Consider the following 115,343-nt stretch of genomic DNA (forward strand, 5'->3'; position numbering starts at 1 on the left):
GCACGATTATCAGATCATCTACCACAGCAACTTCGGTCAGCCCATCCTGGAAGAGGGCGCCCGTTTTATCGCGCCAATGTCAGGGATCAGCCCGTTCAATGATTACGCCAAAACCGGGCTGAAAGCGTGGCAGACCTATAAAGGGCCGACAAAAGATTTTGATGAGATGGTCTTCAACATCAAGCCGCTCTCTGACAGCAACCATCAGAGTGTGGCTGCGGTCGTCAATAAGGCGGGAAACAGCGGCGCGTCGATTCAGTTTGATACCCGCCAGCTGCCCGTACTGACGCTGTGGAAAAACACCGATACCCTGAAGCAGGGATATGTGACCGGCATCGAACCAGGCACCAGTTATGCTTATCCGGTAACTGTGGAGCGCGAGCAGAAACGCGTGAAGCAGTTACAACCCGGAGCCAGCACACAATTTGATCTGACCTACACGCTGCTGCACAGCAGTGAACAGGTTAATGAGGTGGAAAAACGTATCAGCACCATTCAGGGCGATACAAAAATTGAAGAAAGTGAAACGCCGATAGCGAAAGAGTAAGCCGTACGCTAATCCCGACACCGCCGTGTCGGGATTTTCCGGAACCCCGATTATGTCAGCGTCCGCTGACGATATATAAAAGAGTGACCAGTCTTCCCAGGATTTTGGTTAAAAGCAGATATGCAGGTCTGCGACACAACGTCTGTCAGCCTGAATAAGCAACCCTTCTTAACAGTTAATGTCCACTAAAGTCTTGTCAGGTATTTCCGATAATACTCAGAAGCTATGTTTTCCTGTGCTGCGCCTGGTCCGTGTGATTTTTCCGGTCTGCAGCGGGATCCCGGTGCCGCTCAATGCGTTTAAAGGATTTTCTTGCCTGTATCTGCCTTTGTTTTTATGCGCCGCAATACAGCAATGAAAAATAACGATACATTGCAGTCATCTGCTGAGGTTTTTATGTTCAACATGAATGAAGTCTTCCAGAGAACGATGAAATCTGATGCCGCTGGAATGGTTGATGACATCAGCGCAATTAAAGGTGCGATGGGCTGGGTCGAGTTTTCTCCTCAGGGTCATATTATTAAGGCAAATGACATTTTTCTCGCCATGACGGGCTTCTCCCGGAGTGAAGTGACAGGTCTGCATCACCGGACATTCTGTCAGAGCACCTACACGCAGACACCGGAATACGCCAGTTTCTGGCAGTCATTGTCACAGGGAAACGCGATAAATGGTGTATTCGAACGCTGCAGAAAAGATAAATCCGTTTTTTACATTGGCGGTTCCTATTTCCCGGTCAAAAATAAACATAATGAGGTTGTGCGGGTCATAAAAATCGCGAGTGACATCACGGAAGAACATAAAGAGCTCAAGAGTAAAGAGGCGATTATCAGTGCGATTAACGCCTCAATGGCGTTAATCGAATTTACAACTGAAGGTGAAGTATTAGACGCCAATGACAATTTCCTGAATCTCATGGGCTATCAGCGCAGTGATATTGTCGGCAAACATCACCGGATATTCTGTTTTAATGATTTTTACACGAAAAACCCCGATTTCTGGGCGAAAATCCGCAGTGGACACTCTTTCAGTGGGCGATTCGAAAGGAAAAACGCGGCCGGAGAACGTGTCTGGCTCGAAGCAAACTATACGCCCGTCCTTAACGCTACCGGCACAGTTGATAAAGTGATCAAAATCGCCTCTGACATTACGGTCAGGGTCGAAAATGCACGCAGGATTGCTGACATTGCGGTGACGACTTCTGAAGAAACCTCGCAGATTTCGCATAATGCCAACGATGTGTTAACGGAAACTGTCAAAAATTCTATGCTGGTTTCGGACAAGGTAGAAGCGGCTGTGACGGTGAGTAAAAAGCTCTACGAATCTGCGGTGAACATCAGTGAGATCATCTCAACAATCAGCAGCATTACCTCTCAGACGAATATTCTGGCGCTGAATGCGGCGATTGAAGCCGCGAGGGCAGGCGAAGCGGGCAGAGGATTTGCGGTTGTCGCAGGCGAAGTCAGGCGGCTGGCTGCTTCCACCTCGTCATCGACCCAGAAAATCACCGCAGTCATTGAAGAGAACAACCGGCTTATCAGTAACATGTACCATCAGCTCGACGAGATTAAGGGCATCATCACCCGTGAAAATGACAAAATCACCGAGCTGGGCAGAAGCTTCCAGGAAATTAACAGTGGCGTAAATGCGTTTTCGACCGTCATCCATCAGCTTAATGCTTAGTCGGATCCGCGTTAAGCGCGTCTTTGTGCGAGCACTGCAGCTGCAGATGAAGTGCATCCTGTGAACGAAAAGAGCCAGACACCGTCATTAGCTGCAGGAGGGGCTTTGTCCGCAGCACACTGACCGGTTTCCTGAGAGGCGTGTTAATACTGGCTCAATAGCGTGGTGTCCGGTGCCGTAGCGTTGATGCGGATGCCGTTTGTAAAGAGAAAGGGAGCGGAGCGGCAGCGTGATAAGCCGTCGATAAACTTAATTTAACATAAGATAGATTGTGCGCATTAATAGCCCAGGCTCTCATTGACACCCTCCGCTATGTACCTATGGCTTTTCCGCGACCGCCGCCATAACGGACGCGGAACGTTAACTGAACTACACGCGCGTCAGCCCCTTACTGCGGTGCAATCAGCGCCACATACTTGGTGCCATCGTTGTTGCGCTTGAGTCTCTCCAGCGCCGCCGGAATGTCATCAAAGGTTACCGTTTCTGGCGCTGCGAGATGTAACTCACCATTGCCGACCTGCTTTAGTAGCGTTTCACCGGCCAGACGGAGCTGACTTAAATCCTGTGCTGTTCCGTAGGCATGAATGGATGCGAGTGCGATCTCGTGTAACGAAATACTGGTGGTGAACGCCGGCAGCGGCGCGGTTTCAATTCTGTCCTGAACACAGACGAGATGACCATAATAGCCCAGTAATCCGGCGAGGGAGATCGCGCTCTGCTGGTTTACCGTGTCAAACACCGCGTGCACTGCTTTTTCACCCAGCATGCGACGAAAATCCTCTTTCCAGCCTGACGCTTTGTAGTCAAAAGCCTGAATCACGCCCCGGGCAGAGAGTTTTTCATGATGACGCTCGCTGGCGGTGACATATACCCGGGCGGCGTTGTTAATCAGAAGCTGCGTAATCAGATTCCCCACATAGCCCCCTGCACCGTTAACCAGTACGGTCTGCCCGGCAATATCGGGCAGTTTTTTAATGGCCTGCCAGGCAGTCAGCCCCGGACAGGGAAGCGATGCGGCGGCGGCATCACTGATGTTATCCGGCACGGCAATGACGGCATTCGCCTTAACCACGGTATGGCGTGCAAAACTGCCGTGATAGCGAAGATCGGTATGGTACATCACCCGGCTGCCCTGACGGAGATGCGCAACATTCTTACCGGTCGCGACAATAATCCCCATACCATCGACACCCGGGATCTGGCCCGCCTGCCAGGCAGGAGACAGCCCTTCCATCAGTTTCCAGTCGACGGGATTAAGGCCAACGGCACGATTTTCGACCAACACGTCATCGTCCCCCGGCGCTAATGATTTTTCTTCTTTGCTCAGCTGAAGGGGCGATGGATTGCGATGCCAGGTCCACGCGTCTGTCTTATACATTTATGGTTCCTTTGATTCTGGTCAGAGAAAGAGAGAGGTTTTGGTAAGCAGCCCGCCAGGTCCCCGGTGACAGAGGACAGAGTCGCCCTGCTGACCATTCCGGCTGCAACGCCTCTTCGCGTTACCGCCGGCGGTCTCTGATACTGTTTATAGCTCATCCCGGTTACCGTGCGGAGACAGCCGGAAAACCCGTTTATCGTGCTGCAAGCGCCTTCAGCAATGCCGAGGCGAGCAGATGGTCTGAGAACGGGTTCTGCCCGGTAATCAGTTCGCGATCCATTACCACATGCGGCTGCCAGGCGGCGGCAAAGTTCATGTTCCCGCCCGCCTGCTTCATCGCCCTGGCCGGGTAATAACGAAGCTTTTCGCCTTTTAAAGATGCCTCGAAGATTTTCTCTTCCTCGTCGGCAAAGATGGTCATTTTATAGCCGCGATAGATCCAGTGATCTGCGCTGACGTCTCTGTTTGCCACCAACCCCTGCTCATAGCCCTGCGGATCATCCTGCGCGGCAAGGAGAGTGATCGGGCCGTGACAGATGGCTGCGGTTGGCTTTCCTGTCCGATGGAAATCACGAAGCAGTCTGCCGACCTCCGGATTATTCGAGAGGTCAATCAACGGCGCATGACCACCGGGAATAAAGAGCGCGTCATAGTTACCCAGTCCGGCAGCCAGAACGGTTTTCAGCGATTTCACCTGGTCGGCCTGCGTCAGCGCACTGACCACGCCCTCAATCCGGTGCATCTCGTTAACATCGCCGCCAAAGTACAGCGCATCGCGTGAACGCTGGTCGGCACGTGGCTGAGCGCCATCCGGGGTGACGACCGTTAAATGATAGCCTGCCCGGATCAGCGCATCGGCAGGCACGCCAAATTCATTCAGATAATAGCCCGAGGGGAACGTCTTGTTATTCTGCAGCGGTAATTCTGTTTTACCTGAGAGCAAAACCAGTACTTCGCCCTTGCTGGCCGCAAAGGCGGTTGCACTGGTTACCAGCAGCATAAGCGCCAGCGTTTTGAAAATTTTTTTCATTTTAACCTTTCATTACGGGTCTGCGATGTGTGGTGTTGCGGTGAGGGTCACCGTCGAAGTCACTCTATTGAATCGGTTAAAGATGATAAAGTGCCCTTCAGGTAATTGACTTGTTACACAGGTGAACAAATGAGAAGCTTCGATCCCGTTCAGCTGGGCAGTATCGAACTCTTCTGCAGAGCGGCCGAGCTGCACAGTTTTACCGCTGCCGCAGAGCTGCTGGGCCTGACGCCCGCGTCGGTCAGTCGATCGATCAGCCGTCTCGAAGCCCGGCTAGGCGTGCGGCTTTTTGCCAGAACGACACGAAACATCAGGCTGACAAACGAAGGTGAGATCTACTACAGGCAGTGTCAGCAGGCGCTGGAGCAGATTTCAGAAGCCGAACGGGTCATTACCGGCACGCAGAAGATCCCCAGCGGGCGCCTGCGGGTGAGCGTCGGCACGCCTTACGCGCATCATCGTCTTCTTCCCCTGCTCCCACGCTTTCAGGCAGAGCATCCGCAGATCGAACTCGATATCAGTATTGCCAACCGGGTCATCGATTTCGTGGACGAAGGGTTCGATCTCGCTATTCGTCTGGGGACGCTAAAGGATTCCAGCCTGATTGCGCACAAACTGGAGGACGCGACGCTGGGGATTTTTGCCTCACCGGATTATCTGCGTCGCCGGGGCCGACCCGTCACGCTCGGCGATCTGGACCAACACGACTGCATCAGGTTTATTCTGCCCAGCTCGGGCAAACCGATGCCGTGGGAATTTCGCGATGAAAACGGGCAGCCTGTCGATATTAACGTCAGAAGTCCCTGCAGCGTCTCTGACGATGTTCTGGGCGCGGTCAGCTGGGCGGTGGCGGGAGGCGGGCTGTTCCAGTTTTATCACTTCATCGCCGAATCTGCCCTCTACAGAAACGCCCTGACCGAAGTCCTGCAGAACTATGGCGGGCGCTCGCGGCAGTTCTCAATACTCTACCCACAGAACCGGCATCTCTCCGCCAGGGTCCGGGCCTTTGTCGATTTCCTCCGGCGCGCAATCCCCGGCGCACAGCCACAGGAGTAACACGTGCGCGCTGACCGCGGTCGGCGCGCATCGGTGCAAGTTAGAGTCTGCCGTAAAAAGTCATCCGCGCAGTTTCCGACAGCGCGATACCGGGCTGCGTATTGTAAGCCAGCACGGCCAGCATTCGCGTTACCTCACCCTCTGTCGGCGTAACGCGATGCAGGGCGTTGCGGCCACGAAACAGCACCAGATCGCCGGCATCGATCGCCAGCGCACTAACCGGCTGGCGTGCATCCAGCACCGCGCTGACGCCGTCAAAATTCATCTCACCCGCATCGGCATCACGCAGATCGTTGACATACTGAAATACCCCACCCGCCAGCGGCTTCTGCACCAGTAAAGTGATAGCAAAGGAGGAGTTGTCGAAGTGCCAGCCCAGCTCCTGGCCATCAGACGCATAGTGCAGGTTGATTGACGAGAGCGGATCGGCATAAGGATAGAGCGCCGCTTCACCCAGCACATCGCACAGGAAGCTTTTAAACAGCGCATCATTGTAGAGCTGGCGCAGCGGCGACCCGGCAGCAATAACATCATCGGTGATACAGCCTTTGGTGCTGACCACTTCCCGGTTTCGCGGATGGGCATCGCTGAACGCCGCATCCGGCTTCATCAGATAGACGTTATGTCTGCTGCGGGTGTGATAAGCCAGATGACGCTGTGCGTTCCCCTCTTCGATGATCGCCGCCAGCGCCTGAGGCTGTAAAAACTGACGCAGAACCAGCGCGCCTGTGTGGTTTAACGCTTCACGGCAGCGTTGACGCCAGCCGTGATCGGTCAGCGGATGGAGATCGAGACGAACCAGTGCATCGCTCATAGCATCATTTCTCATTATCAGCAGGTGTGGTGTTACTCTATCTTTCGTCCGCGAAGCGATGTAACGATAAAAATTTACTGCTCTCATAAGGAAGCGTTAATGCCAGCCAGATTACCCAGGTTGCCAAAAATCAGCGTGATACACGCCTTCAAAGTTGCTGCCGAGATGGGCAGCCTGGCCAAAGCAGCCGCCCAGCTGGCGCTGACGCCAGCGGCAGTCAGCCAGCAGATCCGCCAGCTGGAGGAGCAGCTCGGCAGCGCCCTGTTTCTGCGCACGCAGAGTGGCGTGGTGCTGACCGAAACCGGAAAAGAGTATCTGCGCTACGTTACCGAAGCCTTTGATATTCTGCATCTCGGCCAGCAGAACATTCGCGATGCGGTTCGTGCGCCAAAACTGACGATCTATGCCCTGCCGGCGCTGGCGTCAAACTGGATCATGCCCCGGCTGGCGAGCTGGCGGGAGCGATGCCCGGATGTCGATCTGGCGCTGCACGGCACGCATGCGCAGGTCGATTTTCAGGCGATGCCGGTGGATTTTGTCCTCTGTTTTGGCGACGATCGTTACCCGCAGCTCGAAAAACAGTGGCTGTTTCATGACGAGGTGCTGCCGGTCGCCAGCCCTGCGTTGCTGGCGCGTTTTACCACGGAGGCGATCTTCAGCCATGCGCCGCTAATCCATCTGGACTGGGGACATGAGGGCCGTTTTTTGCCGGACTGGCGCAGCTGGTTTCAGGCCAGAGGCATGGACGAGCCGCTGCCGCAGCCGGGTTTCAGTTTCAATCTTACCTCGCTGGCAATTGACGCGGCCGTCGCAGGCGCCGGACTGCTGCTCGGACAGCGACGCCTGATCGCGCCGCAACTGGCGCGCGGCGAACTGGTCGTGGCAGACCCACTCAGTCTGCCGTTAAGCAAACCCTATTACCTCGCCTGGCCGCCACGCACGCGGGAACGTTCAGGCAGTGCGGCGATGATCGACTGGCTGGGCAGCCTGGCCGGAAAAGCATCATCGTGATGCCCTGCGCCCGCCGCTTGCTTCTGGCGGGTTCAGGGTGATAACGTGACCCTGTCACGCTGCGTTACACATTATCCTCAATAATCACCGCTACCCGCTGCCCTGCACGCACTGCGCCGCCCGGCTGCACGTTCAACTGCCGGACGATGCCGTCACACGGCGCGATTAACGGAATCTCCATTTTCATCGACTCCAGCACGACCAGAATGTCTCCCGCCCGCACCCGGCTGCCCGCCGTAGCCTGCACCTGCCATAGATTGCCGGAGATCGGGCTCTCGACACCCTGCTCGCCTGGCTGTAGCGGCATCTCGCCGCCCTCTTCGGCTATTGCCTCCTGACTGTCGAAATGGGCCTGTCCGCTGGCGATCCAGCGGTCGCGCTCCGCGTTAAACGCGCTCTGCTGATGCTGGCGGAAGGCGTCGATACTCTCTGCTTCGCGGGCGAGAAAAGCCTGATATTCGGCAAGCCGCAGCGTACAGTGTTCGATCTGCAGCGGAGAGCGACCGAGCGGAAAATCGCGACGGATCTGCAGCAGCTCACTGGCCGAAACCGGATAAAACCGAATCTGGTCGAAAAACCGCAGCAGCCAGGGTTTGCCATCGAAGTCAGCGACCTGATGATAGCGATTCCACATCTGCAGCGTACGCCCGACAAACTGATAGCCACCCGGCCCCTCCATGCCATACACACACAGATAGGCGCCGCCGATACCCACCGAGTTTTCCGCTGTCCAGGTGCGGGCCGGATTATATTTGGTGGTGACCAGCCGATGACGGGGATCCAGCGGCGTGGCAACGGGCGCGCCCAGATAGACATCGCCCAGCCCCATCACCAGATAGCGGGCATCAAAAACGGTGTTCCAGACCGCCTGTTTATCTGGCAGATCGTTAATACGGCGGATAAATTCCAGATTGTCCGGGCACCAGGGTGCGTCCCGACGCACGGTAGTCATATATTTCTCTACAGCCTGCTGACAGGCGGGATCGTCCCAGGAGAGGGGCAGATGCACGACGCGCGAGGGCACCTGAAGATCGTCACTCAGGCAGACTTTCTCCCATTCCCCACGCACCCAGGTCAGCAGCGTTTCCGGCATCAGGGTTTCCGGCCGGAAGTGAATCTGCAGCGAGCGAATGCCGGGGGTGATATCGATAATCCCATCGCGGGCTTGTGCCTCCAGCGCCTGCATCAGCGCGTGGATACGGAAACGCAGCACCAGATCCAGCTCCGGCTCGCCCGCTTCCAGTAGCAGATGAGTATCGCCGGAGAGACGGGCCACCAGACGCTTATCTGCCTCACCGTAACTCATCACCACAGGCGACGTCAGCGGCGCAGGCTGCCAGTGTGTTTCCTGCGGCTGCAGCGTGACCAGTTCCCGGTGACGGGCGATGGCCAGCTGCCGGGCGACAGGGATATCCACGGCCACAAACTGTACTTTATCGCCCGCTTTGAGCTGACCCACCTGCCACAGATCAGCCTCGATAACCGTGACCGGGCAGACAAACCCGCCGAGGCTTGGCCCATCCGGCCCCAGGATTACCGGCATGTCACCCGTGAAATCGACCGCGCCGATGGCGTAGGGATTGTCATGAATGTTTGAGGGGTGCAGCCCGGCCTCCCCGCCACTGTCGCGGGTCCAGATTGGCTTGGGGCCAATCAGACGCACGCCGGTGCGGCTGGAGTTAAAGTGAACCTCCCAGTGCGTGGCAAAGAACGTCTCTATGTAGTCTGGCGCAAAGAATTCCGGCGCACCGTGTGGGCCATAGATCACGCGCAGCGTCCGCAGCGCGCCGGGACGGGTGCGGAGTGCAGGAGGCAGTTCCGCCCCGGTCGCGCACGTGGCTCGGGGGGCCAGATGTAGCACATCACCGCTGCGCAGCGCCCGTCCGGCGTGTCCGCCAAACTGACCGAGCGTAAAGGTGCTTTTGCTGCCCAGATAGTCCGGCACCTGAATACCGCCGCTCAGGCAGAGATAGCTTCTGACACCCGCGCCGGTAATCGCACCCAGCTTCAGGGTCGCACCGGACATAATGGTGAAAACGGTGTCCATCGGCTGCGCGATCCCGTCCAGCGTGACGCTGAGCGGTGCACCGCAGACTACCGCCTCAATTGCTGTGTTGAATCTGAGGGCAGGTCCGTTAAGGGTGATCTCCAGCGCGGCATCCCCTTCACGATTGCCCAGCAGACGGTTGCCCGCCCGCAGGGCGCGATCGTCCATCGGGCCCGATGGCGGCACACCGACCGCCCAGTAACCCAGACGGCCCGGATAGTCCTGAACGCTGGTCTGCGTGCCCGCACTGATCACTTCAAAGGTCGCCGCCTGATAACGGAGCTGCTCCAGGCAGCGCGTCCAGGGCTCGCCGGAGGTAAAGGGTTCGAAAGCCAGAATCTGCTGCAGATAGCGGCGGTTGGTTTCAACGCCATAGAGACGGGTTTCCGCCAGCGCCTGCGTCAGGGTGGCGATGGCCTCGTCGCGGGAGGGCCGCCAGGCGATCGCTTTTGCCAGCATCGGGTCGAAGAAGGGCGGCACCTCACACCCCGCTTCCACCCAGCGGTCGATTCGCAGGGTCTGATCCCTGCTTTCCGGGAAAAAAACGTCGGTCAGCAGCCCTGGCGACGGCTGGAACTGCCGCCCCGGATCTTCCGCATAGAGGCGCGCCTGCACCGCATGGCCCTGCGGCGTCAGCGTGGCAGCCAGCGTGCGGAGTGCAGGGAGTTCGCCCGCGGCCAGCGCGATCATCCACTGCACCAGATCCACACTCCACACCTGCTCCGTGACGCCATGTTCAACCTGCAGCCGGGTATTGACCTCCAGAAAATAAAACTGCTGCGCCGTGCTGTCATAGACAAACTCGACGGTACCTGCGCTGCGGTAGCTCACCGCTTTTCCCAGCGCGATGGCGGCCTGGCAGAGCGCCTCCGCCATACCGGCTGGCAGGTTCGGCGCCGGGGTCTCTTCGATGACTTTCTGGTTTCGCCGCTGCACCGAGCAGTCACGCACGCCCAGCGCGATCACCTCACCCTTGCCGTCGCCGAAGATTTGCACTTCGAGATGGCGGGCGCGCTCAATATATTTTTCCAGAAATACCCCGGCGTCGCTGAAGTTGTTCTGACCCAGTCGGCGCACCGTTTCAAACGCCTCAGTCAGCGCCTGTGCATCACGACAGACGCGCATCCCGATGCCGCCGCCGCCCGCCGTACTCTTCAGCATCACCGGATAGCCGACCTCTTCCGCTGCGCGACAGGCCTCGTCAATATCTGCCAGCAGTTCGCTGCCTTCCAGCAGCGGCACGCCCTGAGCTTTTGCCAGCGCACGGGCGGTATGTTTCAGGCCGAAGGTTCGCAGCTGCGACGGCGTGGGGCCGACAAAAACCAGCCCCGCCGCCTCGCACGCTTCGGCAAATGCGGCGTTCTCTGACAGAAATCCGTAGCCGGGATGGATGGCCGTTGCCCCGCTTTGCCGGGCGGCAGCGATGATTTTTTCGCTCACCAGATAGGTGTCCGTTGCGGGTCCGTCACCAAGGCTGATCGCCCTGTCCGCTTCACGCACATGTAAGCTGCTCAGATCGGCCTCGGCGTAAACGGCCACGCCTTTTACCTGCATAGTACGCAGCGTGCGCAGAATGCGGCAGGCGATCGCGCCGCGGTTAGCAATCAGTAAGGTATCAAACATAAGCGAACTCTCAGGGAGGCGGGTCGTCCCGCCACAGTCGATATTCCCTGGGGTCGTCCCCGGGGCTGACCGGCGCGCAGGAAACGCGCGGGCGGTATGTTCAGCGGATGGTGCCTCTCAGTTCCAGACCAGCACTTCGGCGGGCGTCGGGTTCCAGCCGTTACAGGGGTTATTCAGCTGCGGACAGTTGGAGATCAGCACCATCACGTTACACGCCGCCACCAGCTCCACATATTTGCCGGGCGCGGACAGGCCATCGGCAAAGGTCAGTCCCCCTTCGGGCGTGACCGGCACATTCATGAAGAAATTGATGTTGGCGCCGATATCGCGCTTGTGCAGGCGACCATCGTGCAGACAGGCGCAGAGAAAGTTATCGCGGCAGCTGTGCATGTAGCGCTTATCCTGGGCGTAGCGCACCGTGTTACTTTCCTGCGAGCAGGCGCCGCCCAGGGTGTCGTGACGACCGCAGGTGTCGGCGACGATAGTCAGCAGCGGATTTCCCAGGTTTGAATAGAGCACGCTGCCGGTGGTCAGATAGACGTTTCCCTGACGGCGCAGCGTACGCTGAGGATCGTATCGTTCACGTGGGTTGTCGGCGTTATAAAACAGGGTGTCGATCGCCTGATTGCCTTCGAGGTCGAGCAGGCGCAGCGTCTGGCCCTTTCTGACTTCAAACAGCCACGGCTCGCCCGCCGGGATCTGATGGCGATAGCACGCCTCTTCGGGAGAACGTTCAGAGTGGATGAGGGACATGGCAGCCTCCTTACAGGGCAAAAAAGCGGGTGTTCTGAAATGCGCGCTGGTTCTCATCGCGCGTAAGCATGGCGTCCGTCACGGCCTGACTGTCGTCGGCCTGATACCAGCTCAGCTGGACCGGGCGCGGGTTGTATTCCGTTGCCGGATCCTGCGGATGCGGCAGCGCGGTGAGGATCAGCAGCACATCCATTGGCGCATAAAGCTCCACGTAGTCGCCCGCACGGCTGTTATCCGGGCTGAATGCAAACCGGCCCGCGTCATCCACCGTGACCCGGCTGAAGAAGTTAACCACCATCAGCAGATCCGCCAGATCCAGATCCCATTTGCCCATCTCAACCAGCAGATTGTCCGCGCCGTTGCGATAGAAGCCGTTGCGCAGCTCCTGATAGCGCCCTGCGCCATACTTCTCCCGCGTCTCAGCCGCGTTGAGCACGCCGCCAAAGGGATCGTGCCAGCCGCAGCTGTCGGCGACGATCGCCGCCATAACACGGCCCATATCGGAGTAGAAACAGTGTCCTCGTGTCAGCCGCGCAGTGTGTTGCCCTTTCAGGGTGTCCGGCAGGTTCAGGCGCTCACTTTTTTCGTGGGGATTGAGCATCATCATGCTGACGTTAGCGCCGCCGTCGATATCGGTCAGGCGCAGGATTTGCCCTTTACGCAGAATCAGTGAGGTATGGGCGCCACCCGGCAGCCGCTCGTCGCGCAGGGCCGGGGCGGAGTGAAACAGTGGGGTCATCGGGCGATCTCCTTAATCGGATAAATGTTGTTATGCGTGCCGGTCGCCAGCTGGGAGAGCCGGGTCTCGTTGAGCGGAATGTCGTAAGTAATCCGCGCGCCCCACGCATTCGGGGCCTGAGGATCGAGGCGGACTTTGTCGAAGACCAGCAGCCGGGTGCCGAGATTAAAGCCCTCGGCCAGGTCGTGGGTGACCATAAACACCGTCATGCGGGTTTCGCTCCAGAGCTGAAGCAGCAGCGCGTGCATATCTTTGCGAATGCCGGGATCCAGCGCGCCAAAGGGCTCATCCAGCAGCAGCACGCGCGGCTGCATCACAAACGCCTGGGCAATCGCCAGTCGCTGCTGCATACCGCCTGAGAGCTGTGCCGGATATTTGCCGAGCGCATGGCCCAGCCCGACCTTCTCCAGCATCGTTTTTGCCCGGTCGCGGGCCTGGCGTTTCCGGGCGCCGAGCAGCCGTCCCAGAAACGGCGAAGCGGGCAGTTCAAGACCGATAGCGACGTTATCCAGCACGTTGAGGTGCGGAAACACGGAATAGCGCTGAAAGACCACGCCACGGCTGCGATCGGGTTCGGCGGGCAGTTGCGCACCGTCCAGCGTGATCGATCCACGCGTTGGCTTCTCCTGCCCGAGCAGCAGCTGCAGAAAAGTCGATTTTCCACAGCCGGAGGCACCCACCAGCGAACAGAACTCTCCTTCTTTTACCTGCAGGTTGATACGCTCCAGCACCACATGGTCGCCATATTCCTGCCAGATATTTTTGATGTCGATAAAACTCATTCCCGGCCTCCTTCCGCCCAGGGGAAACAGGCCTTATGCAGCTGATGCAGCGCCAGATCCATCAGCCATGCCAGCAGCGTTATCCAGATGACATAAGGGATGATGACATCCATCGCCATATAGCGGCGCACAAGGAAGATGCGATAGCCCAGACCAGCCGTGGCGGAAATCGCCTCGGCGGAGATCAGGAAGAGCCACGCCGAACCCAGCAGCAGACGCAGCGAGGTGATCAGCCGTGACATCAGTTGTGGCAACACGACGCGCAGCACCACCGTCCAGCTGTTGGCTCCCAGGGTCTGCGCTTTGATAAACAGCTCGGCGGGGATCTCCCGCGCTCGCTGCTCCAGATCGCGCGCCAGCATCGGCGTAATGCCGATGACGATAAGCATCACTTTTGACAGCTCATCCAGCCCGAAGACGATAAACAGCATCGGCAGCAGCGCCAGCGGCGGGATCATCGACACCACGGTCATAAAGGGCGACAGCGCCGCACGGCTCATGGGGAAGACACCCGCCGCGATACCGATGCACAGGCCGATAAGCGACGAGATCGCCAGTCCGGTCAGCAGGCGGCTCAGGCTGATCCAGGTATCCACCCACAGCAGAAATTCCCCGCTGCGCTTGTCAGGCGTAAAGGCCATCCGATCAATGGCCGCAATCATCTGCGACAGGCCAGGCAGCAGCTTGTCATGCGGATTCGCCTCCAGGCGCACCGCAGAACTGATAAACCAGGCGGCGGCCAGCAGCACAAAAGGTAATAGCATCAGTGTCAGGCGCATGCCCTGGCGGGGATAGCGGTTGATATGGCGCATGGCTTGAACTCCCGGGGTCAGTGATTAGAGCCTGCCCGCGGCGGCCATCTTCAGATAACTGTCGTCAAAGCGCAGTCTGATGTTGGCAGGATCACCGACAGTGACATTGCCAGGAAACTGCATCCCGATGAAGTCGGCACTCTGCGCACCCTCGCCCAGTAAGCCTTTATCAAAGGAAAACGCAGCGACGCGCTGCATGGTTTTCGGCAGGTCGGGCGAACTGACAAAGGTGGTGGTTTCTGCGGGCGTCGGGAACAGGTGGGTCGTTTTCAGCTGAGCCTGATAACCGGCGAGATCGGTGCCCGAATCGGCGGCCATCGCGCTCAGCGCCTGCTTATCACCGGCCTGCATTTTCGCCATCATCTCAAACCATGCCCCGGTCAGCGCCTTGCCCAGCGCAGGGTTCTCTTTCAGGGTGTCGGTATTCACCACCATCATGTCGATCAGTTCACCCGGTACGGCGGAGGAGCTGAAGACTTCGGTGGTCTGCGGCGTCTTTTTGATCACCGACAGCTGTGGATTCCACGCGACGGCCGCCTTAACGCCGCTGGTGCCAAAGGCCGAAACGATATCGGCATCGGAGGTGTTCACCACTTTGACATCCTTCTCCTGCAGTCCGGCCTTCTCAAGCCCCCGAACCAGCAGATAGTGAGAGACCGACAGCGCAGGCAGGTAGACCGACATCCCTTTCAGATCGCTGAGTTTCTTACCGGTCCCTTTCAGCACGATGCCATCGTTGCCGTCAGAATAACTGCCGGTGATCAGCGCCGTGGAGTCAACGCCGCCAGCCGCCGGAATGGTCAGGGCATCCATATTGGTCATGGTGCAGCCGTCGAACTGGCCTGCCGTGTACTGGTTGATCGACTCGATGTAGTCGTTCAGCTGGGTGATGTGAATTTTGATGCCATATTTGCTGGCCCATTTATCAATGATCTTTTCATTGCTGATGGCGCCCCAGGGCATCCAGCCCGCATAGATAGTCCAGCAGATGTTGAACTCTTTTTTCGCCGCGGCAAACGCGGGGGCGCTGACCAGCAGCGCCAGCGACATAACAAGCGTCAGGAGGGGGATTTCTTCATGGTTAACCTCTGGTTGGCACAAAAAAGGGAGCAGCGCAGGACACCAGATGGTGCCGCTGTCTCCCGGGCTTTTGTCCCGCCGTGTAACCTCGCAGAGGTCGCCAGCTCTCGGACCAGACATTCACCTGCGTGAACCGGAACCCTAGCCAGCTATTGATGATCTCATGTCTTACGCCGCCTACTGTCAGATACAGTGCAATTGGCGTACCAGGTTTTTAACTTAATATAATCAATGGTTTAAAAAAATAAGGCGTCGCCAGGCACCGGGATGGTGAGCCAGCCGCGCGCGTTGCACATAATCAGTGCCCTGTAAGGGCGTCCCTGCTGTCTCACTCTGTCACAATGACCGCCGCTGAAAAGGGCGGCAAACCGTGACGCCCTCCCTCCTTCGCTATATAATTACGTGCATAACGAAATTTGAGGAGCAGTAATGAAGCGTTTCTGGCAGGCATGCACACTCGGTTTACTGGGTCTTCTTCCCCTTTCATCTCAGGCGTCGCGTCAGATTACCGATCAGACTGGCCGTCAGGTTACCATTCCTGACCATGTTGATCGCGTTGTGGTGCTCCAGCATCAGACCCTGAATCTGCTGGTACAGATGAACGCTACCGATAAGATTGTCGGGGTAATGGCGAACTGGAAACAGGAGCTGGGCGAAGGCTACGCCCGTCTGGCGCCGGAACTGAACCAGAAAGCCACGCTTGGCGATTTGACGCACGTCGATCCGGAAAAACTGGTGGCGCTGCATCCGCAGGTGGTGTTTGTCACCAACTATGCGCCGCAGGCGATGATAGACAGCATCAGCGCCCTGGGTATTCCGGTGGTGGCTATCTCTCTGCGACATGATCGGCCCGGTGAACAAGCCAGAATGAACCCGACGATGAGCGACGAGGAAACCGCCTACGAACGGGGGCTGCGCGTAGGCATTACGCTCATCGGTGACATCGTCAATCAGCCCGCAGACGCCACGGCGCTGATCGCGGCCACCGACGAGGGCCAGCAGATTGTCCGTGATCGTCTGAAGGCGATCCCGGCGGATAAACGTATTCGCGCTTATATGGCGAATCCGGCACTGACTACTTATGGTGCGGGTAAATACACCGGCCTGATGATGCAGCATGCGGGGGCAGTCAATGTCGCCGCCACGACAATAACGGGTTTTAAAACGGTGTCGATGGAACAGGTGATCAGCTGGAACCCGCAGGTTATTTTTGTGCAGAACCGCTATCCCGCTGTGGTGAAAGCGATCATGCAATCCCCGCAATGGCAGCCCATCGATGCGGTTAAACACCACCGCGTTTTTCTGATGCCGGATTACGCCAAGGCCTGGGGCTATCCGATGCCGGAAGCGATGGGGCTGGGGGAACTGTGGATGGCGAAAAAACTCTATCCGCAGAAATTTCAGGATGTGGATATGACCAGGCTGGCCAATCAGTGGTATCAGCGTTTCTATCGCACCGGCTGGCAGGCAACGGACTGATGCTCAGGGTTGCGGCGGCAGGCAGTCTGAAACCGGTCTGGCCCGCGCTGATGGCGTGCTTCCCGATGCCGGTGGAGACCCGGTTTGGCCCGGCCGGTCTGCTGCGTGAAGAGATCGAAGCGGGCATGCCCTGCGATCTCTTCGTTTCGGCCAGCGAAGCGCATGTGCAGCCGCTGCGGCAGGCGGGTCAGGCGCTGGCGACTCAGACGTTTGCCACCAATACGCTCTGCCTGACCGTACGCAGCGACCGGCTTCAGGCGGGCGACGACTGGTTCACTCTGCTGACCCGTGACAGGCTGCGGATCGCCACCTCCACGCCCGTTGACGATCCCGCGGGTGACTATGCGCAGCAGCTCTTTTCGCGGATGGGAAAAGCAGGCGAAGCGGTGCGTCAGCGGGCAAGAGCACGAGTCGGTGGGCGCCACTCGCCCCCGATACCGCCCGGCAGGCTGGCGGCAGAATGGCTGATTCTGGAGGATCGGTCCGATCTGTTCATCGGCTACGCCAGCTATCGGGTGGCGCTGAGCCGGATTGCCGGGTTGACGGTCATGGCGATCCCGCCTGAATTTAACCCGGTAGCGCATTACTGTTACGCAATCATCGCGCCTGAAGCGCAACAGCTGGCCGATTTTCTGGTGTCAGAACGGGCGCAAATGCATTTCTGCAAAGCGGGCTTTGGCCGTGTGTTCGGGACATAAAACTATCTTCATCACATTACGCCAGCATCCTGCCCGTGGCTCGCATCGTGCGCGAACTATAATCGCTCACCAGAGGGTTACCGGCCCGGAACGGGTGCCTCAGAACTCCTCTGGCTCGCCCGGTAAAGGTTCGCTCAGTTCCTGCCCCTTTACGCCCGCATAAGTGATTACCAGTTCCGCAGGTGCTTCCAGCGTGTAGCCCCGGTGGGCGCTGTTAACGGTTTCATTAAAAGCTTCACCTGCCTGAAACGTGCGCTGCTCGCCGCTCTCTTTGTCTTCGACGATAAGGGTGCCGGAGAGAATAAACGCTGCATTGGGCATCGGATGAGTGTGCCAGGGGAGCGAGGTATGGGCAGGCAGCGACAGCCGCATCACGGTCAGTTCAGGTTCGCCAGCGGGATAAGCATCAATCACCTCGCCGTTCCAGGCCTGGCTGCTGCGCATCACCTCAACGGCGTTAATTTCGTTCTTTTGCTCTGACATGATAATCCCTGTTTTCCGTAAGCGTGCCGGTCATGAATGAGAAGTAAGCTTAGAAGAAATGGCGGTGACAGACCTGCTGTCCTGACAACTTATTACTGTCTGGCCGCATTAATTAGTCATGGGAAATAGCGGCTGACGACACCGCTGGTTATTTTATGCGCGATAATGGCCTTGCGGTTATAAGATATATCCCGGCGCGAGTTCGCAACCTGTCCGTTCTGTATTATCTTTGAAATCATCTACTACCTGAGGGATTTCTGATAATGAAAGGTCTGTTTACGGCATTACTCGCCAGTTCTGTTTTATTATTATCTGCCTGCTCGAAAGATGACGATAACAAAGTCAAAGTTGCCATTAATACCGGGCCGGATGAGGCGATCTGGCAGGTGGTTCAGCAGGTTGCAAAAGATAAATACAAACTTGATGTTGAGGTGCTCAACTTCAATGATTATGTGCTGCCTAATGAGGCGCTGAATAACAAAGAAGTGGATGCTAACGCCTTCCAGAGCCTGCCTTATCTGGAGTCGCAGTCCAAAGAGCGCGGTTATAAATTTGCGGTGGTCGGTAAAACCTTCGTCTTCCCGATTGCGGCTTATTCGCACAAGATCAAGAACATCAGCGAACTGCAGAATGGCGCCACCCTCACCATTTCTAACGAAGCCACAACGCTGGGACGCAGCCTGCTGCTATTACAGGCACAGGGTCTGATTAAACTTAAAGAGGGCGTAGGTTATTTACCGACTACGCTGGATATTACCGCGAATCCTAAGAATCTGAAGCTGGTTGAAGTGGACACCCCACAGCTGACCCGCACGCTGGACGATCCCAACGTAACGCTGTCGATTATTAATACGAATTTCTCTGCTCAGGCGGGATTATCCGCACACCGCGACGGCCTGTTTATGGAAAGCGCCTCATCGCCTTACGTGAACGCACTGGTTTCGCGCGAAGATAATAAAGACAGCGATAAAATTCAGAAGCTGAAAGCAGCGCTGCAGTCACCGGAAGTGGCGGCGAAAGCCGATGAAGTCTACAAAGGTGACGCTATCAAAGGGTGGTAAGCGCGCCTCTTTACGGATCGAAAAAGGCCGCAACCGTGTTGCGGCCTTTTTTGTGTCCTCGTGACGGCTATTGGTGATTAAGCAGCGACGTCAGCCCGGCACGGCACCGTCGGGTCAGTACGCAGTCAGGCGGCTGCCCCTTTCGGCTGCGCAGAGAGATGACCAGCCCATAAGCTGGCGACCCATTTCACCCCTTTTGACGTGAAGCGCGCCTGAGAAAACGCATGCTGGTTTTCACCCGTGCCGGTGTGCAGCGTGAAGTAGCCCGCCTGCAGGTGATAATGCTGCGGCGTCAGGGTGCCCTTCGCACGATACATGATGTTGCGTTCCAGCAGGAACTGACGGAATTCCGGCTCTTTGGCTTTCAGCATTTTGCAGAGCTGTCGGAAACCCAGCGCGCCATCCACCTCAACGAAGGTATCAAAGAACGCGGCTTTGGGTGCCGACAGTGCCAGCTGCTGCTCTGCGGCCTGGCGCTGTTCAAACTGTTCCGCCCAGGCACGCGCTGCTTCGGCAGGATTAGTAAAGTCAGGAAGATGGCTGGTTTTTTCCCGATCCTGCCAGCGGTCCAGCACTTCAGGGGTGAATCCCGGTGACAGGCGAGCGACGGCCAGCAGCGAATCACGCTTGTTCAGGCGGTACTCCTGACGCACTTCACCTTCCCGCTCATACTCACTGACGTTGAGTGGCTGGGAAAGACGCTGCGCTGTTTCCAGACTTTTAATTAACCGCTTCACTTCTCCGTGTGTGATGCCGGTCATCTGAGCCAGTTCACGGCTGCTCATTGTGACCGATTGTTCCAGAGATTTGAGGCTTTCAGTCGAAATCATCATGGGTTCACCCCTCACTAAAACGTGACCAGTACCCGGCGGGCAGTCCAATTATTATACAACTACCTGTTCATATATCCAGTGTTTTATTTAACCACTTGCATAACCGGAACCTGTCCCGCAAATGACAGGAAAAGAGGGCGGCTTTGGGGTTCAGAGGGGCAATACGGCCCGTTTTCAGACCGTGCAAACTGCTCTGACGGCGCAGATCCGTACTTCAGTCATTCACATTAGATAACAATCATGGACACAGACTCTTTACATTGCAGTATAGTGAAGGCAGTCAGCAGGTTACCGGCCTGTCAGACGCCCTTTTCGATTCGGGGTCAGAAAGCTACTCTGGCCCGTTACAACTGGATATTATCTTTTTACTGGAGTACGTCATGCAGCCGTTGAAAGTCGCCTTTATCAAAGCTAACTGGCATAGCGAAATCGTTTCACAGGTCCTGACCGGCTTTGAACAGGAAATGGAAAGTCGCGGAGCGACCTGTGAGATCAGGACATGGGACGTGCCGGGCGCTTTCGAAATGCCGCTGCTGGCGCAGCGTCTGGCGCAGACCGGCAAATATGATGCGATTGTCTGTGCAGCCCTGGTGGTGGATGGCGGAATTTATCGCCACGATTTCGTTGCCCAGGCAGTGGTCAGTGGTCTGATGCAGGCGCAGCTGGCGACCAACGTGCCCGTCTTCTCAGTGTCGCTCACGCCGCATAACTTCCAGCCCTCCGCCGAATTTATCGACTTCTATACCCTACACTTCGTGAAAAAAGGTCAGGAAGCGGCGCGGGCTGTCTGTCAGATTCACGCTCTCGAACTCTGACTGTCGACTGACTCAGACTGATACGGTGCTAATCAGCACCGTTATGGAGAAAACGATGGAACAATCCCGTCCGCCTTTACCGCCCTTCACGCGGCCTGAACAGGCGATTAAAAAAGTGCGACTGGCCGAAGATGGCTGGAACAGTCGCGACGCAGAACGGGTCGCCCTGGCCTACTCTGTGGAAAGTCAGTGGCGCAATCGTGATACCTTTCTGACTGGCCGGTCAGAAATTATCGCCTTTCTGCAGCAAAAATGGCAGCGGGAGCAGGAGTACAGACTGATAAAAGAGTTGTGGGCTTTTGATCAGAACCGGATTGCGGTACGTTTTGCCTACGAATGGCATGACGGGCAACGACAGTGGTATCGCTCTTATGGCAACGAGAACTGGGCATTCGATGAGCAGGGTCTGATGACGCAGCGTTTTGCCAGCATCAACGACCTGAAAATCAGTGAAGCGCAACGGCTGTTTCACTGGCCTCAGGGGCGTCGCCCTGACGACCATCCTTCACTCAGCGAGCTTGGCTTATAATTGTGGCCTGTTCAGCGGAGAGCATTGCTCTCCGCCAGCGCTTAATCAGCCCTGCTCTTTGCTTTCAACAAAGGCGGCTTTATTGCGGGTCACGGTATAAGCCACTTTTTTGACATCCTGCGGTGACGTGGTCACTTCAATCGGCGCAATTGTTACTTTGCCCAGGCCAAACAGCGTCGCCACATATCCGCCAACCTGGTGTTTGCCTGCAGTAACATGCAGCAGCTTGCTTTCACCATTTGGCAGTTTGCCAGCCTCTTTCCCATCGACTGTCAGGAAAACGCTGGAGCCATCATCTGCACGGGTCTTAATATGTGAGACATCAATCTGCGTCGGGCCAGCCGCAAATTCATCGGTGGCTTCCACAGGAGCATGTTTCGCACAACCGGTCAAAACAGCAGCAGCCGTCACAACGGCGAGAGTAAAACGATAACGCATTGGGCACTCATTCTCCTGATTATCAGAACGGTCTATTTTAACGGGTAACCTGCCGGAAGTAAGGGGGGAATCAGTCAGCATGCTCTTAAAAAATGTCTGACGGGAAAACCTGTTGTGACAATATACGTAAAGTTTCTTTACTGAATATATACACAGTCTTTTTCTCATGTCTGAAAATGCAATTCAACCTGCTGATCTGCCTGATTTCTCTCGCTGTATCAGGCTTTTTATACGTTTCTGCAGATGATTGAGCGACAACTATTTAATCGACTTTGCCCCTGTCATTTTATTTTGATCAGGTTCATAGTGGAGGTTCATCCCCGGGTTTATCCCGGCGGCCACTCCCTCAACAGAGGGTTCGATATGCAATTACATACGACTGATACGATTTGTGCATTAACCGGTGCGCATCCTGCGAATCTCAAACGCTGGATGAGGCAGGGGCTGCTGACGGCCCAGCCAGCTCCGGAAAGCTGGAGTGATGCTCAACTCAGCGAAATTTATGTTCTGATGAGCTTAACGGCAACGGGTGCCACGCTGGAGGAAATCTGGCAAAGTCAGCAGGCGGTAACGGCTGTGAAGACACAAGGCTGGGCGGCGCGCAAGGGTGACATGCTCTGGCAGCTGGAATTTGGCACGCCGCTGTCGCTGACCCGTCAGATGCGCACCATGTCCAGCAACTACAGCGGCGATGACTTCATTATCAATCTGCTGCGACCACTCAGCGCCTGGCTTCATGCTGATCGTCGTCAGGGCGCAGCCCGACGCCTTAATCGCTTTGAGCAGACCGTTCAGCAACAGGCTGATCGGGTGATGCGTGCCGCCGCACGTGATGTTTCCTCGGTTCCGCTGTTTCTGGAAGCGGTAAGCGTGATGGATAATACGGAGATCTGGCTGGAAGCGATTCGTCTGACGGCAATGGGCTTCAACGTGGTGGTTGACTCCCACGCAAGCGGTAAGCCCGCCCAAAAGACCCGGTATCATGAGCACCATATTATGTGGTGTGGTGCCGGAATTAATCAGGCGATGCAGGACTATTTCGACCAGGAATCTTATGCAGGGCATCCGGTCATGCTTTCCGGTCCCGACCGTAATCTGCTTTTTTCCCACCCTTCGGCATCCAGCGCTGCCTGACCGCAGGCAGCTCTCGCCCTGCTCTCTCTGCGCCAGCGTATATTTTTTTCTGTTAAGACTCTCTTAAGGTGGCGCCGTATACTGGTCGCTCAACCCTGACTCATTGACGAGACACTGATGAAAAAAACATTGATAGTTTCTGGTTTCTTCCTGCTCCCTCTCTCTTTCACCGCTGCGCACGCGGCTTCAGACCTGACCGGCTGTGCCGCTAAAAAGCAGGAGATTGAGACGCAACTCTCCTTTGCCCGCCAGCATAACAACAGCCAGCAGGCCGCTGGCCTTGAGAAAGCGTTGCGTGAAGTGGAGCAACACTGTACTGAAAGCGGCCTGCTGAAGCAGCGTCAGGAAAAGGTGGCGGAGAAAAAGCGCAAGGTTCAGGAGCGTGAGCAGGCGCTGACGAAAGCCAAAGCGGAAGGACGCAGCCCCAGCAAAATTCAGAAGCGGGAAGATAAACTGGCCGAAGCACGCCAGGAACTTGACGAAGCCGAACAGGCTCTGCGGCAGTAACACGTCGGGCCAGTCCGCCGGGCTGGCCTGCGTACTTTGCTCACCGGGTACGTTTTGCCCGCCTCGTTTTAACTCACTGATTCGCCTGCGCAAAACCTTACTGTTCCATTACATTATGTAATGCGTTGATTACTTATTTTCATGCACTTAATTGGTGCAATAAAGTCAATATGGCCGCCCTCAATTATTTCACTTTTTGAACGCCTTCAAAGAATTGAAAGATAGCGTTATTTTCCTCTCTATGCAGCAAATACGCACTCCTGGCGCATCATTATTCGCAACTGAGGGGGCTTATTCATCAATCTATTCACTTGCCCTGCCCCAAAAAGGGGCGTTGCGCTCCGTCTTCCTGTGCGATGCCACATCTTATTTGTTTCAGGAATGTTAGATTATGTCCGCGCCCTACAATGCGCTTACCATCCACGGCTCCACACAATAAATAACTTCATTAAGAAAGGTTTTTTATGGATAAGTTATCTTATGCGTCTGAAAGCAGCACATCTGCCTGGTCCACCTACCTGCAGCAAATTGACCGGGTGGCGCCCTACCTGGGCGATCTTTCACGTTGGATAGATACTTTGCGTCATCCAAAACGCGCGTTGATTGTTGATATCCCTCTGCAGATGGATGATGGCTCGATTCGTCATTTTGAAGGCTATCGCGTTCAGCACAACCTTTCGCGCGGACCGGGTAAAGGGGGATCCGCTTTCATCCGGATGTGGATCTTAATGAAGTGATGGCGCTCTCTGCATGGATGACCATCAAATGTGCGGCGGTCAATCTGCCCTACGGCGGCGCTAAAGGCGGCATCCGTGTCGATCCTTTCAAACTCTCTGAAAGTGAGCTTGAGCGTCTGACCCGCCGTTATACCAGCGAAATTGGCATCATTATCGGGCCGCAGAAAGATATTCCGGCACCGGACGTGGGCACCAACAGCAAAGTGATGGCGTGGATGATGGACACCTATTCCATGAACCTCGGCACCACCGTAACAGGCGTCGTTACCGGCAAACCGATTCATCTGGGCGGCTCACTGGGTCGTGAAAAAGCGACAGGCCGTGGCGTGTTTATTACCGGACGCGAAGTGGCGCGTCGCGCAGGCATTGAGATTGAAGGCGCACGCGTAGCTGTTCAGGGCTTCGGTAACGTTGGCAGCGAAGCGGCCCGTCTGTTCGATGACGCGGGTGCGCGTGTGGTGGTTATTCAGGACCATACCGCCACGCTGTTCAATGCCGACGGCATCGATATGTCGGCGCTGACCGAATGGCAGATTGCTCACAAACAGATTGCCGGTTTCCCGGGCGCACAAAGCATTGAGAAAGAGGCGTTCTGGACCACGGAAATGGATATCCTGATCCCGGCCGCGCTGGAAGGCCAGATTACCCGCGAACGTGCAGAGATCCTGAGTTGCAAACTGATACTGGAAGGGGCTAACGGCCCGACCTATCCGGATGCAGATGATATGCTGGCCACGCGCGGTATTATCGTGGTGCCGGACGTGGTCTGTAATGCCGGCGGTGTTACCGTCAGTTACTTCGAATGGGTGCAGGATATGGCCAGCTTCTTCTGGAGCGAAGAGGAGATCAACCGCCGCTCCGATAAAATCATGACGGAAGCAATGGTACACGTCTGGGAGAAGTCGAAGGAGAAAGCGTGCTCACTGCGCACTGCAGCCTACATTGTGGCCTGCGAGCGCATTCTGATGGCGCGTAAAGATCGCGGCATCTTCCCGGGTTAATCCTGCCGGCGCTGTTGCCAGCAACAGCGCCGCTATACCGCCTACTTCATCAGCACCTGAAACTGCGGGTTAAACTCATCGAAAATCGGCAAGGCAGCCGCACCCAGCGCTGCCGTGTCGCTGCCGGTCATGCCCCGCTTCAGTCGCATATCCAGAAGATAACGCCCACGTACCGACTGATAGAGAGGCGGCAGCCGCTCGACCATCTGTTCCAGTAACGGCGCAGGCATCATGCCGCCAATAATCACCGCTTCAGCATCAAACACCGACTCCAGAATATTTATGGCCTGGCGCAGTGGCGTGGCCACGCTCTCAATCCAGGCGGTGAAACGCACAGGGTCGATCTGCAGCAGATCCTCGGGCAGCGCCCGCATCGGATCGAGGCCGCAGAACTCATAGGCAGCCTGCAGTGAGACATAGCGCTCCAGACACCCGTGATTGCCGCAGTAACAGGCCCGGCCACCCGGCGCTACCACGATATGGCCGATTTCTCCCGCATTATGGGCGTGACCGGTGTAAATATGACCGTCGGTGAAGATGCCAGCCCCCAGACCGGTGCCGATATAGAGATAGATAAAGGAATTAAGATGGCGGGCGCAGCCGTGGAAGCGTTCGCCGATGGCGGCGACTGTGGCATCGTTTTCCAGCGTGACCGGCAGACCACTGATGGCGGTCAGCTCCGCCTCGATATCGACCTGTTCCCAGCCATTCAGCGTGGTCGGCCCGACCGAGGAGATGCCCTCTACCCCAAACGGACCCGGCATTACCACACCGATTCCCAGCACCTTCTGCCACTGCGCGCCCAGGAAAAGGCGCATCTCCGCCAGCACGCCAGCAATGCACGCCAGGGTGGCAGCCGGCTGGGGCTTCTGCACCATCACAAGGCGGCGAAAACGGACTTCACCGCTGAGGTCAACCAGCACCAGCAGCAGCGTCTGATGATCGAGATGAATGCCGATAGACCAGGCACTGGTGGGATTGAGCGTAACCGGAATGGAGGGCTGGCCACGCCCGCTGCGGCGTGGCTGGCGGCTGGTCAGCAGTCCGGCCTGCTCCAGTTCGGCCACGATGTTAGACACGGTCTGCGGCGTCAGCGAGGTCATGCGGGCCAGTTCGGCACGGGTCAGTTCCCCGTGCAGGCGAATGGCTTCGATTACCACGCGCCGGTTGTGCGCCCGCGCATGTTCAAGGTTGGTACCCGAGGTTTTCATGTTGTTTTCCATTACAGCGGGGCCTGACAGTATTGGGTGCCGGAGGCGGTCGGGCAAACAATATCTTTGATGCTGTACGCAATTCTGGCGTATTGCGATAGGCAATTTTGCCATAAAAGCGCAGTCTGTGTTTCAGCGTTGTTACGGAGTTGTTCATTAATCGCGAGATGAGTGGCACGCCGTTTGCTTATATCTGTCAGGCCATTTGACAAAGTGGCCCCGTTTACGCCCCTGATTAAATCAATCAAATTGATTTAATTAACCGACAGCCTGTTGCTGCATAGTGGAGAAGACCATGTCACAGCATTACATCCCCCAACTGAAAGCCGGTTTTGCTGCCTTACTGATGTTAAGCGCAGGCAGTGCGGCGGCGGCCAGCCAGATCAATGCCCTGTTTATGACCCAGGCAGCTTATAGCGAAAATGATATCCGCGCGATGACGCAGAGTTTCCAGCAGCAGCATCCCGATATCCGCGTTAACCTTGAGTTCGTGCCCTATGAAGCGCTGCATGACAAAATTGTGGCGGCGCGCGGCGCAGGGGGGAACGGCTACGATGTGGTGCTGTTTGACGCCATCTGGCCCGCAGAATTTGCCCGTTTCGACCTGCTGCAGGATGTCAGCGCCCGCATTACACCTGAGGAGAAAGAAAAGGTCTTCCCGGGTGCGATGAACACGGTGGTTTACAAAGGCAAGACCCTGGGCATGCCGTGGATTCTGGACACCAAATACCTCTATTACAACAAGGCCATGCTGGCCAAAGCAGGCATTACTACCCCGCCGCAGACCTGGCAGCAGGTTCTGGATGACGCGAAAATCATCAAGCAGAAACAGATCGTCACCTGGCCGCTGGTCTGGAGCTGGTCGCAGGCTGAGGCACTGGTGTGCGACTACACCACCCTGGTGTCCGGCTTTGGCGGACAGTTCTACCAGAACGGCAAGCTTGATTTCTCCAGCCCGGCCTCACTGAAAGCACTGAATCTGATGAAAAGCTCGCTCGACGAAGGTCTGAGCAATCCGGCTTCGCGCGAATACCTGGAGGAGGATGTCCGCAAGTCTTTTTCTAACGGTGATGCGGCGTTCGCGCTGAACTGGACTTACATGTACAACATGGCGAACGATCCGAAGCAGAGCAAAGTCGCGGGCGATGTGGGAATTATGCCTGCGCCGGGTGACGCACCGGGTAACGTCGGGGCAGTAAATGGATCGATGGGCCTTGGGATCGCCAAAGGCAGCACCCATCCCAATCAGGCCTGGCAGTATATCCAGTATATGACCTCTCAGCCCGTGCAGAACCAGTACGCGAAGCTGAGCCTGCCGATCTGGAAATCCTCTTATCAGGATGAGGCAGTGAAAAAAGGTCAGGAGAGCCTGATCGCGGCAGCGGACAAATCGCTGAACGTGATGCTGTCACGTCCGGAAACCGCCGATTATTCCCGTCTTTCGAACCAGCTTCAGCAGCAGTTGCAGCAGGTGTTACTGGGCAAAATCCCGGCCCAGGATGCGATGGCAACCGTGGATAAAAGCGCCGCCCGGCTGCGTTAAGGAGTGATGATGCTGAGTCTGCGTCAACGCGAACAGCGTCAGGCATGGGTGCTGCTGGCACCCATGCTGCTGGTGATGTTGCTGCTCACCGCCTGGCCCCTGCTGCGCACCATCTGGCTGAGCTTTACTGATGCTGCCCTGATTGGCAGCGGTGAGGCACCGGTCTGGGTGGGGCTGGAAAATTACCTCTACGCGCTCGGCGATGCTGATTTCCGGGCGTCGATTTGGCGTACGCTCTATTTCACGGTGGTTTCCGTCTCGTTCGAAGGCGTCATCGGCGTACTGGTGGCGCTGCTGCTTAATCAGAAATTTGTCGGGCGCAATGTCCTGCGGGTGCTGGTGATCCTGCCCTGGGCACTGCCGACCATTGTTAACGCGATGATGTGGCGGCTCAACTTTAACCCTGATTACGGCAGCATCAATGCCCTGCTTACGCAGCTCGGCATCCTCGACGGCTATCGCAGCTGGCTGGGATCGCCGGATGCCGCCCTGAATGCGGTGATGTTCGCGGATATCTGGAAAAACTACCCTCTGGTTACCCTGCTGGTGCTGGCAGCCCTGCAGTCGATTCCCGACGATCTGTTTGAAGCCGCCAGGCTGGATGGCGCATCCGCCTGGCGTCGTTTCCGGGCGATTACCTTCCCGGCGATCGTTGCACCGCTGGGCGTTGCGCTGGTGTTGCGCACTATCGATGCTTTTAAGATTTTCGACATCATCTATGTGATGACGCGCGGCGGGCCGGTCGACAGCACTAAAACCCTGAGTTTTTTCGTCTATCAGGAGTCGTTCAGCTACCTTCGCGCTGGCAGCGGTGCCGCCTACGCGATACTGATGACTCTGATGTGCGCCCTGCTGATTACGATCTATCTGCTGATGTTATGGCATCAGCGCCGCCGGAGTTCCGCCTATGAAAACTAAACTGCGCCAGGTGTTGCGTTACGGGGCCGCGCTGGTGGTAGCGATATCCATTCTGGCGCCGATGGGCTGGCTGTTTCTGATGAGCGTCAGTTCGGCCAGCGATTTGTCGCGTGTACCCCTTGAGTGGCTGCCGCGTCAGTGGGATTTCAGCCGTTATCGCGGGCTGATTTCGCTGGCCCCGAACCAGCCGGGCACGATTTTCCTGCATGCGCTGGGAAACAGTCTGCTGGTCGCCACCGTCGCCACGGCGATATCGCTGCTGCTGGCGATACCGGCGGCGTTCAGCTTTTCACGTTACAGCGGCCGCGAGGCCTGGCTGTCCGGCGCGCTGGCGATCTATATGGTGCCTCCCGTAGCCTTTGTGCTGCCGCTCTACTTTCTGCTGCAGCAGCTCGGGTTGCTCAATACCCGCCCTGGACTGGTGATGGTCTACTGCTCGCTGATCCTGCCGTTTCTGACCTGGATGCTGAAAAACCAGTTTGACTCGCTGCCGCGCGATATTGAACAGGCTGCGCGTCTGGATGGCCTGCGCTTCTGGCAGGTGCTGCTGCGCATCACACTGCCGCTGGCTAAACCGGTTCTGGGCGCAGCGGCGCTGTTTGGCTGGCTGCTGGCGTGGGATGAGTTTTTCTACGCGCTGCTCTTTACCAGCAATATTTCGGCACAGACCCTGCCGGTCGCCATCGCCGGTTTCACGGCCGGACGCGCGACGGATGATGGGCTGATTGCGGCGATCGGTATTCTGGCGTCGGTGCCACCACTGTTCATCGCCATCTGGCTGCAAAAGACGCTGGTCAGCGGTCTCACCAGCGGCGGAAGTAAGGGATAACCATGATCGGGACTACCGCATCCACCCTCTATGTGGTGGGCAATATCAATGTCGATTTAATCATGAGTACACTCGCCGAGTGGCCGCAGCGCGGCACGGAAGTGATGCTGCAGCACAGCGAGTTACGCCCCGGCGGCTCCGCCGGAAACTGCGCGCTGGCGCTGGAGGCGATGCAGGTGCCCCACCGGGCTATCGCGAATCAGGGCGACGACGGGTTCAGTCACTGGCTTGCCAGCCACTTTCCCCACAGCGCTGCACACTGGCCGCGCTACCCCTGCGAAACCTCGCTGACGGTCGGGGTGACCCATCCCGATAACGAGCGATCCTTCCTCAGCAATTATGGTCATATTACCGTGCTGACCGCAGAGGATGTCCTGGCACAGCTGCCCGCGCAGGCGGTGCCGGGCGACATCGTGCTGCTGTGCGGCACCTTTCTCTGTCTTGAACTCTATCAGCACTACCCGACGCTGCTGGCGACGCTGCAGCAGCGCGGCTTCTGTGTGGCCGTGGATACCGGCTGGCCGCCTGCGGGCTGGAGCAATGAAACGCGTTTGTATGTCGGTGAGTGGCTGGCGGCGTGTGACTGGTTGCTGCTGAATGAGGTGGAAGTGCTGGGGTTGACGGGCGCCGCGCAGCTGGACGAAAGCGGTGCCTCGCTGGCCGCGCGGCTCAGCGGTCGTGGCGGCTGCGTGATCAAGTGCGGTGCTGAGGGCGCCCGACTCTGGTCGGCCGCCTCGGTGCAGTACGCTGCCGCACAGCCGGTGACGGTGGTCGATACCATCGGTGCCGGTGACAGTTTCAATGCCGGCTTTCTCGCCGCACTGCTCTATGGTCAGCCCTCCCATACTGCGCTGCGCTGGGGCATTGATGTGGCGTCCCAGGCGATAAGCAGCTCTCCCCGCCGCTATCCCAGCTGGCAACAACTCCAACTTTCTAATGAGGCGCGCTGATTATGGCCCGTGTTGAACTTGTACAGGTGGCGAAGCGCTACGGTAAACAGAGTGTGCTGCATCCGCTGGATTTAACCATTCCTGACGGCAGTTTCACCGTGCTGGTAGGCCCATCTGGCTGCGGTAAATCGACCCTGCTGCGGCTGCTGGCCGGGCTGGATACCGTCTCTGACGGGGCCATCATGCTGGACCAAAAGCGCATAAACGACCTTGATCCGGCAGATCGCGATATCGCCATGGTGTTTCAGAGCTATGCGCTCTATCCGCATCTTACCGTGGCCGAAAATCTGGCCTTTCACATGCAGGTGAAGAAGGTGAAGCGTGAAGAGCAGAAAAGCAAAATCGCCCGTATCGCGGCGATTCTGGGCATCGATCAGCTGTTGCAGCGCTATCCCCGCGCACTGTCGGGTGGACAACGGCAGCGCGTGGCGATGGGCCGGGCGATGGTGCGAAATCCGCAGGTCTTTCTGTTTGATGAGCCGCTCTCGAACCTGGATGCGCAGCTGAGGATGGAGCTGCGTGCCGAGATTAAATCGCTGCATCAGCGTTTCAAAACCACAATGGTGTATGTCACGCACGACCAGATTGAGGCGATGACGCTGGCGGATCAGATCGTGGTGATGAAAGAGGGGGTGATTGTGCAGCAGGGTGCGCCGCTGGCGATCTATGATCGCCCGGTTAACACCTTTGTCGCGCGGTTCATCGGCTCACCGTCGATGAATCTGCTGGCGGCACGCTTTGAGAGGCGGGACGGCCTACCGGGACTGCGCTGTGGCGAACAGTGGCTGCCGTTGCCGCGGCGCTGGCATGACGCCGCACAGCGACAGGCTGATCAACCGGTCACGCTGGGCGTACGCCCGCACGATCTAATCATTGATGTCAGCGGACAGCCTGCCACGGTCAGCATCGTCGAGATCACGGGCGAATCGACGCTGTTACATCTCAACTGGCAGGGCTTTGCGCTTCATCTGCAGCTCAGCGGGCGCAGCGATGCGGTGCCGGCTGGCACGCTCCCGGTGACCGTTAACCCGGAGAAGATGCACCTGTTTGACGCCAGCAGCGGTATGCGGCTGACAGAGCAGTGATCCACGGCGGTCAGCCGCGGATGCAGGCGGCTGGCCTGCTTAACGTGACGCGCCTGCGCCGGGGTTAAATCGCGCGTCACAGGGGCGTTTGCGTCCTGCAGCGCACGCGGACCGCCTGAGCCGCCGCACTTACCGGATGCGGCGACACTCAGGATTTACGCCAGGTGGAACTGCTCGACCGACTGCGCCAGCTGCTGAGCCTGATCTTCCAGCGAGCTGGCGGCGGCCGACATCTGCTGCACCAGCGCGGCGTTCTGCTGGGTGGTGCCATCCATCTCATTGACGGCAATGGTGATCTGGCTGATGCCCCGTGCCTGTTCATCGGAGGCCGTCACCATCTCGCCGATGATCCCCTGCACCGAACTGACGGCCTGCATCATCGCCTGCATGGTCTGACCGGCATCGTTAACCAGCCGGACGCCACTCTCGACCCGGACGCTCGACTCCTCGATCAGAGCCCCGATCTCTTTCACCGCGTTCGCACTGCGCTGCGCCAGGTTACGCACCTCTGAGGCAACAACCGCAAAGCCGCGCCCCTGCTCGCCTGCCCGCGCCGCTTCCACCGCCGCGTTCAGCGCCAGAATATTGGTCTGGAAGGCGATGCTATTGATCATAGTGGTAATGTCGCCGATTTTTTTCGAACTGTCGTCGATCTGCGCCATGGTCTGCACCACCTCGCCCACCAGCGAGGCTCCGCGGCTGGCGATGTGGGTGGCATTTTCGGTCAGGCTGGTCGCCTGTTTCGCGTTGTCGGCATTCAGCCGGATGGTGGCGCTGATCTGCTCCATGCTGGCAGCGGTCTGCTCCAGCGCAGCGGCCTGTTCTTCGGTGCGCGAGGCCAGATTAAGGTTGCCGCTGGCGATTTCGCCCGCGCCCTGCCGCACCGATTCGCTGGCATCTTTAATCTGACCGACGATCTCGCGCAGCTGATTCTGCATCGTTTGCAGGGCGAAGAAGAGGCTGTGACTATCGCCCTTCTTCACGCTGATGGTGTTGTCCAGTCGGCCGTCAGCCACGGCCAGCGCAATGTTCGCTGCCTCGATGGGCTCACCGCCAATCGGCCTTAACACCTTACGGCTGAAAAGCATGCCAAGTACGGTGCCGACCAGCAGGATACTGACCACCATCAGCAACACCGCCCACATCAGCTGGCGGTTAGCTGCGGCCATGACCTGACTGACCGGTGCCACCACGCCGAGATACCAGGGTTTATCGCTGTTGCCGATCACTATCGGCTGCCAGGTCATCAGGGCCTTTTCACCCAGCACCGGGTCGAAATGTTCGACGACCTTCGGGGTAAAATTGTCTTTCTCGCCTTTCCACGCTTTTCCGGCTTCTTCTTTCACCGGGGAGGAGACCACCTTGCCGCCATTCGAGAGCAACAGAGCATAACCGGTGCCCTGCCAGGGTTTAATCTGGTTCACTTTCTGCTGCAGGGAGGCCAGCGAGATATCGGCAGTAACGATTGCCTTAAGAGTGCCCTGCTCGAAAATCACGGCGGCAACAGAGGTCAGCAGGGTGGGTACGCCATTGTAGGCGTAGCTGTAGGGTTCGATTAGCGTATCTTTTCCGGCTTTATGCGGTACCAGGTAGTAATCCCCGTCGCCGGGCGTCAGAAAGGCGTCGAGCGGATGCATCACATAGTTACCGGCAGTATCGCGGTCCACGAACCAGGCATAGCGGCCTTCAGGTGCCTGACCGGGCAGTTTTGCAAACTCCGCATCGCGGCCATCAAAGGCGTTTTGTTCAAAGGTTACGGACATTGACAGATAATCAGGGTTGGCGCGCAGCGCATACTCCATCACCTTATCGACTACTTTACGATCGCCGATCCCGGCATGGGGTAAGGCAATGACGCTTTGTCCGAGGTGGTTCGCCACATCCCGCGCATGGCTCAGCTCCTGCTGAACCTGCAGGGCGCGACTCTGGGCAATCTGCTGCAGATACTTCTCTGCCAGCAATTTCTGTTCACCGGCGGACTGCCAGCTCAGGACGCCGATGGTGACGCTGAATCCCAGCATAATTGTCAGCCCGCCCATGACCAGCATCTGTGTGCGGGTGCTCATCTTTTTTTTATGTGTTACCTGACTGGCCATCGTGGTTCCCCCGAAAATTTACCTGTTTCCTGCCCTCCCTGTGAATGTGGTGCTCCCTTTATCCTCTATCGGCGGCGTTTTTTTGAACTTTAACGACGGTTTTCGGACAGCGTGAAAGGTTTCAGCCCAGGTGATATGGGGAAATTGATCTGAAAGGGATTACAGCTTTGATGGTGAACGGGCTTTTTTTGATCTGCAACAATACTGCCGCCTGGTATTACTGTCAGTTTATCGCCATCGCTGTTGCAGCTTTGTCACCGAGGAGCGTTCAATGATGAGTAAACCTTTGGCAATTGGAATGATCGTCTGGTTAGCCTATGTCGCCTGGATCGTTCACTACTATTCAGACACCTTTATGCAGTTCTCCCGCTAATTAAACAGGGCCTGCGGGCCCTTTTTCTTGTCTTCCGGACCAGCAGGTTGGCCAGTGAGCCTTTTATTCGCTATTATCACCTCATTTCATGAGCCGAATAATGGTGCTTATTCGGCTCATCCACCCTGATCGTGAGCCGCTTATGAGCGTTACCTGGATCTGGCAGCAACCGGACTGGCCCCATTTTTACTGGCAGGATGCGGTGCTGTTACCGCGCCTGCGCCATCTTCAGCAGCAGCGCGGCCTGCTGCTGGGGCGTGCCAGCCTGCAGACCGACGGCGAAACACAGACACTGGATACCCTGCTCAGCAATATCCTCTCCTCCTCCGCAATCGAGGAGGAGCGGGTCAATGTGCAGTCAGTACGTTCGTCACTGGCACGCCGGCTCGGTGTGTCGGAAGCACAGCCTTATCCGGTGTCCGATCGCTCAGAAGGGCTGGCCGCCATGATGCTGGATGCAATTAATAACCGCAGCCAGCCGCTGACGCTGGAACGTCTTTATCAATGGCATCACTGGCTTTTTCCGGCGGATGAGTGGACGGTGCAGCGCCTGAGCGTCGGCACACTGCGCGGCAGCGAGCCAATGCAGGTTATTTCAGGACGCCTTGACAGGCCCACGGTTCATTTTGAAGCGCCGCCGCGTCACGGACTGGAGCCCCAGCTGGCGCAGTTTATCGACTGGTTCAACAGCAGCCAGCAGAATGTGATGCTGGACCCGCTGCTGCGCGCCGCCATCAGCCACTTGTGGTTTGTCACTCTGCACCCGTTTGATGATGGCAATGGTCGTATCACCCGTGCATTAACCGATCTGGCGCTGGCGCAGGCGGACAGTCAGAGCATTCGCCTTTATGCCATGTCTTCCGCTATCCTGGCGCAGCGAACCGGCTATTACCGAATTCTTGAACAGACGCAAAAAGGCGACCTCGACATCACACCCTGGCTGGTGTGGTTTCTGGATATTCTGGATGAGAGCCTGCAGCAGGCGATGCAGGTTATCGAACGCACGCAGAAAAAGGCACGTTTCTGGCTGCGGCATCAGGGAACCGGTTTAAGCCCTGAACAGGTAAAGGTGATGAACCGGTTGCTGGATGGCGGGGAGCAGGGTTTCGAGCTGGGCATCAGCGCCAGTCAGTATCAGAAAGTCGCGAAAGTAAGTAAGGCAACCGCGACGCGACATCTGGCCGAACTGGTGGAAAAAGGCTGTCTTTACAAACTGGAAGGCGGCGGCAGGAGCACCCGTTACCAGGTCAGCCACGCGGAAAACAAGGCGGTCTGAGGCCGCGCAGGCCAGAAACGACAACGCCGGAAGGGTGGCTTCCGGCGTTGTGGCGATCAGGCGGCTTTAACGGCGCGCACTTTCTTTGTCGCGGGCTCGTCTGCCTGCTCGCTGGCATCCTGATCGGAAACGGCGCCAGACTTCGATGCGCTGGCCGCCACTGTCGGCAGTTTGCTGGTGCGCAGGATATGCTGAACAGCATCTTTCTGATCGGCCATCAGCAGGCCCAGCGTTTCTGCCTGAGATTCGCCCATATCAGGCTGCTGCTGTAACAGCCAGTCGGTGAAGGCTTCGGCCATATCGAGCATTTTGTCGTAGGCATCGGCCTCTTTCTTATTGGCAAACGTCATCTTCTCTTCACCCTTTCTGACTACTACAAATTTTGTTTCAACAGCCATCTTTTTCGCCCTCAGGTACTGTGTATACATACAGTATATCATGCCGGTAATGCATTGCCAGCAGAGAATAGCGTTTACGGGTTGTGCGCAGGCTAACCTTGTCCACGCACAGGTTTTTTATTTTTCTTGTGCCAGTGCTCACTACACCAGCAGCTCCTCAAGAAACATCGCCAGCGCTTTGCGCGGATCGTCCTCTTCGGAGACGATCACCTCGATCCCCCACTGCCCCAGCACCTCTTTCGCCACCGGGTTGTTCCGGTTGGTGAACAGGTAGGATTTGGGCCGCGCGGTCGCCAGCCCGGTACGTCCCCACATTTTGGTCAGGCGGTAGAACAGCAGGCGGATATTGAAATCGCTGATGCTGTAGCCGACAAAGAGTACCGAATTGCCCATGACATCGTGCGTCAGTTTGATGTCGAGCGGCGAGTCGAAATAAAGGCGTTCAAAATAGCTGCTCTCATCGAGCACGATGGAGGTGTCATCGTCAAAGTCACCGTGCAGCTTGATGATGTGGCGTTTATCCTCGGTGAGAGAGACCAGGTCGGCCGCATTGGCTACTTTGTAGTAAGGCACACCGTTGGCGTCGTGCGCTGCTTCCAGCCAGCGGTCATAATTCGTCGTGTAGATACGGGAGAAATTTCCCTGGGTGATCATGGTGTGAATTTCCGAAGACCGGACATCGATATCCGGACGATGCCATTCACGATCCATCCAGCTACGCAGCGGGCCGAGCGAGCCTTTTTTCTGTTTGTAATACTCCGCCAGCGACAGGTGGGTTCCGTAGGTGTTAAAGATTTTCGGGTCGTAACCCAGCTCGTTGGCAAGATGCGCAATCAGTTCATGCCACTCCGGCAGGCCGAAATTGCGCGAGATACCCGCCCCGGCGAACAGGATCAGTTTGCCGGAGTCATAAGCACGCTTAAGTTCAGGTTTCATGCCACGCTCCGCGAGGTTTTTAAAAAGGTGGCAAAGCGATCCAGCGCGATACGGCGCATTGAGATCTCATTTTTAAGTTCACCCATTTCTGCAAAGGTCTGGTCATAGCCTTCGGGGACAAACACGCAGTCCCACTGAAAGCCGCGCGTGCCAGCAGGTTCTGCGGCGATGGTGCCGCGCAGTTCGCCCGAAAACTGATACATTTTGCGACCATCGCAGTAGCCGAGCACCGTCTTGGCGGTCACGGCCTGGCTGTCGAGCCCCTGCACCAGCGCGGTAAAGCGATCGGCGTCCAGACGGTTCCAGAAAATGCGGGTCAGTCCGGCGGGCAGGCCGTTCAGGCCATCCAGATAAAGGCCGGTATGTTCGACAAACAGCGGTCGCCCTATCAGGGAGAAGGCTTTGGTGAGTTTGTCGCGCACCAGGTCCAGCTCGTTCTCGGTCTGAATCTCTTCGATACGACGGGCGATGGGCAACACTTCGACCCCGACAGGTTCGAGAATTTTGCGCACCTCCGCCAGTTTTTGCTCATTGGCAGAAAGGAATCTGATTTTCATGGGGCTTCCAGGTCAATTACTCCGGCACGCCGTGAGGGTTTTTATGGGTTCAGGCGGGCAGGATAAATCACTAACGCTGGAGAGTGTAGTTCAATTCCGGGGTCATCCACTGACCTGAGACAGAACCGGCAGGCTTCTCTGCCGGTTCTGTCGGTTCAGTAAACGATGCCGGGAGGATTGAGGGCTGATTGAGAGATGGCTTCATCTTGTTCACCCCAGCGCGCCAGAACCTGCTGATACTGCCCGCCCGCGATGGCGTTATCCAGCGCTGCCTGCAGCGCAGGTGCCAGACCGTTGCCCTTACGGGTAGTCACCGCCACCCAGGCGCGAAAAGGCCCGCTGCCAACCAGCTTTGTCTGACCGCGCGACGCTACCTTCTAGGCCGCCATTGAGTGCGGCCCGAACTGGGCATCGGCCTGTCCCGACAGCAGCGCCAGCGTGGCGGAGGCGTCATCAGTCAGGTAGATTGGCCTCACGGCGGGCAGCCCTCTGGCCTGGTTCTGCGCATCCCAGCTCAGTAAGATGCGCTCCTGATTGGTGCCCGACGAGACGATAATCCGCTTGCCGGCAATATCCGCAGGCTGATTGATCCGGCTAATCCGGCTGTCACTTTTCACCGCAAAGGCGTGGTTATCCGCCCGGTAGGTCGCGAAATCGAACTTCTGCTTGCGCTCTTCCGTGACGGCAATATTGAACATCGCGACATCATAGCGTCCGGCGGTGATCCCCAGCGGCCAGTCCTCCCAGGAGGCGGGCACCAGCCTGAGCTTCAGGCCCAGACTGTCGGCCAGTAGCCTGGCGATGTCAGGATCGCTGCCAATCCGCGTCACATTGTCAGAGGCCAGTAGCGACAGCGGCGGCGAGTTGGTGGCGGAGGTCGCCACCGTCAGCGTGCCGGGCTCGACAAAGTGATAGTCCGCCGGGATTTTCGCGATGGCCTGCGGGCTGGCCGGGGCGTGAATCGGCGTTTCATTCTGCAGCACATCCAGCGTCCGGGCCGCCTGCGCGGCCAGGGCGGGCAGCAGCAGCGCCACTGCGACGGGTGTTAACGTCGACGCCCTCATAACACGCGCGCCAGAAAACGGCGGGTGCGTTCGTGACGCGGATGACTGAGCACCTGAGTGCTGCTGCCCTGCTCCACAATCCGGCCATCCACCATAAACACCACGTTGTCTGCCACTTCACGGGCAAAGCCGATCTCGTGGGTGACGATCACCAGCGTCGTGCCGGAGCGCGCCAGTTTCTTAATCACGTCGAGCACTTCGCCCACCAGCTCCGGGTCGAGCGCCGAGGTCGGTTCATCGAAAAGCATGACGCGCGGCCTGAGCATCAGCGCCCGCGCAATTGCGATGCGCTGCTGCTGACCGCCCGAAAGATGGCGCGGCCAGGCATCGGCTTTATGCCGCAGCCCCACAATGTCGAGCAGTTCCCCGGCCCGTGCTATCGCCTGCGCTTTCGTTAACTGCCGGTGCGCGATCGGCGCTTCGATCAGATTGTCCAGCACGCTGAGGTGAGGGAACAGGTTGAAGTTCTGAAACACATAGCCCACATTGATGCGCTGCCGCAGAATCGCTTTCTCCTTCAGCTCATACAGCCTGTCGCCGCGCTGCTGATAGCCAATATAGTCGCCATCAATCTGAATAAACCCCTCATCGACCCGTTCGAGATGATTAATGGTGCGCAGCAGTGTGGATTTACCGGAACCGGACGGCCCGAGGATCACCGTGACCGATCCCGGTTCCAGCGACAGCGAAACAGCATCCAGCGCTTTGTGCCTGCCAAAACGTTTCGTGACACCGGTGATGCTGATGGCCCCGGTGGTGTGTGAGGTGCGGTAATCAATGGCTTCGGACATGGCTGATCTCCTCAGTCGAATGAAGCGGTTCGGCGCGGTTACGCCACTGACGCCAGCGCGACGGCTGCGATTCACGGGTGACGCTGCGGGCCATCCAGCGTTCAGCGTTGTACTGAATCACGGAGAGCACCGTGGTGATAATCAGATACCAGGCGGCACCGACCATCAGGAGCGGGATCACCTCCTGATTGCGGTTGTAGATCATCTGGATGGTGTAGAACAGCTCCGGCATCGCCAGCACGTAAACCACCGAGGTGCCTTTCGCCAGACTGATGATTTCGTTAAATGCCGTCGGAATAATGGCGCGCAGCGCCTGCGGCAGGATAATACGGAAGGTCCGGCGCGAGGCGGAGAGCCCCAGCGCAGAGGCCGCTTCCACCTGGCCGTGATCGACGCCCAGAATGCCACCACGAATAATCTCCGCGCTGTAGGCCGCCTGCACCAGCGTCAGCCCGATCACCGCCGCCGGAAACTGACCCAATACATCGATAGTCTGAAACGCACCCCACGACAGGCCGGTAAAGGGAATGCCTATCGACAACGTGTCGTAGAGATAGGAGAAGTTATAAAGAATAATCAGCACGACAATCAGCGGCAGCGAGCGGAAGAGCCAGATATAGCCCCACGCCAGCGTGCTAAGCAGCCATGATGAAGAGAGCCGGGCCAGCGCCAGCAGGCCGCCAAAGAACAGGCTTAACAGCGTGCCAGAAAGCGTCAGCAGCAGCGTCTGCCCTAAGCCATGCAGGATCACCGGATCGAAGAACCAGCGGGCAAACACGCCCCATTCCCAGCGCGGGTTAAACGCCACGGACTGGACCACGCCCGCCAGGATAAACAGCGCCACGACAGCGCCTGCGGTTCGGGCCGGATAACGGGCTGGCACGACCTTTAATTGATGTTGGCTCATCGTCACTCCTTAACTTGCCCTGGCGACGTCATGGACGCCGATGACTTTAATAAAACGCAGTCGTCCGTCGTGCGGCGGCTGACCATAACGCTCCAGATCCCCGCTGAGATCGCACTGCGGCTGATAGCCATGCCCGGTGTAAAGCCGTACCGCCTCAGGCTGGCGGAAGCCGGTGGTAAGAAACAGCCGCTGATAACCGGCCTGCAAGGCGCGCCGCTCCAGCTCCTGCAGCACCACCAGAGCCAGCCCCTGTCGCCGCAGATCGCTGCGCGTCCAGATGCGCTTCAGCTCTGCGGTCCGGGTGTCATAGGGTTTATACGCGCCCATCGCGATGATCTCGCCGTCACGCTCCAGCACGATAAACAGCCCCTGTGGTGGCAGATACCATTCGGTCAGCTCCAGTTCCAGCTCGTTGCGGCGGGAGAAGAAGTCGCCGTAACGCGCCGAATATTCACCAAACAGACCGCTGAGTATCGGTTGCAGCTCCGGTGCCTCCGGGGAGACTTCACGAAACGTGGATTCACTCATCGTCAGCTCCTCAGTCGCCCAGTCCGGCAGGATTGATTTCAGAACGGTCGATACGCTCGACGCCCTCGCCCCAGCGATTCAGCACCTTCTGGTAGTCACCATTGCCGATCACCCCATTCAGGGCTGTGCTGATCGGTTCCGCCAGACCGCTGCCTTTCTTCACCGTGACGGCAATGTGCGCCGCCTTTGGCCAGCCACCATCCACGCTGCCCACCAGGCGGGTTTTGCCAGTCAGCGCCGCTTTCCAGGCACCAATCACGTTAGGGCCGAAGAAGGCATCGGCCCGTCCCGCCTGCAGGGCCAGAGTCTGGGCGGCGTCATCTTTGGCGTAGATCGGCGTAAAGGCTTTAAGTCCTCTGGCCTGGTTCTCCTTGTCCCACGCCAGCAGAATCGCCTCCTGATTGGTGCCGGACCCCACGATGATCCGCAGCCCGGCTATATCCTCCGCTTTGGTCACTGACTGAATCGGGCTGCTGCTTTTGACATAAAAGCCCAGCGAATCCTTGCGATAGGTGGCAAAGTCAAACTTCTCTTTGCGCTCGCGGGTCACGGTGATATTGGAGATCGCCGCGTCATACTTGCCTGAGGCCACGCCCAGCGGCCAGCCTTCCCATGACGTCGGCACGACGTTGAGTTTCAGGCCAAGGCTGTCAGCCACGAGGCGGGCGATGTCCACTTCACTGCCGAGCAGGGTTTTATTGTCATCAGAGAACACCGTCAGCGGCGGAGAGTTCAGCGCGGCAACCGCTACGGTAAAGGCGCCTGGCACCACAAAATGATGCCCGGCGGGCAGTTGCGCGATCGCCTGCGGATTTTTCGCGGTGTTAATCGCGGCTTTATTTGCCTCAAGGCTGATGCGCTGACCGTTATAGGCGACGCTGGTGCTTTCCGCCAGACTGTTGCTGCTGGCGGCCAGAATAAGCAGGGCGAGGAGACGCAGGGGTGTTTGCATGGCGTGTGCTCTTATTGTGAGGTGAACTGATTAACGGGTTGTTTCAGGGCGAAGCTGTCGCGCAGGGTCGTGCCCGGATAGTCGCGGCGCGTCAGGCCGCGCGCCTGCAGAATCGGCACCACGCGGTCAACAAAGCGTTCAAAGGTGTCAGGCGTGCCGCCATTGATAATGAATCCATCAGTGGCGTGCGTTTCAAACCAGAGTTGCAGGCCATCGGCTACCGCGTCCGGCGTGCCGTGAAACAGCGGGCGCGGGGTAGCGGCTTCCAGCGCGGCCTTGCGCAGGGTATGGCCCTGCTCTCTGGCCTTGCGTTTGATCTCATCGGTGGTGCTGCGGAAACTGTTCTGGCCGATGTCGCCGATATCGGGGAACGGCGCGTCGAGCGGATATTGTGAAAAGTCGTGATGGTCGAAGAAGCGTCCAAGATAGTTCAGGGCATCGCGGATGGATACCAGCGCCGCCGTGGTCTGATACTGGCGCTCCACATCCTCGTCGTCATCGCCAACGATCACGCTCACCCCCTGGAAGATATGCAGATCTTCTGGCTGACGGCCATTGGCGACCAGCTGCTGTTTTACATCCTGATAGAACGCCTGCGCTTCTTCGCGGGTGGGCTGATGGGTAAAGATGGCATCCGCATGGCGCGCGGCCAGTTTTTTGCCATCTTCAGACGCGCCCGCCTGGAAGATAATCGGACGGCCCTGCGGCGTGCGCGCGATGTTCAGCGGGCCCTGCACCTGGAAGAAGTCGCCATGATGATCGAGCGTGTGCAGTTTTGCCGGGTCGAAGAACTGCCCGCTGGCCTTGTCACGCACAAAGGCGTCGCTTTCCCAGGAGTCCCACAGGCCTTTCACCACCTGCAGATATTCATCGGCGATGCGGTAGCGCAGCGCGTGCTGAGGATGTTGCTGGCGCGAAAAGTTTTTCGCTGATCCCTCCAGAGGCGACGTCACCACGTTCCAGCCCGCCCGGCCGCCGCTGAGATGATCGAGGCTGGCAAACTGACGCGCAATGGTAAACGGCTCGCTGTAGGAGGTGGAGACGGTGCCGACCAGCCCCAGATGTTCGGTCACGCCCGCCAGCGCTGACAGGAGCGTCAGCGGTTCGAAGCGATTGAGAAAGTGCGGGATCGACTTCTCGTTAATGAATAAGCCGTCCGCGACAAACAGAAAGTCGAGTCGGCCCTGTTCCGCCTTGCGGGCGATTTTTTTCGCGTAGTCCAGGCTGATGCTGGCATCGGCCTGCGCCGCCGGATGGCGCCAGGCGGACATGTTTCCCGACGCGCCGTGCAGCATCGTGCCCAGCCGGAGTTGTCTTGTGGTCATGGTGTGCTCTCTTTTTAGTCGTAGCGGTGCCCGCGACGGGGGATCAGAACCGTCGTGTTATCAGGGCGGCAAATAGAATCAGTTCAGAAGCGGGGCCCGACATCGCGCCGAGAGATGCTCCAGCGCCTGACGGGCCAGTCGGGCGAAATAGTCGGCAGCGGGCGCAATCAGCGCCTCGTCCGGGGTGAAGCTGGCGTGGTGCAGACCCGCCTCGCTGGCGCTGCCGAGGCTGACAAAGGCCCCCGGCACCTGTTGCAGATAGAAGGCGAAATCCTCACCCAGCAGATGCAGGCCGGCCGTCTCTACGCGATAACCAGCCTGTCGTGCGACGTCACTGCTGAAGTCTGCCCAGTGTGCATCGTTGATCAACACCGGCGGGCCGGGGTGCCAGCTCAGGGTCGCCTGTGCGCCATGGGCGGCGGCGACGTGTTCAATCAGGGTGCGTACCCGCTGCTCCAGCCCGGCGCGCAGCGCAGAATCGTGGGTGCGGGCTGTTCCGCCAAACTCCACACGACCCGGCAGGACATTCCAGCTTTTACCGCCGTCGATGCGGGTGATGCTCAGCACCAGGCTGTCCAGGGCGCTGAAACTACGGCTGGTCAGCCCCTGCAGCGCCTGAATGATCTGGCTGGCTGTGACGATGCTGTCAACGCCCTGCTCAGGACAGGCGGCATGAGCGCCTTTACCGGTAACGCGAATAATGAATTTGTCGGTGTTGGCGTAAAACGCGCCGCTGCGGGTCGCAAAGGTGCCGACCGGCAGTGACGGTTCGTTGTGCATCCCGAAGATCGCCTGAACCTCATCCAGCACGCCAGCGTCGATAAACTGGCGTGCGCCACGGGCAATCTCCTCAGCAGGCTGAAACAGGATACGCACCCGGCCAGGCAGCTGATCGGCCTGCGCATGGAGCTGCAGCGCCGCACCCAGCATCACCGCGCTGTGCAGATCGTGACCGCAGGCGTGCATTACGCCGGGATGACGGGAGTGAAAACGCACGCCGCTCGCCTCATGGATGGGTAACGCATCGATGTCGGCGCGCAGCGCGACCACGGTTTCTCCGTGACCAATTTCCGCCACCACCCCCGTCTCCAGCGGATAGTCAGCCAGACGGATACCCGCCGCCTGCAGCCAGCTTCGCAGCCGGGCGGTGGTCGCGAACTCCTGACCCGACAGCTCCGGCCAGGTATGCAGTTCACGCCGCCATTCAATCAGTTGTGATTCCGCACTCATGATGTCTCTCCGCTGAGATTCAGGCCGCAACCAGATGACGCGTCGCCAGCAGTTCCAGTGATCGCAGCCGGGCTGCCGGTTCCGTAATCGGCGTGTCGATGACAAACTCGTCAATGTCAAAGTTATGATGCAACGCGTCTAATTGCGCATGAACCTGAGCTGCGGTGCCCCGCAGCAGTGACGGCGTGCGCGGCTCGATCTGATAATCGCGATATCCGCCCTGCCGCACATAGCGTTCCGCCTGCTCCAGGCTGGCGACGTTGACAGAAGGTCCCTCTTTCACCGACACATGGTAGTGACGCAGTGAGCTGACCAGCAGGTCAGCCTGAACCGGGGAGTCGGCGACCACCACCTGCACGGCGACCAGCGCACGCTGGCCCTGGCTCAGGCGGGAATAGGTATTCAGCGCATGCTCAAGCAGCTGGCGATCGCCGTTCAGGTGGGCGGCGAAGACAAACTGCCAGCCCAGCGAGGCCGCCAGTCTGGCGCTCTCTTCACTGGCCCCCAGCAGAAAACGGTTGGCCGGGCAGGAAGGCAGTGGCGTCGCGGCCAACCCCTCTTCGTCAGGCTGTTTCCGGGCGGGCGACAGCCAGCTATCCAGCCGCTGAAGCTGCTCGGCAAAGGATCCTTTTTTCGCGGCATCGATACCCTGCTGCAGCGCATGGGTGGAGAGCGGCAGGCCGCCCGGCGCCTTACCCACGCCGATATCAATGCGTCCCGGCGCCAGTGACGCGAGCAGATTGAAGTTTTCCGCCACTTTGTAGGGGCTGTAATGCTGCAACATCACGCCGCCCGAACCGACACGGATATGACGGGTCTGCGCAATGATCCACGCGATCAAAACCTCGGGTGAAGGACTGGCGAGTTGGGCGGTGTTGTGATGCTCTGCCAGCCAAAAGCGATGATAGCCCCACTCCTCTGCCCGTTGCGCCAGCTGCAGCGTGCGCTGTAACGCTGCGGTGGCTGACTCTCCCTGCGACACGGGCGCTTTGTCTAACAGACTCAATCGATATGCCATTTATCTGGTCCTTATTCATTCCTGTTGCTGACCAGTGTGAGGTGACGCTAATTATTGGTAAAACATCATATTGTTTTATGCTTACCTGAATTTTTTATAATGACAAAGTCAGGCAGGCGCAGGCGCAGAAATGAGCATGGAAAGCCATTTTCAGGCGATATTCACGCCCCTGTACCGCCTGTTTTCGCAGCATGACGGGGTTAAAATCGACAGGCTGGCAAAGTTTTGCAGAAAAACGTCTTATGTATCGGGGCCGATACCGGTACAGGGGGATAACGCGGACGAGCGCGCGGCAGCGCTGTCTCGAATAGCAGGAAACAGAGAAAGGCTTAGATGCTCAGCGAATTAAAACCGGTGCAATTTGCTTCGGTGGAAATAACGGACTGTGGCTTTTGGTAATTCTATCCCGCATGCCATTTCTGTTTTTCTGTTTGCTTTTCTGTTTGCTTTTCTGTTTGATGAGTGGCCAGGATGATATAGCCAGCCGCGAAGAGGAAACGGCAGAAATTAAGGCCGCTGAGAATTCTGTTTTAACGGAAAATAGCGCGTGTTGATAATTGCAATATTTACCTCACAGGGCACTCCGTCGTTGAGATAGACGGTTTCATTAATCTGAATGACCGCATCCCCGGGAGTTAAATTCAGCAGCGTCAGAGATTCACCGTGCATGAGATTAATGGCCGTAAGGTGCTGATCTCTGAGCTGAACCTTTTTCCCGGTAACCTCTTCAATATAGGCATATTTCGAGATCTCCAGCTTGCTGAATTCCATGCTATTGAAGAGGGAAACCGGCAGGTGGATCTGTTCGAGCGCCACCGGAATATCATCAAAACACATCAGGCGATGGATCTTATAGATCTGGTCGCTGTTTTTAATCCGCAATGCCTGGGCCATTTCCGCCGAGGGAACTTTGACAATGCTGACCGAAATAATTTTCCTGACGCCTTTATGCCCTTTCCGTTGTGCCTGAAAGTCGAACGGCGAGAGCACATGAAAACGGTGCGCCTGACTACTCATCTCCATCGAACCGACAAAGATCCCCGAGCCTTTGACCCGGTATATCCGCTGCTGTTCTACCAGAATGCGCGTCGCCTCGCGGACCGTTGCGCGGGTAATGCCAATGTTTTTTGCGATTGAAATTTCGGTATCCAGCTTTTCTCCAGGCTGAAGGCCGTCCTGTTTAATTTTATTGAGGATGTAATCCACCACCTCTTTTTGCTTTTCAGTTATCCCATCAACCATCGATTTTCTTCCCATGCGAGTGAACCTGCGGCGTCACTTATCCGTGTCATTACAGTTCTGCCTGACATTGCCAGAGGAGTACTACACCGGCACCCTGAATATGTGATCAATTTAACAAATTGACACTGATATTTAGCCTGCATACCCATATTTTAACTTTACAGGTTGTGTCCATACACGCCGAAGTACATTATCAGGATGACTAGACATCTGAAAGATGTACAGATGTGAAGAGATAAGTGAATCCGGCTTTATACCTCTTTACTGACAAAGTCATGATGAATTAACTGATTGAATGGATACTATTTTTTAAATTCATGATGATTATTTTTACGGAGCTTTATCTGTCCGTATTGTCAGGTATCAGAGGAGAAGTCGCAGCAGGCAGCCGCTTTAATAGGAAAAGTGACTATACACCTGCGGCATCGCCGGACTCACCAGGGCGCGTGTTTCAGCACATCCGGAATCGCGACTGGCATAAATTTTATTACGCAATCGAGGCAGGGTTAAGACGATGTCAAATCTGGCAGACTGGCTGAATAACGAAAAAGTACAGTACGTTGAAAACGTCGCTGACTGGCGGGAAGCATTAGCTGTAGCAGGGCGTCCGCTGCTCCGTGAAGGCGCCATATCGCAGGATTACATTGACGCCATTATTCACCAGAAAGAGGAAATCGGTCCCTTTTTTGTGATTGCGCCACAGATTGCTATGCCCCATGCGCGTCCGGAACAGGGCGCACATAAACTCGGGTTGTCCGTTGTGTTGCTGGGCAACGCCGTGACTTTTGACTCCGAAGAGAACGATCCCGTGAAGGTGCTCTTCATGTTCTCCGCGCCGGACAGCAACAGTCATATCGAAATGATTTCTCAGCTGGCAGAGGTGCTCTCCGATGAAAACATCATGGAGCAGATCTTTGCCGCCCGCAGTCAGCAGGCGCTGATGGCGATTCTGACCGGCGTTTAACCGGCCTGTCGCCTCTCCCTTTTCTAAAAACAGTTAACGAGGTCAGTTATGAAAATGATGGCAGTGTGTGGTTCAGGTCTGGGCAGCAGCTTCATGATGGAAATGAACATCAAGAAAGTACTGAAGACGATTGGTGTTGAGGCTGAAGTGGAGCATTCCGATCTCGGCTCGGTCACACCCGAAGTAGCGGATGTGTTTGTGATGGCGAAGGATATCGCCTATAGCGCAAACCTTCCCCCGAGAAGGTCATTATCATTAATAACATCATCGACCTGAAAGAAATCGAGCAAAAGATACGTGAGTATTTTGAGAAAAACTGAAAGTTGATAAACAGATAAACACCATACCCTCGAGGTTAATATGTTTACTCAAAACCTTTTGCAGTTCGTCGTCGACGTGCTGAAAGTGCCCTCCATTTTAGTCGGACTGGTGGCATGTTTCGGCCTGGTAGCGCAGAAGAAACCCTTCCCGGATGTGATTAAGGGAACGGTTAAAACGATTCTGGGCTTTCTGGTGCTGGCAGGCGGAGCGACCGTGCTGGTCGGTTCCCTGACGCCGCTGGGCGACATTTTTAAGCAGGCGTTTGATGTTCAGGGCATCATTCCCAACAACGAAGCGATGGTCTCAATCGCCCTGGCGAAATATGGCGCGCCGACCACGATGATCATGGCTTTCGGCATGGTCGCGAATATCGTTGTTGCCCGGTTTACCCGACTCAAATATATCTACCTTTCAGGTCATGTTACTTTTTATATGGCCTGTATGATTGCGATTATTCTGTCGGTTGCCGGCTTCGAGGGTATCCAGCTTATTTACACCGGATCGCTGCTGTTAGGTATTCTGATGGCGACTTTCCCGGCCATCGCTCAACCCTATATGCGGAAGATTATCGGCGGCGATCATGTTGCACTGGCGCATACCGGAACGATTGGCTACGTCTTATCAGGCTGGATCGGCTCACTGGTGGGCAAAGGCTCTAAGTCCACCGAAGAGATGAACATGCCAAAAAACCTGAGTTTTTTGCGAGACAGCACCATCTCTATCTCACTGACAATGATGATTATCTACCTCATCCTGTCGGTCTCAGCCGGTAAGGATTACGTAGAGACGCATTTCAGTAACGGTCAGAACTACCTGGTTTACTCGTTTATTCAGGCGATTACCTTTGCGGCGGGTGTCTTTATTATTCTGCAGGGTGTGCGACTGATCCTGGCGGAGATCGTTCCGGCCTTTACCGGCTTTTCTGAAAAGCTGGTACCGGATGCCCGGCCTGCACTGGACTGTCCGATTGTTTTCCCGTACGCGCCGAATGCGGTTCTGGTGGGCTTTATTTCCAGTTTCATCGGCGGTCTGGTTGGGTTGTTTGTTCTTGGCCAGCTGCACTGGGTCCTGATTCTGCCGGGCGTGGTGCCCCACTTCTTCTGTGGCGCGACCGCAGGCGTATTTGGCAATGCGACCGGGGGTAAACGCGGGGCTATTTGTGGTGCTTTTGCACATGGCCTGTTGATTACCTTCCTGCCTGTTGCGTTGCTGCCCGTGCTAGGACAGATTGGCCTGACCAACACGACCTTCTCCGACACCGATTTTGGCGTCACCGGTATTCTTCTTGGCAACATGGCGCACTTTATGGATAAAGGCACCATTACAATGATCATCACCGGCATCTTTGCCCTGTTAGTGATTTTCAACTTTATGACCAGAAAGAAAGTCCCTGCAGAAACGAACGCAGGCTGAGTCACGTCGTTCCGGCCAGAAAGCGCGGTCTGCGCTTTCTGGTTTATTCATGTCTCCCGGCTAAAGACCTGAATCAGCCTGTTTTATCTCAGTCCCGATCAGGCTCCAGACTCCGTTTTCGCCGTCCATTTAACCCGTCATCTCGTTCACCTGCCCGATGAATCTCTGTTACGTCTTATTAAAAAAGGACGATTCCGAATCAAAATTGTGATCAATATCACATTTGTGACATAAGGGCGGCTAATAAATAAAATTTCACAATAAAACAATTGAATGCAAATGATTAACATTTACAATCTCATCCTCATATAACAAAGCGTTTATCGCTGATTAGTCCACAAATAATCTGTGGCATTGTCTTTTTTTAAGGTGAAAACACTTAGCCAGCCAATGGCCGGGTTTTTGTCTGGTTAGTTAGTTTTATGTTTACTGGAGTTGTTGAGCGGACATCCGACGCTGCTGATTTAAGTCAGCAGGGTACCAGGTATTCACGCACAGGAACTGAACATGCTTTTACGCTCATCCACCCAGGCGGCACGGGAATCCGCGCCTGCCCCTATTGCCAGCACGGCTGAAACCGCCATTTTTAACGATCAGCAACTGGCAGCCTGGTCGCAGCAGACTCAGGAGGTGCTGGCGCTGATGACCCGCACCGTCACCGGCGTAGAGAAACCCTTCAGCGGCATCCTGCCCCACGAGCTGGCGGCAGAGTTCAGCGGCGTCGATCTGGATCGACCGCTGGGCAACAACGAGGCGGCGCTGGCGGAGCTGAGCCAGCTCTATCTGCGCGATGCCGTCTGGTTCCACCATCCCAAATATCTGGCCCATCTTAACTGCCCGGTCGTGCTGCCCTCTCTGATGGCCGAGCAGATCATGGCCGCCGTCAACAGCTCGGTCGATACCTGGGATCAGAGTGCCGGTGGCACGCTGATTGAGCAGAAGGTGATCGACTGGACGCTGGGCCGCATCGGGCTGCCGGGCGGATCGGACGGGATCTTCACCAGCGGCGGCACCCAGTCTAACCTGATGGCCATGCTGCTGGCGCGTGACAGCTGGTGTGCGGCGCATCATCCTGATCATCTGATCAAACAGCGTGGATTGCCGGAGACCGCGCCCAGATGGCGGGTCTTTACCTCGAAACTCAGTCACTTCAGTATCCAGAAATCAATGGCGATACTGGGGCTCGGCTATGACGCCGTGATCGCCGTAGATCATGACGAACATTACCGTATGGATGTGGTTTCGCTGGAACAGGAGATTGCACGCTGCCGCAGCGAAGGGCTGATTCCGATTGCCGTTGTCGCCACCAGCGGCACCACTGATTTCGGCAGCATCGACCCTCTTCCGGCCATTGCCCGACTCTGTAAAGAGTCCGGTCTGTGGATGCACGTTGACGCTGCTTACGGTTGCGGACTGCTGGTCTCTGAGAAGCACCGCTCACGTCTGAAGGGTATTGAACAGGCGGATTCGGTGACCGTCGATTATCACAAATCTTTCTTCCAGACCGTCAGCTGCGGCGCGTTCTTCGTCCGTGACAGCCAGAATCTGAAGCATGTTACCCACCATGCAGATTACCTGAATCCGCTGAGTGCTCAGCAGGAAGGCACGCCTAATCTGGTCAATAAAAGTATTCAGACCACCCGCCGGTTTGACGCGCTGAAGATGTGGCTGACGCTGCGCGTAATGGGGCCGGTGGCGCTGGGCGAGGCCTTCGATACTCTGATCACGCTGACAGAGTCTGCCCATGCACTGTTAAAGGCGCATCCTGCTATTGAAGTGCTGCACGCTCCGGAGCTGACCACGCAGATTTTCCGCTTTGTGCCGGGCAGACATACCAGCGATGCCAGGGTCGATGAGATTAATGCGGCTATCCGCAAGGCCCTGTTCCGCGCTGGCAATGCGGTGGTTGCCGGCACCAAAGTTAACGGACGTCAGTATCTGAAATTCACGCTGCTGAATCCCACCACGACGCCTGCAGACATTGAAGATGTGCTGAGCCTGATTACCCATTATGGCCGGGAACAGGTGCGGGCTTCTGCGCTGAGCGCGGTCAGTCAGGGAGCAAACTGAGATGGATAAGCCTGTTTACGATTTCATTGGCGTCGGCATTGGCCCGTTTAACCTGAGCCTGGCCTGCCTGAGTGAGCCGGTCGAGGGGCTGAAGGGACTTTTCCTGGACCAGAATCCGGGATTCGACTGGCACACCGGGATGATGCTCGAAAGCGCCCATCTGCAGACGCCGTTTATGGCCGATCTGGTGACGCTCGCCGATCCTACCAGTCCCTACAGCCTGCTTAATTACATGAAGGAGAAGGGAAAACTCTACTCCTTTTACATCCGGGAAGATTTTTTCCTGATGCGCAAAGAGTATAACCAGTACTGCCAGTGGGCCAGTTCGCGACTCTCTAATCTGCGCTGGAACAGTCATGTCGACTATGCCAGCTATGATGAAGCGACAGGTCTCTACCAGCTGCAGGTGACCGACACCCGCAGCGGTGAGAAGCAGCGCTATCTGGCGCGACATCTGATCCTTGGCACCGGCCCGGTGGCCTGGATGCCCGAATGCAGCCAGCCGCATCGCCAGCGCCTGACCCACTCCAGCCACTATCTGGCGCATAAGGCTGAGCTGCAGCAGAAGCGGTCGATCACCGTGCTGGGCAGCGGCCAGAGCGCAGCAGAGATCTATTATGATCTGCTGACCGATATTGACCGCTTTGGTTACCAGCTCAACTGGATCACCCGTGCGCCGCGTTTCTATCCGCTGGAGTACACCAAGCTGACGCTGGAGATGACCTCGCCGGAGTGGGTGGACTATTTCCACGCCCTGCCCGCTCACACCCGTGATGCGCTGAATGCCCGTCACAAGAATCTCTACAAAGGCATCAACAGCAGTCTGATCAACGACATTTACGATCTGATGTATGTGAAACAGCTGGACGGTGACCTGAACGTCAACCTTTTCACCCATTCGGCGCTGACCGCGATGCGCTGGCTGCCGCAGGGCGAATTTGAGCTGACCCTTCATCAGGAGGAGCAGGACTGCACCTTTACCCGTCGCACGGAAGGACTGGTGATGGCGACCGGCTATCACTATCAGCCGCCGATGTTTTTAGAGGGGATCGCGTCGCGCCTGCGCTGGGATGACAAGGGGCGCTACGACGTGCAGCGCAACTACAGCATCGATCACCACAATCAGATCTTTGTGCAGAATGCAGAGCTGCACACCCATGGATTTGTCACCCCGGATCTGGGCATGGCCTGCTATCGCAACTCCGTGCTGCTGCGCGAACTGACCGGACGCGAGGTTTATCCAGTCGAGCGCCAGATCGCTTTCCAGACCTTCCCGGCGAAAACGGAGCACTGACATGCATACACCACCGCTGTTTACGGCCGACCGCCCTGCTGGCCGCTTTACCCTGAGACCGATGTGTGAGCACGATGCGCCCCTGATTCACAGCTGGGTCACCCGCGACTATGCCCGTTTCTGGGGCATGCAGTCACACAGCCTGGCGCAGGTTGCCGGGTTCTATCAGACGCTGACCGCTGCCGATCCCCATGCGGCGCTGATCGGCTGCTGCAACGATCAGCCGGTCTGTCTGATTGAGTGCTATCGCGCCGCTGACGACGAAATTGGGAAGTTCTACCCGGCCGCGCCCGATGACTACGGCATGCACATCCTGATAGCCCCCGCCAGCCAGCCGATCAAAGCCTTCAGCTGGCAGGTCTTCACGCTGGTGATGGACTACCTGTTCAGCCGCCCGGAGGTAAACCGCGTTGTCGTGGAGCCGGACGTGCGTAATGAGAAGATCCACGTTCTGAACCGGCGTGCCGGATTCCGCTATCAGCACACCCTCGACCTGGGTCATAAAACCGCCTGGCTGGCTTTCTGCCAGCGGGAAGATTATCAACATGCGTTACAGCAGGAGTCGCAGACTATGGATACCCCCGCTTCACTGATCGACGGCACGCATCTGACCGGCGAACACTGGACTCAGGCAAACCGCATGCTGATCCGCAAAGCGATCGCCGAGTTTGCCCATGAAAAAATTATCACGCCACAGGCCACAGGCGACGACACGTATCAGCTGATGGTGCCGGGCGGTGAAGCCAGCTACCATTTCCGCGCCGCACGGCTGGCGCTGGACCACTGGGAGATCGACGCGGACTCGCTGCGCAAGCAGGAGAACGGGCACGCGCTGCCGCTGGATGCGCTGCAGTTTATTGTCGAGTTCAACGCGGAAATTGGTATCCCGCAGCCGCTGCTGGCCACCTATATGGAGGAGATTAGCAGCACGTTATGCAGCAGCGTCTATAAACGCCAGAAGCATAACCCTGACAGCCAGGCACTGGTTTCCGCCGATTTCCAGACGGTGGAAGCGGCGATGACCGAAGGACACCCCTGCTTTGTCGCCAATAACGGACGCATCGGCTTTGATGCCCGTGACTATCTGGCCTTTGCACCGGAAGCCGCCGCGCCGGTTTACCTTATCTGGGTTGCCGTGCATCGCCGCAACGCCCATTTTTCCAGCCTCAGCGAACTGAGCTATGAGCAGCTGATGCGCGACGAGCTGGGTGATAGCACGCTGAACGCGTTTACGGCTCAGTTAACCCAAAAAGGACTGACGGCGGAGGAGTACATCCTGATGCCGGTTCATCCATGGCAGTGGAACAACAAACTGCTGACGGTGTTTGCCGCAGACGTTGCCCGTCATGAAATTGTTTATCTCGGCACCGGGGACGATGCGTATCAGGCGCAGCAGTCGATCCGTACTTTCTTTAACCGCAGCGCGCCGTCGAAACGTTATGTTAAAACCGCCCTGTCGGTGCTTAACATGGGCTTTATGCGTGGCCTGTCGCCGTACTATATGGCGACAACCCCGGCCATTAATGGCTGGCTGGCCGCATTGGTCGCCGACGATGCGTGGCTGAAGCGCTGCGATTTCCGCATTCTGCGTGAGGTGGCGGCGGTGGGTTATCACAACCGCGCCTATGAGCAGGCGATCAAAGGGGATTCCGCCTATAAAAAGATGTTTGCAGCATTGTGGCGGGATAATCCGGCCGCCAGTCTGCAACCGGGCCAGCGCCTGATGACTATGGCCGCTTTCCTGCACGTTGATCAGCAGCAGCAGCCGCTGCTTCCTGCACTGATCGCGGACTCCGGTCTCTCTGCCAGAGCGTGGATTGACCGCTATCTCAGCTGCTACCTCAGCCCGCTGCTGCACTGCTTCTATCAGCATGATCTGGTATTTATGCCACACGGTGAAAACCTGATCATGCTGCTGGAAAACAACGTCCCGGTGGCGGCTTATATGAAGGATATTGGCGAGGAAATTGCCGTCATGAACCCGGACGCAGTGCTGCCGGAAGGTGTGCAGCGTCTGGCGGTGGATGTGCCGGAGGAACTGAAGCTGCTGTCGATCTTTACTGATGTCTTTGACTGTATATTCCGCTTTATCAGCGCAATACTGCATCAGTCACAGACGCTGCCGGAAGAGGCGTTCTGGCAGGCGGTCGCACAGTGCGTGAAGGATTACCAGACTGCACACCCGGAGCATGCCACGAAGTTTGCGCGCTATGACATGTTCGCGCCAGCGTTTACCCGCTCCTGCCTGAATCGTCTGCAGCTGGCAAATAATCAGCAGATGATTAACCTCGCCGATCCGGCTGAAAATCTTAAATTTGCCGGGACACTGGTCAACCCGATTGCCCGCTGGCGTTAATCGTTACACCGTCACAATCAATTCTGCATGTTATGCGGTCACTCTGGTGGCCGCACTTTCTGGCGTCTTTTTACAGGTATTCAACATGACCCCCTTCCAGCCGATCGCCCGACTGACACGGCGACATCTGATCTTTCCTCTGTCGCTGGTGTTATTTGAGTTCGCGACCTACCTCGCACATGACATGATCCAGCCCGGTATGCTGCTGGTGACGCAGGAGTTTAACGTCGGGCCGGAGTGGGTTCCCGCCTCGCTGACTGCGTATCTGATGGGCGGTATTCTGCTGCAGTGGCTGCTCGGCCCGCTCTCGGACCGCATTGGCCGTCGTCCTGTACTGATCAGTGGCGTGGCCTTTTTTACGCTCTCCTGCATCGCAACCCACTGGGTAACCTCCATCGAACAGTTTGTGCTGTTGCGCTTTCTGCAGGGCGTCAGCCTCTGCTTTATTGGCGCGGTCGGTTATGCGGCAATTCAGGAGGCCTTCACCGAATCACTCAGCATCAAAATAATGGCCCTGATGGCGAATGTGGCCCTGCTGGCACCGCTCGCCGGTCCACTGGTGGGCGCGGCGTTTCTGACCGTAGGGGAATGGCGCACGCTGTTCTGGCTGACAGGCACCATTGCCGGGCTGGCACTGGCCGGATTATGGTATGCCATGCCAGAGACGTCGGGCGATCGTCAGAAACCACTGTCGCTGAGGTCGATTATCAGCGGTTATGGCGCACTGCTGAAAGATCGTCAGGTGATGCGTGGCGCGTTCGCCATCGGGCTGGTCACTGTGCCCTGCATCGCCTGGGTAGCGTTATCGCCTGTCATTTTAATGCATGGCGGGCAGCTCAGCCGCATCGATTATGCACTGTTACAGTTACCAGTTTTTGCCGCCATGATCGCCGGTAACCTGACGCTGGGACGCTTATCCAGCCGTCTGTCGATTGAACAGCCAATCAGAATCGGTGCCTGGCCGGTGGTCTGCGGGCTGGGTTTCGCGGCAATCGCCACCGTGATAAACCCGCAGAGTTATCTGTGGCTCACGGCTGGCGTCAGTCTCTATGGCTTCGGCACCGGACTGGTCAACGCCGGTCTCTATCGTATGACGCTTTTTTCAAGCCGTGCCGGAAAAGGCAGCGTGGCTGCGATAGTGGGTATGGTGACAATTCTGATCATTGCGCTGGGTATTGAAGCCGCCAAAACGGCCTGGTTCAGATACGGCACCGGTGGCTTCAGTCTGGTCAATCTGGTGTGCGGTCTGTTTTGGCTGGGGCTGGTCTGCGCGTTTCTGCGCGCCGGTCAGCGAAAGCTATGCCCCGCCCCCTGAACCCTTAGCAATACACGCCGGGTGTCACTATCCCGGAATGGCAGACTCTGATGTCATTCCGGCTGTTGCCTTCCGGACTGACATTCCCGCATCCGCATTAGCGGATTTCAGATAAGCTTTGATCAAATCGTTACTTCATCTGTGTTCTGCATCGTTCGATGATGATTACGCCTGATCAGGCCAGAGATAATAACGGCAATCATCATAAATGGCGTTATTTCACGTTAAGCCCTGCACGCCGACGCTGATTGTCAATTCGCCTGCCGGGACGCTCTCCCTTCCTGACCGGGCTGTGCGGGCGGCAGGCTGATGTTGCCGCCGTTTGTCACTCTGCCTGCCCGGGCCCGTTCACGGTCTGACGGCACTATCGGTTTGCCGGACAACCTCACACTGCCCAATGCCAGGTGAGCCTTTTCTGCAGGAACAACAGGAATAATGATGACTTTGCTTTTAACTGAACAACTGGTGCAGTGGCGCCGCGAACTGCATCAGCATCCGGAACTCTCGAATCAGGAGTTTGCCACAACCAGACGTCTTACCCGCTGGCTGGAGCAGGCCGGAATCCGGCCTTTACCGCTCGGGCTGAAGACCGGCGTAGTGGCGGAAATCGGTCACGGCGAACCGTTAATCGCGCTACGCGCAGACATTGATGCCCTGCCGATTGAGGAGGCTACCGATCGTCCCTGGCGCTCGCGACAACCGGGCGTTATGCATGCCTGCGGTCACGACATCCACAGCGCCGTCATGCTCGGCGTGGCGTTGCAGCTTAAACAGCAGGAAGCCACGCTGCCGGGCCGGGTGCGAATTCTGTTTCAGCCCGCCGAAGAGACCTTTGACGGTGCCCGTCAGCTGATAGAGGCGGGCGCGCTGGAGGGGGTAAAAGCGATATTCGGCCTGCACAACGCGCCGGACCTGCCACTGGGTACGCTGCACAGCCGTGCGGGGGCCTTTTATGCCAATGTTGATCGCTTTGTGATACGGATTAACGGCAAAGGTGCGCATGCGGCGCGACCGCACGAAGGTATCGATTCCATCGTGATTGCCAGCCATATTGTGACGGCGCTGCAGACCCTGCCGAGTCGGGTATTCAGCTCACTTGAAACGGTGGTGCTGAGCGTAACGCGCTTTACCGCAGGCAATACCTGGAACGTTCTGCCGCAGAGCGTTGAGCTGGAAGGCACCGTAAGAACGCACCATAGCGGGATACGGGCGCAGATCCCTTCTCGCATACAGTCACTGATTCAGGGTATCGCCAGTGGGTTTGGTGCATCCGCTGAACTGGCATGGACAGAGGGGCCACCTGCACTAATCAATACGCCTCAGTGGGTCGATGTCGCGCTGAACGTGGCCCGACAGAGCGGCTATCACGCAGAACATGCCGCTTCGCCACAGATGGGCGGTGAGGATTTCGCATTCTATCTGCAACAGGTGCCGGGGGCGTTTGTCAGTATCGGCAGCGCCAGTGAATTTGGTCTGCATCATGCCGCCTTCGATCCGGATGAAGCCCTGATCGCGCCTGCGGTTGACTACTTCACGCAACTGGCGCCGCGTGCGCTCCAGATTGTGGCGGCGCAATCATGAAATCAGCAGCTGTCATGGCGCCCTGACTGATACGGGGGCCATACTGTCAGTGATTTTGGCGGGAGGCGCCCGCTTTTACCAGCGCAGGGTTCAGTGTTATCACATCGTTTCCCTGATCATCGGTGACAAAACAGCGTCGATGACATCAGGGTCGTCAGGCGGCTGAAAACCGTGTCAAAGGCTGGCCCGTCTTCGTGAAAACTGACAGTCAGTCCACCTAAGGCGCCATATAGCCCTGCTCCGTTTCGTCCGGGTTTCAGCAGGGATAATGTGCGCGCCTCATCCGTTATCAACAGGTGAGAAGCGATTGCGATGCAGGCTGATCACGGGTGGCCCACCCTGAATCGAAGGCCAGTAGACGTGGCGTCGGGTCAGACTACGGGTAATCACCCTTATCGACGATGACACTGCATAGCGAAGCCAGATAAATGTTCTGAAGGAGCTGTCGTCACAGTTGTCCTGAAGGCTGTGACTGACAGCAGTTATCAACGGATGCCGACGCGCCAGCCGTTTATACGGGCCGCTGGAAAAGGGCATTCACGACTTCACTTCCTACCGATAATACAGATTCAGACCCTGCTCACAGGGTATTGATCTGTAGTGTTTATTTTAATCAACAGAAGCTTTTATTTTATCTTTGATACGCCTTTCAGCCCCTTCAGTATCATCGCGTTGCCGACCATTTTGCAGAAAGCTTTTTTCCTGGTTTACAGGCATAGAAAAAAAAGTATGAACTTTTCTCAAATGTTAATAGCAATAACAATCATTTGCATTTAGTATGCTTGCGCTTACTGAAATTGACCAAAGTTGCCGAAAAAGATTCAGCACGACCTGGTTAAAAATTAAGTCAAAAATATTAATTAAATGAAGAGGTCATGGCATGTCTTTCACCCGGGGTAATGCAGAATCTGAAGGTAGCGGCGCATCTCAATCCAGCAAAAACAGCAGACTTGCTGTTTCAGTGGTCGCGCTGATGGTCAGTAACGCACTGCTTTGCAGCGTTTCGCAGGCAGCTGAGAGTTCTGAAAACAAAAGTGCATCCTCAGAACAAACGCTGACTGTGACTGCAGATGAAGCCGTTGCGCCTGCGACATCAACTGAACAGTCTTATACCGTTCCTGCTACGCGTGCCGGGACGAAACTGAACCTGACTCAGCGTGATATTCCGCAGTCAGTCAGCACACTCACACAGCAGCGTATCAAAGATCAGAACCTGCAAAATATTGGCGATGCTCTGGCGAATGTCACTGGCATATCCGCCTCACAAAATGACTCCGAACGTGTTGATTTCTACTCACGCGGTTTTTACATCAACAACTACACATACGATGATATCCCTTCTACGCAGACTGGCGCGTGGAATTTCGGTGAAACCGATAGTGATTCCGCTATTTACGAGCGCATTGATGTCGTACGAGGCTCAACAGGTTTAATGACGGGCACGGGTAATCCGGGCGCGGCCATAAACTTAATTCGTAAAAAAGCTGACAGTAAAACGTTTACCGGCAACCTGTCGACAAGCTATGGCAGCTGGGATAATCAGCGCTATGTGGCAGATCTCTCAGGGCCACTGAATGATGCCGGTTCGCTGCGCGGTCGCGTAGTGACGGGTTACCAGGATCAGGACAGCTGGGTTGACCGTTACCACAAACGTAAAAAGTTCCTCTATGCCACCGTCGCGGCAGACCTTACCGACACGACTACGCTGGATCTGGGCTATGACTATCAGTCACGTAATACGGACAGTCCAACCTGGGGCGGCCTGCCAACTTGGTATAGCAATGGCAGCAAAATTCATTACGACCGCAGCGATAATCCTTCCGCCGACTGGACGCACTACAATATCCTGTCCCGCAAGGTTTTTGCTAACCTGACAACAAATTTCGACAACGGCTGGCAAACGCGCATTAATGGCACGCACAGTGAATCAGATTTCGATAGTAAGCTGCTGTATGTCGACGGATACCCTGATCAGCAAACGGGGATCCTGAACAGTGCAGGATATGGGTATGCGGGCTGGTACAAGGGAGTGCGTACTCAGACCGCGGTAGATGCTTATGCCACGGGTCCATTTGAGCTGGCAGGAAGACAGCATCAGTTAGTTGTTGGCGTGGATTACAGCCGTCAACGCAATAAGTATATTTATTCTTCTGACATATTGTCACCCGCACAGGTGGGCAACTGGAATGAATGGTCCGGAAACATTGATGAGCCTCAATGGCCAGCCTGGGCATTATCTTCAGAAGACACCATACGCCAGAAATCTGCCTATACCGCAGCGCGTTTTTCTCTTGCCGATCCGCTCTCCCTGATTCTGGGAGCACGCTATACCCGATATAGTGCAAACGGCACGTCTTCAGATATGGATAAGAATAACATCACGCCGTATGGCGGCCTTGTTTACGATATTAACGAAACCTATTCTGCCTTTGCGAGCTACACGTCCATTTTCCAGCCCCAGACTTATCGGGATCAGCAAGGCAGTTATCTGAAACCTGTTACGGGTAAAGATTATGAAACAGGTATTAAAGGCGACTGGAATGACGGTCAGATTACTTCCAGCCTTTCCGTGTTCCGCATTGAGCAGGAAAATCTTGGACAGATTCAGAATGCTACCTACGTGAATAATAGCAGTGAGAATGCCTACAAATCGTCTAAAGGCGTCGTCAGTCGCGGAGTTGATTTTGAAATAAATGGCGCTGTTACTGAAAATTTGAAGATGACCTTTGGTGCAACTCGCTATGTTGCTAAAGATGCTTCCGGAGATCGTTCAAATCCGTATATGCCACAAACAAGCTTAAAGCTGTTCACCAGCTATAATCTCCCCGTCCTGCGTGAACTGACGGTAGGTGGAGGGATAAACTGGCAAAATCGCACCTATAAAGAAGCCATTAATCCTTCCGGTGTGACTGAGCGTGTCTATCAGGGAAGTTACCCTATCGCAAACCTGTTTGCGCGTTACCAGGTTAACAAAAACCTTTCGGTCCAAGGTAATGTCAAAAATATATTTGACCGTGAATACAACACTGATCCATCAGGTGGTGTAGCGTTCAACGAACCACGAAACTATTCAGTCAGTCTGAATTACAATTTCTAGTTTCTATGAGTCACCTTTAGCCCGGCAACCATCCGGGCTTTTTATCCGTCCGGACGGTCAGGATCTTCAGGCCTGATACCTTTAGCCTTCATAATCTCCGACTGTTCGCCGATGATTTTTCCTGAGCCTGTAATGCCTGTAACCGTTTCTGCATCATCGGGATATGATGCAGGTTGTAAACCAGAAGATTGCTGGAGACGGTACAGGCCTTTTCGCTAACGCACATGAGAGACAGCTTTACATGGCCATGCGTATTGCAACCCCGCTACTCGCTTAATCAACCCATGCTATGCCGGGCCGGAATTCTGACTTCCCTCTGCAAGTGTTAACGTTAAGTTCAGGCGCTCTTAAAATCAGCTGCCCTTCTGTTCATCAGGATTGAGTCCGTTAACATCCGCCATCACCTGAGCAGTGCGCCTCCTCCATCTTACGAACAGTGTCTGCACTGAATCGCACCCGCAAACCAAATGAGGAATTGTCACTTTCATATTGTTATGACAGCGTTAATTTCCTGTGACTGCCTTACTTTTCCAGGTGCTTCTGTATGTTTCAATGTTTGGTGGATGTAAATGAAGATAGTTTCATTTGCTACAATCTGATACCCGTAAATAATGAAACAGGGTTTCCGCTTCGCTTAAATTAGTTATAAAATCCTGTGCTGGCCGTCTATTGAGCTAAAGTTACCTTTCTTCGTGCCATAATGACGGCATTAACACTTTTTTTCTTTTTAAATACCAGATATTGCAGGAATCCTCACATGCGCAAAACATCGACTCTTAAAGCGTTGATGATAACAACGGTCGTTTTCACTATCACGCCTGCTCACGCTGCTACGCTGATGCAGAACGTGAGCGCAGGCTGGGAAAGTTTCAGTGATCAGGTGGCGACCACCTGGCAGCAGCCAGACGGAGTCGACTTCTATCTGCCTGCTATTACCTGGCATAATCGCGCAACGTATGATCGCGAGCATATTGATAAATATAATGAAAGACCCTGGGGCGCAGGTGGCGGTATCTCCCGTTATGATGAAAAAGGAAACTGGAACGGCATCTACCTGATGGCGTTCAAAGACTCCTTTAACAAATGGGAACCCTTTGGCGGATATGGCTGGGTAGCAACCTGGCGTCCACTGGCCGATCAGAATTTCCACTGGGGTGCAGGTTATACGGCGGGCGTCACCGCCCGTGATAACTGGAACTATATTCCGGTGCCAGCAATTTTACCACTGGCGTCAGTGGGTTATGGCGATCTTGACTTCCAGATGACTTATATTCCAGGTACACATAATAACGGAAACGTTTACTTTGCCTGGTTCCGTTATCACTTCTGACCGTTAGCAGCTGGCCTGAGTCAGCGCGACATCGCCATGATGGAGAGATCGCTGATGACCAGCGTTTCGCCCTCGTAGCGATGTCGCAGCGAATGATAACTTTCACTCTCTATGATCTGCTCAACTGCGTCAGAAAATGTGTTCATGGCCTGCCGCATCTGACTCAGATAGTCATGTGTGTCATAGACCCGGTCGATTCCCTCCAGCGCGTGGTTCATGATTTTTCGCGCGACATCATTCGGCGTGTCGAGTGAAGAGAGTTTCGAACGCGCAGTGCGGCGCAGGTCGCGTGGCGTAAAGGCTTCAAGCCCCAGCCCGCGTGGGTCACGGATCATCCGGCGCAGCGCCTGATTGAGCGCCCCTTTTGAGAGCGGCTGCTGTGGATCGCGTGGCGCAGGCACCAGCCAGGGCGAGTCGGGCTCGGCTGCACGCAGCAGCGCCTCTATACAGATCTGCATCAGAGGGGATACCGGCAGCACATGTTCCCGCTGCGACTTGTTGCGTGTGCCCTGCTTCCATAAACCTGAGCGCAGATCAAACTCCGCTTTCTGCGCCTGCACAATCTCATCCGGTCGCCGGGCGCTGACCAGACACAAGCGCAGCGCCCAGCGCGCCTGCTCTGATAAAGCCCGATTATCCAGTCCATGCCAGAAAACCCATATTTCGGCATCAGAAAGTTGCCTGCTGCGTGGCGGCGTCGCGCGACCTGCTACATCCCTTTTCTTCATCGACGCGATGGGCGAATGATCGAGATAACCCTGCATCTCGCACCAGGCGAGAAACTGTTTGGTCAGGGCAAAAACCCGACGAGCCTCTTCCTTTTTACCGTCGACAATCAGGATGTTATAGAGGCGGTTGAGGCGTAAGCGGTTCAGCGATTTCAATGGCTGCGAGCCAATGCCGGGCAGGACATGTTTCAGTAATGAGGAGACGGCGATCTCGGGACGACGCCGGCTGACCAGCAGCGAGAGTTTTACCCAGACCTTCATCACCTGCTCGACCGTACCGTCGTCACCAAAATTATCCAGCTCGCCAAGCGAAGCTGCTCTGACCTGCTCCAGCCAGATCATGACATGGCGACCAACATGCGCCGAGCGCGCCGGAGCCACTACTCTTTCCATCGTCACATTCCTGCCTTTTAATCACTGCAATGTGCGTCATTCTAATCACTGTCCGCCTGTGACTCCAGACCTATTAAGTCTGGAGTCATAAAGACGCATTCTGACGAAATCTGAAGGAATCGCATAAGGGATGACAGGGTCGTTTTTCAGGTGGAAAATCGCGCAATCAGCAGGCAGATCAGTGCGGGCAACGTATGCGCGAGCGAAAACAGATACGCGAGCAATGGAAACTGCCCGCGCCCCGCTATGAGACATGAATGTGAGAAGGCAAAAAAGATGAAGTTTGTGATGTTTGTAACAGCACATGCCAGGCTAAAACTAAGGTTACATCCTTATACTGCAATTAATACGGATACCAACACCAGTGCACAGCTACAAATAATAAAAGTCCCTGCGATACGATTAGCCCGCCCTGCGCGGGTTTTTTTTGTCCAGATAAAAAGCATCAGGAAAGAACATTCTGGCGGAACATTGCAGATCTTTCCGCCTGCCGGGCAGACGCCATCAGAGGGATCGGGGGTTGCGCTGATGCGCAGCATTGACATTGTTGCCGGAGAAAAGGATCGGATGAAGCAGGCGTTCACGGTAATCCGCAGGCGGACAAGGAATCCGGGATTAACCCGTTTAGCAGGCAGCCTGTAATCCAGGCTGCCTTAAGTCACTACTTAAAATCGACCTGCATCAGTTCAGCGATGGTCGCATTGCGGGTCGTCGATACACAGCGATCCAGATAGTCTGTGAACCGGGAGGGCTTGCTCATACCGAGCTGCATGAGTTTCGAGTTATCGAAAACGACATTCAGATTAGAGAAATGGCCGTAAAGATTCATGGCGCGCAGCATGATCCTTTCGTTACAGGGACCAAACAGATCTTTGAACGTTCTTCTGCTGTCAGAAAGTTGCTTGTAAGAAACTTTCTGATAATCATCGCCCAGCGCGCGCTTGCCGGAGGCTTTAGCCATCGCCTCATCAATCTCAGCGAAAGTCACGCTGCTCTGGGTCCCCGCAGAAATATGAATTACCTCGTTGATCACTTTTTCGGCATCAAGAAGCAGAACCAGCGCATCCGCGCAGTAATCGACCGGAACGACGTCGATGCGATCGTTCAGGTCGCAGGTGAATTTCCCTAACGCCAGCGCCATCCGGAAGACCCAGAAAATGCTGGCGGAAGGCAGGCAACCCTGATCCGAGTGCCCCACAACAATCGACGGGCGGGCAATCACCAGCGGCAGTTCCGGCAATTTCTCTGTCATCAGTTTTTCAATCGAGGCCTTACTCCAGGTGTACTCGACAATATGCTGATCCCGGCTGGAGTCCAGCCAGCTCTCCCTGACCAGCGAGCCCGGTTCCGGCGCACAGGACATCGCGGTGCCGACATGAATGAATTTCTCTAACCCGCTGACACGGCTCATGCGTTCGGCAAACCTATACGTGCCGTCCACATTCACTTTCCAGATTGTCGGGTTTTTACCAAATGACGCGACGGCTGCACAGTTTATAACATGCGTTACCTCATCCAGCCGGGTATCCTCAATAAAGTTTTCGGGTGAAGCCAGATCACCCAGAATAATATTCTCAGACGTGACGGCATTCATTAATGATGCATCTAAACCAAAGTTAGCAAGATTAGTTTTCAGCCGGTTTAAACCTTCATCAACGTTTTTTCCTCTGACCAGCAGCAGCAGTCGATCCTTAACACTGTTTTGTAATAAATTTGCGACAACCGCTCCGCCTAAAAAACCTGTAGAGCCGGTAATGAGTATATTTTTCATAATGGTATCATTTATACTGGTTTATCAATGAAAAGTATTTAACAATGATTTCCCGTTTAAAAAACTTTAAACCGAGAAATAAATTGTCGCTAAAATATCCTACAGATGCAGAGACCTGACAGGGTCGGAGCCAGCCCGCGCTGATACAGACTTAACCGATCAGGCGACACGTCCACTCAGTATAAAGCCAGTCGCTATCTGCAAGCTAAACAAACCACAAAATTCACGAAAATTGTTCATTTAACTTCTGTTTATATTTACGGTTACGCTATCAGGGCTGAATAAGCCTGACTGCCGTTGACCCTGCGACTGATTTGAACAAAATCCCTCGTTTTCTATCAAGCGTTATTTAATTTTTTTTGCTGAACTTAATAAGGATTTTATAAATGAACTATGCCGGGGGAATGATTAATTGAGAAATCGTTGCGCCTGTGTGTAGAACATGTGCAGAAGCTAAACAAAGCGATTTTTGTGCTCCCGGTTACTCTTCTGTTTACCGGACGTTTAATAAACATGGATTACACCCTTGCTCGTTTTAAATATTCCACCTCGGGTTCGTCGGGGGAACGCATGAGATTTTACTTAAGAGAGCAGGTATGCTGACAACACACTTAAAACTTAAAAAAACGGGTTGGGAAGAGTGTGAGGCTTCGGCTTACGCTGAGGTCTACGCGACGTTCGGAGGGAGTATATGCACCCATCCTCGCGTCCTCGCCTACCTTGCAGAACGGGAAAGCGTCGCCATTCAGTACTATCTGAAAAGGGTATCCGGTCAGCCTGTCGGCGCCATATTTTCACTGAATGGTTCGCTGGAGTATAAAAAATCAAACCTGCCCTTTGTTTTTGACGACCTTATTCTGCCGATTAAGGCGGGAGCAAAAATCATACTGCCGTTCAGTACAAAACGGTTATCGCCGCATTCTCAGGGCGTAATAGTGAACAGCATCCGTCATAACCTGTTTAAGAAAAAAATAGCCCATATCAAACCTGACTTTTCGGTAAAAACGGCAAAAAAGCGCGCCGGAGAAGTGCGACGATTCAGAAAAATGGGCGGCACGGTCGAAGATGTCTCCGCTTTTTCGCCTGGCGAACTGGCCGCGATTTATCAGCGCCTGTTTAATCTACGCTGGCAGAATCAGCTTATCTGCCCGGCCAGCACGATTCTGACTGAAACCTTCATGCTATTCAGAGAGATGATTTTTGGGAAAATATTGTTTATCAATGACTCACCCTGCGCATTTGATCTTAATTATAAAGTCGAGTGTCCCGACTGGTACTATTTTGAGGATTTTAATGGCGGGATAGATCCGCAGTTTAAATCTCTTGGCATCGGCTCGGTTTTACTCTGGGAAAACATTCTTCATGCCAAAGCATTAGCCGCCTCCTCAGAAAAGAAATTCATCTTTTCGCTGGGTGCCTATAATCCAGCCTGGCACTATAAACAACAGTGGTGCGATATCATGCCTTCAGGGCGCACATTTTTCTGAAACCGGACAGCTGAGTTTCTCAATGGCCGGCAGGTACGCTGTCGGCCATGCCTTAGCCAGCATAATTAAAAAAATCATCTCTACACACAATCTCCACACACTCTCGACGGTAAATAAATCCGACTTCGTTACGATTGCGTATCCCCTAATAAATTGAGATGACCATGTTCGCCCCTGAACGCTTTTTGCTGCCGTTAACCCTGATTGCGCTATGCGCCATCCTGACGGGTTGTAATGATGATGCAAACCCCGATACGAAAACTGCCAAACCGCAGGTGGCCGTTACGGTAATCCAGCCTCAGATTTTATCTGTTCATGAAACGCTGCCCGGCCGGGTGAATGCACTGCGTACGGCGGAGATCCGAGCCCAGGTGAATGGCGTTATCGAGCGCCGTCTGTTTGAGCAGGGTGCAGAAGTGAAAAAGGGCGATCCGCTTTTTCAAATCAATGCGGCCCCCTTTGCCGCCGAAGTGGAGAACGCGCAGGCGGGACTACTGCGGGCTCAGGCCGCGAATGACAGCGTACAGCAGCAGGCCGCCCGACTGCGAAAACTGATCGGCACGGGCGCGGTGAGTCGTCAGAGTTACGACGATGCCGTGGCTGCGGCCCGCCAGGCGGCGGCCGATGTTGCACAGGCCCGCGCGACCCTGAAGCGCAAAGCCCTCGATCTGCGCTTCGCCACGGTCGAAGCGCCCATTTCAGGCCGTATCGATCAGGCGCTGGTTTCTGAAGGGGCGTATGTGACGCCGGGCGACAGCAGCCCTCTTGCCCGTCTGTACCAGACAGACCCGATTTATGTGGATGTCTATCAGCCCGCCGGAGTTTATCAGCAACTGCGCAGTCAGGTGGCCAGCCCGCAGAACGCCACGACAGGCCTGCCGGTTAAGCTCCTGTTACCGGATGGGACGGCTTACAGCCAGCCTGGCCGGATCCTGTTTTCCGGCATGAGCGTGGATACCAGTACTGGTCAGGTGCTGGTGCGTATTGAGGTGAGTAATCCCGGCCGCGAACTGCTGCCGGGTATGTTCGTGCGGGTGCAGGTTCCGCGACAGCACTATGAGGATGCACTGATGGTGCCTGAGCAGGCCCTTTCCCGCCAGAATGACACGGCCGTAGTCTGGGTGATTGACGATCAGCAGCAGGCGCACCCGCTCAGCGTCCGAGTGGGCGAACAGATTAACGGGGGCTATCGCATCGCCGGGGGATTACCGCCCGGCAGTCGTGTCGTCGTAAAAGGCATGGACAAACTCAGCGATGGCACCCGCGTCGCCGCGGTGCTGTCAGCCGCGCCTCCCGTGAATCTGACCCTGCAGGAGAAAGAGTAATATGGCTCAGTTCTTTATCAGACGTCCGGTTTTTGCCTGGGTGGTCGCGCTGTTTATTGTCCTGTTCGGCGTTCTGTCTCTGACGCGGCTTCCGGTGGCCCGTTATCCCTCGGTGGCCCCTGTCAATGTCACCCTCACGGCTACCTGGGCCGGAGCGTCGCCGCAGACGATGAACGATTCGGTCGTCAGTCTGATCGAACGCGAACTCTCTGGCGTTAAGAACCTGCTCTACTTTGAATCATCGACAGACACCTCAGGTCAGGCGACGATCACTGTTACCTTTAAACCGGGCACGAATGCCGAATTGGCTCAGGTCGATGTTCAGAACCGTATCAGGGCGGTGGAGTCCCGCCTGCCGCAGGCCGTGCGACAGAACGGCCTGCAGGTGGAAGCTGCCGATACCGGTTTTTTGATGATCGTCAGCCTGACATCAAAGACCGGCAAAACAGACAGCGAAGCGCTTAGTGACTACATGGCCAGAAACGTGGTTGAGGAGCTGCGCAGGCTGCCCGGTGTGGGGCGCGTTCAGCTCTTTGGCGCCGAAAGCGCCCTGCGCGTCTGGGTTGATCCGGTGAAACTGCTCTCGTTTAATCTGACGATGAATGACATCGCCGCCGCTATTGCGCAGCAGAATGCGCAAATCGCGCCGGGCCGCGTCGGCGACGAACCGGCGCTGCCGGGTCAGATGGTTACTCTGCCCCTGACGGTAGCCGGTCAGCTGACGACCCCGGCAGCGTTTGGCCGTATTGTGCTGCGTGCGAACCGGGATGGTGCCAGCGTCACACTCGCGGATGTCGCCAGAATAGAGTATGGCTCGCAGACCTACAGCATGATGATGCGTGAAAACGGACAGAACTCTACCGGTGCGGCCATTATGCTCGCGCCCGGTGCCAACGCCGTGAAAACCGCAGAAGCTCTGTCGGCCCGGATGCAGGCGCTGAGCCTGTCTATGCCTGAGGATATCCGGTATGCCATCCCTTTCAATACGGCACCGTTCGTAAAGCTCTCCATCGGGAAGGTCATCCACACCCTTCTCGAAGCGATGGTGCTGGTTTTCGTGGTGATGTATCTGTTTTTGCAGAACATCAGATATACCTTCATTCCCGCCATTGTCGCGCCGATTGCGTTACTGGGCACGCTATCCGTCATGCTGCTCGCTGGCTTCTCCGTCAATGTGCTGACCATGTTTGGCCTGGTGCTGGCGATAGGCATCATTGTCGATGACGCCATTGTGGTGGTGGAGAACGTCGAACGGCTGATGCGCGAGGAAAATCTTGGCCCGCGCGAAGCAACTTCACGCGCGATGCAGGAGATTACCGGCGCCATCATCGGAATTACTCTGGTGCTCACCGCCGTTTTCATTCCGATGGGGTTCGCCAGCGGCTCCGTCGGCATCATTTATCGTCAGTTTGCGCTTGCCATCGCCACCGCGATTCTTTTTTCCGCGCTGCTGGCGCTGGCGCTGACCCCGGCACTCTGTGCCACGCTGCTGCGGATGCCCACCAACCACGCCCGTGGCGGTTTCTTCGGCGGATTTAACCGGGGTTTAGAGCGTCTGACCCACCGCTATTCGGGCTGGACAGCAACGATCCTCAAACGATCGGGCCGCATGCTGGTGGTGTATATAGCGCTCTGTGCCGGAACGGCAATCGCATTCAGCCAGCTCGCCTCTGCGTTTCTGCCGGAGGAGGATCAGGGCTATTTCATGACGGCGTTTCAGCTACCGGCCGAGGCGACGCAGCAGCGGACGCTGGCGGTCGTGAAAAAATATGAAGAGGCTATGGGTAGCCGTCCGGCTATCGCCACCAATCAATCCATTCTGGGATTTGGCTTTTCGGGTGCCGGCGCAAACACCGCACTGACCTTTACCGTCCTGAAAGAGGGAAAAGAACGCGGTGACAGCTCAACGCTGAGTGAGATCAGATTCGCCGACGCAGTGATGGGCGATATGCCGGAGGGCACCATCATGACGATGATGCCGCCGGCCATTGAGGAGCTGGGCACCTCGTCCGGCTTTACGCTGCGGCTGGAGGATCGGGCCGGTCAGGGCTATCCGGCGCTGGAAGCCGCGCAGCAGCAGCTACTTCAGCTTGCCGCCAGCAGCCGCAAAGTGACTCAGGTGTATGCGGACGGACTGCCGCCAGGCAAGAGTATCCGGTTGAATATCGATCGTGAAAAAGCCAGTGCCATGGGCGTTTCGTTTGCCAGTATCAGCGACACCCTTTCTGCCGCGCTAGGATCGCTCTACGTCAACGACTATCCCAACAGAGGCCGTATGCAGCAGGTGATTATTCAGGCCGAGGCAAAGGATCGCATGCAAATGGATGACATTCTAAATCTTTACGTCCGTAACAGCGACGACAGGATGGTGGCCCTGAAGAGCTTTATTACGCCGACCGCCACTTCCGCGCCGCTGCAGCAGGTCCGCTACCAGGGCTATCCGGCGATGCGGATCTCAGGCAGTGCTGCGCCAGGCGTCTCAAGCGGCGATGCCATGAAAGAGATGGAATCGCTCGCCAGGCAGCTACCGGCAGGGTTCGCGATTGAATGGACCGGGCAGTCGCTGCAGGAGCAGCAGTCCGCCGCGCAGACGCCGATGCTGATGGCGCTCTCCGTTCTGGTGATCTTCCTGGTGCTGGCCGCGCTGTATGAGAGCTGGGCCATCCCGCTCTCCGTGCTGATGGTCATTCCGCTGGGGATTGCCGGTGCCGTCACCGCCGTGATGATTCGCGGATTACCCAATGACGTCTTCTTCAGGGTCGGACTGATTACGGTGATCGGCCTGTCGGCCAAAAATGCGGTGCTGATCGTCGAGTTTGCCCGGCAGCTCTACCAGGAGGGCCGGAGCCTGCGGGATGCGGCGCTGACGGCGGCCCGGATGCGACTGCGTCCGATCATCATGACCTCACTGGCGTTCGGGCTGGGTGTAGTGCCGCTGATTATCGCGTCCGGCCCGGCCAGTGAAACCCAGCATGCTATCGGAACCGGCGTTTTTGGCGGGATCATCAGTGCCACGCTGCTGGCCATCCTGTTTGTCCCGCTGTTTTTCGTCGTGATCATGACGCTGGCGGTCAGGCTGAAAGGAAACGGAAACGCGGCAGAATAACCGGCGCTATCCGGTCTGTTTCAATCACTCCCGGTGCTGATATGATACAACCGCATCCGGTTACTGCGGTTCACCGGCATAACAATAACCTGTGTGACACCCCGGCTGGCTATTCAGCACTGGACGGGGTGATGATAACCAGGAAAGGATACCCATGAACAACAGCGATATTTTAATCGTCGAAGATGACCCGGAGATTGCCGCCATTCTGACCGCCTATCTGCAGAATAGCGGCTATACCATCAGCCATGCGGAAAACGGGGCTCTGGCGCTGACGTATTGCGCGACCGCTTCACCGCAGCTGATCATCCTGGATGTCCGTATGCCAGTGATGGATGGCTGGCAGGTGCTGGCGGAGATCCGTCGGCGCGGCGACACGCCGATCATTATGCTGACGGCAAACGACGATGACGTGGATAAACTCTCTGCGCTGCGCATTGGCGCCGATGATTATGTGGTTAAACCGTTCAATCCCGCCGAAGTGGTCGCGCGGGTGCAGGCGGTTCTGCGGCGCACCCGGGTGGCGACCCGTTCAGACGATGTTCTGTCCAGCCGCTCTCTCTCTGTCAACGTGCAGCAGCACAGCGTCATCCTCAAACCGGAAGGTATCGACATCGCTTCCCGTCTGACCACAACGGAGTTCAGGCTGATCGCCCATTTTGTCCGCGAGCCCAGTCGGGTTTTCAGCCGGGATGAACTGCTGGAAGCCTGCTTCCCTGAGGGCGATACCCTGCCGCGGACGGTAGACAGCCACATCAGTAAATTACGCAGGAAACTCGAAGACGCCGGGGTATCCGGACTGCTGCAGAACGTGCGCGGTTTTGGCTATCGCCTGGGAGAGGGTAAATGAAACGCCGGGGACTCAGCCAGCAGATGAACTGGCTGATTATTAAAGTCACGCTCTATTCCTTTGTGACCTCCTTTGCCACCTACACGCTCGCGCCGACCGTCATCGGCCTGTTTTCAGGTGAGATGCTGCCGCCCGACCTGGATATCGGCACCACCAGCGACTGGCTTACGATGCTGTTCTCCACGCTGCTGACCATCGCCGTCTCCGTTTTCTTCTCTGCCCGCTTTGCGCGCCAGATGGTCGTGCCACTGGAATCCCTGACGCACAGCGCGAAACGGGTGGCGGAAGGCGATCTGAGTGCACGCGCCAGCGAAGGTGCGATCGAGATTGATGAAATAAATGCGCTGGTAAAAGACTTTAACCGCATGGCGGCTACGCTGGAGAACCTGTCACAGAACAGCCAGACCTGGAACGCCGCCATTGCTCATGAACTCCGCACGCCGGTAACGATATTGCGCGGACGGCTTCAGGGCTTAGCGGACGGTATTTTCGCACCTGATCAGACGCTTTTCGTCAGTCTGATCCATCAGACCGAGGGCCTGACGCGCCTGATTGAAGATCTGAGAACCCTGAGTCTGGCGCAGTCCGGCCATCTGCACATGCACTATGAGCGGGTAAACATCCAGAGTGAGATCGCGTCGCTGGCTGAACTGGTCATGGCCGATTTCAAAACCAGTCACCACGCCTTAGTGCTGAAAGTCACGCCGGCAATGATTGAGTGTGATGCCTCACGCTTCAGGCAGGTGCTGCTGGCCTTGCTGGAGAATGCCCGACGCTATGCTGTTCCAGGCATCGTCATGATTACCTGTGAACAGGATGCTGATGGGGTTGTGGTGCATATCGACGACGAAGGTCCCGGCATCGATCCGGCATTTGCCCTCACCGTCTGGGATGCCTTTGTGCGTACGGATGATTCCCGGTCGCGCCAGAGCGGTGGCACCGGATTAGGGCTGGCGGTGGTGAAAGCCATTGTACTGGCGCTGGGCGGTAGTGTTTCCTGTCACCGTAACGCGCTTAAAGGCACCCGCTTTTCATTCTGGCTACCCGCCATCAGACCTGGCGTGATAGCGGCTGGCGAGGAATAACACACCCGCCAGCCGCAGGAAGACAACCCTCTGTCCTCTCTCTGGGACCAGAAAGCGTAACCGCTGGTAACTAACATCGCGATTCCTGTATCCCGGCCAGCACCACGCTCACAGGATCGCTATGCTCTGCTGAGTTCAACATGCAACTGTGACTACCAGGATATCCAGCGATGAAAAAATTATCAGTGATTTTGATGGCGACCGGTCTGTTTTTGTCTGTGAACATGCAGGCCAATGCTGAAGGCTGTCTGAAAGGCGCGGCCGAGGGCGGCGTGGCAGGTCATGTTGCGCATCATGGTGTGGCGGGCGCTGCGGCAGGCTGTGCAGTCGGACATCACATGGCGAAAAAGAAACAGAAAGAGGCGGAAAAAAATCAGCAGGCTCAGCAGGCGCAGAAATAAGCAGCCTGTGACACTGTAGTGTGTACGCTGATGGCCTGGTCTGGGTCATCAGCGCGTTATCCGCCCGACATCAGTCACTGTCTTGTCAGGGTGTTGCGCGACTTTTCAGCATCAGGCAGAGCGTGGTGATCCAGACTTCCCTGCCATCTTCACGCTGGTTTTCCATGCCACATGACCGGACGACGCCCTTCAGGCATCATTATCTCTGCGCCATTCATCAACACTTTCCTTTGACACCTCTTTCTTAAAACAAACCGGTGCGTATCCGCCCTGCTTACTCCAGGCGCTACGCCCCCCACAGCGGCTCCCGTTACGCGCAGCGTTAAAGGGGCATGCGCAGACGCCAGGATAAGCAGCGATGGAATCGTCGATAATGCGCTGACGAATCTCATCATCTGTCTGCTTCTGACGCTTAGCATCAGCCGTACCGGCCCAGCAAAGCGCCAGACTCAGCATTAACGAAACGACACAGGTTTGAGTCATGATTTCCTCCGGAACAAGGAGGATAACGTAGCGCACCAGTCAGCCTGACAATCCATTGAATAAGGCGCGGAACAGGGGGCTGTGAAGGTGATTTCTTAGCCCGCTCCGTGCCCGGAGCCTGGGGCGCAGAAGCGCTTATATCTGAACGGGAGTGCGGACTTCAGAAGTAAGCCCGCTGAGGAAGCAGGAGAGCCACAGCGACCTGCGTCTGCTGGTCAGTCACTTACAGCGGCGTAATACCCTGCACCTGATGCTGGAAAACATACGGGTCGGATAGCAGCCCAAACTGTTCATCATCAGGCCAGGTGACGGCGACATGATAGTCTTCCCCGGCGAAAAGTTTTACTGCCTCGATGTTTTCCCACCAGGTTGCGAGAAAGAAATGCACCCATTCCCCCTGGGTTTCTCTGCGTACGCTGGCCCCCAGATTGCCCGGCGTCCCTTTTGAATGTTCAACACCGGTCTTCTGCAGGTGATCGGCAAATCCTTCAGCATGCCTGACCGGAACGCATCCGTGCCATGTTCTGACAATCATATTGCTCTCCTTAATCGTGAAGGTTTTAACATTATCATGAAAAGCATTACGTAACAGACTGTCAGGAAGAGACAAACCCGTGCAGAGCTGCTTAGCCGTGTCTGAAGATCTGTGAGGCAACCGCTGGAATCGCTGTCAGAACAGGCAACGGTGAACCTGCCCTGCCCCTTCTTTTATTCAGCCCCCGGCGGGAGCTCTGAGTACCCGCATCATCACTGTACCTGGCTGTTCCGGGCGCGACGAAAGATATCTGACGCGACCTTACGGATCCGACGGACTGGCGATTTTCAGCTGCGCCCTGTCAGTGTAAAAACGCCGGTAAGATAACCAGACTGCAATGATGGTTGAGAGACTGGCAGTGCCAATCAGCATAAAGGTCACCATGATCTGATATTTGATGGCCTTGAGCGGATCGATACCCGCAAAAATCAGGCCCGACATCATTCCCGGCAGGCTGACCAGCCCAACGGTCTTCGCTGCATCCACAGTCGGGATCATGGCGGTGCGGATGCTGTCCGCGATAATCCGTTTCGAGGCCAGCTTCACCGGGGCACCCAGACTCAGCATCTCCATGATTCTCTGGTGATTATCCCGGAAACGCTGAGTCAGATTGGTGAAGCAGAGTCCGACGGCGACCATCGCATTACCCGCAATCATGCCGGAGATGGGAATGACCTGCATTGGCACGAAGACTATCGCGCCGCTCAGCACCAGAATCGCGAGGGTTATCACCGTGCCGCTGAAAATGGCTGTAAACGCGATGCCAAACGCATGTCCGATATCCCGTCCCCGTTTACGGGCATTGATTGCGGCGTTGACGCAAATAAACAGCACCATCAGCACGGTCAGCCAGTCGTTGTTAATATCGAAAATCGATTTCAGCACAAAGCCGACGATCACCAGCTGTACGATAGCCCGGCAAACACTCCAGATAATATCTTTGTTCAAGCCGAGCTTTTCTTTCTGACTGATCAGCAAAGCGATAATGACCAGACTCAGTGACAGCAATAGCGAGGTGTCACTGATATCATGCTGATTCACGCGCATTCTCCTTTTTCTGCGGTGCCAGACGAAGCACCTGCTCGGCCTGTTCTATGTCCTGAACATCATGGCTGATGCGCAAAACGGCGACCTGATGCGCTGTGGAAACATGGTCGATCAGAGCAAGCACGGTCTGCCTGTTCTCTTCATCAAGGGCGCTGGTCACTTCATCCAGCAGCAGCACCTGCGGCATGAACTGCAGATTGCGCAGCAAACCGACGCGCTGTTTTTCCCCGCCGGAGAGCTGATCAACCGGTTTGTCCAGCATCGTGGCGGCGAGGTTGACGCTTTCCAGCGCGCTGACGAGGGTGTCGCGCGGAGGCTTCTGATGGCGAACCTGCCAGGGCAGTGCCAGATTGTCATACACTGTCTGACCGAAGAGCTGTGGGGTCTGAAAACAGTAAGAAACCTTCTGGCGATAGCTCTCCGGCGCCAGCGTGGTAATGTCACTGCCGCTGAAAAAAATCTGTCCGGAGGTCGGCGCCACCAGTGACGCCAGGATCTTCAGCAGAGTGCTTTTGCCGCTGCCGGAAGGGCCGGTCAGTAAGATTTTATCGGCCGGATACAACTGCAAAGAGATCGGTTGCAGAAGCTGGCGCTCACCAGCGGAAAAAGCGATCGCCTGCGCATCCAGCAGGGGCAAACCTCTGTCCATATTTCGCCTCAGGGTGTTAATTAACAGTGGAGAAGTCGGGGGCCGACACCGGCTGTTTACCGATCAGGTGCACTAAGCGCACAGATGCGGCACGATAAAAGATTCGGCGGTGAAGATAAGGCATTCGGGCGGGACAGACCATCTTCTTCATCCAATCTGGCTGCGATCATCATTCAGGCCACAGCTACAAACATAAGCCGGGTGGCTCAGAGCGGCCACCCGGTGATGCTCAGTTTTTCCAGCGGGCAGAAACCGGATGACTGACGTTGTTTATCTCCTGCGTGTAGGTGCCGTTCTGCTGAGCAATCGCTTCGCCGGTATCCACAATCGCGTTCTGAATAAAGACGTTCTGCTGGTCACCTTTGACAAAGGTTAACTGATGAAAGGCGGTTTTATTGCCCCAGTCAGACGAGGGCAGAGAGATAAAACGCACGGTAAAGGTCTGATCATCAGCGTGGCCCTGCATAACGTAGACGCCGTAATGATCCTCACCCTGTGAAATGATTTTGTACGTGCCGTTATCGTAGTAGTAAATCTCAGCGTCCGGAAACGGTTTTTTGTCGTACATTTTGCGGTAGTGAAGCACCTGCTTAATGGTCGGCTGGCCGAATCTGACGGTCAGCGTATTGTCCTGTCTGGCCGAGGTCAGTCCTTCCGCATGTACACCGCTCATCAGCATTAACAGACTGCTGGTCATCATTGCCGTTGCTTTCACTCTCTGTCTCCTCCGGGGATTAGGGAAATGTCTGGCATAACTCCCCTGAAACTTACCTGCTGTGTTTAGCGGGTGAAAGAGGCCAATTACACTTTATTACATAAAGTTATAATCACTGTATGCAACAGGAGTGGATAAAACGAGAACGCGGATTTCCAACGCGCAGCCCACAGATTATCGTTCTGACCGGTTCATGGCTGAAAGTGACAGGTGCGTAAAAAACGTGGAGAAGCGGCCTGAAACCTCGCTGCCAGCCTGCGGTCGGGCCGCTAATTCAGCAATCCGGCCCCCACATTCACCGACAGCCCCAGAATAGCCAGATTAAACAGAAATGAGATCACAGACTGCAGCAGCGCCAGCCTGCGCATCGCCGTCGTGCCGGTGGCGACGTCTGCCGTCTGCGACGCGACCGCGAGGGTGAACGAAAAGTAGAGGAAATCCCAGTAGCCCGGGTTCACCTTGTTCTCAGGGAAGATCAGCGGAGTCGTCTCGCTGTCCCGATAAAGATAGTGCTGATGAGCATAGTGCATCGCAAACGCCGTAGGCAGCATGGCCCAGGAGCCAGCAAGCGTCATCGCGGTCAGCAAAAGATGCATCAGCCGTGGCGTACCGTTTAGCGTTTTAAGCGTCGGGAGCTCACTCAGAATCGCCACCATACTGACCACACACGCCACAATAACAAGACCCAGAACCAGCGCGGCACTCTGGTCCTGCTGCTGAGCAATGCGTCGTATAGCGGTCGCTTCCGTTCGCAGCATGCGGAACCAGAGCGTGCAGAGATAGAGCCAGGCCCACACGTTCCAGCCGATCAGCAAACGCTGCATCTCTCCCAACTGATCAGAGAGCAAAAAATAGCTCACCAGGCCAGCGGAAATGGAGAGTAGCAGACGTAAGCGGGAATAGAGCGTCGAGGTCAATGTTGTCGGCATAGGTCAGCCAGTGTGGTTTAATCAGCGTGATCTCAACTTTAGCTAAATTCAGGTAAAAATCATGGACAAGGACAGAATTGTTACACTTCTGAAGTACAAACGCTGGATTGATTCGGAAACGCTGAAAGGCATCACAGCGATCGATGACACGGCGGATGCAGGGAAGCGTCACCTGATGCTGAGACTGATGAACCATATCTATGTGGTCGACAGAATCTTCGAAGCCAATATGTCAGGCGAGCCGCACGGTTACACGGCGCTCAACACGCCAGAGACACCCACTGCCGAGGCGCTGGAGGTCAGCATGACCGCCTGCACGGAGAGGTATATCCAGCGGGTGAGCGCCATGACGCCCGCGGATGCAGACGAGGTGGTTCGCTTCACCTTTGTCGACGGCGGCCACGGCGAAATGCGCGTCAGTGAAATGCTGGATCACGTACTCTTTCACGGCACCTATCATCGCGGCGCGGTCGGCTGGTTAATCGGTGAATGCGGGGGTGTGCCACCGAAAGATGTGCTGACGGTATTCCTGCGCGATCATCATCGCTGACCGGAACATCCTGGATCACCATGCAATATGAGATCGCGCAGACGGCCATTTTAGCGGCGACGATTACGCGGCCGCTTCTGACCCCTCCTTAGCGAGAGTTGCGACTGAAAGCTTTACTGCCACCAGGGGGTAAGCCTTTACCGGCCTGTGACGTAGCCTCATCCGGATAAATCAGGTGGAGGAGATTTATCCGCGACGGGCAACTAAACATTACATCAGAACGATGCCAAAGCGTTTCAGCAGCAGCGCCCAGAGCACGAACAGGACGACAGTGACCGCGCTGGCGATCAGCAGCGTCAGCCAGAAGCCAAAACGGGGATAAATAAAGGGGAACAGAATGAACATCGGCAACGTCGGCACTACATACCAGAAGGTGTACCACGCATGCGCAGTAATCTTTTCCTCCGACTGCCCTTCCAGCTTCATCCAGATCAGCACCAGCAGCGTAACCAGCGGCAGGGCCGCAATCAGGCCCCCCAGCCGGTCGCTACGCTTTGCCACCTCGGAGATCAGCACGACCATAAAGGCCGTTACCGCATATTTCGCTATCAGCCAGACCATGGTTGTTCTCCGCAGGGCGCATTAACCGGGCCACGCTGAAGCTGGCCCGGTCGTTCAGATACCCAATCAGGGCATCATTCTGCGCAAAGTGTCATCCCGAAGGAAATAGTGATGGAAAAGCGCCGCCAGCGCATGCAGACCAATCAGCCAGTAGCCCATCGGAGCGAGGGTTTCGTGCCAGTCAATCAGCATACTGGCCGTGGCCGGATCGGGCGTCGTCGCAACCGGCATATTAATCCCAAACAGCGCCCACTCTTTCCCTCGCAGGTAGCGTGAGGTCAGCCCCAGAATGGGCAGTACCACAAAAAGCGCATATAGCAGCGTGTGAACCAGATGGGAAAGGCCGGTCTGCCAGCGCGCAACGGGTGGCGTGATCGGTGGCGTCTTGCTCCTGGCGCGCAACCAGAGGCGGGCAATCATCAGAATCAGGACGCTGAATCCGGCCGAAAAGTGCGTGATCATCACTGCATTTCGCTGCCAGGTGCCCTTCTCTGCCATCCAGCGCAGCTCAATTGTGGCGTACGCCACAATGATTAACAGGACCGTCAGCCAGTGAAAAAGTATCTGTGAACCTTTGTATTTCTTCAGCATTAATAAATCCCCGCCACTATTTTTTCCCGTCACTATACCAGTAAATTATTAGATGTTTATTAGGCCTTTATCGGCGATTGTGACAGCCTGTGACTACAGTACGCCATTGCCTCGCAGGCCCTGACAGTCATCATTTTCTGCCGGTCTGCCCCAATCCAGAGCCCGGCCGTCATGCACGGCGCGGGCGGGCATCGCCCGTCAGCCTGTCGCAGCCGGTTCTTCGCTTCACCGGATTGAGAGATGTTTAACCCCCCTTCCCGGTGCGCCGCAAACCGTGCCAGCGCAGGAAAACGGGTTCAGACAGAATAGCGATAATTCTTAAACTTAATCTGACCTCAGGCTTCTTTCCGGCCCGCTGCCACCGCAGGTGATCGCCGCAGCAAGGATTAAACCATTTCTTACTGGCGCGATTCCTGCGCATAAACAGCCATGCCGACTTAAGTCAAATCCGCGCCCTGCCACGCTAGCCCTTTCGCGCCTCGCTTACTGGCAGTGCCAGCCATAACCAGAGTAACCATAACCTGCGTGACCGTAACCTTAGAAACCTAATTTTCTTATTCAAAAACAGCAACTTCTCCTGATTAACTTGTTCGCCTATGCTGGCTGTTCACTTATTTACATCAGAAGGATCTGTAATGTTAACGCTCCCCGCATCCTACAGTGCTGAAGCCGTCGAGTGCCTGTATGAAGTGATAGAGAACCTTACGCTGAACGGTGCACGTTGCCAGGTGATCTATGACAGCCAGGCGACGCGTGCCGCCGTTATCGAAGCAGACGCAACCGATGAGTGTGGCGAAATGCGTCATCCGGTGCTGGCGGTGCTGGAGATGGAGCGCGTCACCAGTATCAATACGGTTCTGCGGATCAAATCGTTCTGGACAGAATCAGACGGCATGCAGGCGAAAGTGGAACAGGGCAGCCTGGCGAAAGCGCTCTATAAGGCGCTGACTCTTAAGAAGCAGATCACGCTGGTCGGACTGTAAGGCGTTCCCGCGCGGGACGTCAGGCTGAGGCTGAGTTTGCAGGCCGGTTCGGCATGACATCCTGGCCCTGACCAGCAGCGTAGTACGCAGCCCCCACAGCAGTATAAGGATGCCAGCTATTATGCGACTGATCGGATGCCTGGTGGCCTGCGCGACGGTTTCCCGATGTCCATGCATCACCTCTTTAGGAACAAGATGCACCACCATCATGATCCTTGATGACACAGGAATCAGATCATCAGGCAGGCCGATCACCGGGATAAAGTCGGGGATCAGATCACCAGGTGAGACGGCATAAGCCGCCACCAGCATCGCAAGCCCCTTCACATACCTGGGGTTTCGGGGCTCACGGGCGGCAAGCCAGACCGCATGCACCTTCCGTTTGATGTTTCGCGCCTCTCTGGCGCTTCTTGAGCATCGTTTATGCCGTGCTGACGAGGTGGTTGTTTCCGAACAACCCAGGCCACGCGTCGTGCTGACGTAAAGCCCGGCTTACGGCAGCAAATTTGACCCACTTCAAGTATCCCGCCTCCTGTTATCCGGTTTTCCGCACGTTTCTGAACGCGCCTGATTCAGGATGATGCAGGCGCGTTCAGGCTTAAATATGGAAAGCGTTAACCGTTTCGCGTAAAGAGTGAGCCTGGGCAGAGAGCGACTGAGATGCGGTTGAAGACTCCTCCACCAGCGCGGCATTATTCTGCGTGACGCCATCCATCTGATTCACCGCAATGCTGACCTGGGAAATGCCCTGCATCTGTTCAGCGGAAGCCAGTGAGATATTGTCCATCGCATCAGCCAGTTTCCCGACCATCGCATTAATCTGCAGGATACTTTTGCCGGTTCCGGTAGCGACGTCTACGCCACTCTCAACCTGTGCTACTGCCTCCTCGATTAGCACTTTGATATCTCTGGCTGCAGTCGCGCTTCGCTGTGCCAGCGTCCGGACTTCACCTGCCACCACCGCAAAGCCACGCCCCTGTTCGCCTGCGCGCGCGGCTTCCACCGCCGCGTTAAGCGCCAGAATGTTGGTCTGGAAAGCGATGCCCTCAATAACGGATGTGATGTCCCTGACTTTGGTCGCGCTGTTTGAAATATCGTTCATCGTGTCTGACATACGATGCATATCGCTTTCACCGGAGCGCGCCAGCGCAGCGGTTTCGCGAGCCGACGCTGCCGTCTGCTGTGCCGTTGCGGTGTTGCTTTTCACCGTTGCGGTCAGTTGTTCGATACTGGCCGCAGTTTCCTGCAGTGCGGCCGCCTGCTGCTCGGTACGTGAAGAGAGTTCAGTATTGCCCTGAGAAATCTCATCTGCGGCCATCGCGACAGAAGAGGAGGCGTCTTTGATGTGCGAAACCAGGTCGCGCAGATTGGTCTGCATACTCTCCAGCGAAGCCATCAGGCTGGCGCTGTCCCCTTTACGCAGAGTAACGGCCGTCGTCAGATCGCCAGCGGCAATAGCCGCAGCCAGGTGCTGAGCTTGTGAAGGCTCCCCTCCAAGCTGGGATTTGATCCGGCGCGTAATGAGGGCACTCATGACAAACCCCATCACCACAAACAGCGTCGTCAGGGCCGCGAGGGTCATGTAAACGCCTGACAACGCCTCACTGGAGGTTTCCGCGGTCTTGCCCGTCACCCTGGCCTGATAGTCCACCATCCCATTCACGGCAACCCGGTATTGCTCAACTACCGGGATCAATCCCTCGCGAAGCCTGCCCGGGAAAGCGGCCGCATCGGCGCTGAAGAGGGTCTGCGCAGCCTGATTCAGTGGCCCCGCGGCGTCTTCAATTTTCTTTAAATTTCCGGAGGCTTCATCCACCTCGGCCAGGTTAATCCCGGGGATGCTTTTCGCGCCGTTAATCAGCGTACGAAAATGCGCAATCGTAGTGTCGCTGTTTGACTGCAGATCAAAAAACTGCGTTTTCACCTGCGGCTGCGTCTCTGAAGAAACGGACAATAAAAGTGCCGTCTGCTGCGTTAAGTTATCTTTAAGTGTCTGGAGCGTCTGAAGGTCGGTCAGTCGCGCACGCGTTAATTTCTGCTGATCGCTGGCCGTATTAAGTTTAAATCCGGCAAAGGCGGTTACAAAAACTCCCATCAGAATAACGGTCAGAAATGCGGCATTGAGCATGACGCTTAACTTCATTTTTTTGTACTGTTTCATGGATAGCCCCGAAGTAATCAAAAAGGATGCGTTCAGCGACACATCCCTGTCTCTGTTACGCTGTTACCTGAAATTGTTATCGGCAGACGAAGCGGGAAAAAGAGGGATTAAACATGCAGATGAAATAAATCTTTTTTATTTATCAGCGCCGGATTAAACGATAAGGTTGAACGCGCTGAAAAGACGCGCGATCAGAGGGCAGAAGCGGGCTGAGCTGCAGCTGTGAAGCGTTACCCTGAACGAACGGTGCGCGCTGTGGTGTCGGGATCTTTTACAGCGAGGCCGGGAAGCATCGCGGCCTGAATGTTTATCTGCGTAATAAATATCTGACACTTATGCGCCTTTTCATTTCCCGAGAAAAAAGCCTGTTTCCGGCGGAATAATCACGCCGCGTATTATCAGATCATTATCATCACGATTCGCGTTTAATTCAGACCGTGCCTCGCATTCCTCTCCTCTTTCTTCCAGCGATTTATTGCTACCCGACTCTGTTTACTGACCCGGCGCGGGGATAGAAACGCCACTCCGCTGATTTCTCACATTAAAGAAGAGACGAATCCTTTCTTATGATAGCGAGAAAAAAGGTAAAAAAGTTTTCTGAGGCTGTTTCGCTTAAGGTAATCCTAATATCCGGCCGCGATAATTCATTCCATACTGACCTGGAGTGAAAAAAATGCTTAAGACTTTACTCAGATCTCTGCCGCATGATTACGCCCCTTTTTTTCGTGGCCTTCATATTTCCATTGCGCTGTTGATCGCACTGCAGATCATCAATTCAAACTTTATCGACGCCGACGCCCTGAGCGAATCGGGCTGGCCGGCGCTGATGACCTGGTGGCATGCCCTTTCCGGTGCACTGCTGCTGGTCCTGGGCCTGATCCTGCTGGCCTGGATGATCGGGCAGCGAGGTATCAGATGGTACTTCAGCTGGGCGTTCTTCGATTTCAGACAGATCAAAGCCGATATCCGTCAGCTGATGCAGTTCGCTTTACCGGAATCCTCCTGCGGCAGTATTGCCGCTACGGTGCAGGGACTGGGCGTCGCCGCCCTGCTGCTGGTTGCGGCGTCAGGCAGCGCTTGGTTTGCCGCAGAAAGGTTGCTGCCCTCGCTGGCGCCTTATTCGGGGCTGTTTCTGCACTGGCATAAATTCCTGACCACCTTCATTGAAACGTACTTTTATGCACATGGGCTGATGGGCGTTGCGCATATTTTCCTGCGCAATAAAAAACAGACCGCTGATTTACGCTCCGCAGAGTAAAGGTGACGCAATGAGAATCACGCCGGAATGTTCGCTCAAATGGGTCGCAGGTGCGTCACAGGCCAATATCGCCACCGATTTTATTCGCGACCACTATTCACACCATTTTGATGCCCGACTGACGGTTCTGATGCCGTGGATTCTGATGCTCTGTGACGGAGAGGATAATCTGCTGGCCGCCTGTGGCGTGATGCCAGCGTCTCAGGGCCCGATGTTTCTTGAGCAATATCTGGACAAACCGGCGGAGGCGAGCCTGCCTGAACACGGGTTTACCAGCGTCCACCGCAACAGCATCGTCGAAGCCGGTAACTTTGCGGCGGTCGATGGGGCAGCCGCCCGCGTCATGTATGCGGCCGTCTGCCTGCTGCTCAACGCCTATCGCTATCAGTACATCATGTTCACGGGCACCCAAAAGATCCGCAACATCTTCGCCAGGCTTCATCTGTCGCCCGTGTGCATAACCATGGCTGACCACACCCGCCTGGCAGGCGGTGACGCCGTGTGGGGACGCTACTACCAGCACCGGCCTCAGGTCATGGCGGGCGATCTCGCGGGCGGACAGCAGGCGCTGGCAGGCAGTTCGCTGCTTCTCAATCTTTTTGGTGAATTACCCCCGGCCCCCTGGGACGTGCAGCAGGAGAACCTTCGTCATGCTCATTGAAACCCTTATCCGTCATGCCACCAGCCAGCCCGATGCCGTGGCGCTGGTCAGCACCGCGCGAAGCTGGACGTGGCGCGAATATGAACAGGCTGTTTCCACCCTGGCTGAAGAGCTGCAACAGGCGGGGGTTCAGCGGCTGGGGCTGGCGCTGGAAAATGGTCCTTTCTGGATGATCGCCGATCTCGCCTGTTTAAAGGCGGGCATTATCTGCGTGCCTGTTCCGACCTTTTTTTCGCCACAGCAGCGGTCGTGGGTCATCCACTCAGCAGGCCTGGACGCTATGCTGGGTGAGGCAACGTCGGGTGAGGGCGCTTTTATGCCTGTTTCTGCAGGCCAGCTGCAGCAACTGCCCTGCCCGACCCGGCCCGAACTGCACCGGGATACGATCAAAATCACCTTCACTTCGGGCACTACCGGCCAGCCAAAAGGGGTCTGCCTGAGACAGCGCGGGATTGAGTGGACCGCCTCTGCGCTGGCGACGGCGATGAGACCGCTGGCGCTGGCGCGTCATCTGGTGGTTTTGCCACTGAGTACGCTGCTGGAGAATATCTGTGGCGGTTATGTGCCGCTTCTGCTGGGCGTTACCACGGTAATCCCCGCCGCTTCCGAGGTCGGCTTTACCGGTTCGAGCCAGTTCAGCCATGAGGTATTTGCCGGGGCGCTGCTGCGCTGGCAGCCGCAGAGTCTGGTACTGGTTCCCGAACTGCTGCGCGTACTGACTTTCCTGCATAGCCGCATGCCCGCTGTCAGTGCCTCGCTGAAGTTCGTGGCGGCTGGCGGCGGCAAGGTATCCGTCGGTCTGCTGCACACCGCCAGAGAAGCTGGTCTGCCGGTCTATGAAGGGTATGGCCTTTCAGAATGCGGTTCGGTAGTGACACTGAATCTGCCTGACAACGCACAGGCGGGCAGCACGGGGCGTCCCCTGCCCGGCATCGATATCTCTTTCGACGCCAGCGGTACGCTGCTGGTGGCAAGCCCTGGTAACGCCGCGGGCTATCTGGGCGAGACGCCGTTCAGCGCGCAGATCAATACCGGCGATCTGGCTGAGCAGGATCCTTCAGGCTTTATTCACATTAACGGGCGCGCACGCAACGTGCAGATCACCGCCTTTGGCCGCAACTTCTCGCCAGAGTGGATTGAGGCGGAGGCAATGAGCTGCGGCGCCGTCCGACGCATCGTCATGTTTGGCGAAGGGCTGAAGCGCAACGTAGCCCTCATTCATGCGATGGAGGGCATGGAGTCCGCCGCCCGTGAACAGCTGACGGCGTTGTCTGCCGCCTTACCGGACTATGCGCGCCCGCACCATCTGATTTTTACCCCGGTCATCTCATCACCTGAGCTGCTGACCGCCAACGGACGCCCACGTCGCGATGCGATCTGGACGTTGATGAAGCATCAAATACTGAACAGTGAGGAGTACCTCTGAATGGCCTTTTATCAGCAATTACAGGAACAAACGGAACAGGCTCGCAACGTAATGTTAAGCAGCGCTGTGATCGAACAGAGCACCCGGGGTAACGTGACGCGTGACATGTATATCGCCTTTCTCAGCCAGGCCTTTTACCACGTCAGCCATACCGTTCCCCTGCTGATGAGCGCTGGAAGCCGTCTGCCCGCCGGGAAAGAGTGGCTGCAGGCGGCGCTGGCTGAGTATATCGAAGAGGAATATGGCCATCACGAATGGATCCTGAACGATATCCGCGCCTGCGGCGGCGATGCGGACACGGTGCGCAACGGCGCACCCGGCCGGGCCATCGAGCTAATGCTCGCCTATCTCTACTACCGCATCGAGCGCGTCAATCCGCTGTGCATATTCGGCATGGTGCATGTGCTGGAAGGCACCAGCGTTAACATTGCCACGCCGATTGCGGAATCGCTGCAGCATGCGCTGAAATTGCCGGAAGAGGCGACAACCTATCTGCGGTCGCACGGCGCGCTGGATCTGGAGCATCTGAAGTTCTTTGCCAGCCTGATGGACAAAGTGACGGATGTACGCGATCAGCAGGACATCATTCATACCGCCAACGTCGTCTATGCGCTTTACGGCGACATGCTCCGTGCTCTTGCTGAGGTACCCGATGGAACTGCGCAATAAAAATGTGGTGTTGACCGGCGCTAATGGCGGGATCGGTCAGGCGCTGGCTCTGCGCCTGTCCGCCGCGGGGGCCTGTGTCTGGCTGGTTGGCCGCAACCACAGCGAGCTGGAGAACCTGCGTCACCGGATGCAGGACCCCGACCGCCATACCGTATTTGCCCTGTTTGACTACAGCGACGACGAGATGCTCTCGCTCGGCAGCTGTTTTGAGGGCGGGCGGCAGCTTGACGTGCTGATTAACAACGCTGGCACCAGTCGTTTTGCGCGGCTTGAACAGCAGAGTTTTGCGGATATTCGTGAGCAGCTGCGCGTCAATACAGAGATCCCCCTGATTCTGACGCGCGCGCTGATTCATCAGTTCAGTGCCGGCGGCACCATTGTGAATGTGGGCTCAATTCTGGGCGAACTGGGTCATCCGGGCTACAGCGTCTATTGTGCTTCCAAAGCGGCGCTGCATCGCTTTTCGGAAGCGCTGGGCCGGGAGCTTGCCGCAACCGGCGTTAAGGTGGTGTACGCCGCGCCCCGTTCCACCCGAACCGGGCTCAACTCTGCAGCGGTTAACGCCATGAATGCGGCGCTGGGAAACCGGAGTGACACACCGGAAGAGGTCGCACGGTTTATCACAGACACGCTGATCCACGGTCGTCGCAGGGCCAGGATTGGCGTGATGGAAAGCCTGTTTGTCCGCGTTAATGCGCTTTTGCCCGCCCTGGTTGACCGGGCACTGCTCAAAAAGCTGCCGGTTATTAATCGCTTTTTACAGTCTGACGCTTCAGCGGAGATAAAATAAATGAAACCTCTTTTCGCACTGTTAACGCTGTCGCTGACAGCCCTGCCCGGCCTGGCGTCGGCGGAAGCCCCGCTCGCTTCTCTGCAAAAAGCGTGGTCAGTGTGCCAGTACCGTACACTGGAAAATCAGAAACAGGTCTGCCTGAGTGAACTCAGCCAGCAAGCCCATCGCATTCAGGGACGTGACAGCGATCCTGACCTGCTGATCTGGAGCGCAATCATCGACAGTAGCTGGGCAGGTGCGAAAGGCGGGTTGGGCGCACTGAGCCTGGTCAGACAGGCGAAAGCTGACCTGGAAAAAGCCCTGGCGATTAATCCGCAGGCATTGCAGGGCTCGGCCTATACCAGCCTCGGCGCGCTTTACTATCAGGTGCCGGGCTGGCCGGTAGGTTTCGGCGATGATAAAAAAGCCGAGGCGATGCTGCAAAAAGCCCTTGCCATCAATCCTGACGGTATCGATCCCAACTATTTCTATGGCGACTTCCAGCTCGAACAGGGTAATAAAGAGGCGGCCAGACGCTATCTGAATAAGGCGCTTAACGCCGCCCCGCGTCCCGGACGTGACATTGCTGACAGCGGCCGTCATGCCGACATTGAGCGTGACCTGAAAAAACTGGATTAACCGCTGATAATGTCACGCTGTGGGCTATAGTAACGAGCCTGATCCTGACGTTTTCGTTTTCAGAACAGCGGCCAGGATAAGGTTCGTTCAGTGCCCGCCCTGTGGCACTCCCTATCCGATCTGAAAGGAACAGGCTTTTGATACACGGAGAATCGCACAAGATTTCACGCTCTGGCGGGCTGCGTGCCGCCGTGCTGGGTGCCAATGATGGCATTGTTTCCACCGCCAGCCTGCTTACGGGCGTAGCCGCCGCCAACAGCTCATCGCACAGTATTTTACTGGCCGGTGTCGCGGGTATCGTCGCCGGGGCTATGTCGATGGCGACCGGAGAGTATGTCTCCGTTTCTTCGCAGGCTGATACAGAGCGTGCCGCCATCGCTGAAGAGCAGGCTGAGCTGGAAGAGAACTATCAGGCTGAAACGCATGAGCTGGCCTCGATTTATGTCCATCGCGGCCTGAGTCGGGAACTGGCTCATGAGGTGGCTACCGCACTGATGAAACATGATGCGCTGGATGCACATACCCGCGATGAACTCGGCATCTCTGACACCTCAAGCGCACGCCCCCTTCAGGCGGCCCTCTTTTCGGCAGGGAGTTTTACACTGGGTGCAGTCATCCCCTTCATAGCGGCGCTGCTGCATCAGGGTATCGCCGGGATCGTAATTGCAGCACTGCTTGCCCTTATCATTCTGGGGGCTGTCGCCGCCCAGGCCGGTGGCGCGCCGATTTTACGCAGCGTTTTTCGCGTCAGCTTCTGGAGCAGTCTGGCAATGGCCCTGTCGGGCGTCACCGGCGCACTGTTTGGGCATTTCGCGGGTTAGCGAAAATGTGCCGTGCGGTAATGTTATTTCTGCACAGTTAAAAGCAGGTTAAAAGATAACTGTCTGAATCGGAACAGAGGCGGTATAAAGAGGGAGAATTATTCATACAAGGAAAGGTTATGAGTATTAGCAGAGTCTTACTGGTGCTGATTTTTGCCGCCTGCCTGGCAATGTTAATTAAAGCCGGCAGCGTTCATTTCACCGACTATCTTGATGGCAGGATCGATAATCAGATCACTAAGTGGGCAGAGAGAAAGTAGAACTTTAGCCGGTCAGCAAAAGAGGTCGCAACGGTGCGACCTTTTTTTATCAGTCACACAGGCATGCTTCTGCACTATGCAGCGCCCTTCGCTCCCTGCTGCATAGGTTCATATTTTTCCTGATTTTTATGCTATTGTATCAGTTACTTACCATAAAGCCCTCTACTTCACTAAGGATTCCCTGATGTCTCAGACCCTGCTCTATACCCTCTTTCCGGTCACAGCTGCGATAGCGGGTGCAGGTGTCGCTCTGTTCCGCCAGCCGGGGGAAAAGGTGATGAGCCTGATCCACCATTTCACTGCCGGTGTAATATTTTGCGCGGCCGCGACAGAGGTGCTGCCAGGTCTTAAACAACATTCGATGATGGCCGTTATTGCAGGTGGCGTTACCGGTGTGGTGCTGATGATGTTGATCCAGCACTTTGGCGAAAAAGCCGCCAGTCAGAAAGGGATGCTGATCGCGATCGGACTGGATATTTTCATTGACGGTCTGGTGTTGGGAATCAGCTTCGCGGCCGGGGCGAAAACCGGCATCATGCTGACACTGGCGCTGACGCTCGAAATCCTTTTTCTCGGGTTATCGATGGTGGAGGATTTGCGCGCCATGCTCGGCAGCGTAATAAAAGTCCTTATGGCGGTGGCCGGTATTGCCCTGCTTCTGCCTGCCGGGGCGATTGCTGGCATGCCTATCGCCCATCTGGATGAATTCTGGCTGACCTACTTCCTTTCATTTGGCCTGGTGGCGCTGCTCTATCTGGTGACGGAGGAGCTTCTGGTGGAAGCGCACAAGGGCGACCGGGATACCCCGCTGGGTACGGCAATGTTTTTTGCAGGCTTCATGATACTGATGCTGATTGAAGAGGGGCTCTGACTCGCGGCAGGGGTACAGCTAAGCCCCATTCACCTTCTGAATTCAGTGCGTCGCCAGATCAGCCATTCAACTGTTTCTTTTTTCGGGTATTAAAAAGCGTCCCTTGCGACGCTTTTTATTCGCCCGTACAGATCATCCGCTTTTCAGTCTGCATCTTCTGCACGGGCGTTTGCGGTTCAGCCAGTGATGCCAGCCAGCGTCACCGAGGCACCGCCGCAGACGATGACCAGCACATTCTCGTCAGGCTTAAACGTGACTTTTCGATCGTACAGCAGTGACAGCGTCACGCCGCAGGCGGGCTCTGTCAGCACACGGTGGTCATCGAGTAAGCGGCGGCAGGCCCTCAGCGCCTCCTCGTCTGAAACCACTTTGCTTCTGACATCCAGCCGGGTCGCTACGTTAAATACGTTTTCACACACCTGACTGGCGGCCAGGGTGGTGGCAATCCCGCTGACCTTATCCAGCCGGACAAGCTGACCAGCATTCAGCGACGCGTTCAGCGAGGCTGTGCCTTCGGTTTCCACCGCGTAAATGGGGATATGGCTCAGCTGATGCTTCTTCAGCCCTTCCGCGATGCCAGATAGCAAGCTGCCACCGCCCACGGAAAGAATCACCGCATCCGGTCTGACACCTTCGCTGATGACCTCATCCACCAGCGTGCTGATCCCTTCCCACAACAGAGGATGGTCAAACGGATGTACATAAATCTGCTCTTCTGTCGCCAGCGACAGGGCGTAGTCATTTGCTTCACTCCAGATTTTCCCATGAACGATTAACCTTGCGCCTTCCTGTTCAATCAGCTCTCTGGCTCTGGCGGAGGTGGTTTCCGGCACCACGACGGTGACGGGCAATCCCAGCCTGCGGCCACTGTGCGCAACCGCAATACCGGCGTTACCGCCGGAGGAGCTGATAAATCCTCTGGCACCTTTTTCTGCGTAGTGGCGGCAGATATGGCCTGCGCTTCTGAGCTTAAACGAGCCTGTCGGCTGCGACGATTCCATCTTGAGCCAGACGTGAGCACCGCTGTGCTGACTTAACGGCAGAGAACGAATCAGAGCGGTACGGATAGCGATGTCCATGAATTGTATCCTTATATTTTCACCCGGGACGGTGGGTTCAGGCCTGACTGAGCATTCCTGATTGGCGGACAAAGCACAAGAGGCATGAAAGTAATTGGCTCTTTTGCTCAGGTCCTGTGCCTGAAAATCGGCCTGGGATCGCTGCCGTTTCCTTTGCCTGCGGGCTCCTGAGCGCGAACTTCAGTGCAATTCCCAGGCTGTGGCTGAGGCGAGGCGGTAACCGATCATGCGCATCATTATTTCCCGGATACATCGGTTTGCCTCAGCCGTGGGGCAGGTTTCAGCAAAGCTATCGGGGTAGCCGGAAGCTAAAAACAGACTGCCGGACAGACAGATAAACGACTTCAGTTTTGTCTTTTCCTGCCGATGATAAAGCCATGAGCAGGCGGTAGCAGCCAGCCTCGGAACAGCGTGCGATGGCTGTAAGACACGTCGTCCGAATAATTATTCCATCCTGATGCTTTGATGACTTTTCTGATGACACTTTCTGACTGACTCTTGGGTGATATATGGAGCGGAGTTTCTCTTTCAGACATTTATGTACCAACCTGTTCTGCGCCATGCTGTTGTTATGTTCAGCAGATCGAGCATTAGCCCTTTCAAATGGTTGTGCCGTCGTTAACAGCTTATCCGGCTCCTCTTCGCTTTCATACGTCAGCAACCGATACCCGGCGGCAGACTTCGCGCCGGGTGATGCGCTGACGCTGAGCTTCACCGACAGCGGCTCGGGTGCCGGCGCTCCGCCTATGAATACGGATAGCGTCAGCCTGGCCCACTATGATTTCAGCAACGGGCAGACTTACAATGCGACAAACTCCACGAGTACCACGCCACACAGTGTTTCAATTACTGTCCCTGCTGGCAGCCTGGAGGCGAATGGCCTTACTGTTCGTGCCACAACGTCGCATGGCCAGATAAGCAATCTGGTCTTTAACTGCACCAGCACAGTGACGACATCCAGTGATGCGACACTGGGGGCGCTGTCGCTTTCCTCAGGCTCGCTGTCGCCAGCGTTCAGTCCCATGAGCAGTCACTACAGTGCGTCGGTTGCAGACAGCGTGACATCCATAACTGTCACGCCTGTAGTCAGCGAAGGTCATGCCACTGTCAGCGTCAACGGTCAGATCGTCGCCTCGGGTTCTGCTTCGCCCGCCATCAGCCTGACAACAGGAAGCAATACGATTTCTGTGATTGTCACCGCTCAGGATGCAACGACCCGCGCGTACAGCATCACGGTAAACCGCGCAGAGACGCCACCCGCAGCGGCAAACAGCAGTACTACCGTCGCGTCAGGCAGTGTCAACAATCTCATACCGCTGACCCTGACGGGCGGCACACCTACTGCTGTTACGATCGTTACGCCACCTTCACACGGTAGCGCCACCCTCTCAGCGACGACGATCACTTATACACCCGCAGCCGGTTTTTCCGGCAGCGACAGGTTTGTCTGGCGCGCGTCAAACAGTGGCGGAACATCCTCTGATGCCACAGTCCTGCTGACTGTCACCGCTCCGGTCCTCACGGTTTCACCTGCTGGAGGTGCATTTCCGTCTGCGATGGCAGGTGCCGCATGGTCGCAGACGATGACGGCTTCAGGCGGAACCGCGCCTTACACCTGGATCAGCACGGCGCTTCCGCCGGGCCTTACCCTGAATCCTGCATCCGGAACCGTTTCCGGAACGCCTTCAGTTGCAGGCCAGTACAACTTTCGGGTTACGGTCAAAGATGGACTGGGTGCCACAGGCAGCGCGGATTACTCACTGACCGTCAATGCCGCACCACCGGTAGTCAGTGACAGTGCAGCAACTGTCGCTGCAAATAGTAAAGATAACCCTGTGACGCTCAGTATCGCCGGTACCGTGACCTCCGTCAGTATCATGGATAGGCCGGCTCACGGCAGTGCGGTCGTCAGCGGTAAAGCGATTAGCTACACGCCCGCACCGGGTTATGTCGGTAGCGACAGTGTTACTTACACGGCTGCAAACAGCAGTGGCTCCTCGGCGCCTGCCCGTATCTCGCTCAGGGTTACGCCAGTGCTGCTTGATCTGACACCGGCCAGCGGTGCATTGCCAGTCGCCACTGCAGAAAAAGCGTGGAACCAGACCATTAGTGTCAGTGGCGGTATTGCGCCCTATTCCTTCAGTGCCACCAGCCTGCCGGCCGGGATAACACTTAACAGGTCGACCGGGGTTCTGACAGGTTCACCTGTCACAGCAGGTAACTATACATTTCAGATTTCAGCTCTGGACAGTGCGGGATCCAGCGGCACTGCCAGCTATACGCTTACAGTAAATGGCGCTCTGCAGTCACCCCTGCTGTTACAGCCGGCAACCGGTGCACTGCCCCAGGGCGTCGCTGGAAAAATGTATGCGCAGACTTTCAGCGTTAGCGGGGGCGTGGCGCCTTATCAGTGGCAGCTCCACGGATCGCTGCCTGCCGGACTGACTTTCGCTGACAGTCAGCTTAGCGGTACGCCGCAGAGCAGCGGGAGTAGCGCCTTTAGTATTCAGGTTACCGATGCGAACGGGAAAACGCTGCAAACGGCGTACACGCTTGAGATCGGTGCGGCATCCGCAGTGGCGACGGATCACAGCGCCACGCTCAACGCGGGTCAGTCCGTCACGATCTCTCTCACCACTGGTGCCACTTGCGGTCCCTTCACGGGCGCTCAGCTTCTTGACCAGCCAGATCGCACTGCTGGCACTGCATTGGTTCGTGCTTCCGGTACAGACTACGAACTGCTGTTCACCGCAGCGGCTCAGGCCAGCGGGAGCGTCGTCCTCAGATACGCGCTTAGCGGACCGTCCGGCACGACTCAGCCTGCCAGAATCCTGCTGACCATTACGGAACGCCCAAACCCGGCACGGGACGCCGACGTAATTGGCATGGTCAGTGCTCAGTATCGTGCTGCACAAAATTTTGCGCGTGCGCAATTACAGAACGTCAGTGACCGGCTGGAGCAGTTACACAGCGGCGCCAGTTTACCTTCTGACATGCAGGGGATTCGTTTTACGATGCCCTCCTCGCAACCTGAGCAGGATGCCGATCAGAAAATGTGGGCCTCTGCCTGGCAACATCAGCGGCCACGGGCAGAACCCCGTGCAGAGCCGTCCCCTTCACAGTCTTTCACACCCTCGCAGCAGGCTGATCGGTTCTCTTTCTGGACTGGGGGCTTCATAGACTTTGGCAGCGACAAGGATAATGGCGTGCGCTTCAGTCACACCACGGCAGGCATTACCACCGGGGCCGATTATCGATTGTCTCCTGCGGTAACCGCAGGAATGAGCATAGGCTTCGGACGCGATGTCAGTGACATCGGTGACAACAGTTCGCGTAGCAGAGGGCGGGCATTCAGCACGGCGCTCTATGGCAGCTTTCATCCGGGCGCATTTTTTGTTGATGGACTGCTTGGGCAGGGGAAAATGCATTTTGATAGCTGGCGTTACGTTAAAGAAAACAGAGCGGAAGCGCGAGGCAGCCGCCCAGGGCGCCAGATATTCAGCGCGCTGACATCCGGTTATGAATTTCGCACAACGGATACGCTGCTTTCGCCTTATGCCCGTCTGCAGTATTACCAGACCAGACTGGATGGCTATAGTGAAAACCGTGCAGGTGCTTTCAGTCTGGCCTATGCGCCACACACTTTTTCGCAGGTTATGACGGGCGGCGGGCTGCGAGGGGAGCGTGCAGTTCCGGCCCGGTGGGGCACCCTGCGCCTGCAGGGTCGGCTGGAATATACGCAGACGCTGAGCCACACGGGCGAGGCGCGGGTAGGCTATGCCGACACAGGCAATGATACCTGGCAGGTGCCGCTGACGGAGCAGAGTCGCCAGAATATGACGATGGGAACCGCGATTGATTTCCTGTTACCTCACAACATCACGCCAGGCCTCGCTTATCAGGCCACGCTGGGTCTGGATGCCCGGCGTTCACAGAATCAGATGCTGATGTTTCGGTTGAATATCGGTTTCTGAGGAATACACTGACCGGACTCAGGGGAAAGATCGGCGCTGAAGTCACTGATCTCCGGCCTTATTAAGGCCAGGAGGTCTGCACCCTGCCCTGAATGGCAGGCCGCGCCGGTTATAAATGGATATTAATGTGATTGATTTCAGTCAGTTCAATGAGCGTTTTGAACGGCTCAGTTCGCGCTTACCGGCTTCGGATAATACTGAAGAGCATGAGTCAGACGGCTTGTACTTCCGTTTTCATCTGCCCGCGGGTGAGGTGAACGATGTCATTCTCATCTATCACGGCGGGGGTGTTAACGCCGACGCGGGTTACACCATTCCTGCCCGTCAGATAAGCGCACGGGGGGCCGTCTGTGTTTGTCTGGTCGATATTCGCGGGCATGGCCGCTCACTGGGGCCAAAAGGTGACGTGACCAGCCCACAGCAGATTTGGCAGGATGTTGACACCGTTTTTGACGCGGTTGCCCGTAGGTTTCCCGGCGTCAGAATCCATCTGCTCGGTCACTCCAGCGGCGGTGGCATGCTGATCAATTACTTCACCTGCCACGCTCCACGCAATAAAGCTGACAGTCTGATTTTACTGGCACCCGAGCTGGGTCCCTTTGCGCCAGCCCACATCATCAGAACAGGGGCAACGCCGTTCTCATCCGTGAACAGACTGCCTTTTATCGTTAATGCGCTGACGCAGGGAAAATTATGCGGCAGGCGCTCTGCCGTTAAGCTCCATTTTCCTGAAGAGGTTTTGACAGCAAGACCAGACTTTGCCAGAGCGTACAGCGTAAACATGGCAAACGCCCTGACACCCCGTCAGCCCGCCAGGCAGATCGCTGCCCTGCCATTACCTGTTACCGTGCTTCTTCCGGAGTGTGATGAACTCGCTAATCCGCAACAGGTAGCTGCATTTGTTGAAGGGTGCGCAAATCAGAACATTACGGTCCGGCAGATAAAGAACAGTAACCATCTTGAGTCTGTTTTTGATGCCAGTGATGCGATCTGCCACCATTTATGCAGCGTTAATACCCGCGCTGATCCGCAGGAACGCTGATTTGCATCAGGCTGAACGAGGGAATAAAGGTCTGTCTGCCTGAGTGGCAGACAGGCCCCGATCTAGAGTGCAAACAGGCCGGGGCGACTATCCGCTCCGGCCGTCAGGATCAAGCCAGTTGCTGATTATGCTGGTTCAGGATATCCGCCAGTGTCCCCTGATGGCTGACAGAAACGTTGGGATAAAGATCGCCCTGATGGCTGTCCAGCGTACGGACTTCCTCCAGGTTCCAGACACCGCCCTGTGTGTCACTCAGCATGAGCACATTGCTATCCGCGTCTGTTATCGCCATTGCTCCGGGGCTCAGTTCCGACAAAGCCGTCTGCCCTGGCGTGATATGACTGCTGAACGCGGCCAGATCGATCCCCGGTGGGTTATCTGCTTTCAGCCCGAGCGTGGCAAAATCCAGCCCAGTGGCCGTGTCATTCGACGGTAACAAGTCGTGACCCGCCACGTTGTCTGGCCGGGCGAGCAGATTCGCGAAAGTAAACGAAAAGGCGTTACTGCTTTCTGTCCCGAAGAGATGGCTGACAGTCTCCGTTGCAGGCACCGGCGACACAACATGAGCGGTTTCCGTCTGGTGGTCACTGACACTGCTGCTGGCCGGGATCACAGACGCGTCCGGACTCTCCAGGGCTGCCGCAACGGGACGCAGTTGCGGGTCGGCGCTGTCCGAAACAACGTTAGCATGTCCGTCAGCCTCGCCAGCGCTCAGCTTTTCCCCACTCTGTGCAGACTGTTGCACCTCAGAAATTTCAGGCTGAACGGCCTGACTGGTAGCCGGTGACGGGCTGTGGTATTCCCCGGACTTCATGGTGAAGAGAACAGGGGTTTCTGCCGTTCCCGCTGGCGGTTGATCGTGGCTGGCCTCCGGATGAATCAGAGGGTTAACGGTAATATTTTTAGCCGCCGCTTTCGGCGCACAAGCTTCCATCTGGAAATGCGTCGTCATTGTTGCCGAATGTCCCGCAGCATCGGTGGCAGTCACGACGATGTCGTGCTGTCCTTTGCCAAAGCCGGTTTTCATCATCCCCGGTGTCAGGGCCAGGCTCCAGTGACCATCGTCGCTGACGGTTGCGGCATGATGCTTACCGCCAATATTTACTGTAACCGTCTGACCGCTGCCGGTGATGCCCGTGGTGCCGGTCAGCGTTTCGGTCTCTTTTTTCTCCGCCCGGCTCAACAGACCATCACCAAATGGTGTATCTATTGCAGGCGCAGGCTCGCCTCCGTTGCCTGTAATCGGTGAAGTCAGATCCGCTGTGACGTAACTTCCCTGTTCAAACCAGTTTCCGGCGCCGTCCAGCACGCCGAACGTCAGGTGATTCCCCCCTTCCGAAAGCTCCGTCGCGCTGATTTCTGCCCGCCAGCTGCCATCTGGCTGAATCGTGACTTTATTCCAGTGGAAGGTATCGTCAATCTGTACCGAGAAGGTGTTAAGCGGCAGCGGTGCCTCCAGCGTTCCGCTGAGGACGTACCATGTCTCACCATCATGCTGCACGGCATCCGCCAGCGTCACCGGGTTGACCGTCACCTTCGGGTTGCTGCTGCCGTAGTGGGTGATCAGCAGCAGGTCGTGGGTCAGGCTGGTACTGTTGCCGTCCGCGTCCGCTGCGCTGACCGTGATGCTGTAGTTGCCATCCTTAATCGTCTTCAGCTCGCTGTCGGAAATATCGACCTGCCACCGGTCATGGCTGACGCTGCCCTGCCAGACGCGGCCGTCCAGCGTCAGCGTAACGGCCGTGCCGGAAGGAAGGTGGGACGCGGTGCCGGTCAGGATAACGCCGTAGATCCCCTCTTTGTAGCTCACGGCGTTGTCGCCGTTGACGGGGTCCAGCGTCAGGGCCGGCAGCGCCTCGGAGGCGTAGATTTCCACCCCGGACGAGGCGTAAGCGCGGTTGCCCGCCGCGTCGGTGACGGTGGCCGCGGCGCGGTAACTCCCTTCCCCCATCGCCTGCAGCGTTTCCGCCGGTACGGTGAACTGCCACTGCCCGCTCTGCCCGATCACGTCACTCCAGTGAAGATCGCCAAAGGTAACTTCGATGGCGCTGCCCGCCTCGCCGCTGCCCGCGATCACCAGCGGCTGACTGATTTCGCTGCGGTCGATCAGCCCGTCGCCGGACAGCGTCTTAATCGCGACGGACGGATCCAGTGTATCGGTGATAAAGGTCGCCTCAGCGACGCCGGTCTGGCCCCAGAGGTCGGTGGCAGTGAGCGTCAGGCTGTGACTGCCCTCGGTTAACTCAGCCTGGATCAGCTGGTCCCGGGAAAGCGGCACCTGCCAGTTGCCCCCGCTGTCCACGGTGCCCGCGTAGTCAATGCCGTCCAGGGACAGCACGATGCGCTGACCCGCCCCGGACACGCCCGTGGTGCCGCGCAGCGTGACCGGCTCATAGCGTTCATGCGCGTTCATGTACCCGTCGCCAAACGGCGTGTCGATGACCGGCTGCGGCGGCAGCGTGCCGGACGGCGGCGCCGACGCGTCGACGACAATCGCTTTGCTGGCGGTGGTGATGCCGCCGACGCTGTTTTCAAAGCTGACGCTGAGGGTGCCCGCGCCCACGGGCAGCACCTGCAGGTCGGCCGCCGGCAGGGTAACGCTCCAGCTGCCGTCCGCCGCCAGCGCCGTGGTGTAGCTCTGGCCGTTGAGCATGACGGTCAGCGTGCTGCCTTCGGCCAGGTTCTCCAGGGTCCCGCTGACGGTCTGGTCTGAAAGTTTCTCCTCCGCGCTCAGCACGCCGTCGCCGGTGAAGCTGTGAATGGTCAGAACGGGCGCGGCGCTGACCGGTGTGTCACCGCCGTCAGGCGGAGTGGAGCCGCCGTCAGGCGGAGTGGAGCCGCCGTCCGACGGATTTTCCTCGTGAACCGGAGGCTCCCCGGAGCCCGCATCGACCGGGGTGGTCAGGTCGGCCGTGACGTAGCCGTCCTTTTCAAACCAGTTCCCGGCGCCGTCCAGCACGCCGAACACCAGGCTGTTGCCCCCGCCGGACAGCTCCGACGCGCTGATTTCCGCGCGCCAGCTGCCGTCCGCCCGCACCACCGCCGTGTTCCAGTGGAAGGTGTCATACACCTGCACCATAAAGGAGTTAATCGGCAGCGGTGCCTCCATCGTGCCGCTGAGCACGTACCAGGTTTCCCCGTTGTACTCGAACGCATCCGCCAGCGTCACCGGGTTGACGGTCACCTTCGGGCTGCTGCTGCCGTAGTGGGTGATCAGCAGCAGGTCGTGGGTCAGGCTGGTACTGTTGCCGTCTGCGTCCGCTGCGCTGACCGTGATGCTGTAGTTGCCATCCTTAATCGTCTTCAGCTCGCTGTCGGAAATATCGACCTGCCACCGATCCTGGCTGACGCTGCCCTGCCAGACCCGGCCGTCCAGCGTCAGCGCAATGGCCGTGCCGGAAGGAAGGTGGGACGCGGTGCCGGTCAGGATAACGCCGTAGATCCCCTCTTTGTAGCTCACGGCGTTGTCGCCGTTGACGGGATCCAGCGTCAGGGCCGGCAGGACAATGGCGTCCGCCTTTTCGTCTTCGGTAGCGCCATTTAGTGCTGGCGCAGTTTCTGCCGCCTGTACAAGCGTTAAGGTTGATGCAGCTTTGCCAGAGATCGTTTCCGTTTCAACAGGTCTGTTATCCGACACCGTCTCAGCACCTGCCAGAACCCGGCTTTCCGCGTTCGTGACTTCAGATGACAGGGGTACAGTGATGGAATTAAACGTTGGGGCCGGAGCGTCTGTGTGTTCTGCAGGATGCAGAATGGGTGTCAGCGTACTAAGCGCCTGGGCATAATTCTCTTCCTCTGTACTGAACGTTGCCTGTTGCAACAGGCTTCCCTGCTGGAACAGTAATTTACTTTGCTGGCCTGCAACGTCAGTAAAGAAGTTCTGATAGCGTAGCGTGTCGCTCTCCTGCAGGTTGAGGATAAGGTCATCCCACTGCCTGTGATAAGACGTAACCTGAGAAGGTAAGCCCTGCAAGGTAACAATGGCTGGTTCGTTCAGAATAAAGGATGACGTGTTTTGAGTCTGACGAAAGAGTGGCTGACCGCCTGTCAGCGAGATGACCGTGAAACGGCCCGTGCCTGAAAAAGCCATGGAGATTTCCTTATGTACCAGGGAGTGAGTCGCAATGCCGTTAAAAATAAAGCGCCGCTTTACTAATTTCAGGCACGCAGATGCCAGCGACCCGATAAAGGTGCTGAGCCAGACCCGATACTCAACGGATTAATCGCAATCCGTAACAAGGACAATGGTTAAGAAGATGAGCCAGATTAGTTAATCAGTTCTGAAGACAGTTTCTGTCTGCCAATAAAATAAATCAGCACCATTCTTTGTAAGAGTTCGAGCGTCGGCTCATTCAACTCCCATCAATCTCAATGACTTATTGCCATAGAAATATGAATGGTTGACGCTGGATAAACACAAAATAGCCTTCACCTCTCTCTCTGACTACCAGGCAAAATCTGGAATTGCACCTGGTAATAGTTGATGCTTTCTGTTGTTTTTAATGTTTTCAGACATCTGAATGCGATAGGCGCTCATACGTTTTCTCCCTGACTCCCGATTTTATTAACAAACAGAATTTATCAGGTAATGTTAATAATTAAGGCCGGAGCCATCCTGCCGTTACACAAGATAACTTCCTGCCGACTGGTGCTGGCCGCGCGGGTTATGAGCTGGATCTGTCCATCAGGTGCATGACAGCCATCCCAGGGAGATAGAATTTATGTACGCAGAGAGAGACAGGGCATCCGCCTGACCTTTATTTCTGCCGTGACGCCTGCCAGTTACAGGATCCATTCAGGACGTCGGTATTAAAAATCCCGGTTCAGCCCGTCAGTTGCACCCGAAAAGAAGTAAATTTCTTTTTATAAATGGCATCAAAACGCTTATTATTTTTAAGGTAAAGTCACTTAAATAGCGGCTTTCATTGTCACATTCAGATCCGGGTAAATTAAATTCCCGACATTCTTTTGCATACTGGCTAATCCGACGATGTCATACACGCACGCGCTACGCGTGATGGCGTTCGGTTTATTACGTCACAGGATAGCCCCTGCAATAACTCTGTTCAGAAACAGCACCTGTTGCTTTGGCCAGGCTGATAAAATCTGCAATTCTGAAAAGGCCGCCAGAGGCGTAACGGGCGATTCTGATGCTATGCGGCGATGAGGCGCATTTAATTTAATCTTTTTTCACAACGTTAACAGCAACCCTTTTTCTTCTCAGGCATTATGAATTTCTGTCTGTATTTAGCAGTGATGATATTGAGCCGTGTTCATTGCGGTCAGGTTTCACATAGCCGTTATTCATGCCAGCAAGATAAGGCTGAAAGCATACAGATACCGCACTTTCGCCCCTCAGAAGAAAGCGAAAAACAGGGCAGCACGATGCGTTGCAGTAACGAAAACTGAATGTAAGCAACCTCTGCTGACAGTGCGTTCTCAGGGATGGAGAGCATCCCAGAAAAATGGGGCCCTGAGGCCCCATTCATCGTTCAGTGAATTTTCAGCAAGCGCTATTCAGGTAAAGCGTAAACCACCACCTGATCACCTACCTGATCCTTAAGGATGGTATTACCGCCAGCCACAAATGCGACGTACTGACGGCCTTTGTACTCATAGACAGAGGGATTAGCTACTGCCGGAGCTTCAGCCTGATCGGACCATAACTCTTTACCATTTTCCACAGAATAGGCGCGAACTTTGGCATCCATTGACGCACCAATGAATATCACTCCGCCTGCTGTCACTGCCGGGCCGCCGATGGTCGGTGATCCCCAGCTTTCTGGCATGAAGAAGCCATATTGCTGAGAGGCGCCGACAGGACGACGCCATTTAACGTCACCGGTGTGCATATCGATGGCTACGATTTCGCCAAAAGGAGGCTGCCAGCACGGCATGCCCAGCCAGTTATTGGCAACCATCAGACGCAGTCCGTAAGGCGCGCCCTCCTGAGGAGCAAAACCGCTTTCATTACCGGAGCCATTATCCGCTTTTTCATAATCTTCGCGGCTATAGAGTTTTACATACTGCACAATGTGTGAGGTGTTAACGATCGCAATCTGTTTTTGTGGGTCGAACGCAACACCCCCCCACTGCACGCCGCCTGCACTGTCTGGATAGGTCAGTGCACCTTCGCCTTTGGTGGTTGGCGGCGTATACATGCCCTTATAGGTCAGCTTATCCCATAACCTTGAACACTGGCCCGCTCCTACGACATCCGCCAGTTTCCAGATTGCCGGCTTTTTCGACTGGTCAAGCAGCGGCGCGGGTTTAGTCGGGAATGGCTGCGTGGGTGAAAGTACTTCACCCTGAACAGAGCCATCCCCCTGCGGAACAGGACGCTCTTCAATTGGCCAGACATCCTCACCGGTCAGACGATTTACCACAAACAGAAAGCCCTGCTTAGTGGCCTGAATAAGTGCCGGAATCTGTTTGCCGTTGACTGTAATATCCATCAGCGTCGGCGCAGAGTTGATATCGTAGTCCCACACATCGTGATGCACCCACTGACGTGACCAGACCACTTTACCGGTATTCACATCCAGTGCAGTGGTCGAAGTCCCCAGCGGGATAGGAGCAGTGCGGTTCCCGCCCCAGTAGTTAGGGGAAGGTGATGAAACAGGTAAATAGACCAGGCCATGCGCCTCATCCGCTGACATGTGCGTCCAGACGTTTGCCGTGCCTGTGCGTTTACGGACCGCTTCAGGAATGGCTTCAAACGTCCATTCACGTTTGCCCGTCTGCGCATTTACGGCAAACACGGTGCCCGGCGGCGCTTCGGCATAGGCCCAGTCCTTACCCGCCCAGCCAATCAGCAGATGATTACCCACAACGGTTGGCGGCTGCAGAACGGAAAGCGGGTATTTGGCGTTGATGGTATTCCATTGATTCAGATCCAATACGCCATTGTCTGCAAAGTCACTGCACGGCTTACCTGAATCGGCATCCAGCGCAAAGAGCTTGCCATCCACCGTCCCCATATAAACGATTTTCTGACATGCCTGTCCGGCGACTGGCGTTTTTGCCTGCCAGTAAGAGACGCCGCGGTTTTTCAGCACTGGCTGCGTCAGAGCCTTACGCGAGGATTTAGTGTCGTAGTGCCATTTCTCTTTGCCTGTACCGGGGTCGAGGGCAATCAGACGGTCGAAAGGGGTACCGATATACAGTGTCTCGTTGGCAAAAATAGGGGTGGCTGACCAGACCGTAGCGGGTGTATCGCCTTTACCATCTGATACGTCGCCGGTATGAAATTCCCAGATTTTTTTCAGGTTACCGACGTTGTCAGCCGTAATCTGTTTGAGCGGACTGTATTTCTGCGCGTTCAGCTGGCCATGAAAGCTGTCCCAGGTGGCAGCCGATGGCACCAGCGGGGTTGACGGGTTATCTGCAGACGCGACCCTCTCTGCATCGTGCTGACCGGTTGATGCATCGCCGGTGGTTTTTGTCGTGCGGGGAGATTGCTGATCGGCCGCTTCCGGGCTGACATTTTCCCGCGCGCCCATGGAGGCTTCAGCCGCTTTATCCTGCGCATGCAGTGTCAGGGGGGCAAGCAGCAGCGCCAGCGCCGTCATGCTGACTTTCATTACCAATTGATGTTTAGTGTTGTGCACAGGGGGATCCTCAGGCTCTGACGCGATGGTTATGGCTGGCAGATTTTTTATTCAGCATTATCAGACCGACTAAACCGATTACCATCGCTGCCGTAATGATGTACTGATGCAGCAGGGCAGCTGCAAAAGCGGTTCCGAACAACACAAGCAGAGTCAGTATTATTAACGTCGTTCGTGCCCCCCGACCGGATACTCCCCGTAACAGGAATGTAAGTAGCGCAAGAATGGCGCTCGCGATAGCCACACCCAGCGCGCCAATCGTGCCGGTAACACCGGTAAGCGGCGTCATCCATGCATACAAAGCCACGACGAAACCAATCACGGCGGCCAGCAGCAGCAGTAAGCTGCCTGGCCGTGAAGTTTGAGATTGCAACATAACAGGTCGTCCCATGTGAAAATGATCAATGATTAACTATGGCGCACTGACACGTTTATGCGTCTGTTTTCATCAGATAATGATAAAAAAACCGGCCATCTTTAACCGGCTCAGCATGTTATCGGTTCAGACCTGATGGCAATGCGTAAACATCGCTGAAAGCGGCCCGCATTCAGGATGGTTGAAAAACAGTATTTCGCAAGCCGGACAGAAGAGTGCTTAGGTAAAGCATCGGGAAAGGCGTTGGCAATCTCAGCAGACAAGGCGTGATAATCAACGGGGAGCAGATCGATGCGTGCTAGAAAGGTATATATGTGATTTATAATTAATATATGGCTTTTCCGCGCACACATAAATTTACCCTTGTAACCCATGCCATAACGGATATGATATATACAAGACATATACGTTTCATATAAGGTCAAAATGGGTATCGTTAAAATTTCCGACCTGATGCATGAAAACCTGCGCATCGCCAGTCAGGCGATGAGCCGCTCGATTAATGCACAGGCAGAACACTGGCTGAAACTGGGGATGCTTGCTGAACTTTATCCGCAGCATACCCAGCAGCAGCTGGCGCAAATGCTGATCCGGCTCGAACTGCAGGGCAGCGCCGATATACGCAATATGCTCGCCAAAGAGAGCCTCACCGCACAGGGAGACGTGTCATGAACAGCGTTAAAATACATACCGCCGCAGAGATCGAAATGGCGCGCGCAGCTGGTCAGGCTGCGGCTCAGGTGCTGGCGATGATTACGCCTCACGTCCGTCCCGGCATCACCACCGAAGAGCTGGATGATATCTGCCATGACTTCATCGTGAATACGCTTAAGGTAACGCCTGCCAATATTGGTTATCACGGCTATACCCGCACCACCTGCACCTCGGTCAACCATGTTGTATGCCATGGCATCCCGGCCAGCAAGAAATTAAAGGATGGGGATATTGTTAACATCGATGTGGCAATCATCAAAGATGGCTGGTACGGCGATACCAGCCGGATGTATTTCGTCGGCACGCCTTCGGTGCGGGCAAAACGACTGGTCGAAATTACCTATCAGTCGATGGTCGCCGGGATTAAAACCGTCCGGCCTGGCGCAACGCTGGGCGATGTGGGTGCCGCCATTCAGCGTGTGGCGGAAGGTGCCGGTTTCTCGGTCGTGCGGGAGTATTGTGGTCACGGCGTCGGTGAGATCTACCATACCGATCCGCAGGTACTGCATTACGGCACGCCAGGTGAGGGAATGCCGCTTAAGGCTGGGATGATTTTCACTATTGAACCGATGATCAATGCCGGCAAAGCCGGAACCAGCGTGCTATCCGATGGCTGGACCGTTGTGACCAAAGATCGCTCGCTCTCTGCGCAGTGGGAACACACCGTGGCCGTCACAGAGAGCGGTTTTGACCTGCTGACGCCATGGCCTGATGGCACGGGCCACTATTCCGCGATTTAATCTGACGCCTGACATCTGCCCTCAGGCTGATGATCAGCGCCAGACCTCAGCGTGACGGTCTCGCCGGTGTGCCAGATAAGCACATCATTGCGTCCGGCACGCTTGACCCGGTAAAGCGCCTCATCTGCATATCGCAGCCACTCATGAATCGATGCCGCATCACGCGCCGCTGCAATACCGATGCTGACCGAGCACTGATAAGTTGATGAGGCTGGCAATCTGAGCAGCGAAATGCCCTGTTTAATCTGCCCGGCCAGCAGCATAATGCTGGTTTCATCTGCCTCCCGGACAATCACACATAGCTCATCGCCGCCAAAACGGGCGGGCACATCCTTCAGGCCCACGCTGTCGCGCAGCAGTGCTGATATTTCTGCCAGCAGAAAGTCGCCCGCTTCATGGCCAAACGTGTCGTTAACCTGTTTAAAGTGATCCACATCCAGCAGCATCAGCCAGGCATTACCCTCACCCCGCTGCGTGCGAAGAAACTCACTTTCAAGCCGCCGTTCGAACAGACGCCGGTTAGGGATCTTCAGACCGGGATCCATCAGGGCAATGCGTTCCAGCTCGCGGTTTTTTTTTCGCAGACTCAGGGTCAGCGTGTGTGACACCACGCTGAGCACCAGCAGATAGCCACTGGCCAGTGGCAACGTCAGCCAGACGGTGCGGGTACTGAATGTCAGGAGTAAAGGCGCGCCCTGTGCCAGCCAGACCAGCAGAAAAGTGAGCATAAAAGCCTGCAAAGCTGATTTCAGCTGGCCCCACCCGCCAGCCGAGTAGCGATCAGAAATCAGTACCGCCATGATAATGACTGAAGGCAGTGGGCTCAGCGCCATCAGCGCAACCCAGACGCCGCCAAAGGCCGCATCCAGCGTCAGGTTTTTACGTTCAAATCCGGTGGGATCGCGTGATCGCAGTGCCAGTCTGTAAGCGGCACAGGGCCAGACAAACGCATTGATAAACAGCAGTGCGCACACTTCAGCACTTTTTCCCCTTTCCATCAGCACCGAAAGAATGGGCAGAAAGCAGAGAAATGTGCCGAGCTGGCGCATCATAAACATACGGCGCACAAATCGTGTCGAGCGGCGCTTCAGCTGGACATCGTCAGGGGTATAGTAATTCATAGGCAGACTGAAGCAGGAACAGGTGCCGTATTTTATCGGCAAATGCTGAATCAGGATATCTTATTTGCAGAACATTCTTATTGCATGAATGAAGAAATAAGCTACCACCTTAAATGAGACGATCCGTTAAAGGACGCCGTGCAATGTAATCACACGCGGCATCCCTTACCGGCGCCCTTTCGCCACCGAAGCAGACCAGTTGAAATCGCTGACTTCGCTGGCGGTCAGTGACGAAGGTTTCTTTTTACGCAGGGGTTTTTTCTGCTTCTCCGCCTGCACTCTCGCCCTCTCCAGTTTGCGTGCCATCACCTGCTGACGTGCTTCACTATTAAATTCTCGCTCTTTTTTACTGTCCGGTTCCTTGCCGGTTCGCTGACGGTATTTCTCTGCCAGAACCTTATAAGCCTGCTCAACGGCCAGTCGTTCGTCGGCGTCGAACTGGTCAATCGAAATCATCTTTTTCTCGTTCATAACGGCATGTCCAGTGGCGGATGGTCCGGGCAGTGTACCGCATTTGTAGCCTGCTCACGCAGAGGATGAATGCCTGACGGCAGGAACATCCGGATAACCGGTAATTTTTCTTAAACCTGCCTGGTAACCCTGCTGAACACAAGGTTATCTCTTAATATAAAACTAATGTTTATCCGGTTAAATGATAGTGACCACGTACCGCCGGGGAGCGAAAGGAATGATAAAAGAGACCGATCGCCTGTCACAGGCGCTATTACGGCGGCATGGGATTGGTGTTAAACAAAAACGTATCTACTTCAGAGGCAGAGACCTGCTATTCCAGTTACGTAACGCGCGCTATGAAGTGTTCAGCGGCGATCGCTGCATTGCGACGGTAGACACTAACAACATCAACGATGCGATTAAGCAGTTCAAAGCACTGGATAACCCTGGAGAGAAATAGCCATGCCGGACTATCGCCTTTTTCAGAAGGATAAGACACTCAGAGCGGTGAATATTCTTCAGCAGGATCAGCAGGACGCGTTGATCGAAGAAGGCTATCACCTGCTCTGGAATGAGGTGCATGCGGAGAACGCGGAAGCCGCTCTGCTGCGCTATCAGCAACTGCGGGAGGAAGAAGAGAAGAGCGCACAGGGATTTGCCACGGATTCAGTAATAAGCAGCGTGCTGAACCTGATAACCCGTTAAGCCAGCGTGGCAGCAGCAGTACCGAGCCAAAGTTACTGTTAATTCATACCGTGCTGATTAAAATGGGGCAAACTCACCGCATACAGGTTTCTGATGAAGATCACCATTCACGATGAAGATGCGCTATTTATGCACAACTTCTTTGACGCCCCCTGCCACACCCTCGAAACTGACTCTCCTGAAGCTCTGCAGCTTCAGCAATCGCTTCAGCTGGCTATCCGTCAGAAAGAGGCCGAGTCACGCGACGACGGGAAGCGCAGCCTGACGTTTATCCTGCTTTTTCTGTTTTTATATGCTGCACTGGGCGCGTCACTCACGCTGGATCTCAGTAGCAAGGCCACAGCGCATAAGAGCATTGAATATGCGCTGGAAGCGATACCGGTACTTATCGCTTTCTCAGGCTTTTTTACCTCCATTCTCTATCTTTTCCTGACCCGGGCCAGCGCCAGAAAGCAGCGCAACTGGGAAAAAACTATTCTGGTGCTGGAAAAGTACACTATTGGCAACCTGTTCAAAGCGACCCACACTCAGGGCGGTGGCACCAGTAACTATTCTGTGCCTAACCTCTCCATTTCTCTGGCGATGTTTATCTGCGTGACCTGGCTGGTGATCTACAACTATCTGACTTTCACCACCAGTGGCGTATTTGGCAGCGTAATCTCGCTATTTATCAGCACTATGGTTTATGTGATCCTGGATATTCAGCTGCTCAAACCTTTTATTCATGCTGCCGGGAACGTCGACGCGGAAAAGCAGGATGAAGAGAAAGAGCAGAATTAACCTCTGCGCTGAGCCCTGACCTGAGTACCCGGCAGATGACCGGGTATTTTTTTGCCGTCGCGATGAATTCCCTGCCCGGCTGATACACACCCGATGTCGATGATGGAACAAAGTATCAGCTCTTCAGTATGTTGTAACTATATACAATCACATTTGATTCGCTGCGGACGGGATAATTCCGGCAGAACCCGCCATCACAGCGGGCCCGTAATGTTACCAGCGCGTCTTCTGCATATCGATGACGAAACGATACTTCACGTCACCCTTCAGCATGCGTTCAAAAGCCGTTTCAATCGTGTCGCCCGTGATCATCTCCACATCAGCCGTGATGTTGTGCTGACCGCAGAAATCAAGCATCTGCTGCGTTTCCTGAATGCTGCCAATCGAGGTGCCGCTGATGCTGAGACGACGAAACACCATCGGCGTCACGTTCGGTGAAGGATGCGGCTGATCGGGAATGCCCACCAGCACCAGCTGACCGTTGGTTTTCAGCGTATTAAGGTAGGGATCAAGGTCATGCGGTGCCGCCACACAGTCGAGAATAATATCCAGCGACGCCTGGCTGGCCGCCATCTGTGCAGCATCGCGCGAGACCACCACGTTTTTTGCTCCCAGCCGCAGCGCATCCTCACCTTTTGACGGAGACGTGGTAAACAGGGTGACCTCTGCGCCCAGAGCGCTGGCCAGTTTGACTGCCATGTGACCCAGCCCGCCGAGGCCGACCACTCCCACGCGGTCGCCAGCTTTGACTTTAAAGTGCTGCAGCGGCGACCAGACAGTAACGCCTGCACACAGCAATGGCGCTACCGCATTCAGCGCCAGATTGTCGGGCACAGTGACCACAAAATGTTGATCAGCAATGACATATTGCGCATAACCGCCAAACGTAGTCTGGCCGGTGTATTTATCTGTGCCGTTATAGGTTGGCGTGAAGCCAGCCTCACAATATTGCTCTTCCTGCTGCTGGCAGAAGTGGCATCCACCGCAGGAGTCGACCATTACGCCCACCCCGACCGTCTGGCCGACAGTAAATTTAGTGACATTGTCACCAATGGCGGCAACTCGCCCCACAATTTCATGCCCTGGCACCAGCGGATAGCGGCTGACACCCCATTCATTGCGCGCCATGTGAAGATCAGAATGGCAGACGCCGCAGTAGAGGATCTCAATCCTGACGTCGTCCGCCTGCAGGTCACGAATATCCGCCTGACCGGCACGCAGCGGCTGGTCGGCATGGGTCGCTATCAGCGCGTTAATTTTCATCTGTTACCTCTTCTTACCTGGTGGGTCTTAAGAAAGCGGCACACTATAGACATACAGGCACCGGTTTGGTAGTAGTTACCTTTTGGTTACCACTCTCCGTGAGGTTCAGATGCCGGTCTGGGTTGAAGGAAAATTATGCTTTTATGCGGACTCTCCGCCGCGTCGTCTGCTGGAGCTTTTTTCGGTGAAATGGAGCACGATGGTGCTGCATGCGCTGTATCACTGGCCGGAACACCGGGCACGAACCGGTGAACTTGCGCGCAGTCTGCAGGGTATTTCGAAGAAAATGCTGATTCAGACGCTACGTGAACTGGAACAGCGCGGACTGGTGGCACGGCACGTGTATCAGGTGGTCCCGCCCAAAGTAGAGTACAGTCTGACCGCGCTGGGCCATACCTTTTCCAGGCCGATCGAAGAAATGTATCAGTGGGGTCTGGAGAATCAGGCTGCGCTGGATGAGATGGAAAATCATCTGCGCAGCCATCAGGAGACTGACGGCTGACGCGCCATTAGTCAGGTCGCCGTGCAGCGTCAGTCGAATGGAAATTCGCGTGCCAGCACGCGGGAGATCACATTCAGCGCGCCTTCATCGTTGTTACTCTGGGTCTGATAGCGCGCCACGGCTGACACCGCCTCTGCCGCATTGGCCATGGAGAAGCTGAAGCAGGCCTGACGCAGCATCTCGATATCGTTGGCGCTGTCACCGATCGCCAGCACTTCACAGTCGCTGATGCCCCACTTTTCCTGCAGCAGCGCGATGCCGTGCGCTTTATGACAGCCAGGGATAATCAGGTCGATAAAGCCAAAACCGCTTGATACCGGATGCATGATATTTTCCAGTTCGCCCAGCGAAGCATGCAGGCGTTGCAGCAGGGCATCGACCCCTTTGTGCTCCAGCTTCAGCGAGAACTTAAAAATGGTGTCGTCAATGGCGTAGAGGTCATCACGTTTTTCCAGCCGATGATAGTGGCTGGCAAGCTTTTCCACGATCTCGTCAGAAGCGGACGTGTGTATATAGGCACTGTTGCGTCCACAGACCACGACGGCAATATCGGGTTCATGCGAAAGGATATCCAGAATCTGATGCACTTTTTCCTGCGCTAATTCGCCGCAGAAAATCTCCTCATTGCAGTCGGACACCCAGGCACCATTTTCCGCCACAAAGGCGATTTCATCTTTGATGTCCGGAAAGTAGCGCTGTAGCTGGTAATACTGGTTGCCACTGGCGACCACAAAGCGGATCCCTTTCTCTTTCAGCAGCGCATACTGACGTGAAAACCGCTGAACGTTGTACTGCTTATTGTCGTCCAGAAAGGTGCCATCCATATCCACCGCAATCATCTTAACCGCCATCTCACCTGCCCCTTTGTGTTTGCCGTCTGTTCCTTTCGGCTGATTGATTTGATTCATAAAGCTTACTCGCTGTGTGGATTAATGAGAATGCAAATAGTGACTTTGCTAACGGCTTTCGGAGCCTTCCGGATCCGGAGTTGTGTCATGACGCACGGTTTTTAGCGTTAAAAGGATGTTAACTTCAATACAAAATTACGAACGAAGGTTATTTAAATTACATTCGTAACTCCACACCGGCCTGCAAGGAGTCTTTTATGCAAAAATCCGTACGTTATACCCCACTGCCTGACGATACGGGGGCGGCAATCTGTGCGTTTAAACAGCAGCTGCGCGCACAGATTGGCAATGTCGATGCGCTGTTCCGCCAGATATGCGACAACATCACAGCAGCGATTGCGGCGGCGAAAGCCGATGAGCAGCGAACGGGCAGCGCCTGGCCTATAGTTCCGATGCAGGACATTACCGCCGGACAGGTTTCAGATGAAACCCGGGCGCTGATTAAACGCCGTGGCTGCGTGGTCATTAAGCAGCATTTTGCGCGTGAGCAGGCGCTGGCCTGGGATAAGTCGATGCTCGACTATCTGGATCATAATCAGTTCGATCAGCAGTATCGCGGGCCTGGCGATGACTTTTTCGGCTCGCTGGCTGCTTCACGGCCTGAAATCTACCCGATCTACTGGTCCCAGGCGCAGATGCAGGCCCGACAGAGTGCGGCGATGGCCGACGCGCAATCTTTTCTGAACCGGCTATGGACATCAGAATCGCAGGGCAGACAGTGGTTCGATCCTGATGTCAGCATTATTTATCCCGACCGGATCCGCCGCCGATTGCCGGGCACCACATCAAAAGGCTTAGGGGCGCATACGGATTCCGGCGCGCTGGAACGCTGGTTACTGCCCGCTTATCAGCGGGTCTTCCATAAACTGTTTCAGGGTAACTTCGACGCTTACGATCCCTGGGATGCGGCACACCGGACGGAGGTTGATGAGTATGATCTGCCAGGCACCACCAAATGCTCGGTGTTCCGTACTTTCCAGGGCTGGACGGCGCTATCCGATATGATCCCTGGGCAGGGGCTACTGCATGTGGTTCCGGTACCTCAGGCGATGGCTTACGTGCTGCTACGTCCACTCCTGTCTGACGTGCCGGAAGAGGAACTGTGCGGCGTTGCGCCCGGACGGGTATTGCCAATCAGCGATCGGTGGCATCCGCATCTGATGGCCGGACTCTGTTCGATTCCCGCTTTAGAGGCAGGCGATTCGGTATGGTGGCACTGTGATGTCATTCATGCCGTTGCACCGGTCGAAGATCAGCAGGGCTGGGGCAACGTGATGTATATCCCTGCCGCCCCTCTGTGTGAAAAAAACCGTGCCTATGCCAGAGAAGTTGTACAGGCGCTGGAGCAGGGCCGGTCGCCAGGCGATTTTCCGCCAGAAGATTATGAAGCGGCATGGGAGGGGCGCTTTACGCTGGCAGACCTCAACAGCTATGGACGCCGGGCGCTGGGTCTGAGCTAATCCGGCGCATGAACGCCGGATAAACCCTGTTACACTGCACAGTCTGTTTACAGCGAAACGGTATTATGAACCCGCGACATCATCAAATTATTCAACTGGTTAATAGCCGGGGCAGCGTGCCTGTCAGCGAACTGGCGCAGCTAACCGGCGTGTCTGAAGTCACGGTACGCCAGGATCTTACGCTGCTGGAGCGCGACCGGCTGCTGCGCCGGGTTCACGGTTCAGCGCTGGCGCTGGATAGCGATAACGTCGGCACCCGCATGAATACCCGCTATCCGGTTAAGCAGGCGCTGGCGCGCCATGCGGCCAGCCTGGTGCAGCATGGGGAGTCGGTGTTTATCGAAGGCGGCAGTACCAACGCCCTGCTGGCGCGTGCGCTGGCCGACCGGGCCGATCTGACGCTGATTACCGTCAGCCACTACATTGCCCAGCTTCTGCGTGAAGCCGCCTGCGAGGTCATCGTTCTGGGGGGCCTGTTGCAGAAAAGCAGTGAGTCAGTGGTCGGCCCGCTGACCCGTTACTCCATCCAGCAGGTCCATTTTCACCGGGCATTTGTTGGCGTGGATGGCTGGCATCCGGAAACCGGTTTTACCGGTCGCAATATGCTGCGCTGCGATGTGGTCGATGCCGTACTGGCCAGGGGCGCTGAAAGTTATGCCCTGACCGACGCGTCTAAATTTGGTCAGGTTCACCCTTATCCGCTCTCTTCGGGTTATCAGGTCGGGCATGTGATTACCGACAAAATGCTGGACGCATCAACGGTAACGCAGCTCAGGGAGCAGGCGATCGTGGTCAGCCTGGTCGCGACGGATCAGCCAGAACCGGGTCTCTGAGCCACAGAGTCGCGCAGCATCAGACGGGCGGTAAAGGGAGCCTGTGGATGCCAGTCACCGCCATCCAGCATGGTCAGCAGACGCTTTATGGTCTCGTCAATCATCTCGGTGACCGGCAGCTTCATACTCGACAGCGATGGCGTGACGTAGGGTGCCAGAGGGATATCATCGAAGCCGATCACCGAAACCTGCTCAGGCACCGCAATCTGGCATTCCGTCAGACGTTTAATCGCCCCAATCGCCATTTCATCGTTACTCGCCACCAGTGCGCTGAATGTTACTGCACGCGCCAGCAGCATATCCACAGCGGCCATGCCGCTCTGTGCCGTCCATTTACCCGCCACGATGCGCGCCGGATCAGCCTCGATGCCCGCCGAGGTCAGCGCAGCACGATAACCGGAGAGGCGCTCAATACCGGTTGTTGAGTCCGGCGAGCCGGTGATAAACGCAATATCCCGGTGTCCCTGTGCCAGCAGATGGCTTACCGCCATGGCGCTGCTGGCATGCTGATCGCTGAAAATGCAGTAGCTCTGGTTGATACGCAGCCGCCGGTTGATAACCAGAATCGGCTTATTATGTCGGGAGATAATAGCATCCAGTGCATCAATGCTCAGGAAGCGCGGGTAGATGATGATGCCGTCACAGCGCAGATCGAGCAGAAACTCGATCGCTGCCTGCTCCTGCTCCGCAGAATGCTTACCGTCCGCCAGAATAAGCTGACGACCCTGCTGCTCCAGGATGCGCGCGGAGTGCGCCATCATTTCTGTAAAGTAGCTGCCGCTGTAGAGTGTGTTGGTCATCACCAGCCCGATGGTCTGAGAGGTGCGGGTTGCCAGATTCCGCGCCAGCAGATTGGGCCGGTAGCCGGTTTCAGCAATGGCCTGCAGGACCTGCTCCCGTTTTTGCTGGCCGACATAGCCATTGCCGGAGAGCACGCGTGACACGGTCGCTTTTGAGACGCCCGCCCGTTTTGCCACTTCCTGAATCGTTGCCATGATGCTGCTCCTCTGCTGCGTCCGTCATGCAGTCTACCTAAGCCACTCAATATTGGAAATATTTACCCGGCGTCGGCGCAAATGCCGCCCTGCTTCCCAAGTGATACGCTTCACAAAACCGAAAGCTGCCTGATTTTCGGGCTTGTCGGGAAGTGTAAAGCCCTTCATGATTTTGTGAAACCGGTTTCCTATCAGCCTGTCCGCAGGTACATAAAACATAAATTCTGACCGATTTACCCTACAGAGAAGAGCGATCATGCCCAGAAATTATGCCGAGGTGTCTCGCGCCATCGTTGATGCGCTAGGCGGCCTCACCAACATCGAAGCCGTAACGCACTGTATGACGCGTCTGCGGTTTGTAGTGAAGGATGACACGCAGATTGACTATCCCAGGCTCAAAGCGATTCACGGCGTGCTGGGCGTGGTGCATAACGATACCCAGTGTCAGGTAATTATCGGAAACACAGTATCGCAGGCTTATCAGGCACTGCTGGAACTGGGCTCACCGGGTGCCTCATCCAGCGCACCGGTGAAACGTAAAATCACGTTCAGGCGGATTGGCGCGGGCATACTGGATGCGCTGGTCGGCACGATGTCGCCGTTAATTCCGGCCATTATCGGCGGATCGATGGTGAAACTGCTGGCGATGATTCTGGATATGGCGGGACTGTTTGACAAAGGCTCGTCAACCCTGGTGATCCTCAACGTCATCGGCGACGGCGCATTTTTCTTCCTGCCCGTCATGGTGGCGGCCTCGGCAGCACTGAAATTCAAAACCAACATGTCGCTGGCGATCGCGATTGCCGGTGTGCTGGTTCATCCCACCTTTATCGATCTGATGGCGAAAGCCGCGCAGGGGCAGCCGGTAGAGTTTGCCCTGATTCCGGTGACAGCGGTGAAATACACCTACACCGTCATCCCGGCACTGGTGATGACCTGGATCCTGTCGCACATTGAGCGCGGCGTGGACCGCATCACGCCTGCCGTGACGAAAAACTTCCTGAAACCGATGCTGATTGTG

General features: G+C 56.1%; 101 protein-coding genes, 3 pseudogenes and 1 riboswitch (2 of these 105 running past the window's edge). Of the genes and pseudogenes, 57 read left to right on the plus strand and 47 right to left on the minus strand.

Annotated features, from left to right (window positions below; genetic code table 11):
* Together ACLHDD_RS19640 and ACLHDD_RS19645 are read left to right on the plus strand one after the other, a co-directional pair.
* On the plus strand, positions 1–547 hold the 3' portion of the coding sequence (locus tag ACLHDD_RS19640; RefSeq protein WP_427105506.1) for an aldose 1-epimerase family protein. 662 nt of this gene lie to the left of the window's left edge; the window shows 547 of its 1,209 coding nt (coding positions 663–1,209); its start codon lies off the left edge, out of view; its stop codon occupies positions 545–547.
* Positions 548–943: 396 nt separating this feature from the next.
* Positions 944–2,230, plus strand: a complete 1,287-nt coding sequence (locus ACLHDD_RS19645; protein WP_427105655.1) for a methyl-accepting chemotaxis protein — start codon at positions 944–946, stop codon at positions 2,228–2,230.
* A gap of 388 nt (positions 2,231–2,618) precedes the next feature.
* On the opposite strand, the gene ACLHDD_RS19650 is transcribed toward ACLHDD_RS19645, so the two are convergent.
* On the minus strand, positions 2,619–3,608 hold the full coding sequence (locus tag ACLHDD_RS19650; protein WP_427105507.1) for a zinc-binding dehydrogenase: 990 nt from the start codon (positions 3,606–3,608) through the stop codon (positions 2,619–2,621).
* Positions 3,609–3,801: 193 nt separating this feature from the next.
* Positions 3,802–4,638, minus strand: a complete 837-nt coding sequence (locus ACLHDD_RS19655; protein WP_427105508.1) for a type 1 glutamine amidotransferase domain-containing protein — start codon at positions 4,636–4,638, stop codon at positions 3,802–3,804.
* A gap of 129 nt (positions 4,639–4,767) precedes the next feature.
* Between ACLHDD_RS19655 and ACLHDD_RS19660 the strand changes: the two genes are divergently transcribed.
* Positions 4,768–5,694 (plus strand): LysR substrate-binding domain-containing protein, encoded by a 927-nt coding sequence (locus tag ACLHDD_RS19660; RefSeq protein ID WP_427105509.1) that lies wholly within the window; start codon positions 4,768–4,770, stop codon positions 5,692–5,694.
* Between the two features lie 40 nt (positions 5,695–5,734).
* Here the strand turns inward: ACLHDD_RS19660 and ACLHDD_RS19665 are convergent, their stop codons facing one another.
* Complete coding sequence (locus ACLHDD_RS19665; RefSeq protein ID WP_427105510.1) at positions 5,735–6,508, minus strand: HalD/BesD family halogenase; 774 nt, start codon at positions 6,506–6,508, stop codon at positions 5,735–5,737.
* Between the two features lie 99 nt (positions 6,509–6,607).
* On the opposite strand from ACLHDD_RS19665, the gene ACLHDD_RS19670 reads away from it, so the two are divergent.
* Positions 6,608–7,519 carry a LysR substrate-binding domain-containing protein gene (locus ACLHDD_RS19670; protein WP_427105511.1) on the plus strand — a complete coding sequence of 304 codons (912 nt, stop codon included), beginning with the start codon at positions 6,608–6,610 and terminating at the stop codon, positions 7,517–7,519.
* A gap of 64 nt (positions 7,520–7,583) precedes the next feature.
* Here the strand turns inward: ACLHDD_RS19670 and uca are convergent, their stop codons facing one another.
* From uca to ACLHDD_RS19700, 6 genes are all read right to left on the minus strand, one after another.
* Positions 7,584–11,189 (minus strand): urea carboxylase, encoded by a 3,606-nt coding sequence (uca, locus tag ACLHDD_RS19675; protein WP_427105512.1) that lies wholly within the window; start codon positions 11,187–11,189, stop codon positions 7,584–7,586.
* Between the two features lie 117 nt (positions 11,190–11,306).
* Positions 11,307–11,942: an urea amidolyase associated protein UAAP2 gene (locus ACLHDD_RS19680; RefSeq protein WP_427105513.1), complete on the minus strand. Its 636-nt coding sequence runs from the start codon at positions 11,940–11,942 to the stop codon at positions 11,307–11,309.
* A 10-nt stretch (positions 11,943–11,952) separates the two neighbouring features.
* Entirely contained in the window at positions 11,953–12,681 is a 729-nt protein-coding gene (locus tag ACLHDD_RS19685; RefSeq protein ID WP_427105514.1) for an urea amidolyase associated protein UAAP1, read from the minus strand.
* Positions 12,678–13,463, minus strand: a complete 786-nt coding sequence (locus tag ACLHDD_RS19690) for an ABC transporter ATP-binding protein (protein WP_427105515.1) — start codon at positions 13,461–13,463, stop codon at positions 12,678–12,680. Before ACLHDD_RS19690 ends, ACLHDD_RS19685 begins: the two co-directional genes overlap by 4 nt.
* Entirely contained in the window at positions 13,460–14,275 is an 816-nt protein-coding gene (locus tag ACLHDD_RS19695) for an ABC transporter permease (RefSeq protein ID WP_427105516.1), read from the minus strand. The genes ACLHDD_RS19690 and ACLHDD_RS19695 overlap by 4 nt, the downstream gene beginning before the upstream one ends.
* A gap of 24 nt (positions 14,276–14,299) precedes the next feature.
* Entirely contained in the window at positions 14,300–15,325 is a 1,026-nt protein-coding gene (locus tag ACLHDD_RS19700; RefSeq protein WP_427105517.1) for a putative urea ABC transporter substrate-binding protein, read from the minus strand.
* A gap of 87 nt (positions 15,326–15,412) precedes the next feature.
* Positions 15,413–15,511, minus strand: a riboswitch (guanidine-I (ykkC/yxkD leader).
* Positions 15,512–15,784: 273 nt separating this feature from the next.
* On the opposite strand from ACLHDD_RS19700, the gene ACLHDD_RS19705 reads away from it, so the two are divergent.
* Both ACLHDD_RS19705 and ACLHDD_RS19710 read left to right on the plus strand, forming a co-directional pair.
* Positions 15,785–16,834 carry an ABC transporter substrate-binding protein gene (locus tag ACLHDD_RS19705; RefSeq protein WP_427105518.1) on the plus strand — a complete coding sequence of 350 codons (1,050 nt, stop codon included), beginning with the start codon at positions 15,785–15,787 and terminating at the stop codon, positions 16,832–16,834.
* Positions 16,834–17,532 (plus strand): substrate-binding domain-containing protein, encoded by a 699-nt coding sequence (locus tag ACLHDD_RS19710; protein ID WP_427105519.1) that lies wholly within the window; start codon positions 16,834–16,836, stop codon positions 17,530–17,532. The genes ACLHDD_RS19705 and ACLHDD_RS19710 overlap by 1 nt, the downstream gene beginning before the upstream one ends.
* Positions 17,533–17,631: 99 nt before the next feature.
* Here the strand turns inward: ACLHDD_RS19710 and ACLHDD_RS19715 are convergent, their stop codons facing one another.
* A complete protein-coding gene (locus ACLHDD_RS19715; protein WP_427105520.1) occupies positions 17,632–18,015 on the minus strand; it encodes a cupin domain-containing protein in 384 nt (127 codons plus the stop codon).
* 263 nt (positions 18,016–18,278) lie between these two features.
* Here ACLHDD_RS19715 and ACLHDD_RS19720 point away from each other — a divergent pair, with 263 nt between their 5' ends.
* Positions 18,279–19,076, plus strand: coding sequence for a MetQ/NlpA family ABC transporter substrate-binding protein (locus tag ACLHDD_RS19720; protein WP_427105521.1), 798 nt, complete (start codon positions 18,279–18,281; stop codon positions 19,074–19,076).
* A gap of 125 nt (positions 19,077–19,201) precedes the next feature.
* Here ACLHDD_RS19720 and ACLHDD_RS19725 read toward each other — a convergent pair whose 3' ends face one another.
* Positions 19,202–19,909: a phage antirepressor KilAC domain-containing protein gene (locus ACLHDD_RS19725; protein ID WP_427105522.1), complete on the minus strand. Its 708-nt coding sequence runs from the start codon at positions 19,907–19,909 to the stop codon at positions 19,202–19,204.
* 380 nt (positions 19,910–20,289) lie between these two features.
* Between ACLHDD_RS19725 and ACLHDD_RS19730 the strand changes: the two genes are divergently transcribed.
* The gene (locus ACLHDD_RS19730) at positions 20,290–20,724 is read left to right on the plus strand and encodes a 6,7-dimethyl-8-ribityllumazine synthase (protein ID WP_427105523.1); all 435 of its coding nucleotides are present in this window, start codon (positions 20,290–20,292) and stop codon (positions 20,722–20,724) included.
* Positions 20,725–20,779: 55 nt separating this feature from the next.
* Positions 20,780–21,253, plus strand: a complete 474-nt coding sequence (locus ACLHDD_RS19735; protein ID WP_427105524.1) for a DUF1348 family protein — start codon at positions 20,780–20,782, stop codon at positions 21,251–21,253.
* Positions 21,254–21,298: 45 nt separating this feature from the next.
* Here ACLHDD_RS19735 and ACLHDD_RS19740 read toward each other — a convergent pair whose 3' ends face one another.
* Positions 21,299–21,691 carry a hypothetical protein gene (locus ACLHDD_RS19740; protein ID WP_427105525.1) on the minus strand — a complete coding sequence of 131 codons (393 nt, stop codon included), beginning with the start codon at positions 21,689–21,691 and terminating at the stop codon, positions 21,299–21,301.
* Between the two features lie 363 nt (positions 21,692–22,054).
* On the opposite strand from ACLHDD_RS19740, the gene ACLHDD_RS19745 reads away from it, so the two are divergent.
* The 3 genes and pseudogenes from ACLHDD_RS19745 (at position 22,055) to ACLHDD_RS19755 (ending at position 25,070) form a co-directional block, all read left to right on the plus strand.
* Positions 22,055–22,825 (plus strand): transcriptional regulator, encoded by a 771-nt coding sequence (locus ACLHDD_RS19745; protein ID WP_427105526.1) that lies wholly within the window; start codon positions 22,055–22,057, stop codon positions 22,823–22,825.
* 117 nt (positions 22,826–22,942) lie between these two features.
* On the plus strand, positions 22,943–23,332 hold the full coding sequence (locus ACLHDD_RS19750) for a DUF1090 domain-containing protein (RefSeq protein ID WP_427105527.1): 390 nt from the start codon (positions 22,943–22,945) through the stop codon (positions 23,330–23,332).
* A gap of 464 nt (positions 23,333–23,796) precedes the next feature.
* A pseudogene (locus tag ACLHDD_RS19755) lies at positions 23,797–25,070 on the plus strand (Glu/Leu/Phe/Val family dehydrogenase).
* Between the two features lie 41 nt (positions 25,071–25,111).
* Here the strand turns inward: ACLHDD_RS19755 and ACLHDD_RS19760 are convergent.
* Positions 25,112–26,281 carry an ROK family transcriptional regulator gene (locus ACLHDD_RS19760; RefSeq protein ID WP_427105528.1) on the minus strand — a complete coding sequence of 390 codons (1,170 nt, stop codon included), beginning with the start codon at positions 26,279–26,281 and terminating at the stop codon, positions 25,112–25,114.
* A 295-nt stretch (positions 26,282–26,576) separates the two neighbouring features.
* Here ACLHDD_RS19760 and ACLHDD_RS19765 point away from each other — a divergent pair, with 295 nt between their 5' ends.
* Genes ACLHDD_RS19765 through ACLHDD_RS19785 form a run of 5 tightly spaced genes read left to right on the plus strand, consistent with a single transcriptional unit; the run spans position 26,577 to position 31,606 of the window.
* Positions 26,577–27,824 (plus strand): extracellular solute-binding protein, encoded by a 1,248-nt coding sequence (locus tag ACLHDD_RS19765; protein WP_427105529.1) that lies wholly within the window; start codon positions 26,577–26,579, stop codon positions 27,822–27,824.
* A 9-nt stretch (positions 27,825–27,833) separates the two neighbouring features.
* Positions 27,834–28,742, plus strand: a complete 909-nt coding sequence (locus ACLHDD_RS19770) for a carbohydrate ABC transporter permease (RefSeq protein ID WP_427105530.1) — start codon at positions 27,834–27,836, stop codon at positions 28,740–28,742.
* Entirely contained in the window at positions 28,732–29,571 is an 840-nt protein-coding gene (locus tag ACLHDD_RS19775) for a carbohydrate ABC transporter permease (protein ID WP_427105531.1), read from the plus strand. Before ACLHDD_RS19770 ends, ACLHDD_RS19775 begins: the two co-directional genes overlap by 11 nt.
* A gap of 2 nt (positions 29,572–29,573) precedes the next feature.
* Positions 29,574–30,521 carry a carbohydrate kinase family protein gene (locus tag ACLHDD_RS19780; RefSeq protein ID WP_427105532.1) on the plus strand — a complete coding sequence of 316 codons (948 nt, stop codon included), beginning with the start codon at positions 29,574–29,576 and terminating at the stop codon, positions 30,519–30,521.
* 2 nt (positions 30,522–30,523) lie between these two features.
* Entirely contained in the window at positions 30,524–31,606 is a 1,083-nt protein-coding gene (locus ACLHDD_RS19785) for an ABC transporter ATP-binding protein (RefSeq protein ID WP_427105533.1), read from the plus strand.
* A gap of 155 nt (positions 31,607–31,761) precedes the next feature.
* Here ACLHDD_RS19785 and ACLHDD_RS19790 read toward each other — a convergent pair whose 3' ends face one another.
* On the minus strand, positions 31,762–33,702 hold the full coding sequence (locus ACLHDD_RS19790) for a methyl-accepting chemotaxis protein (protein WP_427105534.1): 1,941 nt from the start codon (positions 33,700–33,702) through the stop codon (positions 31,762–31,764).
* Positions 33,703–34,217: 515 nt separating this feature from the next.
* Between ACLHDD_RS19790 and ACLHDD_RS19795 the strand changes: the two genes are divergently transcribed.
* A complete protein-coding gene (locus ACLHDD_RS19795) occupies positions 34,218–35,351 on the plus strand; it encodes a Fic family protein (RefSeq protein WP_427105535.1) in 1,134 nt (377 codons plus the stop codon).
* 56 nt (positions 35,352–35,407) lie between these two features.
* Here the strand turns inward: ACLHDD_RS19795 and ACLHDD_RS19800 are convergent, their stop codons facing one another.
* The 12 genes and pseudogenes from ACLHDD_RS19800 to ACLHDD_RS19855 all read right to left on the minus strand — a co-directional run bounded on the left by ACLHDD_RS19800 (position 35,408) and on the right by ACLHDD_RS19855 (position 46,299).
* Positions 35,408–35,749 (minus strand): YebG family protein, encoded by a 342-nt coding sequence (locus ACLHDD_RS19800; RefSeq protein WP_427105536.1) that lies wholly within the window; start codon positions 35,747–35,749, stop codon positions 35,408–35,410.
* A 141-nt stretch (positions 35,750–35,890) separates the two neighbouring features.
* On the minus strand, positions 35,891–36,685 hold the full coding sequence (locus ACLHDD_RS19805; protein ID WP_111138400.1) for an SIR2 family protein: 795 nt from the start codon (positions 36,683–36,685) through the stop codon (positions 35,891–35,893).
* Entirely contained in the window at positions 36,682–37,242 is a 561-nt protein-coding gene (locus ACLHDD_RS19810) for a non-canonical purine NTP pyrophosphatase (protein WP_427105537.1), read from the minus strand. Before ACLHDD_RS19810 ends, ACLHDD_RS19805 begins: the two co-directional genes overlap by 4 nt.
* 155 nt (positions 37,243–37,397) lie before the next feature.
* Positions 37,398–38,306, minus strand: a pseudogene (locus tag ACLHDD_RS19815) (ABC transporter substrate-binding protein).
* Positions 38,303–39,097 carry an amino acid ABC transporter ATP-binding protein gene (locus ACLHDD_RS19820; protein WP_427105538.1) on the minus strand — a complete coding sequence of 265 codons (795 nt, stop codon included), beginning with the start codon at positions 39,095–39,097 and terminating at the stop codon, positions 38,303–38,305. Before ACLHDD_RS19820 ends, ACLHDD_RS19815 begins: the two are co-directional and overlap by 4 nt.
* Positions 39,081–40,004: an amino acid ABC transporter permease gene (locus ACLHDD_RS19825; RefSeq protein ID WP_427105539.1), complete on the minus strand. Its 924-nt coding sequence runs from the start codon at positions 40,002–40,004 to the stop codon at positions 39,081–39,083. Before ACLHDD_RS19825 ends, ACLHDD_RS19820 begins: the two co-directional genes overlap by 17 nt.
* A 9-nt stretch (positions 40,005–40,013) precedes the next feature.
* The gene (locus ACLHDD_RS19830) at positions 40,014–40,532 is read right to left on the minus strand and encodes a GNAT family N-acetyltransferase (protein WP_427105540.1); all 519 of its coding nucleotides are present in this window, start codon (positions 40,530–40,532) and stop codon (positions 40,014–40,016) included.
* A 10-nt stretch (positions 40,533–40,542) separates the two neighbouring features.
* Positions 40,543–41,484: an ABC transporter substrate-binding protein gene (locus ACLHDD_RS19835; protein WP_427105541.1), complete on the minus strand. Its 942-nt coding sequence runs from the start codon at positions 41,482–41,484 to the stop codon at positions 40,543–40,545.
* Between the two features lie 11 nt (positions 41,485–41,495).
* Positions 41,496–42,809, minus strand: coding sequence for an LLM class flavin-dependent oxidoreductase (locus tag ACLHDD_RS19840; protein WP_427105542.1), 1,314 nt, complete (start codon positions 42,807–42,809; stop codon positions 41,496–41,498).
* A gap of 78 nt (positions 42,810–42,887) precedes the next feature.
* A complete protein-coding gene (locus tag ACLHDD_RS19845; RefSeq protein WP_427105543.1) occupies positions 42,888–44,039 on the minus strand; it encodes an amidohydrolase in 1,152 nt (383 codons plus the stop codon).
* A 19-nt stretch (positions 44,040–44,058) separates the two neighbouring features.
* Positions 44,059–45,057: an MsnO8 family LLM class oxidoreductase gene (locus ACLHDD_RS19850; RefSeq protein ID WP_427105544.1), complete on the minus strand. Its 999-nt coding sequence runs from the start codon at positions 45,055–45,057 to the stop codon at positions 44,059–44,061.
* A 507-nt stretch (positions 45,058–45,564) separates the two neighbouring features.
* Complete coding sequence (locus ACLHDD_RS19855; protein WP_427105656.1) at positions 45,565–46,299, minus strand: GntR family transcriptional regulator; 735 nt, start codon at positions 46,297–46,299, stop codon at positions 45,565–45,567.
* A gap of 514 nt (positions 46,300–46,813) precedes the next feature.
* On the opposite strand from ACLHDD_RS19855, the gene ACLHDD_RS19860 reads away from it, so the two are divergent.
* From ACLHDD_RS19860 to pagP, 10 genes and pseudogenes are all read left to right on the plus strand, one after another.
* Positions 46,814–47,263, plus strand: coding sequence for a PTS sugar transporter subunit IIA (locus tag ACLHDD_RS19860; RefSeq protein ID WP_427105545.1), 450 nt, complete (start codon positions 46,814–46,816; stop codon positions 47,261–47,263).
* A 48-nt stretch (positions 47,264–47,311) separates the two neighbouring features.
* Positions 47,312–47,583 (plus strand): annotated as a pseudogene (locus tag ACLHDD_RS19865) (PTS sugar transporter subunit IIB).
* Positions 47,584–47,623: 40 nt separating this feature from the next.
* Complete coding sequence (locus ACLHDD_RS19870) at positions 47,624–48,997, plus strand: PTS ascorbate transporter subunit IIC (RefSeq protein ID WP_427105546.1); 1,374 nt, start codon at positions 47,624–47,626, stop codon at positions 48,995–48,997.
* Positions 48,998–49,504: 507 nt separating this feature from the next.
* Positions 49,505–51,067 (plus strand): pyridoxal phosphate-dependent decarboxylase family protein, encoded by a 1,563-nt coding sequence (locus tag ACLHDD_RS19875; RefSeq protein WP_427105547.1) that lies wholly within the window; start codon positions 49,505–49,507, stop codon positions 51,065–51,067.
* Between the two features lies 1 nt (position 51,068).
* Positions 51,069–52,361: a lysine N(6)-hydroxylase/L-ornithine N(5)-oxygenase family protein gene (locus tag ACLHDD_RS19880; protein WP_427105548.1), complete on the plus strand. Its 1,293-nt coding sequence runs from the start codon at positions 51,069–51,071 to the stop codon at positions 52,359–52,361.
* A gap of 1 nt (position 52,362) precedes the next feature.
* A complete protein-coding gene (locus ACLHDD_RS19885; protein WP_427105549.1) occupies positions 52,363–54,717 on the plus strand; it encodes a GNAT family N-acetyltransferase in 2,355 nt (784 codons plus the stop codon).
* Between the two features lie 85 nt (positions 54,718–54,802).
* A complete protein-coding gene (locus ACLHDD_RS19890) occupies positions 54,803–56,032 on the plus strand; it encodes an MFS transporter (RefSeq protein WP_427105550.1) in 1,230 nt (409 codons plus the stop codon).
* Between the two features lie 438 nt (positions 56,033–56,470).
* Positions 56,471–57,613 (plus strand): amidohydrolase, encoded by a 1,143-nt coding sequence (locus ACLHDD_RS19895; RefSeq protein WP_427105657.1) that lies wholly within the window; start codon positions 56,471–56,473, stop codon positions 57,611–57,613.
* Positions 57,614–58,493: 880 nt separating this feature from the next.
* On the plus strand, positions 58,494–60,710 hold the full coding sequence (gene fhuE, locus ACLHDD_RS19900) for a ferric-rhodotorulic acid/ferric-coprogen receptor FhuE (RefSeq protein ID WP_427105551.1): 2,217 nt from the start codon (positions 58,494–58,496) through the stop codon (positions 60,708–60,710).
* Between the two features lie 757 nt (positions 60,711–61,467).
* The gene (gene pagP, locus ACLHDD_RS19905; RefSeq protein ID WP_427105552.1) at positions 61,468–62,040 is read left to right on the plus strand and encodes a lipid IV(A) palmitoyltransferase PagP; all 573 of its coding nucleotides are present in this window, start codon (positions 61,468–61,470) and stop codon (positions 62,038–62,040) included.
* Between the two features lie 20 nt (positions 62,041–62,060).
* Here the strand turns inward: pagP and ACLHDD_RS19910 are convergent, their stop codons facing one another.
* Entirely contained in the window at positions 62,061–63,161 is a 1,101-nt protein-coding gene (locus ACLHDD_RS19910) for a tyrosine-type recombinase/integrase (protein ID WP_427105553.1), read from the minus strand.
* Positions 63,162–63,437: 276 nt separating this feature from the next.
* On the opposite strand from ACLHDD_RS19910, the gene ACLHDD_RS19915 reads away from it, so the two are divergent.
* The gene (locus ACLHDD_RS19915) at positions 63,438–63,803 is read left to right on the plus strand and encodes a hypothetical protein (protein WP_427105554.1); all 366 of its coding nucleotides are present in this window, start codon (positions 63,438–63,440) and stop codon (positions 63,801–63,803) included.
* Positions 63,804–63,822: 19 nt separating this feature from the next.
* On the opposite strand, the gene ACLHDD_RS19920 is transcribed toward ACLHDD_RS19915, so the two are convergent.
* Entirely contained in the window at positions 63,823–64,932 is a 1,110-nt protein-coding gene (locus ACLHDD_RS19920; protein ID WP_427105555.1) for an SDR family oxidoreductase, read from the minus strand.
* A gap of 596 nt (positions 64,933–65,528) precedes the next feature.
* Here ACLHDD_RS19920 and ACLHDD_RS19925 point away from each other — a divergent pair.
* From ACLHDD_RS19925 to ACLHDD_RS19950, 6 genes are all read left to right on the plus strand, one after another.
* Positions 65,529–66,419 (plus strand): transcriptional regulator, encoded by an 891-nt coding sequence (locus ACLHDD_RS19925; RefSeq protein ID WP_427105556.1) that lies wholly within the window; start codon positions 65,529–65,531, stop codon positions 66,417–66,419.
* Between the two features lie 164 nt (positions 66,420–66,583).
* Complete coding sequence (locus ACLHDD_RS19930; protein ID WP_427105557.1) at positions 66,584–67,744, plus strand: efflux RND transporter periplasmic adaptor subunit; 1,161 nt, start codon at positions 66,584–66,586, stop codon at positions 67,742–67,744.
* A gap of 1 nt (position 67,745) precedes the next feature.
* A complete protein-coding gene (locus ACLHDD_RS19935; RefSeq protein WP_427105558.1) occupies positions 67,746–70,850 on the plus strand; it encodes a multidrug efflux RND transporter permease subunit in 3,105 nt (1,034 codons plus the stop codon).
* Positions 70,851–71,004: 154 nt separating this feature from the next.
* Positions 71,005–71,700 (plus strand): response regulator, encoded by a 696-nt coding sequence (locus tag ACLHDD_RS19940; protein ID WP_427105559.1) that lies wholly within the window; start codon positions 71,005–71,007, stop codon positions 71,698–71,700.
* The gene (locus ACLHDD_RS19945; protein ID WP_427105560.1) at positions 71,697–72,785 is read left to right on the plus strand and encodes an ATP-binding protein; all 1,089 of its coding nucleotides are present in this window, start codon (positions 71,697–71,699) and stop codon (positions 72,783–72,785) included. Before ACLHDD_RS19940 ends, ACLHDD_RS19945 begins: the two co-directional genes overlap by 4 nt.
* 170 nt (positions 72,786–72,955) lie before the next feature.
* Positions 72,956–73,186: a hypothetical protein gene (locus ACLHDD_RS19950; RefSeq protein ID WP_427105561.1), complete on the plus strand. Its 231-nt coding sequence runs from the start codon at positions 72,956–72,958 to the stop codon at positions 73,184–73,186.
* A gap of 189 nt (positions 73,187–73,375) precedes the next feature.
* Here the strand turns inward: ACLHDD_RS19950 and ACLHDD_RS19955 are convergent, their stop codons facing one another.
* The 6 genes from ACLHDD_RS19955 to ACLHDD_RS19980 form a co-directional block, all read right to left on the minus strand.
* A complete protein-coding gene (locus ACLHDD_RS19955; RefSeq protein WP_427105658.1) occupies positions 73,376–73,642 on the minus strand; it encodes a hypothetical protein in 267 nt (88 codons plus the stop codon).
* A gap of 250 nt (positions 73,643–73,892) precedes the next feature.
* Positions 73,893–74,204 carry a hypothetical protein gene (locus ACLHDD_RS19960; protein WP_427105562.1) on the minus strand — a complete coding sequence of 104 codons (312 nt, stop codon included), beginning with the start codon at positions 74,202–74,204 and terminating at the stop codon, positions 73,893–73,895.
* A 261-nt stretch (positions 74,205–74,465) separates the two neighbouring features.
* Entirely contained in the window at positions 74,466–75,245 is a 780-nt protein-coding gene (gene fetB / locus ACLHDD_RS19965) for an iron efflux ABC transporter permease subunit FetB (RefSeq protein ID WP_427105563.1), read from the minus strand.
* Positions 75,232–75,900 carry an iron efflux ABC transporter ATP-binding subunit FetA gene (gene fetA, locus ACLHDD_RS19970; RefSeq protein ID WP_427105564.1) on the minus strand — a complete coding sequence of 223 codons (669 nt, stop codon included), beginning with the start codon at positions 75,898–75,900 and terminating at the stop codon, positions 75,232–75,234. Before fetA ends, fetB begins: the two co-directional genes overlap by 14 nt.
* Positions 75,901–76,129: 229 nt before the next feature.
* Complete coding sequence (locus tag ACLHDD_RS19975; protein WP_427105565.1) at positions 76,130–76,615, minus strand: hypothetical protein; 486 nt, start codon at positions 76,613–76,615, stop codon at positions 76,130–76,132.
* Between the two features lie 269 nt (positions 76,616–76,884).
* Positions 76,885–77,544 carry a DUF1345 domain-containing protein gene (locus ACLHDD_RS19980; protein WP_427105566.1) on the minus strand — a complete coding sequence of 220 codons (660 nt, stop codon included), beginning with the start codon at positions 77,542–77,544 and terminating at the stop codon, positions 76,885–76,887.
* A 61-nt stretch (positions 77,545–77,605) separates the two neighbouring features.
* Between ACLHDD_RS19980 and ACLHDD_RS19985 the strand changes: the two genes are divergently transcribed.
* Positions 77,606–78,094: a DinB family protein gene (locus tag ACLHDD_RS19985; protein ID WP_427105567.1), complete on the plus strand. Its 489-nt coding sequence runs from the start codon at positions 77,606–77,608 to the stop codon at positions 78,092–78,094.
* 210 nt (positions 78,095–78,304) lie between these two features.
* Here ACLHDD_RS19985 and ACLHDD_RS19990 read toward each other — a convergent pair whose 3' ends face one another.
* Together ACLHDD_RS19990 and cybB are read right to left on the minus strand one after the other, a co-directional pair.
* Complete coding sequence (locus ACLHDD_RS19990) at positions 78,305–78,655, minus strand: DUF3147 family protein (RefSeq protein ID WP_427105568.1); 351 nt, start codon at positions 78,653–78,655, stop codon at positions 78,305–78,307.
* Positions 78,656–78,721: 66 nt separating this feature from the next.
* Positions 78,722–79,246, minus strand: coding sequence for a cytochrome b561 (gene cybB / locus ACLHDD_RS19995; protein WP_427105569.1), 525 nt, complete (start codon positions 79,244–79,246; stop codon positions 78,722–78,724).
* Positions 79,247–79,881: 635 nt separating this feature from the next.
* Between cybB and ACLHDD_RS20000 the strand changes: the two genes are divergently transcribed.
* Entirely contained in the window at positions 79,882–80,229 is a 348-nt protein-coding gene (locus tag ACLHDD_RS20000; protein ID WP_427105570.1) for a hypothetical protein, read from the plus strand.
* Here ACLHDD_RS20000 and ACLHDD_RS20005 read toward each other — a convergent pair.
* Entirely contained in the window at positions 80,131–80,541 is a 411-nt protein-coding gene (locus ACLHDD_RS20005; RefSeq protein WP_427105571.1) for a YkvA family protein, read from the minus strand. The two genes, ACLHDD_RS20000 and ACLHDD_RS20005, sit on opposite strands and share 99 nt — an antisense overlap.
* A 286-nt stretch (positions 80,542–80,827) precedes the next feature.
* Positions 80,828–82,390 (minus strand): methyl-accepting chemotaxis protein, encoded by a 1,563-nt coding sequence (locus ACLHDD_RS20010; RefSeq protein WP_427105572.1) that lies wholly within the window; start codon positions 82,388–82,390, stop codon positions 80,828–80,830.
* Positions 82,391–83,063: 673 nt separating this feature from the next.
* Between ACLHDD_RS20010 and ACLHDD_RS20015 the strand changes: the two genes are divergently transcribed.
* The 9 genes from ACLHDD_RS20015 (at position 83,064) to ACLHDD_RS20055 (ending at position 89,767) form a co-directional block, all read left to right on the plus strand.
* Positions 83,064–83,648 carry a cytochrome b/b6 domain-containing protein gene (locus ACLHDD_RS20015; protein ID WP_427105573.1) on the plus strand — a complete coding sequence of 195 codons (585 nt, stop codon included), beginning with the start codon at positions 83,064–83,066 and terminating at the stop codon, positions 83,646–83,648.
* A 10-nt stretch (positions 83,649–83,658) separates the two neighbouring features.
* Positions 83,659–84,309, plus strand: a complete 651-nt coding sequence (locus tag ACLHDD_RS20020; RefSeq protein ID WP_427105574.1) for a thermostable hemolysin — start codon at positions 83,659–83,661, stop codon at positions 84,307–84,309.
* Positions 84,299–85,735: an AMP-binding protein gene (locus tag ACLHDD_RS20025; protein WP_427105575.1), complete on the plus strand. Its 1,437-nt coding sequence runs from the start codon at positions 84,299–84,301 to the stop codon at positions 85,733–85,735. The genes ACLHDD_RS20020 and ACLHDD_RS20025 overlap by 11 nt, the downstream gene beginning before the upstream one ends.
* 51 nt (positions 85,736–85,786) lie before the next feature.
* The gene (locus ACLHDD_RS20030; RefSeq protein ID WP_427105576.1) at positions 85,787–86,404 is read left to right on the plus strand and encodes a TenA family transcriptional regulator; all 618 of its coding nucleotides are present in this window, start codon (positions 85,787–85,789) and stop codon (positions 86,402–86,404) included.
* Complete coding sequence (locus ACLHDD_RS20035; protein WP_427105577.1) at positions 86,388–87,194, plus strand: SDR family oxidoreductase; 807 nt, start codon at positions 86,388–86,390, stop codon at positions 87,192–87,194. Before ACLHDD_RS20030 ends, ACLHDD_RS20035 begins: the two co-directional genes overlap by 17 nt.
* The gene (locus ACLHDD_RS20040) at positions 87,195–87,815 is read left to right on the plus strand and encodes a tetratricopeptide repeat protein (RefSeq protein WP_427105578.1); all 621 of its coding nucleotides are present in this window, start codon (positions 87,195–87,197) and stop codon (positions 87,813–87,815) included.
* A gap of 140 nt (positions 87,816–87,955) precedes the next feature.
* Positions 87,956–88,636 (plus strand): VIT1/CCC1 transporter family protein, encoded by a 681-nt coding sequence (locus ACLHDD_RS20045; protein ID WP_427105659.1) that lies wholly within the window; start codon positions 87,956–87,958, stop codon positions 88,634–88,636.
* 119 nt (positions 88,637–88,755) lie between these two features.
* Complete coding sequence (locus ACLHDD_RS20050) at positions 88,756–88,896, plus strand: hypothetical protein (protein ID WP_427105579.1); 141 nt, start codon at positions 88,756–88,758, stop codon at positions 88,894–88,896.
* A 184-nt stretch (positions 88,897–89,080) separates the two neighbouring features.
* Entirely contained in the window at positions 89,081–89,767 is a 687-nt protein-coding gene (locus ACLHDD_RS20055; RefSeq protein ID WP_427105580.1) for a ZIP family metal transporter, read from the plus strand.
* 176 nt (positions 89,768–89,943) lie between these two features.
* Here the strand turns inward: ACLHDD_RS20055 and ACLHDD_RS20060 are convergent, their stop codons facing one another.
* Positions 89,944–90,846 carry a pyridoxal-phosphate dependent enzyme gene (locus tag ACLHDD_RS20060; protein ID WP_427105581.1) on the minus strand — a complete coding sequence of 301 codons (903 nt, stop codon included), beginning with the start codon at positions 90,844–90,846 and terminating at the stop codon, positions 89,944–89,946.
* Positions 90,847–91,592: 746 nt separating this feature from the next.
* Here ACLHDD_RS20060 and ACLHDD_RS20065 point away from each other — a divergent pair.
* Both ACLHDD_RS20065 and ACLHDD_RS20070 read left to right on the plus strand, forming a co-directional pair.
* Positions 91,593–94,820 carry an autotransporter domain-containing protein gene (locus ACLHDD_RS20065; protein ID WP_427105582.1) on the plus strand — a complete coding sequence of 1,076 codons (3,228 nt, stop codon included), beginning with the start codon at positions 91,593–91,595 and terminating at the stop codon, positions 94,818–94,820.
* 115 nt (positions 94,821–94,935) lie between these two features.
* Complete coding sequence (locus tag ACLHDD_RS20070) at positions 94,936–95,862, plus strand: alpha/beta hydrolase (protein ID WP_427105583.1); 927 nt, start codon at positions 94,936–94,938, stop codon at positions 95,860–95,862.
* A gap of 109 nt (positions 95,863–95,971) precedes the next feature.
* Here ACLHDD_RS20070 and ACLHDD_RS20075 read toward each other — a convergent pair whose 3' ends face one another.
* The 3 genes from ACLHDD_RS20075 to ACLHDD_RS20085 form a co-directional block, all read right to left on the minus strand.
* Entirely contained in the window at positions 95,972–99,952 is a 3,981-nt protein-coding gene (locus ACLHDD_RS20075; RefSeq protein WP_427105584.1) for a BapA/Bap/LapF family prefix-like domain-containing protein, read from the minus strand.
* Positions 99,953–101,375: 1,423 nt separating this feature from the next.
* Positions 101,376–103,433 carry a pyrroloquinoline quinone-dependent dehydrogenase gene (locus ACLHDD_RS20080; protein ID WP_427105660.1) on the minus strand — a complete coding sequence of 686 codons (2,058 nt, stop codon included), beginning with the start codon at positions 103,431–103,433 and terminating at the stop codon, positions 101,376–101,378.
* Positions 103,434–103,482: 49 nt separating this feature from the next.
* Positions 103,483–103,848, minus strand: a complete 366-nt coding sequence (locus ACLHDD_RS20085) for a hypothetical protein (RefSeq protein WP_427105585.1) — start codon at positions 103,846–103,848, stop codon at positions 103,483–103,485.
* Positions 103,849–104,274: 426 nt separating this feature from the next.
* Here ACLHDD_RS20085 and ACLHDD_RS20090 point away from each other — a divergent pair, with 426 nt between their 5' ends.
* Together ACLHDD_RS20090 and map are read left to right on the plus strand one after the other, a co-directional pair.
* Positions 104,275–104,520 carry a ParD-like family protein gene (locus tag ACLHDD_RS20090; RefSeq protein WP_427105586.1) on the plus strand — a complete coding sequence of 82 codons (246 nt, stop codon included), beginning with the start codon at positions 104,275–104,277 and terminating at the stop codon, positions 104,518–104,520.
* Complete coding sequence (gene map, locus ACLHDD_RS20095) at positions 104,517–105,302, plus strand: type I methionyl aminopeptidase (RefSeq protein WP_427105587.1); 786 nt, start codon at positions 104,517–104,519, stop codon at positions 105,300–105,302. Before ACLHDD_RS20090 ends, map begins: the two co-directional genes overlap by 4 nt.
* Here map and ACLHDD_RS20100 read toward each other — a convergent pair.
* Positions 105,299–106,423 (minus strand): diguanylate cyclase, encoded by a 1,125-nt coding sequence (locus ACLHDD_RS20100; RefSeq protein ID WP_427105588.1) that lies wholly within the window; start codon positions 106,421–106,423, stop codon positions 105,299–105,301. The genes map and ACLHDD_RS20100 overlap by 4 nt on opposite strands.
* A gap of 165 nt (positions 106,424–106,588) precedes the next feature.
* The gene (locus ACLHDD_RS20105) at positions 106,589–106,894 is read right to left on the minus strand and encodes a hypothetical protein (RefSeq protein WP_427105589.1); all 306 of its coding nucleotides are present in this window, start codon (positions 106,892–106,894) and stop codon (positions 106,589–106,591) included.
* A 217-nt stretch (positions 106,895–107,111) separates the two neighbouring features.
* On the opposite strand from ACLHDD_RS20105, the gene ACLHDD_RS20110 reads away from it, so the two are divergent.
* From ACLHDD_RS20110 to ACLHDD_RS20120, 3 genes are all read left to right on the plus strand, one after another.
* On the plus strand, positions 107,112–107,336 hold the full coding sequence (locus ACLHDD_RS20110) for a hypothetical protein (RefSeq protein WP_427105590.1): 225 nt from the start codon (positions 107,112–107,114) through the stop codon (positions 107,334–107,336).
* A gap of 2 nt (positions 107,337–107,338) precedes the next feature.
* On the plus strand, positions 107,339–107,581 hold the full coding sequence (locus ACLHDD_RS20115) for a hypothetical protein (protein ID WP_427105591.1): 243 nt from the start codon (positions 107,339–107,341) through the stop codon (positions 107,579–107,581).
* A 93-nt stretch (positions 107,582–107,674) separates the two neighbouring features.
* Positions 107,675–108,361 (plus strand): hypothetical protein, encoded by a 687-nt coding sequence (locus tag ACLHDD_RS20120; protein WP_427105592.1) that lies wholly within the window; start codon positions 107,675–107,677, stop codon positions 108,359–108,361.
* Between the two features lie 213 nt (positions 108,362–108,574).
* Here the strand turns inward: ACLHDD_RS20120 and ACLHDD_RS20125 are convergent, their stop codons facing one another.
* Positions 108,575–109,624, minus strand: a complete 1,050-nt coding sequence (locus ACLHDD_RS20125) for an NAD(P)-dependent alcohol dehydrogenase (protein ID WP_427105593.1) — start codon at positions 109,622–109,624, stop codon at positions 108,575–108,577.
* A 109-nt stretch (positions 109,625–109,733) separates the two neighbouring features.
* On the opposite strand from ACLHDD_RS20125, the gene ACLHDD_RS20130 reads away from it, so the two are divergent.
* Entirely contained in the window at positions 109,734–110,126 is a 393-nt protein-coding gene (locus tag ACLHDD_RS20130; RefSeq protein ID WP_427105594.1) for a winged helix-turn-helix transcriptional regulator, read from the plus strand.
* A gap of 29 nt (positions 110,127–110,155) precedes the next feature.
* On the opposite strand, the gene ACLHDD_RS20135 is transcribed toward ACLHDD_RS20130, so the two are convergent.
* Positions 110,156–110,977 carry a Cof-type HAD-IIB family hydrolase gene (locus tag ACLHDD_RS20135; protein ID WP_427105661.1) on the minus strand — a complete coding sequence of 274 codons (822 nt, stop codon included), beginning with the start codon at positions 110,975–110,977 and terminating at the stop codon, positions 110,156–110,158.
* Positions 110,978–111,231: 254 nt separating this feature from the next.
* On the opposite strand from ACLHDD_RS20135, the gene ACLHDD_RS20140 reads away from it, so the two are divergent.
* Both ACLHDD_RS20140 and ACLHDD_RS20145 read left to right on the plus strand, forming a co-directional pair.
* Complete coding sequence (locus tag ACLHDD_RS20140) at positions 111,232–112,494, plus strand: DUF1479 domain-containing protein (protein ID WP_427105595.1); 1,263 nt, start codon at positions 111,232–111,234, stop codon at positions 112,492–112,494.
* A gap of 65 nt (positions 112,495–112,559) precedes the next feature.
* On the plus strand, positions 112,560–113,327 hold the full coding sequence (locus tag ACLHDD_RS20145) for a DNA-binding transcriptional regulator YciT (RefSeq protein WP_427105596.1): 768 nt from the start codon (positions 112,560–112,562) through the stop codon (positions 113,325–113,327).
* On the opposite strand, the gene ACLHDD_RS20150 is transcribed toward ACLHDD_RS20145, so the two are convergent.
* Positions 113,306–114,322, minus strand: coding sequence for a LacI family DNA-binding transcriptional regulator (locus ACLHDD_RS20150; protein WP_427105597.1), 1,017 nt, complete (start codon positions 114,320–114,322; stop codon positions 113,306–113,308). The two genes, ACLHDD_RS20145 and ACLHDD_RS20150, sit on opposite strands and share 22 nt — an antisense overlap.
* Before the next feature lie 256 nt (positions 114,323–114,578).
* Between ACLHDD_RS20150 and ascF the strand changes: the two genes are divergently transcribed.
* Positions 114,579–115,343 carry the 5' portion of a PTS cellobiose/arbutin/salicin transporter subunit IIBC gene (gene ascF / locus ACLHDD_RS20155; protein ID WP_427105598.1) on the plus strand. 684 nt of this gene lie beyond the right edge of the window, so only the first 765 of its 1,449 coding nucleotides appear in the window; it begins with the start codon at positions 114,579–114,581; its stop codon lies beyond the right edge, outside the window.

This window comes from Pantoea sp. NSTU24, assembly GCF_050157905.1.
Classification (GTDB): domain Bacteria; phylum Pseudomonadota; class Gammaproteobacteria; order Enterobacterales; family Enterobacteriaceae; genus Pantoea.

Bases quoted from the DNA above. Each gene is read 5' to 3' on its own strand.
- ACLHDD_RS19645 (WP_427105655.1), top strand. From the start codon at position 944: ATGTTCAACATGAATGAAGTCTTCCAGAGAACGATGAAATCTGATGCC.
- ACLHDD_RS19650 (WP_427105507.1), bottom strand. From the start codon at position 3,608: ATGTATAAGACAGACGCGTGGACCTGGCATCGCAATCCATCGCCCCTT.
- ACLHDD_RS19655 (WP_427105508.1), bottom strand. From the start codon at position 4,638: ATGAAAAAAATTTTCAAAACGCTGGCGCTTATGCTGCTGGTAACCAGT.
- ACLHDD_RS19660 (WP_427105509.1), top strand. From the start codon at position 4,768: ATGAGAAGCTTCGATCCCGTTCAGCTGGGCAGTATCGAACTCTTCTGC.
- ACLHDD_RS19665 (WP_427105510.1), bottom strand. From the start codon at position 6,508: ATGAGCGATGCACTGGTTCGTCTCGATCTCCATCCGCTGACCGATCAC.
- ACLHDD_RS19670 (WP_427105511.1), top strand. From the start codon at position 6,608: ATGCCAGCCAGATTACCCAGGTTGCCAAAAATCAGCGTGATACACGCC.
- uca (WP_427105512.1), bottom strand. From the start codon at position 11,189: ATGTTTGATACCTTACTGATTGCTAACCGCGGCGCGATCGCCTGCCGC.
- ACLHDD_RS19680 (WP_427105513.1), bottom strand. From the start codon at position 11,942: ATGTCCCTCATCCACTCTGAACGTTCTCCCGAAGAGGCGTGCTATCGC.
- ACLHDD_RS19685 (WP_427105514.1), bottom strand. From the start codon at position 12,681: ATGACCCCACTGTTTCACTCCGCCCCGGCCCTGCGCGACGAGCGGCTG.
- ACLHDD_RS19690 (WP_427105515.1), bottom strand. From the start codon at position 13,463: ATGAGTTTTATCGACATCAAAAATATCTGGCAGGAATATGGCGACCAT.
- ACLHDD_RS19695 (WP_427105516.1), bottom strand. From the start codon at position 14,275: ATGCGCCATATCAACCGCTATCCCCGCCAGGGCATGCGCCTGACACTG.
- ACLHDD_RS19700 (WP_427105517.1), bottom strand. From the start codon at position 15,325: ATGTCGCTGGCGCTGCTGGTCAGCGCCCCCGCGTTTGCCGCGGCGAAA.
- ACLHDD_RS19705 (WP_427105518.1), top strand. From the start codon at position 15,785: ATGAAGCGTTTCTGGCAGGCATGCACACTCGGTTTACTGGGTCTTCTT.
- ACLHDD_RS19710 (WP_427105519.1), top strand. From the start codon at position 16,834: ATGCTCAGGGTTGCGGCGGCAGGCAGTCTGAAACCGGTCTGGCCCGCG.
- ACLHDD_RS19715 (WP_427105520.1), bottom strand. From the start codon at position 18,015: ATGTCAGAGCAAAAGAACGAAATTAACGCCGTTGAGGTGATGCGCAGC.
- ACLHDD_RS19720 (WP_427105521.1), top strand. From the start codon at position 18,279: ATGAAAGGTCTGTTTACGGCATTACTCGCCAGTTCTGTTTTATTATTA.
- ACLHDD_RS19725 (WP_427105522.1), bottom strand. From the start codon at position 19,909: ATGATGATTTCGACTGAAAGCCTCAAATCTCTGGAACAATCGGTCACA.
- ACLHDD_RS19730 (WP_427105523.1), top strand. From the start codon at position 20,290: ATGCAGCCGTTGAAAGTCGCCTTTATCAAAGCTAACTGGCATAGCGAA.
- ACLHDD_RS19735 (WP_427105524.1), top strand. From the start codon at position 20,780: ATGGAACAATCCCGTCCGCCTTTACCGCCCTTCACGCGGCCTGAACAG.
- ACLHDD_RS19740 (WP_427105525.1), bottom strand. From the start codon at position 21,691: ATGCGTTATCGTTTTACTCTCGCCGTTGTGACGGCTGCTGCTGTTTTG.
- ACLHDD_RS19745 (WP_427105526.1), top strand. From the start codon at position 22,055: ATGCAATTACATACGACTGATACGATTTGTGCATTAACCGGTGCGCAT.
- ACLHDD_RS19750 (WP_427105527.1), top strand. From the start codon at position 22,943: ATGAAAAAAACATTGATAGTTTCTGGTTTCTTCCTGCTCCCTCTCTCT.
- ACLHDD_RS19760 (WP_427105528.1), bottom strand. From the start codon at position 26,281: ATGAAAACCTCGGGTACCAACCTTGAACATGCGCGGGCGCACAACCGG.
- ACLHDD_RS19765 (WP_427105529.1), top strand. From the start codon at position 26,577: ATGTCACAGCATTACATCCCCCAACTGAAAGCCGGTTTTGCTGCCTTA.
- ACLHDD_RS19770 (WP_427105530.1), top strand. From the start codon at position 27,834: ATGCTGAGTCTGCGTCAACGCGAACAGCGTCAGGCATGGGTGCTGCTG.
- ACLHDD_RS19775 (WP_427105531.1), top strand. From the start codon at position 28,732: ATGAAAACTAAACTGCGCCAGGTGTTGCGTTACGGGGCCGCGCTGGTG.
- ACLHDD_RS19780 (WP_427105532.1), top strand. From the start codon at position 29,574: ATGATCGGGACTACCGCATCCACCCTCTATGTGGTGGGCAATATCAAT.
- ACLHDD_RS19785 (WP_427105533.1), top strand. From the start codon at position 30,524: ATGGCCCGTGTTGAACTTGTACAGGTGGCGAAGCGCTACGGTAAACAG.
- ACLHDD_RS19790 (WP_427105534.1), bottom strand. From the start codon at position 33,702: ATGGCCAGTCAGGTAACACATAAAAAAAAGATGAGCACCCGCACACAG.
- ACLHDD_RS19795 (WP_427105535.1), top strand. From the start codon at position 34,218: ATGAGCGTTACCTGGATCTGGCAGCAACCGGACTGGCCCCATTTTTAC.
- ACLHDD_RS19800 (WP_427105536.1), bottom strand. From the start codon at position 35,749: ATGGCTGTTGAAACAAAATTTGTAGTAGTCAGAAAGGGTGAAGAGAAG.
- ACLHDD_RS19805 (WP_111138400.1), bottom strand. From the start codon at position 36,685: ATGAAACCTGAACTTAAGCGTGCTTATGACTCCGGCAAACTGATCCTG.
- ACLHDD_RS19810 (WP_427105537.1), bottom strand. From the start codon at position 37,242: ATGAAAATCAGATTCCTTTCTGCCAATGAGCAAAAACTGGCGGAGGTG.
- ACLHDD_RS19820 (WP_427105538.1), bottom strand. From the start codon at position 39,097: ATGTCCGAAGCCATTGATTACCGCACCTCACACACCACCGGGGCCATC.
- ACLHDD_RS19825 (WP_427105539.1), bottom strand. From the start codon at position 40,004: ATGAGCCAACATCAATTAAAGGTCGTGCCAGCCCGTTATCCGGCCCGA.
- ACLHDD_RS19830 (WP_427105540.1), bottom strand. From the start codon at position 40,532: ATGAGTGAATCCACGTTTCGTGAAGTCTCCCCGGAGGCACCGGAGCTG.
- ACLHDD_RS19835 (WP_427105541.1), bottom strand. From the start codon at position 41,484: ATGCAAACACCCCTGCGTCTCCTCGCCCTGCTTATTCTGGCCGCCAGC.
- ACLHDD_RS19840 (WP_427105542.1), bottom strand. From the start codon at position 42,809: ATGACCACAAGACAACTCCGGCTGGGCACGATGCTGCACGGCGCGTCG.
- ACLHDD_RS19845 (WP_427105543.1), bottom strand. From the start codon at position 44,039: ATGAGTGCGGAATCACAACTGATTGAATGGCGGCGTGAACTGCATACC.
- ACLHDD_RS19850 (WP_427105544.1), bottom strand. From the start codon at position 45,057: ATGGCATATCGATTGAGTCTGTTAGACAAAGCGCCCGTGTCGCAGGGA.
- ACLHDD_RS19855 (WP_427105656.1), bottom strand. From the start codon at position 46,299: ATGGTTGATGGGATAACTGAAAAGCAAAAAGAGGTGGTGGATTACATC.
- ACLHDD_RS19860 (WP_427105545.1), top strand. From the start codon at position 46,814: ATGTCAAATCTGGCAGACTGGCTGAATAACGAAAAAGTACAGTACGTT.
- ACLHDD_RS19870 (WP_427105546.1), top strand. From the start codon at position 47,624: ATGTTTACTCAAAACCTTTTGCAGTTCGTCGTCGACGTGCTGAAAGTG.
- ACLHDD_RS19875 (WP_427105547.1), top strand. From the start codon at position 49,505: ATGCTTTTACGCTCATCCACCCAGGCGGCACGGGAATCCGCGCCTGCC.
- ACLHDD_RS19880 (WP_427105548.1), top strand. From the start codon at position 51,069: ATGGATAAGCCTGTTTACGATTTCATTGGCGTCGGCATTGGCCCGTTT.
- ACLHDD_RS19885 (WP_427105549.1), top strand. From the start codon at position 52,363: ATGCATACACCACCGCTGTTTACGGCCGACCGCCCTGCTGGCCGCTTT.
- ACLHDD_RS19890 (WP_427105550.1), top strand. From the start codon at position 54,803: ATGACCCCCTTCCAGCCGATCGCCCGACTGACACGGCGACATCTGATC.
- ACLHDD_RS19895 (WP_427105657.1), top strand. From the start codon at position 56,471: ATGACTTTGCTTTTAACTGAACAACTGGTGCAGTGGCGCCGCGAACTG.
- fhuE (WP_427105551.1), top strand. From the start codon at position 58,494: ATGTCTTTCACCCGGGGTAATGCAGAATCTGAAGGTAGCGGCGCATCT.
- pagP (WP_427105552.1), top strand. From the start codon at position 61,468: ATGCGCAAAACATCGACTCTTAAAGCGTTGATGATAACAACGGTCGTT.
- ACLHDD_RS19910 (WP_427105553.1), bottom strand. From the start codon at position 63,161: ATGGAAAGAGTAGTGGCTCCGGCGCGCTCGGCGCATGTTGGTCGCCAT.
- ACLHDD_RS19915 (WP_427105554.1), top strand. From the start codon at position 63,438: ATGAAGTTTGTGATGTTTGTAACAGCACATGCCAGGCTAAAACTAAGG.
- ACLHDD_RS19920 (WP_427105555.1), bottom strand. From the start codon at position 64,932: ATGAAAAATATACTCATTACCGGCTCTACAGGTTTTTTAGGCGGAGCG.
- ACLHDD_RS19925 (WP_427105556.1), top strand. From the start codon at position 65,529: ATGCTGACAACACACTTAAAACTTAAAAAAACGGGTTGGGAAGAGTGT.
- ACLHDD_RS19930 (WP_427105557.1), top strand. From the start codon at position 66,584: ATGTTCGCCCCTGAACGCTTTTTGCTGCCGTTAACCCTGATTGCGCTA.
- ACLHDD_RS19935 (WP_427105558.1), top strand. From the start codon at position 67,746: ATGGCTCAGTTCTTTATCAGACGTCCGGTTTTTGCCTGGGTGGTCGCG.
- ACLHDD_RS19940 (WP_427105559.1), top strand. From the start codon at position 71,005: ATGAACAACAGCGATATTTTAATCGTCGAAGATGACCCGGAGATTGCC.
- ACLHDD_RS19945 (WP_427105560.1), top strand. From the start codon at position 71,697: ATGAAACGCCGGGGACTCAGCCAGCAGATGAACTGGCTGATTATTAAA.
- ACLHDD_RS19950 (WP_427105561.1), top strand. From the start codon at position 72,956: ATGAAAAAATTATCAGTGATTTTGATGGCGACCGGTCTGTTTTTGTCT.
- ACLHDD_RS19955 (WP_427105658.1), bottom strand. From the start codon at position 73,642: ATGCTGAGTCTGGCGCTTTGCTGGGCCGGTACGGCTGATGCTAAGCGT.
- ACLHDD_RS19960 (WP_427105562.1), bottom strand. From the start codon at position 74,204: ATGATTGTCAGAACATGGCACGGATGCGTTCCGGTCAGGCATGCTGAA.
- fetA (WP_427105564.1), bottom strand. From the start codon at position 75,900: ATGGACAGAGGTTTGCCCCTGCTGGATGCGCAGGCGATCGCTTTTTCC.
- ACLHDD_RS19980 (WP_427105566.1), bottom strand. From the start codon at position 77,544: ATGCCGACAACATTGACCTCGACGCTCTATTCCCGCTTACGTCTGCTA.
- ACLHDD_RS19985 (WP_427105567.1), top strand. From the start codon at position 77,606: ATGGACAAGGACAGAATTGTTACACTTCTGAAGTACAAACGCTGGATT.
- ACLHDD_RS19990 (WP_427105568.1), bottom strand. From the start codon at position 78,655: ATGGTCTGGCTGATAGCGAAATATGCGGTAACGGCCTTTATGGTCGTG.
- cybB (WP_427105569.1), bottom strand. From the start codon at position 79,246: ATGCTGAAGAAATACAAAGGTTCACAGATACTTTTTCACTGGCTGACG.
- ACLHDD_RS20000 (WP_427105570.1), top strand. From the start codon at position 79,882: ATGTTAACGCTCCCCGCATCCTACAGTGCTGAAGCCGTCGAGTGCCTG.
- ACLHDD_RS20005 (WP_427105571.1), bottom strand. From the start codon at position 80,541: ATGCTGGTGGCGGCTTATGCCGTCTCACCTGGTGATCTGATCCCCGAC.
- ACLHDD_RS20010 (WP_427105572.1), bottom strand. From the start codon at position 82,390: ATGAAACAGTACAAAAAAATGAAGTTAAGCGTCATGCTCAATGCCGCA.
- ACLHDD_RS20015 (WP_427105573.1), top strand. From the start codon at position 83,064: ATGCTTAAGACTTTACTCAGATCTCTGCCGCATGATTACGCCCCTTTT.
- ACLHDD_RS20020 (WP_427105574.1), top strand. From the start codon at position 83,659: ATGAGAATCACGCCGGAATGTTCGCTCAAATGGGTCGCAGGTGCGTCA.
- ACLHDD_RS20025 (WP_427105575.1), top strand. From the start codon at position 84,299: ATGCTCATTGAAACCCTTATCCGTCATGCCACCAGCCAGCCCGATGCC.
- ACLHDD_RS20030 (WP_427105576.1), top strand. From the start codon at position 85,787: ATGTTAAGCAGCGCTGTGATCGAACAGAGCACCCGGGGTAACGTGACG.
- ACLHDD_RS20035 (WP_427105577.1), top strand. From the start codon at position 86,388: ATGGAACTGCGCAATAAAAATGTGGTGTTGACCGGCGCTAATGGCGGG.
- ACLHDD_RS20040 (WP_427105578.1), top strand. From the start codon at position 87,195: ATGAAACCTCTTTTCGCACTGTTAACGCTGTCGCTGACAGCCCTGCCC.
- ACLHDD_RS20050 (WP_427105579.1), top strand. From the start codon at position 88,756: ATGAGTATTAGCAGAGTCTTACTGGTGCTGATTTTTGCCGCCTGCCTG.
- ACLHDD_RS20055 (WP_427105580.1), top strand. From the start codon at position 89,081: ATGTCTCAGACCCTGCTCTATACCCTCTTTCCGGTCACAGCTGCGATA.
- ACLHDD_RS20060 (WP_427105581.1), bottom strand. From the start codon at position 90,846: ATGGACATCGCTATCCGTACCGCTCTGATTCGTTCTCTGCCGTTAAGT.
- ACLHDD_RS20065 (WP_427105582.1), top strand. From the start codon at position 91,593: ATGAATACGGATAGCGTCAGCCTGGCCCACTATGATTTCAGCAACGGG.
- ACLHDD_RS20070 (WP_427105583.1), top strand. From the start codon at position 94,936: ATGGATATTAATGTGATTGATTTCAGTCAGTTCAATGAGCGTTTTGAA.
- ACLHDD_RS20075 (WP_427105584.1), bottom strand. From the start codon at position 99,952: ATGGCTTTTTCAGGCACGGGCCGTTTCACGGTCATCTCGCTGACAGGC.
- ACLHDD_RS20080 (WP_427105660.1), bottom strand. From the start codon at position 103,433: ATGACGGCGCTGGCGCTGCTGCTTGCCCCCCTGACACTGCATGCGCAG.
- ACLHDD_RS20085 (WP_427105585.1), bottom strand. From the start codon at position 103,848: ATGTTGCAATCTCAAACTTCACGGCCAGGCAGCTTACTGCTGCTGCTG.
- ACLHDD_RS20090 (WP_427105586.1), top strand. From the start codon at position 104,275: ATGGGTATCGTTAAAATTTCCGACCTGATGCATGAAAACCTGCGCATC.
- map (WP_427105587.1), top strand. From the start codon at position 104,517: ATGAACAGCGTTAAAATACATACCGCCGCAGAGATCGAAATGGCGCGC.
- ACLHDD_RS20100 (WP_427105588.1), bottom strand. From the start codon at position 106,423: ATGAATTACTATACCCCTGACGATGTCCAGCTGAAGCGCCGCTCGACA.
- ACLHDD_RS20105 (WP_427105589.1), bottom strand. From the start codon at position 106,894: ATGAACGAGAAAAAGATGATTTCGATTGACCAGTTCGACGCCGACGAA.
- ACLHDD_RS20110 (WP_427105590.1), top strand. From the start codon at position 107,112: ATGATAAAAGAGACCGATCGCCTGTCACAGGCGCTATTACGGCGGCAT.
- ACLHDD_RS20115 (WP_427105591.1), top strand. From the start codon at position 107,339: ATGCCGGACTATCGCCTTTTTCAGAAGGATAAGACACTCAGAGCGGTG.
- ACLHDD_RS20120 (WP_427105592.1), top strand. From the start codon at position 107,675: ATGAAGATCACCATTCACGATGAAGATGCGCTATTTATGCACAACTTC.
- ACLHDD_RS20125 (WP_427105593.1), bottom strand. From the start codon at position 109,624: ATGAAAATTAACGCGCTGATAGCGACCCATGCCGACCAGCCGCTGCGT.
- ACLHDD_RS20130 (WP_427105594.1), top strand. From the start codon at position 109,734: ATGCCGGTCTGGGTTGAAGGAAAATTATGCTTTTATGCGGACTCTCCG.
- ACLHDD_RS20135 (WP_427105661.1), bottom strand. From the start codon at position 110,977: ATGGCGGTTAAGATGATTGCGGTGGATATGGATGGCACCTTTCTGGAC.
- ACLHDD_RS20140 (WP_427105595.1), top strand. From the start codon at position 111,232: ATGCAAAAATCCGTACGTTATACCCCACTGCCTGACGATACGGGGGCG.
- ACLHDD_RS20145 (WP_427105596.1), top strand. From the start codon at position 112,560: ATGAACCCGCGACATCATCAAATTATTCAACTGGTTAATAGCCGGGGC.
- ACLHDD_RS20150 (WP_427105597.1), bottom strand. From the start codon at position 114,322: ATGGCAACGATTCAGGAAGTGGCAAAACGGGCGGGCGTCTCAAAAGCG.